General features: G+C 65.9%; 105 protein-coding genes (1 of these 105 running past the window's edge). 43 read left to right on the top strand and 62 right to left on the bottom strand.

Going from position 1 to position 110,339, the window contains the following annotated elements; genetic code table 11:
* Positions 1-155: 155 nt before the first annotated feature.
* From paaE to paaF, 12 genes are all read right to left on the bottom strand, one after another.
* The gene (gene paaE / locus MJ122_RS07265) at positions 156-1,232 is read right to left on the bottom strand and encodes a 1,2-phenylacetyl-CoA epoxidase subunit PaaE (protein WP_239743323.1); all 1,077 of its coding nucleotides are present in this window, start codon (positions 1,230-1,232) and stop codon (positions 156-158) included.
* A 25-nt stretch (positions 1,233-1,257) separates the two neighbouring features.
* Positions 1,258-1,791 carry a 1,2-phenylacetyl-CoA epoxidase subunit PaaD gene (gene paaD / locus MJ122_RS07270; RefSeq protein WP_088418658.1) on the bottom strand — a complete coding sequence of 178 codons (534 nt, stop codon included), beginning with the start codon at positions 1,789-1,791 and terminating at the stop codon, positions 1,258-1,260.
* Positions 1,778-2,542, bottom strand: a complete 765-nt coding sequence (gene paaC / locus MJ122_RS07275) for a 1,2-phenylacetyl-CoA epoxidase subunit PaaC (RefSeq protein WP_239743325.1) — start codon at positions 2,540-2,542, stop codon at positions 1,778-1,780. The genes paaD and paaC overlap by 14 nt, the downstream gene beginning before the upstream one ends.
* A 262-nt stretch (positions 2,543-2,804) precedes the next feature.
* Complete coding sequence (gene paaB / locus MJ122_RS07280; RefSeq protein WP_024764426.1) at positions 2,805-3,086, bottom strand: 1,2-phenylacetyl-CoA epoxidase subunit PaaB; 282 nt, start codon at positions 3,084-3,086, stop codon at positions 2,805-2,807.
* Between the two features lie 20 nt (positions 3,087-3,106).
* Entirely contained in the window at positions 3,107-4,099 is a 993-nt protein-coding gene (gene paaA, locus MJ122_RS07285; protein WP_054907021.1) for a 1,2-phenylacetyl-CoA epoxidase subunit PaaA, read from the bottom strand.
* Between the two features lie 438 nt (positions 4,100-4,537).
* Positions 4,538-4,891, bottom strand: a complete 354-nt coding sequence (locus MJ122_RS07290; protein WP_239743327.1) for a DUF1428 domain-containing protein — start codon at positions 4,889-4,891, stop codon at positions 4,538-4,540.
* Between the two features lie 316 nt (positions 4,892-5,207).
* Positions 5,208-6,527, bottom strand: a complete 1,320-nt coding sequence (gene paaK / locus MJ122_RS07295; RefSeq protein ID WP_088418666.1) for a phenylacetate--CoA ligase PaaK — start codon at positions 6,525-6,527, stop codon at positions 5,208-5,210.
* A gap of 174 nt (positions 6,528-6,701) precedes the next feature.
* Complete coding sequence (gene pcaF, locus MJ122_RS07300) at positions 6,702-7,916, bottom strand: 3-oxoadipyl-CoA thiolase (protein ID WP_239743328.1); 1,215 nt, start codon at positions 7,914-7,916, stop codon at positions 6,702-6,704.
* Positions 7,913-8,353: a hydroxyphenylacetyl-CoA thioesterase PaaI gene (gene paaI / locus MJ122_RS07305; RefSeq protein WP_239743330.1), complete on the bottom strand. Its 441-nt coding sequence runs from the start codon at positions 8,351-8,353 to the stop codon at positions 7,913-7,915. The genes pcaF and paaI overlap by 4 nt, the downstream gene beginning before the upstream one ends.
* Positions 8,346-9,863, bottom strand: coding sequence for a 3-hydroxyacyl-CoA dehydrogenase PaaH (gene paaH / locus MJ122_RS07310; RefSeq protein ID WP_239743333.1), 1,518 nt, complete (start codon positions 9,861-9,863; stop codon positions 8,346-8,348). Before paaH ends, paaI begins: the two co-directional genes overlap by 8 nt.
* Before the next feature lie 3 nt (positions 9,864-9,866).
* Positions 9,867-10,658, bottom strand: a complete 792-nt coding sequence (gene paaG / locus MJ122_RS07315) for a 2-(1,2-epoxy-1,2-dihydrophenyl)acetyl-CoA isomerase PaaG (protein ID WP_239743335.1) — start codon at positions 10,656-10,658, stop codon at positions 9,867-9,869.
* A 57-nt stretch (positions 10,659-10,715) separates the two neighbouring features.
* A complete protein-coding gene (gene paaF / locus MJ122_RS07320; protein WP_239743337.1) occupies positions 10,716-11,489 on the bottom strand; it encodes a 2,3-dehydroadipyl-CoA hydratase PaaF in 774 nt (257 codons plus the stop codon).
* 375 nt (positions 11,490-11,864) lie between these two features.
* On the opposite strand from paaF, the gene paaY reads away from it, so the two are divergent.
* The 5 genes from paaY (at position 11,865) to MJ122_RS07345 (ending at position 16,790) form a co-directional block, all read left to right on the top strand.
* The gene (gene paaY / locus MJ122_RS07325; RefSeq protein ID WP_239743339.1) at positions 11,865-12,470 is read left to right on the top strand and encodes a phenylacetic acid degradation protein PaaY; all 606 of its coding nucleotides are present in this window, start codon (positions 11,865-11,867) and stop codon (positions 12,468-12,470) included.
* A 77-nt stretch (positions 12,471-12,547) separates the two neighbouring features.
* Entirely contained in the window at positions 12,548-13,471 is a 924-nt protein-coding gene (paaX, locus tag MJ122_RS07330) for a phenylacetic acid degradation operon negative regulatory protein PaaX (protein ID WP_088418680.1), read from the top strand.
* 162 nt (positions 13,472-13,633) lie between these two features.
* Entirely contained in the window at positions 13,634-14,551 is a 918-nt protein-coding gene (gene feaR, locus MJ122_RS07335; protein ID WP_026079251.1) for a transcriptional regulator FeaR, read from the top strand.
* A gap of 327 nt (positions 14,552-14,878) precedes the next feature.
* A complete protein-coding gene (locus tag MJ122_RS07340; protein WP_239743341.1) occupies positions 14,879-15,283 on the top strand; it encodes a c-type cytochrome in 405 nt (134 codons plus the stop codon).
* Between the two features lie 16 nt (positions 15,284-15,299).
* Positions 15,300-16,790, top strand: a complete 1,491-nt coding sequence (locus MJ122_RS07345) for an aldehyde dehydrogenase family protein (protein WP_239743343.1) — start codon at positions 15,300-15,302, stop codon at positions 16,788-16,790.
* A gap of 199 nt (positions 16,791-16,989) precedes the next feature.
* On the opposite strand, the gene fahA is transcribed toward MJ122_RS07345, so the two are convergent.
* Together fahA and hmgA are read right to left on the bottom strand one after the other, a co-directional pair.
* On the bottom strand, positions 16,990-18,294 hold the full coding sequence (fahA, locus tag MJ122_RS07350; RefSeq protein WP_239743346.1) for a fumarylacetoacetase: 1,305 nt from the start codon (positions 18,292-18,294) through the stop codon (positions 16,990-16,992).
* Between the two features lies 1 nt (position 18,295).
* A complete protein-coding gene (hmgA, locus tag MJ122_RS07355) occupies positions 18,296-19,588 on the bottom strand; it encodes a homogentisate 1,2-dioxygenase (protein ID WP_239743349.1) in 1,293 nt (430 codons plus the stop codon).
* A gap of 97 nt (positions 19,589-19,685) precedes the next feature.
* Here hmgA and MJ122_RS07360 point away from each other — a divergent pair, with 97 nt between their 5' ends.
* Positions 19,686-20,417 carry an IclR family transcriptional regulator gene (locus MJ122_RS07360; protein ID WP_239743351.1) on the top strand — a complete coding sequence of 244 codons (732 nt, stop codon included), beginning with the start codon at positions 19,686-19,688 and terminating at the stop codon, positions 20,415-20,417.
* A 193-nt stretch (positions 20,418-20,610) separates the two neighbouring features.
* Here the strand turns inward: MJ122_RS07360 and MJ122_RS07365 are convergent, their stop codons facing one another.
* Positions 20,611-21,504 carry a LysR family transcriptional regulator gene (locus MJ122_RS07365; protein ID WP_239743354.1) on the bottom strand — a complete coding sequence of 298 codons (894 nt, stop codon included), beginning with the start codon at positions 21,502-21,504 and terminating at the stop codon, positions 20,611-20,613.
* A 125-nt stretch (positions 21,505-21,629) separates the two neighbouring features.
* Between MJ122_RS07365 and MJ122_RS07370 the strand changes: the two genes are divergently transcribed.
* The 4 genes from MJ122_RS07370 to MJ122_RS07385 all read left to right on the top strand — a co-directional run bounded on the left by MJ122_RS07370 (position 21,630) and on the right by MJ122_RS07385 (position 26,098).
* Positions 21,630-22,328: a CoA transferase subunit A gene (locus tag MJ122_RS07370; protein ID WP_239743356.1), complete on the top strand. Its 699-nt coding sequence runs from the start codon at positions 21,630-21,632 to the stop codon at positions 22,326-22,328.
* Between the two features lie 26 nt (positions 22,329-22,354).
* Positions 22,355-23,011 carry a CoA transferase subunit B gene (locus tag MJ122_RS07375; protein WP_017520958.1) on the top strand — a complete coding sequence of 219 codons (657 nt, stop codon included), beginning with the start codon at positions 22,355-22,357 and terminating at the stop codon, positions 23,009-23,011.
* A gap of 200 nt (positions 23,012-23,211) precedes the next feature.
* A complete protein-coding gene (locus MJ122_RS07380) occupies positions 23,212-24,393 on the top strand; it encodes an acetyl-CoA C-acetyltransferase (RefSeq protein WP_239743358.1) in 1,182 nt (393 codons plus the stop codon).
* Positions 24,394-24,658: 265 nt separating this feature from the next.
* Positions 24,659-26,098 (top strand): TIGR00366 family protein, encoded by a 1,440-nt coding sequence (locus MJ122_RS07385; protein ID WP_239743359.1) that lies wholly within the window; start codon positions 24,659-24,661, stop codon positions 26,096-26,098.
* A 74-nt stretch (positions 26,099-26,172) separates the two neighbouring features.
* On the opposite strand, the gene MJ122_RS07390 is transcribed toward MJ122_RS07385, so the two are convergent.
* Both MJ122_RS07390 and MJ122_RS07395 read right to left on the bottom strand, forming a co-directional pair.
* Complete coding sequence (locus MJ122_RS07390; RefSeq protein ID WP_088418700.1) at positions 26,173-27,093, bottom strand: LysR family transcriptional regulator; 921 nt, start codon at positions 27,091-27,093, stop codon at positions 26,173-26,175.
* 19 nt (positions 27,094-27,112) lie between these two features.
* On the bottom strand, positions 27,113-27,640 hold the full coding sequence (locus MJ122_RS07395; RefSeq protein ID WP_239743362.1) for a cysteine hydrolase family protein: 528 nt from the start codon (positions 27,638-27,640) through the stop codon (positions 27,113-27,115).
* A 165-nt stretch (positions 27,641-27,805) separates the two neighbouring features.
* Here MJ122_RS07395 and pqqF point away from each other — a divergent pair, with 165 nt between their 5' ends.
* Together pqqF and MJ122_RS07405 are read left to right on the top strand one after the other, a co-directional pair.
* On the top strand, positions 27,806-30,097 hold the full coding sequence (gene pqqF, locus MJ122_RS07400) for a pyrroloquinoline quinone biosynthesis protein PqqF (protein ID WP_239743364.1): 2,292 nt from the start codon (positions 27,806-27,808) through the stop codon (positions 30,095-30,097).
* 288 nt (positions 30,098-30,385) lie between these two features.
* The gene (locus MJ122_RS07405; RefSeq protein WP_088418704.1) at positions 30,386-31,585 is read left to right on the top strand and encodes a porin; all 1,200 of its coding nucleotides are present in this window, start codon (positions 30,386-30,388) and stop codon (positions 31,583-31,585) included.
* Between the two features lie 92 nt (positions 31,586-31,677).
* Here the strand turns inward: MJ122_RS07405 and MJ122_RS07410 are convergent, their stop codons facing one another.
* The 6 genes from MJ122_RS07410 to MJ122_RS07435 form a co-directional block, all read right to left on the bottom strand.
* The gene (locus MJ122_RS07410; RefSeq protein ID WP_088418706.1) at positions 31,678-32,952 is read right to left on the bottom strand and encodes a hypothetical protein; all 1,275 of its coding nucleotides are present in this window, start codon (positions 32,950-32,952) and stop codon (positions 31,678-31,680) included.
* 51 nt (positions 32,953-33,003) lie between these two features.
* Positions 33,004-33,750, bottom strand: coding sequence for a hypothetical protein (locus tag MJ122_RS07415; protein WP_239743365.1), 747 nt, complete (start codon positions 33,748-33,750; stop codon positions 33,004-33,006).
* A gap of 46 nt (positions 33,751-33,796) precedes the next feature.
* The gene (locus MJ122_RS07420) at positions 33,797-34,477 is read right to left on the bottom strand and encodes a C39 family peptidase (protein WP_239743367.1); all 681 of its coding nucleotides are present in this window, start codon (positions 34,475-34,477) and stop codon (positions 33,797-33,799) included.
* A gap of 75 nt (positions 34,478-34,552) precedes the next feature.
* Positions 34,553-35,554 (bottom strand): heme utilization protein, encoded by a 1,002-nt coding sequence (locus MJ122_RS07425; RefSeq protein ID WP_239743369.1) that lies wholly within the window; start codon positions 35,552-35,554, stop codon positions 34,553-34,555.
* Positions 35,555-35,607: 53 nt separating this feature from the next.
* On the bottom strand, positions 35,608-36,186 hold the full coding sequence (locus MJ122_RS07430) for an adhesin (protein ID WP_239743372.1): 579 nt from the start codon (positions 36,184-36,186) through the stop codon (positions 35,608-35,610).
* 1 nt (position 36,187) lies between these two features.
* Complete coding sequence (locus tag MJ122_RS07435; protein WP_239743374.1) at positions 36,188-36,640, bottom strand: hypothetical protein; 453 nt, start codon at positions 36,638-36,640, stop codon at positions 36,188-36,190.
* Positions 36,641-37,263: 623 nt separating this feature from the next.
* Between MJ122_RS07435 and MJ122_RS07440 the strand changes: the two genes are divergently transcribed.
* Entirely contained in the window at positions 37,264-38,094 is an 831-nt protein-coding gene (locus tag MJ122_RS07440; protein WP_239743376.1) for an undecaprenyl-diphosphate phosphatase, read from the top strand.
* A 17-nt stretch (positions 38,095-38,111) separates the two neighbouring features.
* The gene (locus tag MJ122_RS07445; protein WP_172419244.1) at positions 38,112-38,822 is read left to right on the top strand and encodes a DUF1294 domain-containing protein; all 711 of its coding nucleotides are present in this window, start codon (positions 38,112-38,114) and stop codon (positions 38,820-38,822) included.
* A gap of 9 nt (positions 38,823-38,831) precedes the next feature.
* On the opposite strand, the gene MJ122_RS07450 is transcribed toward MJ122_RS07445, so the two are convergent.
* A complete protein-coding gene (locus MJ122_RS07450) occupies positions 38,832-39,737 on the bottom strand; it encodes a LysR substrate-binding domain-containing protein (protein WP_239743378.1) in 906 nt (301 codons plus the stop codon).
* A 130-nt stretch (positions 39,738-39,867) separates the two neighbouring features.
* Between MJ122_RS07450 and MJ122_RS07455 the strand changes: the two genes are divergently transcribed.
* Together MJ122_RS07455 and MJ122_RS07460 are read left to right on the top strand one after the other, a co-directional pair.
* Positions 39,868-40,476 carry an FMN-dependent NADH-azoreductase gene (locus MJ122_RS07455; protein WP_239743380.1) on the top strand — a complete coding sequence of 203 codons (609 nt, stop codon included), beginning with the start codon at positions 39,868-39,870 and terminating at the stop codon, positions 40,474-40,476.
* Between the two features lie 202 nt (positions 40,477-40,678).
* The gene (locus MJ122_RS07460) at positions 40,679-41,692 is read left to right on the top strand and encodes a dienelactone hydrolase family protein (RefSeq protein ID WP_088418726.1); all 1,014 of its coding nucleotides are present in this window, start codon (positions 40,679-40,681) and stop codon (positions 41,690-41,692) included.
* Positions 41,693-41,816: 124 nt separating this feature from the next.
* On the opposite strand, the gene MJ122_RS07465 is transcribed toward MJ122_RS07460, so the two are convergent.
* Positions 41,817-43,406: an ABC-F family ATPase gene (locus MJ122_RS07465; RefSeq protein WP_088418728.1), complete on the bottom strand. Its 1,590-nt coding sequence runs from the start codon at positions 43,404-43,406 to the stop codon at positions 41,817-41,819.
* A 245-nt stretch (positions 43,407-43,651) separates the two neighbouring features.
* Between MJ122_RS07465 and MJ122_RS07470 the strand changes: the two genes are divergently transcribed.
* A complete protein-coding gene (locus MJ122_RS07470; protein WP_239743382.1) occupies positions 43,652-44,602 on the top strand; it encodes a phospholipase D family protein in 951 nt (316 codons plus the stop codon).
* 157 nt (positions 44,603-44,759) lie between these two features.
* Positions 44,760-45,041, top strand: a complete 282-nt coding sequence (locus MJ122_RS07475) for a hypothetical protein (protein ID WP_239743384.1) — start codon at positions 44,760-44,762, stop codon at positions 45,039-45,041.
* Positions 45,042-45,110: 69 nt separating this feature from the next.
* On the opposite strand, the gene MJ122_RS07480 is transcribed toward MJ122_RS07475, so the two are convergent.
* From MJ122_RS07480 to MJ122_RS07500, 5 genes are all read right to left on the bottom strand, one after another.
* Positions 45,111-46,388, bottom strand: a complete 1,278-nt coding sequence (locus MJ122_RS07480; protein ID WP_088418734.1) for an OprD family porin — start codon at positions 46,386-46,388, stop codon at positions 45,111-45,113.
* A gap of 271 nt (positions 46,389-46,659) precedes the next feature.
* Positions 46,660-47,841, bottom strand: a complete 1,182-nt coding sequence (locus MJ122_RS07485) for an MFS transporter (protein WP_239743386.1) — start codon at positions 47,839-47,841, stop codon at positions 46,660-46,662.
* A gap of 234 nt (positions 47,842-48,075) precedes the next feature.
* Positions 48,076-48,630, bottom strand: coding sequence for a putative glycolipid-binding domain-containing protein (locus tag MJ122_RS07490; protein WP_239743388.1), 555 nt, complete (start codon positions 48,628-48,630; stop codon positions 48,076-48,078).
* Positions 48,630-48,992, bottom strand: coding sequence for an MmcQ/YjbR family DNA-binding protein (locus MJ122_RS07495; RefSeq protein WP_239743390.1), 363 nt, complete (start codon positions 48,990-48,992; stop codon positions 48,630-48,632). Before MJ122_RS07495 ends, MJ122_RS07490 begins: the two co-directional genes overlap by 1 nt.
* A gap of 14 nt (positions 48,993-49,006) precedes the next feature.
* Positions 49,007-49,285, bottom strand: a complete 279-nt coding sequence (locus MJ122_RS07500; RefSeq protein WP_017520988.1) for a peptidylprolyl isomerase — start codon at positions 49,283-49,285, stop codon at positions 49,007-49,009.
* Between the two features lie 185 nt (positions 49,286-49,470).
* Here MJ122_RS07500 and MJ122_RS07505 point away from each other — a divergent pair, with 185 nt between their 5' ends.
* Positions 49,471-50,700 (top strand): PilT/PilU family type 4a pilus ATPase, encoded by a 1,230-nt coding sequence (locus MJ122_RS07505; RefSeq protein ID WP_172419235.1) that lies wholly within the window; start codon positions 49,471-49,473, stop codon positions 50,698-50,700.
* Positions 50,701-50,808: 108 nt separating this feature from the next.
* Here the strand turns inward: MJ122_RS07505 and MJ122_RS07510 are convergent, their stop codons facing one another.
* Positions 50,809-52,059, bottom strand: a complete 1,251-nt coding sequence (locus tag MJ122_RS07510) for an OprD family porin (protein WP_239743393.1) — start codon at positions 52,057-52,059, stop codon at positions 50,809-50,811.
* Between the two features lie 530 nt (positions 52,060-52,589).
* Between MJ122_RS07510 and MJ122_RS07515 the strand changes: the two genes are divergently transcribed.
* Positions 52,590-53,474, top strand: a complete 885-nt coding sequence (locus MJ122_RS07515) for a DMT family transporter (protein ID WP_017520991.1) — start codon at positions 52,590-52,592, stop codon at positions 53,472-53,474.
* A 121-nt stretch (positions 53,475-53,595) separates the two neighbouring features.
* Here MJ122_RS07515 and MJ122_RS07520 read toward each other — a convergent pair whose 3' ends face one another.
* Complete coding sequence (locus MJ122_RS07520; RefSeq protein WP_239743395.1) at positions 53,596-54,414, bottom strand: helix-turn-helix transcriptional regulator; 819 nt, start codon at positions 54,412-54,414, stop codon at positions 53,596-53,598.
* Between the two features lie 168 nt (positions 54,415-54,582).
* Between MJ122_RS07520 and MJ122_RS07525 the strand changes: the two genes are divergently transcribed.
* Positions 54,583-56,025: an alanine/glycine:cation symporter family protein gene (locus MJ122_RS07525; RefSeq protein WP_088418748.1), complete on the top strand. Its 1,443-nt coding sequence runs from the start codon at positions 54,583-54,585 to the stop codon at positions 56,023-56,025.
* A gap of 86 nt (positions 56,026-56,111) precedes the next feature.
* Positions 56,112-57,107: an asparaginase gene (locus MJ122_RS07530; protein WP_239743397.1), complete on the top strand. Its 996-nt coding sequence runs from the start codon at positions 56,112-56,114 to the stop codon at positions 57,105-57,107.
* Positions 57,108-57,122: 15 nt separating this feature from the next.
* On the opposite strand, the gene MJ122_RS07535 is transcribed toward MJ122_RS07530, so the two are convergent.
* Positions 57,123-57,749, bottom strand: a complete 627-nt coding sequence (locus MJ122_RS07535; protein WP_088418752.1) for a response regulator — start codon at positions 57,747-57,749, stop codon at positions 57,123-57,125.
* 267 nt (positions 57,750-58,016) lie between these two features.
* Between MJ122_RS07535 and hpaC the strand changes: the two genes are divergently transcribed.
* Both hpaC and catA read left to right on the top strand, forming a co-directional pair.
* Positions 58,017-58,538 (top strand): 4-hydroxyphenylacetate 3-monooxygenase, reductase component, encoded by a 522-nt coding sequence (gene hpaC, locus MJ122_RS07540; protein ID WP_088418754.1) that lies wholly within the window; start codon positions 58,017-58,019, stop codon positions 58,536-58,538.
* Between the two features lie 41 nt (positions 58,539-58,579).
* Positions 58,580-59,512, top strand: coding sequence for a catechol 1,2-dioxygenase (gene catA / locus MJ122_RS07545; RefSeq protein ID WP_239743399.1), 933 nt, complete (start codon positions 58,580-58,582; stop codon positions 59,510-59,512).
* 55 nt (positions 59,513-59,567) lie between these two features.
* Here catA and fhuB read toward each other — a convergent pair whose 3' ends face one another.
* From fhuB to MJ122_RS07570, 5 genes are all read right to left on the bottom strand, one after another.
* Positions 59,568-61,577: a Fe(3+)-hydroxamate ABC transporter permease FhuB gene (gene fhuB, locus MJ122_RS07550; protein ID WP_239743401.1), complete on the bottom strand. Its 2,010-nt coding sequence runs from the start codon at positions 61,575-61,577 to the stop codon at positions 59,568-59,570.
* A complete protein-coding gene (locus tag MJ122_RS07555) occupies positions 61,570-62,475 on the bottom strand; it encodes an ABC transporter substrate-binding protein (RefSeq protein ID WP_239743403.1) in 906 nt (301 codons plus the stop codon). Before MJ122_RS07555 ends, fhuB begins: the two co-directional genes overlap by 8 nt.
* A gap of 126 nt (positions 62,476-62,601) precedes the next feature.
* A complete protein-coding gene (locus MJ122_RS07560; RefSeq protein WP_239743405.1) occupies positions 62,602-64,992 on the bottom strand; it encodes a TonB-dependent siderophore receptor in 2,391 nt (796 codons plus the stop codon).
* Positions 64,993-65,141: 149 nt separating this feature from the next.
* Entirely contained in the window at positions 65,142-66,830 is a 1,689-nt protein-coding gene (locus MJ122_RS07565) for a cyclic peptide export ABC transporter (RefSeq protein WP_239743407.1), read from the bottom strand.
* A gap of 252 nt (positions 66,831-67,082) precedes the next feature.
* Entirely contained in the window at positions 67,083-68,111 is a 1,029-nt protein-coding gene (locus MJ122_RS07570; RefSeq protein WP_239743409.1) for a FecR family protein, read from the bottom strand.
* A gap of 641 nt (positions 68,112-68,752) precedes the next feature.
* On the opposite strand from MJ122_RS07570, the gene MJ122_RS07575 reads away from it, so the two are divergent.
* From MJ122_RS07575 to fhuF, 3 genes are all read left to right on the top strand, one after another.
* Positions 68,753-70,087, top strand: coding sequence for a SidA/IucD/PvdA family monooxygenase (locus MJ122_RS07575; RefSeq protein WP_239743412.1), 1,335 nt, complete (start codon positions 68,753-68,755; stop codon positions 70,085-70,087).
* 97 nt (positions 70,088-70,184) lie between these two features.
* A complete protein-coding gene (locus MJ122_RS07580; RefSeq protein ID WP_239743414.1) occupies positions 70,185-71,171 on the top strand; it encodes a GNAT family N-acetyltransferase in 987 nt (328 codons plus the stop codon).
* Positions 71,172-71,202: 31 nt separating this feature from the next.
* Positions 71,203-71,958 carry a siderophore-iron reductase FhuF gene (gene fhuF, locus MJ122_RS07585; RefSeq protein WP_239743416.1) on the top strand — a complete coding sequence of 252 codons (756 nt, stop codon included), beginning with the start codon at positions 71,203-71,205 and terminating at the stop codon, positions 71,956-71,958.
* Positions 71,959-72,260: 302 nt separating this feature from the next.
* Here the strand turns inward: fhuF and MJ122_RS07590 are convergent, their stop codons facing one another.
* Complete coding sequence (locus MJ122_RS07590) at positions 72,261-73,028, bottom strand: ATP-binding cassette domain-containing protein (RefSeq protein ID WP_239743418.1); 768 nt, start codon at positions 73,026-73,028, stop codon at positions 72,261-72,263.
* A gap of 166 nt (positions 73,029-73,194) precedes the next feature.
* Here MJ122_RS07590 and MJ122_RS07595 point away from each other — a divergent pair, with 166 nt between their 5' ends.
* Positions 73,195-75,159, top strand: coding sequence for a DEAD/DEAH box helicase (locus MJ122_RS07595; RefSeq protein WP_239743420.1), 1,965 nt, complete (start codon positions 73,195-73,197; stop codon positions 75,157-75,159).
* A 3-nt stretch (positions 75,160-75,162) separates the two neighbouring features.
* Here the strand turns inward: MJ122_RS07595 and MJ122_RS07600 are convergent, their stop codons facing one another.
* Positions 75,163-75,504 carry an FKBP-type peptidyl-prolyl cis-trans isomerase gene (locus MJ122_RS07600; protein WP_239743423.1) on the bottom strand — a complete coding sequence of 114 codons (342 nt, stop codon included), beginning with the start codon at positions 75,502-75,504 and terminating at the stop codon, positions 75,163-75,165.
* Between the two features lie 90 nt (positions 75,505-75,594).
* A complete protein-coding gene (gene gcvA, locus MJ122_RS07605) occupies positions 75,595-76,509 on the bottom strand; it encodes a transcriptional regulator GcvA (RefSeq protein ID WP_239743425.1) in 915 nt (304 codons plus the stop codon).
* Between the two features lie 125 nt (positions 76,510-76,634).
* Here gcvA and MJ122_RS07610 point away from each other — a divergent pair, with 125 nt between their 5' ends.
* Entirely contained in the window at positions 76,635-77,450 is an 816-nt protein-coding gene (locus tag MJ122_RS07610; protein WP_239743427.1) for an aminotransferase class IV family protein, read from the top strand.
* 86 nt (positions 77,451-77,536) lie between these two features.
* On the opposite strand, the gene MJ122_RS07615 is transcribed toward MJ122_RS07610, so the two are convergent.
* The gene (locus MJ122_RS07615) at positions 77,537-78,313 is read right to left on the bottom strand and encodes an NAD(P)H-dependent oxidoreductase (RefSeq protein ID WP_239743430.1); all 777 of its coding nucleotides are present in this window, start codon (positions 78,311-78,313) and stop codon (positions 77,537-77,539) included.
* A 90-nt stretch (positions 78,314-78,403) separates the two neighbouring features.
* On the opposite strand from MJ122_RS07615, the gene MJ122_RS07620 reads away from it, so the two are divergent.
* Positions 78,404-79,297, top strand: a complete 894-nt coding sequence (locus tag MJ122_RS07620) for a LysR family transcriptional regulator (protein ID WP_239743432.1) — start codon at positions 78,404-78,406, stop codon at positions 79,295-79,297.
* 146 nt (positions 79,298-79,443) lie between these two features.
* Here MJ122_RS07620 and MJ122_RS07625 read toward each other — a convergent pair whose 3' ends face one another.
* From MJ122_RS07625 to MJ122_RS07655, 7 genes are all read right to left on the bottom strand, one after another.
* Positions 79,444-80,337, bottom strand: a complete 894-nt coding sequence (locus MJ122_RS07625; RefSeq protein WP_239743434.1) for an alpha/beta hydrolase — start codon at positions 80,335-80,337, stop codon at positions 79,444-79,446.
* A 15-nt stretch (positions 80,338-80,352) separates the two neighbouring features.
* Positions 80,353-82,587: a TonB-dependent siderophore receptor gene (locus MJ122_RS07630; RefSeq protein ID WP_239743436.1), complete on the bottom strand. Its 2,235-nt coding sequence runs from the start codon at positions 82,585-82,587 to the stop codon at positions 80,353-80,355.
* Positions 82,588-82,668: 81 nt separating this feature from the next.
* Positions 82,669-84,045 carry a sensor histidine kinase gene (locus tag MJ122_RS07635; protein ID WP_239743438.1) on the bottom strand — a complete coding sequence of 459 codons (1,377 nt, stop codon included), beginning with the start codon at positions 84,043-84,045 and terminating at the stop codon, positions 82,669-82,671.
* Positions 84,045-84,746: a response regulator transcription factor gene (locus MJ122_RS07640; RefSeq protein ID WP_239743440.1), complete on the bottom strand. Its 702-nt coding sequence runs from the start codon at positions 84,744-84,746 to the stop codon at positions 84,045-84,047. The genes MJ122_RS07635 and MJ122_RS07640 overlap by 1 nt, the downstream gene beginning before the upstream one ends.
* A gap of 96 nt (positions 84,747-84,842) precedes the next feature.
* Positions 84,843-85,292, bottom strand: coding sequence for an isoprenylcysteine carboxylmethyltransferase family protein (locus MJ122_RS07645; RefSeq protein WP_088418796.1), 450 nt, complete (start codon positions 85,290-85,292; stop codon positions 84,843-84,845).
* Positions 85,293-85,348: 56 nt separating this feature from the next.
* On the bottom strand, positions 85,349-85,999 hold the full coding sequence (locus MJ122_RS07650) for a PQQ-binding-like beta-propeller repeat protein (RefSeq protein ID WP_088418798.1): 651 nt from the start codon (positions 85,997-85,999) through the stop codon (positions 85,349-85,351).
* A 39-nt stretch (positions 86,000-86,038) separates the two neighbouring features.
* Positions 86,039-87,235, bottom strand: coding sequence for a helix-turn-helix domain-containing protein (locus tag MJ122_RS07655; protein ID WP_239743442.1), 1,197 nt, complete (start codon positions 87,233-87,235; stop codon positions 86,039-86,041).
* Positions 87,236-87,330: 95 nt separating this feature from the next.
* Between MJ122_RS07655 and MJ122_RS07660 the strand changes: the two genes are divergently transcribed.
* Positions 87,331-88,080, top strand: coding sequence for a thioredoxin family protein (locus MJ122_RS07660; protein WP_239743444.1), 750 nt, complete (start codon positions 87,331-87,333; stop codon positions 88,078-88,080).
* Between the two features lie 3 nt (positions 88,081-88,083).
* On the opposite strand, the gene MJ122_RS07665 is transcribed toward MJ122_RS07660, so the two are convergent.
* The 8 genes from MJ122_RS07665 to MJ122_RS07700 all read right to left on the bottom strand — a co-directional run bounded on the left by MJ122_RS07665 (position 88,084) and on the right by MJ122_RS07700 (position 96,237).
* Positions 88,084-88,776: an amino acid ABC transporter permease gene (locus MJ122_RS07665; protein WP_239743445.1), complete on the bottom strand. Its 693-nt coding sequence runs from the start codon at positions 88,774-88,776 to the stop codon at positions 88,084-88,086.
* 1 nt (position 88,777) lies between these two features.
* Positions 88,778-89,491 (bottom strand): amino acid ABC transporter permease, encoded by a 714-nt coding sequence (locus MJ122_RS07670; RefSeq protein WP_239743447.1) that lies wholly within the window; start codon positions 89,489-89,491, stop codon positions 88,778-88,780.
* Positions 89,492-89,571: 80 nt separating this feature from the next.
* Entirely contained in the window at positions 89,572-90,378 is an 807-nt protein-coding gene (locus tag MJ122_RS07675) for an ABC transporter substrate-binding protein (RefSeq protein ID WP_239743451.1), read from the bottom strand.
* A 347-nt stretch (positions 90,379-90,725) separates the two neighbouring features.
* Positions 90,726-91,367 (bottom strand): phosphoribosyltransferase family protein, encoded by a 642-nt coding sequence (locus tag MJ122_RS07680; protein WP_239743453.1) that lies wholly within the window; start codon positions 91,365-91,367, stop codon positions 90,726-90,728.
* A gap of 19 nt (positions 91,368-91,386) precedes the next feature.
* Entirely contained in the window at positions 91,387-93,594 is a 2,208-nt protein-coding gene (locus MJ122_RS07685; protein ID WP_239743456.1) for a xanthine dehydrogenase family protein molybdopterin-binding subunit, read from the bottom strand.
* Positions 93,591-94,577 (bottom strand): xanthine dehydrogenase family protein subunit M, encoded by a 987-nt coding sequence (locus tag MJ122_RS07690; RefSeq protein ID WP_239743458.1) that lies wholly within the window; start codon positions 94,575-94,577, stop codon positions 93,591-93,593. The genes MJ122_RS07685 and MJ122_RS07690 overlap by 4 nt, the downstream gene beginning before the upstream one ends.
* Positions 94,574-95,080 carry a (2Fe-2S)-binding protein gene (locus tag MJ122_RS07695; protein ID WP_088418816.1) on the bottom strand — a complete coding sequence of 169 codons (507 nt, stop codon included), beginning with the start codon at positions 95,078-95,080 and terminating at the stop codon, positions 94,574-94,576. The genes MJ122_RS07690 and MJ122_RS07695 overlap by 4 nt, the downstream gene beginning before the upstream one ends.
* 137 nt (positions 95,081-95,217) lie before the next feature.
* The gene (locus MJ122_RS07700; protein WP_239743460.1) at positions 95,218-96,237 is read right to left on the bottom strand and encodes an acyl-CoA dehydrogenase family protein; all 1,020 of its coding nucleotides are present in this window, start codon (positions 96,235-96,237) and stop codon (positions 95,218-95,220) included.
* A gap of 143 nt (positions 96,238-96,380) precedes the next feature.
* Here MJ122_RS07700 and MJ122_RS07705 point away from each other — a divergent pair, with 143 nt between their 5' ends.
* Positions 96,381-98,945: an EAL domain-containing protein gene (locus MJ122_RS07705; RefSeq protein ID WP_239743462.1), complete on the top strand. Its 2,565-nt coding sequence runs from the start codon at positions 96,381-96,383 to the stop codon at positions 98,943-98,945.
* Here MJ122_RS07705 and MJ122_RS07710 read toward each other — a convergent pair.
* Complete coding sequence (locus MJ122_RS07710; protein WP_239743465.1) at positions 98,927-100,240, bottom strand: erythromycin esterase family protein; 1,314 nt, start codon at positions 100,238-100,240, stop codon at positions 98,927-98,929. The genes MJ122_RS07705 and MJ122_RS07710 overlap by 19 nt on opposite strands.
* A gap of 186 nt (positions 100,241-100,426) precedes the next feature.
* On the opposite strand from MJ122_RS07710, the gene MJ122_RS07715 reads away from it, so the two are divergent.
* From MJ122_RS07715 to MJ122_RS07745, 7 genes are all read left to right on the top strand, one after another.
* Positions 100,427-102,196 (top strand): thiamine pyrophosphate-requiring protein, encoded by a 1,770-nt coding sequence (locus MJ122_RS07715; RefSeq protein WP_239743467.1) that lies wholly within the window; start codon positions 100,427-100,429, stop codon positions 102,194-102,196.
* A gap of 20 nt (positions 102,197-102,216) precedes the next feature.
* Positions 102,217-102,501 (top strand): hypothetical protein, encoded by a 285-nt coding sequence (locus MJ122_RS07720; protein ID WP_239743470.1) that lies wholly within the window; start codon positions 102,217-102,219, stop codon positions 102,499-102,501.
* A 617-nt stretch (positions 102,502-103,118) separates the two neighbouring features.
* Positions 103,119-103,538, top strand: a complete 420-nt coding sequence (locus MJ122_RS07725) for a low affinity iron permease family protein (RefSeq protein ID WP_239743909.1) — start codon at positions 103,119-103,121, stop codon at positions 103,536-103,538.
* A 168-nt stretch (positions 103,539-103,706) separates the two neighbouring features.
* Positions 103,707-104,099 (top strand): response regulator, encoded by a 393-nt coding sequence (locus MJ122_RS07730; protein ID WP_239743471.1) that lies wholly within the window; start codon positions 103,707-103,709, stop codon positions 104,097-104,099.
* A 79-nt stretch (positions 104,100-104,178) separates the two neighbouring features.
* Positions 104,179-104,352, top strand: coding sequence for a hypothetical protein (locus tag MJ122_RS07735; RefSeq protein ID WP_017518728.1), 174 nt, complete (start codon positions 104,179-104,181; stop codon positions 104,350-104,352).
* 86 nt (positions 104,353-104,438) lie between these two features.
* Positions 104,439-104,990 carry an ATP-dependent Clp protease proteolytic subunit gene (locus tag MJ122_RS07740; protein WP_239743473.1) on the top strand — a complete coding sequence of 184 codons (552 nt, stop codon included), beginning with the start codon at positions 104,439-104,441 and terminating at the stop codon, positions 104,988-104,990.
* A gap of 124 nt (positions 104,991-105,114) precedes the next feature.
* Positions 105,115-105,528, top strand: a complete 414-nt coding sequence (locus tag MJ122_RS07745; protein WP_026079006.1) for a CBS domain-containing protein — start codon at positions 105,115-105,117, stop codon at positions 105,526-105,528.
* A gap of 111 nt (positions 105,529-105,639) precedes the next feature.
* Here MJ122_RS07745 and MJ122_RS07750 read toward each other — a convergent pair whose 3' ends face one another.
* The gene (locus tag MJ122_RS07750; RefSeq protein ID WP_088418828.1) at positions 105,640-105,900 is read right to left on the bottom strand and encodes a hypothetical protein; all 261 of its coding nucleotides are present in this window, start codon (positions 105,898-105,900) and stop codon (positions 105,640-105,642) included.
* Positions 105,901-106,115: 215 nt separating this feature from the next.
* On the opposite strand from MJ122_RS07750, the gene MJ122_RS07755 reads away from it, so the two are divergent.
* Both MJ122_RS07755 and xth read left to right on the top strand, forming a co-directional pair.
* A complete protein-coding gene (locus tag MJ122_RS07755) occupies positions 106,116-106,676 on the top strand; it encodes a type 1 glutamine amidotransferase domain-containing protein (protein ID WP_239743475.1) in 561 nt (186 codons plus the stop codon).
* Positions 106,677-106,679: 3 nt separating this feature from the next.
* Positions 106,680-107,492 carry an exodeoxyribonuclease III gene (gene xth, locus MJ122_RS07760; protein WP_239743477.1) on the top strand — a complete coding sequence of 271 codons (813 nt, stop codon included), beginning with the start codon at positions 106,680-106,682 and terminating at the stop codon, positions 107,490-107,492.
* A 163-nt stretch (positions 107,493-107,655) separates the two neighbouring features.
* On the opposite strand, the gene MJ122_RS07765 is transcribed toward xth, so the two are convergent.
* Positions 107,656-107,910, bottom strand: coding sequence for a DUF1652 domain-containing protein (locus tag MJ122_RS07765; RefSeq protein WP_088418834.1), 255 nt, complete (start codon positions 107,908-107,910; stop codon positions 107,656-107,658).
* A 303-nt stretch (positions 107,911-108,213) separates the two neighbouring features.
* Here MJ122_RS07765 and MJ122_RS07770 point away from each other — a divergent pair, with 303 nt between their 5' ends.
* A complete protein-coding gene (locus MJ122_RS07770) occupies positions 108,214-108,462 on the top strand; it encodes a hypothetical protein (protein ID WP_239743479.1) in 249 nt (82 codons plus the stop codon).
* A gap of 341 nt (positions 108,463-108,803) precedes the next feature.
* On the opposite strand, the gene MJ122_RS07775 is transcribed toward MJ122_RS07770, so the two are convergent.
* Positions 108,804-109,874 (bottom strand): M28 family peptidase, encoded by a 1,071-nt coding sequence (locus tag MJ122_RS07775; RefSeq protein WP_239743480.1) that lies wholly within the window; start codon positions 109,872-109,874, stop codon positions 108,804-108,806.
* A gap of 242 nt (positions 109,875-110,116) precedes the next feature.
* On the opposite strand from MJ122_RS07775, the gene MJ122_RS07780 reads away from it, so the two are divergent.
* Positions 110,117-110,269 carry a hypothetical protein gene (locus MJ122_RS07780; RefSeq protein WP_157791837.1) on the top strand — a complete coding sequence of 51 codons (153 nt, stop codon included), beginning with the start codon at positions 110,117-110,119 and terminating at the stop codon, positions 110,267-110,269.
* A gap of 1 nt (position 110,270) precedes the next feature.
* Here the strand turns inward: MJ122_RS07780 and MJ122_RS07785 are convergent, their stop codons facing one another.
* Positions 110,271-110,339: the final stretch of a flavodoxin family protein gene (locus MJ122_RS07785; protein ID WP_239743482.1), read on the bottom strand. Its footprint extends 1,005 nt past the window's final position; the window shows 69 of its 1,074 coding nt (coding positions 1,006-1,074); the start codon falls outside the window, past its right edge — the gene reads right to left on this strand; the stop codon is at positions 110,271-110,273.

Below are 110,339 nucleotides of genomic sequence, written 5' to 3' on the forward strand. Positions count from 1 at the left end.
GCGGGGGCGGGGGCCGATCGCGGACGGAGTCCGCCCCCCCCCATTGGCCCCCCCCGCGTAGGAGCGGACTCCGTCCGCGATCAGGGTTCCGCTTTATGCCGAGGGCATCGGCAGCGTGCGGTTCGCGGGCATGGCCCGCTCCTACAGGTGTTGGCTCAGAGCTGGTCGAAATCGAGCACCACGCTGTCGCTGACCGGATACGCCTGGCAGCTCAGCACGTAGCCGGCCGCCACTTCGTAATCTTCCAGGGCGAAGTTGCTGTCCATTTCCACCTCGCCGGACACCACCTTGCACTTGCAGGTCGAGCACACGCCGGCCTTGCAGGAGTAGGGCAGTTCGGCGCCGTGTTCGTTGCCGGCGTCGAGCACGCTGACGCTGTTGCGGGCCAGCTCGAAGGACAGCTCGCGGCCATCGCTGATGACGGTGATCCGGCTCTTCGCGCTGTCGACTGCGGCGGCGGCCTGGCGCGCTTCGCGCTTGCTCTCGCTGCCAGCGGCGGCGAACAGTTCGAAGTGGATGCGCTCGGCCGGCATGCCATTGCCCTCGAGCTGGTCGCGCACGGTCTCGGTCATTGCCTGGGGGCCGCAGATGAAGGCGGCGTCGAGGCTCTTCACGTCGAGCCAGCGGCTGAACAGCTGGCCGCACTTGTCGGCGTCGATGCGGCCGTTGTAGAGGTCGACATCCTGCTGTTCGCGGCTGAACACGAAGATCAGGTTGAGACGCTGCAGGTAGCGGTTCTTCAGGTCTTCGAGCTGTTCGCGGAACATCGCGGCGTTGCTGGAGCGGTTGCCGTAGAGCAGGGTGACGCGGCTGTCCGGCTCGGTTTCCAGGGTGGTCTTGACGATCGACAGGATCGGCGTGATGCCGCTGCCGGCGGCGACCGCCAGGTAGTTGCCGTGGCGCGCCGGGTCCAGTTCGACGTTGAAGTGGCCGGCCGGCGGCATGACGTCCAGGCTGGCGCCGACCTTCAACGACTCGTTGGCGTAGGCGGAGAAACGCCCGCCCGGTACGCGCTTGATCGCCACGCGCAGCTCGCCGTCGTTCACGCCGCTGCAGATGGAGTAGGAGCGGCGCACTTCCTCGCCGTCGAGCTGGGTGCGCATGACCAGGTGCTGGCCGTGCTGGAAGCGGAAGCTGTCGGCCAGGTCCGCCGGGACGTCGAAGGCGATGGACACGGCGTCGCGGGTTTCGGCGCGCACTTCCTTGATTTTCAGGCTGTGGAACTTGCTCATTGTTCTTCTCCGGCGGCGGCGCCGCTCAGATGCACTTGAAGTAATCGAACGGCTCGCGGCAGTCGACGCAGCGGTACAGCGCCTTGCAGGCGGTGGAGCCGAACTGGCTGAGCTGCTCGGTGTGCAGGCTGCCGCATTGCGGGCAGCGCACTTCCGGGGTCTCGCCGAGCAGGCTGCGCTTGCTGGTGCTGCCCGCCGGCGGTGCGATGCCGTAGTCGCGCAGTGCCTTGCGGCCTTCGTCGCTGATCCAGTCGGTGGTCCAGGCCGGGTCCAGCCGGCGTTCCAGTTGCGGCGCGGCGAAGCCGGCGTGCTCCAGGGCGTGCTGGATGTCCTGCTCGATGACCTCGGTGGCGGGACAGCCGGAGTAGGTCGGGGTGACCACTACGCGCAGATGCCCGTCCTGCCAGTCGAGCCCGCGGACGATGCCCAGGTCGACCACGCTGACCACCGGGACTTCCGGGTCCATCACCGCGCCGAGCACGTGCCAGGCGCGGCTGAGGTCGTCAGCCGTGCCGGCGCGGGCGCCGCGATCGCTGGTAATCAGCTCACCAGGTTGCATCGGGGTAGGCTCGCTGGAGGAACTGCATCTCGGCCAGGAGGATGCCCAGGTGCTCGGTGTGCAGGCCGCGACGACCGCTGAGGTAGAAGTTCACCGCCGGTTCGGGCAGCGGCAGGGTCGCGGCGGCGAAGATGTCGGCGACCTTGGCTTTCCAGGCAGCGGCCAGTTCCTCGGGGTTCGGCGCGATACCTTCGGCGAACAGGCGCTGCTCGATCTCGTCCGCATTGCAGAGTTCTACGGTGAAGCGCCAGACCTGGGGAATTGCCGCGAGCATGCGCGCATGGCTTTCCTCAGTGCCGTCACCCAGGCGCTGCACCCACTCGGAGGAGCGGCGCAGGTGGTAGGTGACTTCCTTGAGTCCCTTGGCGGCGATGGCTTTGACGCGCTCGTCGCTGGAGGCGCACAGGGCGTGCAGCACCTGGAAGTGCCAGGCGTCATAAAGGAACTGCTTGGTGATGGTCACGGCGAAGTCGCCGTTGGGCTGTTCCACCAGCAGCAGGTTGCGGAAGGCGCGCTCGTCGCGGCGGAAGGCCAGGGCATCGGCGTCGCGGCCGTCGTCCAGCAGCTCCACGGCGTATTCGTACCAGTTGCGCGCCTGGCCCACGAGGTCGAGGCCGACGTTCATCAGCGCCAGTTCTTCTTCCAGCGCCGGGGCGTGGCCGCACCATTCGCACAGGCGCTGGCCCTGGATCAGGGCGCTGTCGGCGAGGCGCAGCAGGTATTCGATCTTGTCGTTGTTGGGGCGTGTCATTTGCTGTTTCCTCTTCCGCGCCGAGCCTGCTGTAGCGCAGGTTCGGAGCGGGGGAGCGTGTTGAATTTCAGTCGTTGCTCAGCAGCTGTACTGCGCAACAGCAGGCCCGGCCCTTCGGGTTGCGCCTGAAAGCTGGCCATGCTGCGTTGCTGTCTTTGCCAAGGGAGTGCCATTGCCTGCAGACAGCGCCTTGCCTGACCAGCTTTCAGTCGGCAACGCGATGCGGGAAACAGCAAAAGACACGCCCTTCATCGCACGCGTCTCACATGTGGCCGACTTCGGGCGGCAGCTCGTAGAAGCTGGCGTGGCGGTAGACCTTGTCCTGCGCCGGGTCGAACAGCGGGTCCTTCTCGTCGGGGGAGGAAGCGGTGATCAGCGCGGAGGGCACCACCCACAGGCTCACGCCTTCGTTGCGGCGGGTGTACAGCTCGCGGGCATTCTCGATGGCCATGGCAGCATCGGCGGCATGGACGCTGCCGACGTGCTTGTGGTTCAGGCCGTGTTTGCTACGCACGAATACTTCGAACAAGGTCCACTCGGACATGACTTTTCTCTCCTCGCGGCTCAGGCGGCGTCTTTCTTCTGTTGTTGTTTGCGGGCATAGGCGACCGCGGCTTCGCGGACCCAGGCGCCATCTTCGATGGCCTTGCGGCGGGTGGCGACGCGCTCGGTGTTGCATGGGCCGTTGCCCTTGAGCACTTCGTAGAACTCTTCCCACTGGATGTCGCCGAAGTCGTAGTGGCCGCGCTCCTCGTTCCACTTCAGGTCCGGGTCCGGGGCAGTGCAGCCGAGCAGTTCGAGTTGCGGCACGGTCTGGTCGACGAAGCGCTGGCGCAGCTCGTCGTTGCTCTGGCGCTTGATCTTCCAGGCCATGGATTGCGCGCTGTTGGGGGAGTCGGCGTCGCTGGGGCCGAACATCATCAGGGCCGGCCACCAGAGGCGGTTGATGGCGTCCTGGACCATGTCCTTCTGCGCCTGGTTGCCGTGGCGCATCATGGTCAGGAGGATTTCGTAGCCCTGGCGTTGGTGGAAGCTCTCTTCCTTGCAGATGCGGATCATCGCGCGCGAGTACGGGCCGTAGGAGGTGCGCTGCAGCACCACCTGGTTGACGATCGCCGCGCCATCCACCAGCCAGCCCACCGCGCCCATGTCGGCCCAGTTCAGCGTCGGGTAGTTGAAGATGCTCGAGTACTTGGCCTTCCCGCTGTGCAGCTTGGCGATCTCGGCGTCACGGTCGGCGCCCAGGGTTTCCATGGCGCTGTAGAGGTAGAGGCCGTGGCCGGCTTCATCCTGGATCTTCGCCATCAGTTGCAGCTTGCGCTTCAAGGTCGGCGCGCGGGTGACCCAGTTGCCTTCAGGCAGCATGCCGACGATCTCGGAGTGGGCGTGCTGGGAAATCTGCCGGATGAGCGTCTGGCGGTAGGCGTCGGGCATCCAGTTCTTCGCTTCGATCTTGATCTCGGCATCGATCTTTTCCTGGAAGGCGCGTTCTTCCGGCGACATCTCGTCCAGCGCCTTGATGCGCTTCACGCCGGTCTCAACCAGTTGTGCGTACATGCTGTGTCTCCAGCCTTTTGTCGTGTTCGTGGGACGGCCTTGGCCATGGCTGTAGTTTTAAATGATACAGAAATGAATGTCTAACACTAAATGATGTGTCGTAATTGGATTCTGTATCGCTTTAGGGGTTTTCCGCGTTGTTGTGGGCGCAAGAGGGAGCGCGTTTCATGGATTTAAATTCATGAAAATCGCTGATTGTGCGGGTATTTGATGGCGTTATGGGCGTAACAGTTTGCGTGCTGTGCGCGCTGTCCATGCCTTGGAAAAACGATGAAGTGATACGAAAACGTATTCATTATGAATGAATCGTATGCGGGTGTTTGGAAAGTGGAGGAGCGAGCTTGCTCGCGAACCCGCCCAGCGCCGGAGCTGCCGGGAAAGTCGTTCGCGAGCAAGCTCGCTGCTACAAAGGGCCGTGCGGCTGGGAAGGCGCAGGCGTCAGGCCTGGACGATCACCTCGAAGCCGCCAAAGATCATGCGCTGGCCGTCGAAGGGCATGTTGCTGAACTCGGTTTTCATTCGCGCGTCCTCCATGAACCTCTTCATCCCTTCGTCGCGCGCGGCCTTGCTGGGCCAGGTGATCCAGGAGAACACCACGGTTTCGCCCTCCTTGAGCTGCACTGCCATGGGGAAGGAGGTCACCTTGCCCTCGGGTACGTCATCGCCCCAGCACTCGACGACGCTCAGGGCGCCATGCTGCTTGAACAGCGCCGCCGCCTTGCTTGCGACTTCGACGTAGCGCTCGCGGCTGGCGGTGGGTACGGGTACGAGGAAGCCATCGACATAGTTCATCGTTCATCTCCTGGGTATGGCGGACGGCCGAGTGCTGACTGCCTTTGAGGGATAGTCGAAGGGCAGGGTGAAGGATCGACATGAATGGTTGGTGGGGCGACGGGCGGTTGCGGTGTGGCGGACATTGCCCGGAATGGGAACTTGCGCCGGTATTCCAGGTGGCCTGTAGGAGCGAGCTTGCTCGCGAACGGCCTTGCCGGCGGCGTTGGTGTTGGGCGGGTTCGCGAGCAAGCTCGCTCCTACAAAAAGCGGAAAAGCAAAAAATCAGAAAAGCAAAAAACCCCGCCTAAGCGGGGCTTTTCATGACGCCGACCGATCAGCCCTTGGGCCGATTGTCGTACACGTGACAGGCCTTGCCTTCCGAGCGCTTCAGGCTATGTGAAGGCTGCACCAGCACGCGGGCACTGACACCGATGTGGGTCTTGATCTGCTTGCCCAGCTCGCTGCCGATGGCCTTCTGCTCGTCCGCCGAGAGGCCCTGCAGGTCATGGCGCAGCTCGACGTGCACATCGATGCAGTCGAGGTTGCCGTTGCGGTGCAGGTGGATCTCGTAGCACTCGGCGAGCTGCTTGATCTTCAGCACCTGCTCCTCGACCTGGGTCGGGAAGACGTTGACGCCACGGATGATCAGCATGTCGTCGCTGCGGCCGGTGATCTTGTCGATCCGTCGCATCGGCCGCGCCGTACCCGGCAGCAGGCGGGTCAGGTCGCGGGTGCGGTAGCGGATCATTGGCAGCGCTTCCTTGGACAGCGAGGTGAACACCAGCTCGCCGTATTGGCCGTCAGGCAGCACGGCGCCGGTCGCCGGGTCGATGATCTCGGGGTAGAAATGGTCTTCCCAGACGGTCGGGCCGTCCTTGGTCTCGGCGCACTCCATGGCCACGCCCGGCCCCATGATTTCCGAGAGGCCGTAGATATCCAGCGCGGTGATGCCCATGCGCTCCTCGACCGCGCGGCGCAGCTCGGCGGTCCAGGGTTCGGCGCCGAAGATACCCAGGCGCAGCTTGAGGCTGTGCGGGTCGACGCCCTGGCGCTCGATCTCGTCGGCGATGTTGAGCATGTAGGACGGGGTGACCATGATGATGTCCGGCTGGAAGTCGCGGATCAGCTGGACCTGCTTCTCGGTCTGGCCGCCGGACATCGGGATCACGGTGCAGCCCAGGCGCTCGGCGCCGTAGTGCGCACCCAGCCCGCCGGTGAACAGGCCATAGCCGTAGGACACATGCACCTTGTCACCCTTGCGCCCGCCGGCGGCGCGAATGGAGCGCGCCACCACATTGGCCCAGGTGTCGATGTCGTTCTGCGTGTAGCCGACCACCGTGGGCTTGCCGGTGGTGCCGCTGGAGGCGTGCAGGCGCACGATCTCGCTCTGTGGCACGGCGAACATGCCGTAGGGGTAGTTGTCGCGCAGGTCGTTCTTGCCGGTGAAGGGGAACTTCGCCAGGTCGTCGAGGGCGGTCAGGTCGTCCGGGTGCACGCCGGCTTCGGCGAAGCGCTTCTGGTACAGCGGGACGTTGTCGTAGGCGTGCTTGAGGCTCCAGCGCAGGCGCTCCAGCTGGTGCTGGCGCAGCTCGTCGACACTGGCGGTTTCCATCGGGTCAAGCAGGGCACGTTCGGCATCATGGTACATGTTCATGGGTTCACTCGATTTGTTCTTGTACGCCAGCCCCGGTGAGGGCTGCGAGTGTCATGGGAGCAGGATAGCGCCCCCGTTCGCGGAAGGATTCGAACCCCTGCCAGAGACCTTGCTCTGCGTGTCAGCCGGTGCATAAAAGCGACTGGCGGTGTCGGGTTCGATCCTGCCGATGGATCAGATTCGTTCGATGATCAGCGCAATGCCCTGGCCGACGCCGATGCACATGGTGCACAGGGCGTAGCGGCCGCCGCGTTCTTCCAGTTCGTGCAGGGCGGTCGTCACCAGGCGCGCGCCGCTCATGCCCAGCGGGTGGCCAAGGGCGATGGCGCCGCCGTTGGGGTTCACTCGCGCGTCGTCGTCGGCGAGGCCCAGTTCGCGCAGGACGGCAAGGCCCTGGGCGGCGAAGGCTTCGTTCAGCTCGATCACGTCCATGTCGGCCAGCGACAGGCCGGCCAGTTCCAGCACCTTGCGGGTCGCCGGTACCGGGCCGATACCCATGATCCGCGGTTCGACGCCTGCGGTGGCCATGGCGACCACGCGGGCGCGGGCCTTCAGGCCGTGGCGCGCCGCGGCGGCCGGCGTCGCCATCAGCAGGGCGCAGGCGCCGTCGTTGACGCCGGAGGCGTTGCCGGCGGTGACGCTGCCGCCTTCGCGGAACGGCGTGCCGAGCTTGGCCAGCTGTTCCAGGGTGGTGTCGCCGCGCGGGTGTTCGTCCTGCTCGACCACCTTGGCCGGGCCCTTGCGCTGGGGGATTTCCACCGGGACGATTTCCTTCGCCAGGCGTCCATTGGCCTGGGCGGCGGCGGCCTTGTGCTGGCTGCGCAGGGCGAAGGCGTCCTGGTCGGCGCGGCTGATGTTGAACTGTTCGGCCACGTTCTCGGCCGTCTCGGGCATGGAGTCGATGCCGAACTGCTGCTTCATCAGTTTGTTGACGAAACGCCAGCCGATGGTGGTGTCGAAGATTTCCGCGCTGCGGCCGAAAGCCTGCTCGGACTTGCCCATCACGAAGGGTGCGCGGGACATGGATTCCACACCGCCGGCTAGCATCAATCCGGCCTCGTTGCAGCGCAGGGCGCGGGCGGCGCTGCCCACGGCGTCCAGGCCCGAGCCGCACAGGCGGTTGAGGGTGGTGCCCGGCACGGTGACCGGAAGGCCGGCCAGCAGCGAAGCCATGTGCGCGACGTTGCGGTTGTCTTCGCCGGCCTGGTTGGCGCAGCCGAAGATCACGTCGTCGATGGCGCTCCAGTCCAGCTCCGGGTGACGCTGCATCAGGGCCTTGAGCGGGATGGCCGCGAGGTCGTCGGCGCGCACGCTGGACAGCGCGCCGGCGTAGCGGCCGATGGGTGTGCGCACGGCGTCGATGATCAGGGCGTCGGTGAGGTCTGTCATTCGGAGGTCTCCTGCGCCAGCACGGTGCCGCGCACTTTGTAGGATTTGCCGTGAAACAGGGCGATCAACTGGCCCTGGGTATTCTCGATGCGCACGTCGTAGTTGCCGGTACGGCCGCTGCGGCTCTGTTCGAAGGCGCTGGCGATCAGTTCATCGCCCTCGCGCGCCGGCGCCACGTAATCGATGCTGCAGCCAATGGCGACGGTGGCGTCGTTGTAGCTGTTGCAGGCGAAGGCGAACGCCGAGTCGGCGAGGGCGAACAGGTAGCCGCCATGGCAGGTGCCGTGGCCCTGGATCATGTCCTCGCGAACGCGCATCGACAGCTTCGAGCGGCCGGGGCCGGCATCCAGCAACTGGATGCCCATGCGCCGGGTCGCCTGGTCGCGCTCGTACATCGCCTCGGCGCAGGCGTGGGCCAGTTGGGCGGCGTCATTCATGGAAAGCTCCCCCTTCGGCATGCAGGCGGCGCAGCAGCAGGGACGGGCGATAGCGGTCCTCGCCATAGGCGGCCTGCAGGTTGTCCAGCACGCGCAGCACGTTACCGATGCCGATCTGCCCGGCCCAGGCCAGCGGACCCTGCGGGTAGTTCACGCCGGCACGCATGGCGAGGTCGATGTCACCCGGGCTGCCCACGCCTTGCAGCACCGCATCGGCGCCTTCGTTGGCGAGCATGGCGACGGTGCGCAGCACGGCGAGGCCGGGGGTGTCGCTCAGGCGGCTGGCGGCGATGCCTGCCTTGACCAGCAGGGCGACGGCCTGGTCCAGCGCCTTGGGCGTGGTATCGGCCGAGCAGGAAACGCCCAGGCGCGTGGTGGTGGTGTAATCCAGTGCGAGGTCGATCAGCACCAGGTTGCGCAGGCCGTCTTCCTTGGCGCGCTGGCTGGCGAGGCGGCCATCGGACAGGGCGATCACCGCATCGCCGACGCGCAGCAGGCCGCTGCCGGCGCGCTGGGTGATCTCGATGCCCGCATCCTTCAGGCGCTGCACCAGCGGCCGGGCGACGCCCAGGTCGCCTTCCAGCACGCAGGCGCTGACGGCAGCGGTACTGCTCAGGCTGGCGGGCTGCGGGCGCTCGGCACCTTCGGCGTAGTCGTAGAAGCCGCGGCCGCTCTTGCGGCCGAGGCGGCCGGCATCCACCAGTTCCTTCTGGATCAGCGAGGGTTGGAAGCGGAAGTCGCCGTAGTAGGCGGCGAACACCGAGCAGGTGACGGCGTAGTTGACGTCGTGGCCGATCAGGTCGGTCAGCTCGAAGGCGCCCATGCGGAAGCCGCCGGCGTCGCGCATCAGCGCATCCAGCGTCGCGCAGTCGGCGGCGCCTTCCTGCAGCAGGCGCAGGCTCTCGGCGTAGAAGGGGCGCGCCACGCGGTTGACGATGAAGCCGGGCGTGGATTTGGTATGGACCGGCTTCTTGCCCCAGGCCAGGGAGGTGGCGTACAGGCTGTCAGCCAGCGCCGGATCGGTGGCGAGGCCGGAGACGATTTCCACCAGCGCCATCAACGGAGCCGGGTTGAAGAAGTGCATGCCAACCACCTGTTGCGGACGCTTGAGACCGGCCGCCAGGCTGGTGATGGACAACGAAGAGGTATTGCTGGCGAGAATGCAGTCTTCGGCGCACAGCGCTTCCAACTGCTGGAACAGACCGCGCTTGACCTCCAGGTTCTCGACGATGGCTTCGATCACCAGCTTCGAGTCGGCCAGCGCCTCGATGGCTTCCACCGGTTGCAGGCGCGCGACGATGGCGGCGCGTTCCTCGGCGGGCAATTTGCCTTTTTCCACCAGGCGACCGAGTTGGCGGTCGATGCCATCGACGGCCTGGGCGGCGGCGCCGGGGCGGTTATCGTGCAGCTTCACCGGGTGGCCGGCCTGTGCGGCGACCTGGGCGATGCCTGCGCCCATGGCGCCGGCGCCGATCACCGCGACTTTGGCGTTTTTCGAAAGTGCGCTCATCGATCAGCGGCCCTTGAAGCTGGGGGTGCGTTTTTCCATGAAGGCGGACACGCCCTCGCGATAGTCCTCACTGCGACCGGCCAGGCGCTGCAGGTCGCGCTCCAGCTCCAGCTGCTCGTCGAAGCTGTTGTTCAGGCTGGCATTGAGGCTGCGCTTGATCAGGGCCAGACCGTAGGTCGGCTGGGTCGCCAGGTGGCGGGCGAGCTTGAGGGCTTCCTCGCGCAGGTTGGCGTCATCCACCACCTGGTAGATCAGGCCCCATTGCTCGGCCTGCTCGGCGCTCAGGCGATTGCCCAGCAGCGCGAGGGCCTTGGCGCGAGCCATGCCAACCAGGCGCGGCAGCGTCCAGGTGCCGCCGGAGTCGGGGATCAGGCCGATCTTGCAGAAGGCCTGGATGAAGCTGGCCGAACGCGCGGCCAGCACCAGGTCGCAGGCCAGCGGGATGTTCGCGCCGGCGCCGGCGGCCACGCCGTTGACGGCGCAGATGACCGGCAGCGGCAGGTCGCGCAGGGTGCGGATCAACGGGTTGTAGAACTGCTCGATGGACTGGCCCAGGTCGGGCATGTCGGCGCCCGGCGCGACGTTGCGGTCGGACAGGTCCTGGCCGGCGCAGAAGCCACGACCTTCGCCGGTCAGCAGCAGGACGCGGGCCTCCGGGTTCTGCCGGACCTGCTTGAGCGCCTCGCGCACTTCGCCATGCATGGCGGCGTTGAAGCTGTTGAGCTGCTCCGGGCGGTTCAGGCTGAGGAGGGCGACGCCGTCCTCGATGGAAAACAGGATGTGCTCGAAGTTCATGGGCGGGCTCGCTCCATCAATGGGCAGTCTTTTGCCGGAAAAGAAAGGGGGATGGGCTCAGCAGCCCTGATAGACGGGTTTGCGCTTTTCCTGGAAGGCGCGGATGCCTTCTTCGCGGTCGGCGGTGCCGGCCAGCAGGGTGAAGGCATGGCGTTCGAAGCGCAGGCCGCTGGCCAGGTCGGTGTCCTGCGCCTTGAGCAGCGCTTCCTTGGCCAGGCGCACGGCCAGCGGGGCCTTGGCGGCGATGCTGCGGGCGATCTGCAGGGCTCGCTCGACAGTGAATTCGGGTTGGGTGACTTCGCTGACCAGGCCGGCGCGCTGGGCCTGGCGGGCGTCGATGGCTTCGCCGGTAAGCACCATCTGCATCGCCAGCGGCTTGCCCACGGTGCGCAGCAAACGCTGGGTGCCGCCGGCGCCGGGCATGATGCCGAGGTTGATTTCCGGTTGGCCGAAGCGGGCGTCTTCACCGGCGACGAGGATGTCAGCGTGCATCGCCAGCTCGCAGCCGCCACCCAGGGCGAAGCCGTTGACGGCGGCGATCAGCGGTTTGGAGAAGGCGGCGATGCGCTGCCAGTAGCCGACGCGCGGGTCATTGAGGATACCGACCAGGTCGCGCTCGGCCATTTCCTTGATGTCGGCGCCGGCGGCAAAGGCCTTTCGGCTGCCGGTGAGCACCACGGCGCGGGTTTCGCCGTCCTGCTCGGCGGCGTCGAGTTCGGCGGCCAGTTCGCCGAGCAGTTCGGTGTTCAGTGCGTTCAGCGCCTCGGGGCGCTGCAGGGTGATCAGGCGGACGCCCGCTTCAGGCATCTGAACGGCAAGGGTGCGAGGCATGACATCGTCCTCAGGCTGCACGCGCGGCTGCTTGGCCGGCTGTATTGGAATTATGGGAGGCAGGCTTTGCCCGACTCCGGCCTTTTTGCAGTATAGGCCTAAAGTGATACGGAAAAACAACAACAAAAGTTTAATAACGTGTCTAATGGTTTTCTTGTGGTGCCAAAGAAGGAGTGGCAAGGGTGCTGTGATTTGTCTTGAATCCAGCGTGTCATCTGGTTTTATGGGCTTATCAACGGCCCTGTCGAGGACGTCCAGAAGTGATACGTCAGATTTAGATTGGAGGTGCTTGCCTTGATGTGATACAAGATTTGCAAAAGAACAAAGCGTTTTGTGCGGTGATGCCGAAGACCGGCAGCGCCGCAGGAGAACCCGATGCCCTGCTATAGCCTCGAAGGCGTGCGCCCGGTCGTTCACCCGACCGCCTATGTCCATCCCACTGCCGTGCTGATCGGCGACGTCATCGTCGGCCCCGGCTGCTATATAGGCCCTTTGGCGGCGCTGCGCGGCGACTTCGGGCGGATCGTCCTCGAAGAAGGCGCGAACCTTCAGGACACCTGCGTCATGCATGGCTTCCCTGACAGCGACACCATCGTCGAACGCAACGGCCACATCGGCCACGGTGCAGTGCTGCACGGCTGCCGCATCGGCGAGGACGCCCTGGTCGGCATGAACGCCGTGGTGATGGATTACGCGCAGATCGGCCCGCGCTCCATCGTTTCAGCCGCAGCCTTCGTCAAGGCCAAGTTCGAGTGTGCTCCGCAAAGCCTGGTGATGGGCGCGCCGGCCAGCGTAAAGCGTAGCCTCAGCGATGAGGAAATCGCCTGGAAGCGCCTTGGCACAGAGCAATACCAGGCCCTGGCCAAGCGCTGCATCGCCAGCCTGGTGGAATGCCAGCCGCTGGCGGAGATGGAAGCAGAACGCCCGCGCCTGGGCGATTCCGGTTTCCGGCCCAAGGCAGAAGCAGGGAAGGGCGCATGAATACTGGGGTTCGCACCAATGGCCAGGCGATGCGGCGGACAGGTATAGTCGCCGCTCCTTCGACTGCGCAACGTGCCATGACCGCTCTAGCACCGCTGAATCAGCTGATCAACCGCTTCCAGGAACAGACGCCGATCCGCGCCAGCTCGCTGATCATCACCCTCTATGGCGATGCCATCGAACCCCACGGCGGTACCGTCTGGCTGGGCAGCCTGATCAATCTGCTGGAACCGTTCGGCATCAACGAGCGGCTGATCCGCACCTCGATCTTCCGCCTGACCAAGGAAGACTGGCTGACCGCCGAAAAGGTTGGCCGGCGCAGCTACTACAGCCTGACCGGCACCGGCCGGCGGCGCTTCGAGAAGGCCTTCAAGCGCGTCTACAGCTCCAGCCTGCCGGCCTGGGACGGCGCCTGGACCCTGGTAATGCTCTCGCAGATCGCCGCCGACAAGCGCAAGCAGGTCCGCGAGGAACTGGAATGGCAAGGCTTCGGCGCCATTTCACCGACCGTCATGGCCTGCCCGCGAGCCGACCGTAGCGACGTCATGGCGACCCTGCAGGACCTGGACGTGGCCGACGACTGCATCGTCTTCGAAACCCGCGCCCAGGACGTGCTGGCCTCCCGCGCCATGCGCATGCAGGTACGCGAGAGCTGGAAGATCGACGAGCTCGGCGAGCACTACAGCGAATTCATCCAGCTGTTCCGCCCGCTCTGGCAGGCGCTGCGCGAACAGGACCAGTTGCGCCCGGAAGACTGCTTCCTGGCGCGCACCTTGTTGATCCACGAATACCGCCGGCTGCTCCTGCGTGACCCACAACTGCCCGACGAACTGTTGCCGGGCGATTGGGAGGGGCGCGCGGCGCGGCAGCTGTGCCGCAATATCTACCGACTGATCCACGCCAAGGCCGAGGACTGGTTGAACCGCAACCTGGAGACCGCCGACGGCCCGCTACCGGATGTCGGCGAGAGCTTCTACAAGCGCTTTGGCGGATTGAACTGACAGGAGTTGGCGTGAAAAATGCTCCCGCTCTGCAGCGCTGCGGTTGCAGGGTGGGGACACCGACGTGAGTCTTCCTGAGAAGATGGGCGACGGACGATGACGACAGGCCCTGGAGGCCGTCGCTGAATAACAACAATCAATGCGTGTGAGGCTCTGCAGGTCATGAATTCTTCATCGACATTGAGGGATGACGCTTTCGAGGCGTGGCTGGGACAGGTCAACCGGGCGTGCGGTCGTTTCGATGCGCGAACCCTTGGCCCCCAGTTCCATGGACGGTTGCGGGAATACCAGGGCGGCGCAATCAAGCTTTCCGTGGTAGACATGGCCCAGGTGCACCTGTACCGGACCAGCAAGGAAGTCGGCAGCAGCGCGGGCGGGCACTATTACGCGGTGTTCCAGCTCGAAGGGCGCTCGCGCCTGGAGCAGGGCGACAACCGGGTGGAACTGTCACGCGGTGACATCACCCTCATCGACGCCAGCCGGCCCAGCGACATGACCTACCTGGAGGAGTCCCGGCAACTCTCGCTGATCCTGCCGCGCCAGGTGATCGAGCGCGGCCTGCGCATGTCGGAGGTGACCTGCGCGTCGAAGATCCCGGCCAGCTCGCCGATCGCCGTGCTCGCCAACCGCCTGATCGTCGAGACCAGCCAGCAGGAAAGCCTCGGCATGCTGGAAAGCGAAGCGACCCTGGACGCCCTGGTGACCCTGCTGCGCCCCGCGCTGGCCAGCCAGGACGCCGAACAGGACAACCACGAACGCATGTTCCGCAAGGCCACGGCCTTCATCGACCAGCACATCGGCGCCGAGGAGCTCTGCCCCGAACTGATCGCCCGCGAAGTGGGCATCTCGGTGCGGGGCCTGTACCGCATGTTCGCCAAGAAGGGCCTGGTGGTGGCGCAGTACATCAAGAACCGCCGCCTGGACTTCTGCGCCGAAACCCTGCGCAACGCCCAGTTCGAGCAGAAGCTGTCAGCGCTGGGTTATGCCTGGGGTTTCTCCGATTCGAGCTACTTCTCCACGGCGTTCAAGGGCCGCTTCGGGGTGTCGCCGGGCGAGTATCGCAAGCGTTACGCCAACTGATTCAGGTGGTGCGCGCGGTATCCACGGGAATGACGGGTATCGCTGCGCTCCACGCCATCCTACGTTGATGCCCGCCTGCACCATTGCCTTCGACTGACGCCTTCGCAGGATGGGTGGAGCGCAGCGATACCCATGCTGCCGGGTTGCACCTGTACCGTACTCGCGAACGCTTTCGCGCAATGACCCTCGTCACCTGAGCGCCATCCTGGCACTCCCGCCAATACGTCTGGCACAGAGGAAAAGACCCTCCCCAGCGCCACTGGCAACAATCCCCTTCGATGACGCGCGCCTTCTCGGCCGCACGCTGTACTCGAAGGTGATATCCCGATGTCCCGCAACAAGCTCCGATTCCGCGCCCTTGGCCTGCTGCTGGCCGGCGCGCTGCTGCGACCGATCCTGGCGTTTGCCGGCGACTGCCCTGCCAGCGACGCCCGGCAAGGCGAAACCGTGTTCGCCCGTGACTGCTCGATCTGCCACACCGCCAAGGCCGACGGCCCCGGCATGATGGGCCCCAACCTGCACGGCGTGGTCGGCCGCATGGCCGGTTCGCTCGCCGGCTTCAGCTATTCCCAGGCGATGAAGGGCAAGGCCGCAGTCTGGTCGCGCGACAACCTCGACGCCTTCGTCAGCCAACCCCAGGCCGCCGTGCCCGGTACCTACATGCCCTTCGCAGGCCTGGCCGACGCGGCCGAGCGGCGGGCGCTCACCTGCTGGCTGAGCCAGCAGCACTGATCCCTCAGGAGAGACCATGAACGTCACTGAAATCCTGCCCAAGGTCGCTGACTTCCTGCAGCGCAAGCATGGCTGCTTCATCGACGGCGCCTGGGTGGTGCCCGAAGGCGCCCGCACCGAGGTACTGAACCCGGCTACCGGCCAGGCCATCTCCAGCGTCGCCGACATCGACACCGACCTGCTCGACCGTGCCGTGCAGTCCGCCCAGGCGGCCTACAAGTCCCGCGTCTGGGCCGACCTGCGCCCGGCCGACCGGGAGCGCATCCTCCTGCGCTTCGCCGACCTGGTGGAAGCCAACGGCGAGGAACTGGCCCAGCTGGAAACCCTCAGCCAGGGCAAGTCGATCAACATCGCGCGCATGCTGGACGTGGGCGCCACCGTCGAGTTCATGCGCTACATGGCCGGCTGGGCGACCAAGATCGAGGGCCAGTCGCTGAACGTCTCCATCCCCCTGCCGCCGGGCGCCAAGTTCACCGCCTACACCCGCCGCGAGCCGCTGGGCGTGGTGGCCGGCATCGTGCCGTGGAACTTCCCGCTGATGATCGCCGTGTGGAAGCTGATCCCGGCCCTGGCCACTGGCAACAGCGTGGTGATCAAGCCCGCCTCGGAAACCCCGCTGACCGCCCTGCGCCTGGCTGAACTGGCCTTCGAGGCCGGCGTACCGGCTGGCGTGTTCAACCTGGTGACCGGCGACGGCCCGCGCATCGGTGGCGGCCTGGCCAGTCACAAGCTGGTCAACAAGGTGTCCTTCACCGGCTCCACCGCCGTGGGCCGCAGTGTCGGCCTGGCTGCCGTGCAGAACATGACCCGCTTTGCCCTCGAGCTGGGCGGCAAGAACCCGATGATCGTGCTGGCCGACGCCAACATCGACAACGCCGTGCAAGGCGCGCTGCTGGGCGGCCTGCTGAACAATGGCCAGGTCTGCGCCGCCGCTTCGCGCTTCTATGTGCACCGTTCACGCTACGACGAATTCGTCGAGAAACTGGCCGCTGCCGTCGCAGGCATGAGCCTGGGCGAGGGCATGGACCCGACCGCACAGATCAACCCGCTGGTTTCGGCCAAGCAGCAGCGCAGCGTGCTTGCCCACATCGCCCGTGCCGGCGAGCAGGGCGCGCGCATCGTCTGCGGTGGCGAGCAGGTCGGCGGCAGCGGCTTCTATGTGCAGCCCACCGTGCTGGCCGATGTGACCATGCAGATGGCCGTGGCCCGTGACGAAGTCTTCGGCCCGGTGCTGGCGGTGCTGCCCTTCGACGAGGATGACGAGGCCATTGCCATGGCCAACGACAGCGAATACGGCCTGGGCGCGAGCCTGTGGACCAACGACCTGTCCAAGGCGATGAACCTGGTGCCGCGCATCGAATCCGGCACCGTGTGGGTCAACGCCCACGTGCTGCTCGACCCGAGCATGCCCTTCGGCGGCGTCAAGCAGTCGGGCATGGGCCGCGAGTTCGGCCGCGCCGTGGTCGAGGCCTATACCGAGATCAAGTCGGTGTGCATTGCACACTGATTGATAGTGAGAGCAACACCCTCGTTTAGCAGCGGGCCTTCGGGCCCTTTTTTTTGCACAGGGAGGTTCAGAGTTCGGCTCGCCGGCGGTCAGCTTCGTAGGATGGGTGGAGCGCAGCGATACCCATGCTGATGGCGCGGGGAATTGATGGGTATCGCTTCGCTCCACGCCATCCTACGTGGAGCGGCGGGCGCGGCGGTCAGTGGGCGGGCAGAATCCGCCCACGGCACTCGCCGAAGCCGATGGAGGCATGCCCCTCGCGGCGGCAGCGGGCGCGGAGGATGACCTCGTCGCCGTCTTCGAGGAAGCGGCGTTCCTCGCCGTTGCCCAGCACCAGCGCCTGCTTGCCGCCGAAGGTGAGCTCCAGCAGGCTGCCGAAGCTGTCCGGGGTTTCGCCGGAGAGGGTGCCGGAACCGAACAGGTCGCCCGCTTGCAGGCGGCAGCCGTTGACGCTGTGGTGCGCCACCATCTGGGCGACGGTCCAGTACATGTTCAGCGTGTTGCTCACGGCGATGCGCTCCGGACCCTGGTGCTCGCGGCGCATGCGTGCGGTGTGCAGCAGGACTTCCAGTTCGATGTCCAGCGCGCCGTGCTGCTGGTCGGCCTCGTCGTAGAGATACGGCAGCGGCTGCGGATCGCCTTCCGGCCGGGCCGGCTGGGCGACGCGGAAAGGCTCCAGCGCCTCGGCGGTGACCACCCAGGGCGACACCGTGGTGGCGAAGCTTTTCGACAGGAACGGCCCCAGCGGCTGGTATTCCCAGGCCTGTACGTCGCGCGCGGACCAGTCGTTGAGCAGGCAGAAGCCGGCGATGTGGCCAGAGGCGGCGTTGATCGGGATAGCCTTGCCCTGGTCGTTTCCCTGGCCGATCCAGATGCCCAGTTCCAGCTCCAGGTCCATCCGCGCGCAGGGGCCGAACACCGGTGCCTCGGCGCCGGCGGGCAGGGTCTGGCCGTTGGGGCGGCGCACTTCGGTGCCGGAGGGCACAACGGTGGACGCGCGGCCGTGGTAGCCGATGGGCACGTACTTGTAGTTGGGCAGCAGCGGGTTGTCCGGGCGGAACAGCTTGCCGACGTTCTGCGCGTGGTGGATGCCGACATAGAAGTCGGTGTAGTCGCCGACCCGGGCCGGCAGGTGCATGCGGCACGCGGCCTGTGGCTTGAGCAGCGCAGCGCCCAGGTGTTCCATGCGCTTCTGTTCGCTGCAGCCTTCGCTGAGCAGGTGGATCAAGGCGTCACGCAGGGTGCGGCGGGCCGTGCCGCCGAGGGCGAAGAAGGCGTTGAGGCTGTCGCCGCTTGCCACCAGCGCGGCCTGGTGGGCGGCGCCGTGGAAGAGGCCGGTTTCGCAGGCAGTCCTCAGGTCGAAGATGTAGTCGCCGATGGCGACGCCGCCTCGGGGCGAGTCGCCGGGCGGGCTGAACACGCCCAGCGGCAGGTTCTGCAGGGGAAAGTCCGGGTGGCCATTGGCCGATTCGATCCAGCTTTGTGCGTTGTGGGCGACGCTCATGTCATTGCTCCTGGGATGGGGCGAAGGTCTTCTGCATGCCGCTCCAGCAGCTGTCGTAGTCGCGCTGCAGTTGCGGGCAGTCGAGGGCGAAGCGGCTGGGGCGCAGCACGCGGCCGGTCTCGAACATGAAGGCCATGGTCTTGTCGATCTTGTGGGGTTTGAGGTCGGCGGCGATTGCCTGCACGGTGGTGGCGTTGTCCGGGCCGTGGGCGCTCATGCAGTTGTGCAGCGAGGCGCCGCCGGGGACGAAACCGTCAGCCTTGGCGTCGTACACGCCCTGGATCAGTCCCATGAATTCGTTCATCAGGTTGCGGTGGAACCACGGCGGACGGAAGGTGCTTTCGGCCACCATCCAGCGTGGCGGGAAGATCACGAAGTCCATGTTGGCCATGCCGTGGGTGTCGCTGGGCGAGGTCAGCACGGTGAAGATGGATGGGTCCGGATGGTCGTAGCTGATCGAACCGATGGTGTTGAAGCGGCGCAGGTCGTACTTGTAGGGCACGTTGTTGCCGTGCCAGGCGACGACGTCGAGCGGCGAGTGGTCGAGCTGGGTGGCCCAGAGTTCGCCGAGGAACTTCTGCACCAGCTGAACCGGGGCTTCCACGTCTTCGTAGTGCGCCACCGGGGCGAGGAAGTCGCGCGGATTGGCCAGGCCGTTGCTGCCGATGGGGCCGAGGTCCGGCAGGCGCAGCGCGGCGCCGTGGTTTTCGGCCACATAGCCGGCGGCTTCGGCTTCCAGCAACTCGACGCGCAGGCGCATGCCCCGCGGGATAACGGCGATCTCCAGTGGCTCCAGCTCCAGCACGCCCAGCTCGGTGACCAGGCGCAGACGGCCGGCCAGGGGCACGATCAGCAGCTCGCCGTCGGCGTTGAAGAACACCCGGCGCATCGAGATGTTGGCGCGGTAGGCATACAGGCTGACGCCGCTGACGGCCTCGGCTTCGGAGTTGGCGGCCATGCATAGCAGGCCGTCGACGAAGTCGGTAGGCTCCTGCGGGATGCCGAAACTGTTCCAGCGCAGGCGGTTGGGCGTGACCGGGCCGAGGGCGCTGCCGGTGATCTGCCGCTCCAGGCGCTCGAAGCACGGATGCGCGGCGGACGGCCGGATGCGGTACATCCAGGTGCGCCGCGCCTCGCTGCGCGGCACGGTGAAGGCGGTGCCGGAGAACTGCTCGGCGTAGAGGCCCAGCGGCACCTGCTGCGGCGAGTTCATGCCCACGGGCAGGGCGCCGGGAAGGGCCTCGCTGGCGAATTCATTGCCGAAGCCGGATTGGTAGGCAGGGGAGGCGGTCATGGTGGTTTCTCTTGTTATCGTAATCCAATTACGATTAACGTAATTTCGTAGTGGCGGGCCGTCAAGTCCGTCTGGGAGTTCCTTTAAGTTGAAGACCATGAACGACGCTGAAGACTCCGTCCCGACGAAGGGCGCGAAAGTACAGTCCGCCGAGGTGGGCACGCAGATCCTCAAGGCCCTGGCGGACCTCGCGCCGAGCACCTCGCTCAAGCGTCTGGGCGAGTACCTGGACATGCCGGCGGCGAAGGTCCACCGCTACCTGCAGGCGCTGATCGCCAGCGGTTTCGCCGAACAGGACCCGCTGACCAACCATTACGGCCTGGGGCGTGAGGCGTTGTATGTCGGGCTGGCCGCGATCCGGCGGCTGGATGTGGTGAAGGTGGCCAGCCCGGCGCTGGCCGATCTGCGCGACGCGCTGGGGCAGACCTGTTTCCTTGCCATCTGGGGCAGCCACGGGCCGACCGTGGTGCAGGTGGAGCCGGCCCAGGGCATGGTGACGCTGGTGACCCAGGTGGGCTCGGTGCTGCCGCTGCACGGCTCGTCCACCGGGCTGGTGTTTGCGGCGTTCAAGGCCGGGCTGGAGGAGGGCGCGGACCAGTCAGTGCTGGAGAGCATTCGCAGCGAAGGGGTGCATGCGATCCACGGTTTGCTGATGCCTGGAGTGAACGCGCTGTCGGTGCCGCTGTTCAAGACCGGCCGCGAACTGGCCGGGGTGATTACCGTGGTCGGCTCACAGGCGAGCTTTGCCGCCGAAGCGCACGGCGAGGCGGCGCGGACTCTGCTGGAGGCGGCGCGGGAGATCAGTTTGCGGATGGGGGGAGAGGTTTGACTGTCTGAGGCTTCGGTGCTCGGGCGAGCCCTCTCCCTGAAGGGAGAGGGCGCGGAGATCGGGTGGTCATGCCGAGCAAGTTACCTTCAGGGAGAGAGCCTTCGCAGGACCGAGGGAGACGCCTAGTCCTTGCTCGCGAACAGTTCCGCAACGGGGCCGGTTCGCGAGCCAGCTCGCTCCTGCAAATCCCTGCTCACTCCCGCTCCATCCCCGCCCAGTCCGTCCCCTTCACCAGCACATCGCTCAATGCCTGCGCGGCGCTGGAGAGCTTGTGCTCCGCCAGGCAGAACAGCCCCACCCGGCGCTCGATACGCGGTTCGTCGAGCGCCACGCAGCGCGCGCCCAGCTCTTCCATCTGCTGCCTGCACAGGCGCGGTACGGCGCTCACGCCAAGCCCCTCGGCCACCATCCGGCCCACCGTCACCAGTTGATGGCTCTCGAACGCCACCGGCAGTCGCCCCTGCAGCTGTTCTTCCAGCAGCAGACGCACGGCCGATGGGCGTTGCAGGGTGATGAAATGGTCTTCCAGCAACTGCTCCCAGGTGATCCGCGATTCGTTCGCCAGAGCTGAATCTGCCGGCAGTACGGCGATGAAACGGTCGGTGTAGAAAGGCGTGAAAGCCAGTCCGTCGAGGCTGTCCGGCTCCAGGGCGATGCCCAGCTCCACCCGATGGTTGCGCACCATCTCCAGCACCTGCTCGTTGATCACGTCGTGCACCGCAACGTTCACTTTCGGGTGACGGTCGCGGAATGCACGCAGCACGGCAGGCAGCAGGTTGCCGGCGAAGGAGGGCATGGCGGCGATGGAGACCTTGCCCAGTTGCAGGGTGAAGTGCTGATGCATCACTTCCTCGGCATTGTCCCAGTCCGCCAGCAGGCGGCGGGCCAGCGGCAGCAGCGTTTCGCCCTCGGGCGTGAGCGCCACGCTGCGGGTGGTGCGCACCAGCAGCTGGCCGCCCAGGGACTCCTCCAGGCTCTTGATCGCCAGGCTCAGTGCCGGTTGCGACAGGTGCAGGCGCTCGCAGGCCTGGGCGAAGCTCAGCGTCTGGGCGACGGCGAGGAACGCGCGCAGTTGCTTGACCGTCATTGATAGGCAATCCAAATCAATCAATTGGAAAAACAAACTTAACAAATCAGTCTCCACCAGTGAAGCTGCATTCGCTCTCTGACCGGCTGGTCGGATACCCCAAATAAGAAAGAGGCAGCAGCAACATGGCAGGACTCGACAAGCGTGTAGGCAGTTACGAGGAGGCCCTTGCCGGGCTCACCGACGACATGACGGTACTGGCGGGCGGCTTCGGCATCTGCGGCATCCCGGAAAACCTCATCGCGCAGATCCGCAGGATGGGTGTGAAGGGCCTGACAGTGGTCTCCAACAACTGTGGCATCGACGGCTTCGGCCTCGGCGTGCTGCTGGAGGACCGGCAGATCCGCAAGATGATCGCTTCCTACGTTGGCGAGAACGCGCTGTTCGAGCAGCAGCTGCTGTCCGGTGAACTGGAGGTCGAACTGACCCCGCAGGGCACCCTGGCAGAAAAACTCCGCGCTGGCGGCGCCGGTATCCCTGCTTTCTTCACCGCCACCGGCTACGGCACTCCGGTCGCTGACGGCAAGGAAGTGCGCGAGTTCGACGGCCGCCACTATGTAATGGAGCGCGCCATCACCGGCGACTTCGCCATCGTCAAGGGCTGGAAGGCCGACCACTACGGCAACGTCATCTACCGCCACACTGCGCAGAACTTCAATCCGGTAGTCGCCACCGCGGGCCGCATCACGGTCGTCGAGGTGGAAGAAATCGTCGAGCCGGGCGAGCTGGACCCGACCCAGATCCACACCCCCGGCATCTACGTCGACCGCATCATCCAAGGCACCTTCGAGAAGCGCATCGAGAAGCGCACCGTTCGTTCCTGAGCCCACCGGACAAGAGAGAAAAGAAGATGGCATTGACCCGCGAACAGATGGCTCAGCGCGTGGCGCGCGAGCTGCAGGACGGCTTCTACGTGAACCTGGGCATCGGCATCCCGACCCTGGTCGCCAACTACGTGCCCGAGGGCATGGAGGTGATGCTGCAATCGGAGAACGGCCTGCTCGGCATGGGCGCGTTCCCCACCGAAGACGAAGTTGACGCCGACATGATCAATGCCGGCAAACAGACCGTCACCGCCGTGAAGGGCGCCTCGATTTTCTCCTCCGCCGAATCCTTCGCGATGATCCGTGGCGGCCACGTCGACCTCACCGTGCTCGGTGCCTTCGAGGTGGACGTGCAGGGCAACATCGCCTCCTGGATGATCCCCGGCAAGCTGGTGAAAGGCATGGGCGGCGCCATGGACCTGGTGGCCGGCGCGGACAACATCATCGTCACCATGACCCACGCCTCCAAGGACGGCGAATCCAAGCTGCTGGAGCGCTGCTCGCTGCCGCTGACCGGCGCCGGCTGCATCCGCAAGGTGCTGACCGACCTGGCCTACCTGGAGATCGAGGACGGCGCCTTCATCCTGCGCGAGACCGCGCCGGGCGTGAGCGTTGCCGAGATTGCCGAGAAGACCGCCGGCCGCCTGATCGTGCCGGACGATGTGAAGGAAATGACCTTCTAAGCGCATTGCACCCTAGAGCGCCCGCTCCCTAATCCTGGCTACGCACCCCGCTCCGAAGGGAGAGGGGACTGGTCCGGCGCGAGATCGAAGATCGGTGTCCATTCCAATGGCTTGATCGAACGATGCACGGACAGCTCCCTCTCCCGCTTGCGGGAGAGGGCGGGGGGAGAGGGCAGCCCAAGCCTTCCGGAGAAAGATTCATGCAGGACGTAGTAATCGTTGCCGCCACCCGCACCGCCATCGGCGCCTTCCAGGGCAGCCTCGCGAACATTCCCGCCCATGAACTGGGCAGCCTCGTCATCCGCTCGCTGCTCGAACGCAGCGGCGTGAAGCCGGAGCAGATCGACGAAGTCATCCTCGGCCAGGTGCTCACCGCCGGCGCCGGGCAGAACCCCGCGCGCCAGGCCGCCATCGGCGCCGGCCTGCCGGTGGAAGTCCCGTCGATGACCATCAACAAGCTCTGCGGCTCCGGCCTGAAGGCGCTGTTCCTCGGCGTCCAGGCGATCCGTTGCGGCGACGCCGACGCCATCATCGCCGGCGGCCAGGAGAGCATGAGCCTCGCACCCTACGTGCTGCCCAAGGCCCGTACCGGCCTGCGCATGGGCCACGCCGAGCTGCAGGACACCCTGCTGCGCGATGGCCTGATCGACGCCTTCAACGGCTACCACATGGGCATCACCGCCGAGAACCTGGCGGAAAAGTTCGGCATCAGCCGCGAAGCGCAGGATGCCTTCGCCGCGCAATCCCAGCTCAAGGCGGCCTCGGCCATCGAGGCCGGCCGTTTCAAGGACGAGATCACCCCGGTGCTGATTCCGCAGCGCAAGGGCGAGCCGCTGTCCTTCGACACCGATGAGCAGCCGCGCGCCGGCACCACCGCCGAATCCCTGGGCAAGCTCAAGCCGGCCTTCAAGAAGGACGGCACGGTCACGGCCGGCAACGCCTCCACCCTCAACGATGGCGCCGCCGCCGTTCTGCTGATGAGCGCCGAGCGCGCACGCAGTCTGAACCTCCCGGTTCTGGCACGCATCCAAGCCTATGCGAGCAGTGGCGTCGACCCGTCGATCATGGGCATCGCCCCGGTGACAGCGACCCGCAGCTGCCTGGAAAAGGCTGGCTGGAGCCTCGATGAAGTCGAGCTGATCGAGGCCAACGAAGCCTTCGCCGCACAGGCCTTGTCGGTCGGCAAGGAGCTGGGCTGGAACGCCGAGAAGGTCAACGTCAACGGCGGCGCCGTCGCCCTTGGCCACCCCATCGGCGCCTCGGGCGCCCGTGTGCTGGTGACGCTGCTCCACGAAATGCTTCGCCGCGATGCGAAGAAGGGCCTGGCGACCCTGTGCATCGGCGGCGGCCAGGGTGTGGCGATGGCTCTGCTCCGGGATTGAAGGAGCGGGACTGAGGCCATTCGACCAACGATTGATTGGCGAGCGCCGGCCGGCATGTAGCAATGCCGTACCGGCAGGCGGGATGGTGGGTGGGCACACCGACAGACGAACATCCCGCCGTGGTTTCCGGCGTCCCCCGGCGCCGGCAAACCCTTGCGTCACCGCTCGGCCCCACGCAGGCCGGGCGGTTTTTCATTCCAGGACGGGAATTGCCACCAGCCCCGTTCGACGATGAACCATTACAAGAACAACGAGGTAGACCCTTATGAATTCCCCTGTGCACACCCCCGGAACCGCCGTGCAGGACAGCCGCTCGGCGCGCTTCGCCATGGCCTGTTCCAACTGGGCCGAGCGCTGGTTCCCCGACTCCTGGGTCTTCGCCGCGCTGGCGGTGCTGATCGTCAGCGTCGCCGCACTGGCCATCGGCGCGCCGGCCACCGAGACCGCCAAGGCCTTCGGTGACGGCTTCTGGAGCCTGATCCCCTTCACCATGCAGATGGCCTTCGTGGTCATCGGCGGCTATGTCGTTGCCAGCTCGGGCCCGGCCTCCAGGCTCATCGACCTGTTTGCCCGCGTGCCGAAGAATGGCCGTTCGGCAGTCGCCTGGGTCGCGGTCATTTCCATGGTCGCCTCGCTGCTCAACTGGGGTCTTTCCCTGGTGTTCGGCGGCCTGCTGGTGCGCGCCCTGGCGCGCCGCGAAGACCTGAAGATGGACTACCGCGCCGCCGGCGCTGCGGCCTACCTCGGCCTGGGCGCGGTGTGGGCGCTGGGCCTGTCGTCTTCCGCCGCGCAGCTGCAGGCCAACCCGGCCAGCCTGCCGCCGTCGATCCTGGCGATCACCGGCGTCATTCCTTTCACCGAGACCATCTTCCTCTGGCAGTCCGGCGTCATGCTGCTGGCCCTGGTGCTGGTGTCGCTGGTCATCGCCTACATGACCGCACCCGGTGCGGCCAGCGCACGTGACGCCAAGGCCTGCGGCGTGGACGTCAGCTTCACCCCGCCCAGCGCGCCGAAGGCCACCCGCCCGGGCGAATGGCTGGAGCACAGCCCGCTCTTGATCCTCATGCTGGTGGCCCTGGCCGCCGGCTGGCTGGTCCACGAATTCAGCACCAAGCCGGCGATCACCGCGATCTCCGGGCTGAATACCTACAACCTGCTGTTCCTCATGGCTGGCGCGCTGCTGCACTGGCGCCCGCGCAACTTCCTCGATGCCGTGGCGCGCGCCGTGCCGACCACCACCGGGGTGCTGATCCAGTTCCCGCTGTACGGCTCCATCGCGGCGATCCTGACCACGGTGAAGGGCGGCGACGGTTCCACCATCGCCCACCACATCTCCACCTTCTTCGTGCAGATCGCCTCCCACGACACCTACGCGCTGCTGATGGGCGTGTACTCGGCGGTGCTGGGCTTCTTCATCCCGTCCGGCGGCGGCAAGTGGATCATCGAGGCGCCGTATGTGATGCAGGTGGCCAACGAGCTGCAATACCACCTGGGCTGGGCGGTGCAGATCTACAACGCCGCCGAGGCGCTGCCGAACCTGATCAACCCGTTCTACATGCTGCCGCTGCTGGGCGTGCTGGGCCTGAAAGCCCGCGACCTGATCGGCTTCAGCTTCGTCCAGCTGCTCGTCCATGTGCCGCTGGTGCTGTTCCTGCTCTGGGCGCTGGGCACCACCCTGCAGTACCTGCCGCCTGTCCAGCCGTAACCACGCATTCGGCCCTGACGGCAAAAAGCCCGGATGTCGCAAGACCGCCGGGCATTTTCTTTTGCGATGCATGGTCAGCCCCGGCTGGCTTCCACCGACCCGAGCACGCGGCCGTCCAGGTGTTCGCCGCTGAGCTGCGCGGCGTCCTGGTCGAATACGTCACGCAGCCAGTCGCTGACCGCCTGGAAGCGGCCGATACGACCGGCATCGCGGTGGGCCAGCAGCCAGATTTCCCGCACGACCACCGCGCCGGAAAGGCGCACCAGTCCCTCGCGCTCGCCGAGAAAACAGGGCAGCAAAGCCATGCCCAGGCCGCTTTCACAGGCGTGGATCAGCGTGGTCACGCTGCTCGCGCGCAGGGCGAAATTGGCGTCCGGGACGCAGCGGCGCAGCCAGCACATCTCCGGCGTGTCATCCAGGTCTTCGCCGTAGCCCAGCCAGGGTTGCTGCGGCCACTGTTCGGCCGGGACCTGGGCGAAGGGTCTGGCGGCGTAGATGGCGAAACCGATGTCGGCGACCTTGCGCATCACCAGTGCGGCGTCTTCGGCCGGGCGCGCCAGGCGCAGGGCGAAGTCGGCCTCGCGGCGGGTGAAGGACAGCGCGCGGTTCGCCGGAATCAGCTGCAACTGCAGGTTCGGGTAGGTGCGTGCCAGTTGCGGCATGTGCTGCACCAGCCAGTGGCTGAAGAGGAAGTCTACCGCGGTGATGCGTACCGAGCCGCTGATGGCGCTGGCCTCGTTGCGCGTTTCCAGCAGCATGCTCTGCACGTCGCCGAGGATGCGCTCGGCATAACCGAGGAAGGCCGTGCCGGCGTCGGTGGCCTTGTAGCCGGCGTTGTCGCGGATGAACAGGCGGGTCTGCAACGCGGTTTCCGCCGCCACCAGGCGCCGGCTCATGGTCGAGGGGTCGACTCCCAGCGCGCGGCCGGCGGCGCTCATGCTGCCGTGGCGGGCGAGGGCGAGGAGGATCGGGATGTCGTTCCAGTCGAAATTCACGGTGATGGCCTCGCGGGCTTCAGAAATGCACGTCGGCAGCCGGGATAACCTTGGCGCGCTTGCCGAAGCTGCTGATGCTGCCCAGTACCGCGTTGTGGTGCGCGCTGATCTGCGCGGCGCTGAGCACGGCATTGTCGACGGTGGAGTGGGAGTCGCTCACCAGCGTAACCGCGTAGCCTTGCGCCAGGGCGCGGCGGGTGGTGGTATCGACGCAGTAGTCGCTCTGCAGGCCGCAGATCACCAGGTGGTCGATGCCGCGTGCTTCCAGCAGTTCAGCCAGGTCTGTGCGCAGGAAGGAGTCAGGGGTGGTCTTGCGCACCTTCAGGTCCGCAGGGGCGGTGAGCAGGCGCGTTTCCAGCTGCCAGCCGGCGCTGCCATACTGCAGGTCATCGTCCTCGTGCTGCACCAGCACCACCGGCACGCCGGCCTCACGCGCCGCGCGACTCAGGCCATTGATGCGCTGCAGCACATTGTCGATGTCGAAGCAGGCGTAGTCGCCGGTACACAGGTCGGACTGGACGTCGATGATCAGCAGGGCGGTGCTCATGGCGAGCGTATTCCTTTCAAGAGAATGGCGAAGGTCGAGTGGAGCCAGGAATGGTAGCCGGCCTGGTGGCTTGGGCCAATGCCGGCAAGCATTTGCTGCGAAAGCCGTATTTTCCTTTGTCGCGTTGTCGGCGATGGTGACCGCCACGAACCGGACCGGATGCCGATGAACAGCCTTCCCGCCAAGACCCTGACCCTCGCCAACGGCCTGCGCGCCACGCTCATCCATACCGCCGGCGCCAGTCGCGCCGCTGCTTTGTTGCGGATCGCCCGTGGCAGCCATGACGAGCCGGAAGCCTTTCCCGGCCTTGCGCACTTCATCGAACATCTGCTGTTTCTCTGTGGCGAGCGCTTCGTCGAGGGAGAGCGGCTGATGCCCTGGGTGCAGGCCCGTGGCGGGCGAGTCAACGCCAGTACGCGCGCGCGGCAGACCGACTATTTCTTCGAAGTGCCCGCCGACGATCTGGGTGACGGGCTGGCACGGCTGGTGGACATGCTGGCGCGGCCGCGGCTGGATGAAACCGTGCAGGTCGCCGAACGCGAAGTGCTGGAAGCCGAGTTCCTCGCCCGCGGCCGCGACCCCGATACGCTGATCGACGCGGCCCTGGCGCTGGCGGTAGCGCCTGGGCATCCGCTGGGGCGCTTCGTGGCCGGGCGACGCGACAGCCTCAAGGTGGAAAGCACCCGCTTCCAGAAGGCGCTGTGTGAATTCATCCGCTGCTGTCAGGCGGGCGGGGCGCTGGAACTCTGGCTGTCGGGCCCGCAGTCTCTGGAAGAACTGGCGGCGCTGGCCGAACGCGAGGCGGCTGTATTTGCGTCGGGCGCGCAGGGCGACCCTGCCAGTGCCGAATCCCTCCTGCCGCTGCCCGGTCAGGAGTTGAAGCTGCGCCTGCCCGGTGCGCCGCGGCTGGTCCTGGCCTTCGCCCTGGAGGGTGTGGCGGGCGAGGGCGGAGTGCTGCTCGAGCAGTTGCAGGGCTGGCTGGCCGACGAGGCGCCCGGATCGCTGATGGCCTTCCTGGGGCTGAACGGACTGGCCGACAGTGCCCGTACCCGCTTGAGCCGTTTCGCCAATGGCCAGGCGTTGCTGCGGTTCGATTTCGAGCTGGCCGAAGCCTCCACCGCCGATCTCGTGGAGTCCGCCTTCCTATCCTGGTTGGAGGCACTGCGCAAGTTGCCGGCGGAGATGTTCGCCGCCGCGCCTGTCGATGAACCAAGCGGCGCGCTGGAGTTGCTGCAACGTCACGCGGCACGGGCCAATCCATCGGCATGGCTCAGCCATTTGGTGACGCCGCGCATGATCCGCCTGCTCGCCTGCGAGTCGGTCATCGGCGAGTCCCTGACCGCTGCCGGCTTCATCCTCGATGTTGCGCGCAGCCCGCAACGCAGCATCGAACCGCTACGGGGCGAGCGATGGTCCTTCCTGCCGTCACAAGCGGCCACGGACGTCGAACCCGCCGCCCTTTACTTGCGCTGGCGCTTTGCGCAGACGCCGGGGCGGTCGGCCTTCCTGTCCGCCCGGCAGGCGCTGCGCCCATTGGCCGGCTCGGCGCGGCACGAGGGTGGCAGCCTGCGCCTCGAAGCCATGGAAAGCGACTGGACGTTGATGCTGTCAGGGGCGAAGAACCACCTTGCCGAACTCGCCGAGTGTGCGATCCATGCCTTGCAGCATCCGCCGGCTGCCGTGCTGGGGCAGGGCGCGCGTCTGCTCGCCGCCGAAAGCCGTCGGCGCGAAGGGGAAATGCCGATCCGCCAGTTGCTCGACCTGCTGCCGCGGATGCTGGCTGGAGACAGCGACGCTTCGCCGGACTGGTCCGCCGCCCATTGGGACGACCTGGCCCTGGGTATCGAGTTGCCCGATACCCTGGCCGGTTACTCGACCACCAGCGCGCTGCCGCCGCGCAGCGGCCCGGCCGGCCGGCATCGCCAGGTGCTGGAACTGCCGGGCGAAGCCGCGCTGTTGCTGTTCTGCCCGCTGGCTTCCCGCTCGGCGACGGACGAGGCCGCGTGGCGTCTGCTGGCCCGTGTGCTGGAACCGGCCTTCTTCCACTGGCTGCGCGGCGAGCGGCAGTTGGCCTATGCGCTGTACTGCGGCTTCCGCCAGGTGGGCATGCGCCGCGGCATCCTCTTCGCCGTGCAGTCGCCGTTGCTGTCGGCAGTGGAGCTGCAGGCCGAGGTCGACAGCTTCCTCTACCGCCAGGGCGAAGCCCTGCTGCGCATCGACCCGCAGCGCGTCGACAACCTGCGCGCTCCGCTGGCCGCCGAGCTGGCGCGCACGCCGGGCGATTTCGCCGAGCGCCTGCAACAGGCCTGGAGCGACCAGTTGGCCGGTGTCGGGCCCTCGCACCGCGACGCCATGGTCCAGGCGCTCGGCAGCCTCTGCGCCACCGAATTGCGCGCCGCGCATTCGGCGCTCAGCTCCGCCCAGGGCGGCCACTGGTTGCTGCTCAGTCGCGCCTGATCCTCGTACTTTCGACCAGGGGGCCCGTCCGCAAGGCGGTGCCACGGCCGACTTTCGCCTTACGTCCGGTGTGCTGGCCCAAGGTAGTTGCCCGGCGGTCGCGACGACTCGCGACCATCGCCGCGCGTCCGAGGTCGCGTCCGTCTCAGAGCCTTGCGCAGCGCTCCCGCAGGACGCCCGCAAGGCCCGTGCAACCGGCGCCAAAGCAGCGTATGGCAAGGCCGCGGGCGTTTCGATAATCGCCTCCGACACGACTGAGCCGCAGTCGATCCCCACCCGGAGAGCGCCATGAACAAGAACAAGATCGCCGTCCGCCGCCAGCTCCTGCCGCTGGCACTCACCACCCTGGCCCTGACAGTGTCGAGCGGGGCCAGCGCCGACATCACCCTGTACGACAAGGACGACACCACCTTTTCCACCGACGGCTACTTCAACGCCTTCTATGTGAACAGCGACGTCGACCGCAACGGCGAAACCTATGACCGCCGCCAGTCGCGGGTGAAGATGGGCTTCCTGCCCAACTATATCGGCTTCAACTTCGGCAAGAAGATCGACGACCTGACCCTCACCGGGCGCTCCTCGTTCTGGGTGACCATCAACGACAGCGAGCAGGACGGCACCGATACCGCCATCGATGTCCGCCAGTTCTATGGCAACGTCGCCGGCGACTGGGGCGAGGTACTGATCGGCAAGGACTTCGGTCTGTTCTCGCGTTCGAACATCTTCCTCGACGAACTGCTCGCCGGCTTCGGCAACGCCAGCGATACCCTCGGTCTGGTGGACGGCAAGGGCGTGTCCTTCGGCAACATCGGCACCGGCTACCCGTACCCGTTCCCGACCTCGCAGATCACCTACCGCAACAACAACCTGGTGGACGGCCTGCGCGTGGCGGTCGGCATCATGGACCCGATCGACACCAACCAGATCGACAAGGACGCCAGCGACGGCCTCGACGACAAGGCCTACCAGGACAACCCGCGCTACGAGAGCGAGATCAGCTACCAGTTCGACGTCGGCGGCGCGCAGATCTACAGCTGGGTCAACGGTGCCTACCAGACCTCGAAGAACACCAACGACGAAGTCGACAGCGTGACCTCCAAGGGGCTGGGGTACGGCCTCCAGGCAAAGATGGGGGGCTTCTCGCTGACCGGTTCGGGCTTCACCGCCAAGGGCATCAACCCCTTCTTCACCAACAACGCCGGCGAAGCCGCCCTGCGTGAAGTGGACAGCCGCGGCGTACTGCTGCAGGGCTCCTACAGCTGGGGCAAGAACCGTGTGGCGTTGTCCACCGGCGAGACCCGCGACGACGGCAACGGCCTGGGCAGCGCGGCGGACTATTCCACCCAGGGCATCGCCTACTTCCGCACCATCAACGACAACCTGAAGCTGGTGGCCGAGTACAACGTCTACGAGATCGACGGCCGCAAGGGTTCCACCGTCAGCGAGGACACCGATACCTTCGCGGTGGGCGCCGTCCTCAACTGGTAAATCCCCCGACTCCTTTGGCTCCAGTTCGGCGGGTCGGCACGGTGTGTCGCCCGCCTTTTTTCTTCAGGGGGCCTTTCAGGACAGCCGAGCCATCAGAAGTAATACGGGAACTTCACGCTGAAGCTGAAATCCGGCGCATCCGGCGAGATGCCGATGGACAGGTTCGGCACTATGGTCAGGTTGGGACTCCAGGCGTAGGTCAGTCCCCAGTTGAAGTACGCCGCGTTGGCGTCGCTGCCGGTGACGGTGGTCCAGTCGCCGCCGTCGGCCTTGATCTTGCTTTTCTGGGCGATCAGGTCGGAGAAGGAGAACGACATGCTGGTCTTCTCGTTGAGGGCGAAAGCCACGCCCGCACCGATCTGGAACCAGTCGCCGAGATCGACCTTGCCTTTCTGCTTCACGCCCTGGGTAGGGCTGATGTCGTCGAAGGATTCCTCGAGGTTGTAGGTGTAGGAGAAGCTGCCGAACAACACGGCGGGGTCGACGGTCTTGACCAGCGAGATGCCGGGCGTGATCGACCAGACGCCGTTGCCGGTGGGCAGGGACTCGGGCACGTTGAGGTTGTCGTTGTCCGAGGCGCGCTTGAGCTTGATGCCGTAGGGTTCCTTGCCGGTGGGGGCCTTGATGCGCAGGCTGACCACTGCGTCGGGGCGGGATTCGGTCTCGTCCATGAACTTGTAGGCGATGCCGACGTTGACGTCGCCCAGGGTCGGGTCGCGGGTGACCTTCTCGTCGGTGGACTGCGCCGTGGAGTTGCCGGCGCCGGCCGATTCGAAGGTGCTCTCGCGGTACACGACGGGGGCGTTTATGTCGAACTGCCAGCGGTTGTTCCAGTTGTAGCGGCCGGTGAGGTCCAGGGTCCAGTTGTCGGCATTGATATTGTCCACGCCGATGTTGCCCAGGAAGATCGTGTCCAGTGCGAGGAAGCCGTTGAGGATCAGTTGCTTGGTGTCGTAGTGGGTGTAGGTGATACCGGTCTCGAAACTGAAAGCGCCGTTTCCGAAGAAGCCGCTGGCTTCATCGTAGAGGTTCTCCACGCTTTTGGGCGGGCCAGCATCATCCTTGAGCGACTCGCCATAGGAGCTGCCGCTGGAGGCGACGGTATTGCCGGTTCCGGGCGGCGTCGGCTTGCCGGTGGAGGTGACCAGACGCTTGGGCTGGGCAGGTGCGGCCGGGGCTTCCTCGACCTGCCTGACCCGTTGCTCGAGCACCATCAGCGCCTTCTGCTGCGCCTCGTAGCGCTGCTTGAGTTCGAGCAGCTCCTGTTTCAACGCCTCCACCTCGGCCTCCGTCGCTGCGACGGCGAAGGTCGAGGGAAGTAATGCGGATACACAGATTGCAGTTCCTAGCGAGAGCGATCGGTGCATGGCGCGCTGTCCTTGTTTTAGGTTGGACCTCACAGTCGCACTGGAGCGAAATCACATACCCATGGTGCGAAGCCCTTTGAGTTGGTCGAGATTGCAGTCCAGCGCTCCAGACGATGGAAGGTTGTTTTTGAGTACCACGCTGAGCTGCGCCAGGTTGTTGACGGCATTATTCCCACCCACCATCTGCGCGGCCTGGAGCAGCCCGCCGGCGGCCAGTTGCTGCATGGCAGCGCCCTGGCCGTTGGCGTTGATCGCCAGCTGGATGCCTCCATTGCCTGGCGTCACGCTGACGGTGCCGGCGCCGTTGCTGGCGGTGACGGGGGTGGTGTCCAGCGGCGCTCCTTGCGGGGCTGCCATGGGCGGCGCCTGGTTGGCTTCCTTGACGTCGATGCTGACGGTGTTGGCGGCCGTGTTGTAGTCGCCTGCCGCACGGACGCTCTGGGTGACGCCCTGGGTCTGGTTGAGTCCGGCGCCTCCGGTGACGGTGCCAGTGCCCGCCGCGGGCGGGGCCGGGTTGCCGGTGGCTGGTTCATCGATGGTGGTCACGTAGAACTGCGGTTTGATGGTCGACTCCTGGACCTGCATGCTGACCCTGGCGCCGATGTTGTCGCCCACGGCGTTCTTCCAGGTGCTGCTCATGATGATGCCGAAGCTGATGACCCGGCCAGGCATCACGTACTTGCCGCGAAGTTGGGCCAGCTCCTGATCCTTCAACTCGATCGGCTTGAAGACGCTTTCCGCCTGGACCGGCAGGCAGGCCACCAGGCAGGTGGCGGCAAGCAATGGGATCACTTTCATTGGGGTTCTCCCCGGAAGGGTTCCTGCCTTCCGTTCTTGTGCGGTCCTAGAGGAAGTCGCTCTGGATGAAGCCGAATTCCATGAGCTCCGCATCCTTGACCGGGCTGAACGCGTTGATTCGGTCCCTGGCCGTCAGTGGGTCGGGCGGGTTCATCAGGGCGTTGGCCTGCTCGTAGCCCGGACCGATGACGGCAAAGATGATGCCGTTCCAGCCTTTGAGAAAATCTTCCTGGGTGAAGCGCTTGTGGCCCAGCACCGGGTCGCCGATGTAGACGTAGCCCTTGTAGGCCCGCTGCATCACGACGAAGTGTTTGTAGCCACGGATGTCCATCAGCACTATCACCGGGATCGTCAGCTTCTCCAGAGACGCCGGCGGGATCCGGTACCCGCGTGCGCGCATGCCGATGCCTTCGAGGTAGGTCTTCATGTCCAGCATCGAGAAGCCCTGGGTGCGCACCAGGTCCGGGTCGGCGCGCACCAGCATCCCCTTGATCACGAACTCCTCGTCCACGTCCAGCGCATAGGCCTGGCGGAGGATCGTCGCCAGCGCGGCAGCGCCGCAGCTGAAGTCGGTCTTCTGCTGGACCAGGTTGCTGAACTTGCGCTCGCGGATGCTCTCGACCTGCTTGTAGGCCATCGCCCCGCCGGGAAGGATGGCGAAGGGGAGTTGCGCGGCCTGCGTCGTGAGGCTGAAGAGGGCGAGCAAAAGCAGGGCGGACGTTCGCATGATCCTGACGCCTTCGGATGGCTTGCGGAGAAGGGAGGCTCCGTTGCCGGAGCCTCCAGGTGCTACGCCGTGTCGCTACAGGCAGGATTTGCAGCCTGCGGCGATGGACAGCGAGTTGCTCTGCTGGTTGCCGACCCCTGCCGCGACGTTGGCCCCGACGTTACCCGACACGTTGTTGAGCGAGTTGGTCAGGTTGGCGTCGTTCTTGACCGGGTCCTTCCAGCCGGTGGGGACCAGGACCTGGTAGGTGGCCTGGCCCTTCAGGTCGACTGTGCCGGCCTCGACGAAGAACAGCGGGTCCTTGTCGGTCTTGCCGCCACCATTGCGGCTGTCGTGCCCGCCATAGCCGGACTCGTCGACCACGTAGCCGGTGCCAGCGCCCTTGTAGGTGCCGTGGGCCTTGAACTCGGACTTCAGGGTTTCCTTCTCGTAGGTCAGGAAGGCCACGTTGCCCACGGTGTTGCCCGTGGAGGTCTGGGTGGCACCGCTGTAGGACTCGGCAGTGGCGCCGCCGGAGACGGCAGCGGCCATGTCGTTCTTCTGCTGGTTGTAGTTGCCGGCGGCGACGTTGATGCCGATGTTGCCGGACGCGCCATTCGCCGAGTTGTTGAGCGTCGCCTTGTTGGTGGTGGACAGGTTCAGGGCTGTGTTGCCGGTGTTGGTCTGGGTCACTTCGGTGGAGGCAAAGGCGGAGCCGAAGATGAATTTCTCATCCGCGGTCGCCAGCGCGGCAGCGTTGGCCTGCTGGTTCAGGTCGCCGCCGGCCACGTTGACACCCACGTTGCCGGATGCGCTCCCCAGCGATCCGTCGACGTTGGCGGTGTTCTTCGTGCCCATGTTGACGACGCTGTTGTCGCTGCTCTCCTGGGTGTCCTCCACCGTGGCGCTGGCGCCTGCGTCGATCCGCGGGTCCTTGTAGGGATCGTACGGAGGCTTGGGTTGATGTTGTTCATGACCGTGGCCGTTGCCATGGCCGTGACCGTGCCCGTTGTTGTTACGGTTATCCGCGTGCACTGCTACAGCCATGACCGCTGCGACGGCGAAAACCAGTGGCTTGAGAGCCATTGTCGGTTTCATGGTGTATCTCCTTGCTTGTTGGCGTGCTTAGTGTTTTTAGGAGTTGGCGTGGGTCAGTCCGCGACCCGGATGCTCAGGGTGTTGGCAATGCGATTGCCCACCCCGGCGCTCTGGCTCATCTGCACGACGCCACGGCTGCCGGCAAAGGCCTGGTCGCTGGTGACGACCTGCCGGTTGCCCGTGGTGGAATCCGCTGAGCCTGAGTTCAGTGGCAGCGCGACGTTCTGCTGGGAAAGCACGCTGTCATCGACGCTCTGCGGCACGGCACTGACGCTGATCCGCATGGCGTTCACTTGCTGGTTGGCGGCGCCGGCGGCCTGGTTCACGCCCAGTGCGCCATTGCCGTTGCTGAAGGCGTTGCCGGTGATGCTGGCCGATGCCGCCTGGCCGAAGTCGACCTTGGCGTTGACCACTTGCCGGAACTCAGTGGTGGCCTGGGCATTGCTGCCGATGGCGATGGCGCGTCCGTTGGCCTGTTGCTGCGCGTCACCGGCCGCCTGGTTAACGCTGGCGACACCTCGGTAATTGCGCACGGCGCTGTCGATGCTGGCGTTGTCGATCACCGAAGGATCCGCGGCCAGGGCCGAGACGCTGCAGATCAGGAGAGCAAGAGCGTACAGGCGCGCGTTCATCTCAGCGGTCCCCCGTCAGCATGCGCAGGGGCGAGAGTCCTTGCTGTACGGTACGGTTCACCGAGTTGGAGATGCCGGCGCCACCGCCTGCCGCGCCGGCGCCCAGGGCGTTGCCGTTGAGAGCCTGGTTGGCGCCGTTGTCCATGCCGACCAATTGACCGCCGGGCAGGATGTGCCGCTGCAGGCTCGAGCCGCTGGTGACGCCGGCGAAGTCGCTGTCGCTCAGCTCGGCGTTGCCGGTCTGGCGCACGACCTGCTCGGAGATGTTCGGGTTGACGGTGACAGGGTTCGGGTCGGGAATGTCGGTCGGCCGCGTGGCGACGCGGGGTTGCACCTGGCGTTGCAGGACGATGGTGCCGTCGCCGGCGTGTGCGACAGGGAACAGCGGCAGGCTGGCCGCGCCGCAGGTAAGCGTGGCGAGGATGATGGCTATCCGTGAGTCGGTGTTCCCCATGATGGCGATCCTTCTTGGTGCGCTGAGCCCTAACCAGCGGTACCAGGATGGAGCAGGGGGCGTGCCGCTTTTAAACAGCTATTGAGAATCAATGACATGGCGTAACGCCATGCGCGCCATCACGGCGCGTCGTGTTTCATGGCTGATACGGGGCGAGCGCGGGAAACCGTGGCGAGAGCCTTGGCACGGGGGGCACAGCACAATCGAAGCGGATTCTGTTGCCTGGCTGAAACACAACGCTGGGCGAAAACGGGCAAGCTGCTGAGCGCTGCGTCTGCGCGCGGTCCAGTGTGTCACCGGGCTAACACAACAGGGTGTTTTTTAACCTTTCTGGTACTTGAGTAGCGCTGTGTTTTCAAGGAATTAGGCATTTTGCATGATGGCACGAACCGGTTGCGTTCACCGTTGTCTGCATCTGGCGGGCGAGGAAAGCCGAGCTTTTTTACCGAACTGCCAACATCTCCGCTGCGGGCGCTGGTTGCGAGAATTTTTTGTGAATTTCATAGCCATCCGCAGGCAATGCATTAGCATGCCGACGCCGCTGCGGCGCCGGCGCGCCGGGAGCCGGCAGCGGAATAACCATTAGAAGTGTGCGAGCCAGCGTGCCTCGCGGGGGAAGTAGCATGGATTTGTGGAGCGCCTTTCAGGCCTTCATTCTGGGCGTGGTCGAGGGGCTTACCGAGTTCCTGCCGATTTCCAGCACCGGCCACCAGATCATCGTGGCGGATCTCATCGGCTTTGGCGGCGAACGCGCCGAAGCCTTCAACATCATCATCCAGTTGGCAGCCATCCTGGCGGTGGTCTGGGAGTTCCGCCGCAAGATCCTCGATATCGTCTGCGGCCTGCCTACCCAGCGCAAGGCGCAGCGCTTCACCGTCAACCTGCTGATCGCCTTCTTCCCGGCCGTGGTGCTGGGCGTGGCCTTTGCCGACTACATCCACTATTACCTGTTCAACCCGATCACCGTAGCCGTGGCCCTGGTGGTGGGCGGGGTGATCATGCTCTGGGCGGAAAAGCGCCAGCATGTGATCCACGCCCAAACCGTGGACGACATGACCTGGAAGGAGGCCCTGAAAGTCGGTTGCTGCCAGTGCCTGGCGTTGATACCGGGCACCTCGCGTTCCGGCGCCACCATCATCGGCGGCCTGCTGTTCGGCCTGTCGCGCAAGGCGGCCACCGAATTCTCCTTCTTCCTCGCCATGCCGACCATGGTCGGCGCTGCGGTCTACTCGGGCTACAAGTACCGGGACATCTTCCAGCCCGCGGACCTGCCGGTCTTCGCCATCGGCTTCGTCACCTCGTTCATCTTCGCCATGATCGCCGTGCGCGGGCTCCTGAAGTTCATCGCCAACCACAGCTATGCGGCCTTCGCCTGGTACCGTATCGTGTTCGGCCTGCTGATCCTGGCGACCTGGCAGTTCGCCCTGATCGACTGGAGCAGCGTCAAACCCTGATCCGATAGCGAGTGAACGTGGAAAAGAACGGCACCATCAGCCGCTGGGACGATGACAAGGGCTTCGGCTTCATCCGTCCCCAGGCCGGCGGCAAGGAAGTCTTCCTGCACATTTCCGACTTCCGCGGCGACCGCCGCCCGGAAGCGGGCGACCAGGTCTGCTATGTCGAAGGCACCGGCAAGGACGGCCGCCCACGCGCCGACCATGCCCGCCTCGCCGGGCTGGCCATCGATACCCCGGCAATCCGCCGCAAGCCGGTCGCCGCGGCCACCCGCGAGCGCGTTCGCAGCGGCCGCGAAGTGGCCTTTCCCAGCGCCCCGAAACGCTCCCTGGGCAAGGCGCTGGCAGTCCTCGCCGTGCTGCTGGCGCTGCCCGTCATCGGCTCGGTGCTCTGGCTGAAGGACAGCTACTTCGTCTGGTTCCTGCTGCTCTATCCGGTGTTCAGCCTCCTGGCCTTCCTCGCCTACTGGCGGGATAAGCGCAGCGCCGAGCGCAACGACTGGCGCACCCCCGAACAAAGCCTGCATCTGCTGGAACTGCTCGGCGGTTGGCCGGGCGCCTTTCTCGCTCAACAGGTGTTTCGCCACAAGACCCGCAAGCTGTCCTTCCAGCTGGTGTTCTGGTCCATCGTCCTGCTGCACCAGTTGTTCTGGGTCGACTGGCTCAGCGGCGGCCGCCTCCTGGGCTGGATCGGCGCACTGATGGGCCTGGCGGCGACTTCGGCGTAAGGGCTGTATTCAGACGGGCCAGTCGTCTTTCGAGAAGCCTTCCTCCAGATAATCGAGCAACGCCCGCACCGCCGGCAGAATGCCGCGCCGGTGCGGATACACCGCCTGCAGGTAGGCCTCCGGCTCGCTCCAGGCGGGCAGCACGCGCACCAGACGACCGTCGTCCAGTTCCTGGGTGCAGTAATGCAACGGCAGTGTCGTTACGCCCAGCCCCGCCAGTGCCACGTTCTTGCGCAGGTTGAAATCCTCCACGGCCAGCCGCGCCTCGAATGCCAGTTCCTTCAATTCTCCCTGCGGGCCGGTGAGCTTCATGTGCACGCGGCGGTCGTTATCGATGGCACCGAGAACGGGCAGGGCGGCCAGGTCCTCCGGCTGACGCAGATCGACGCCCTCGAGCAATGAAGGTGCAGCGACCAGCGCAGTCTTGGCCCGACGCAGGCGCCGTGAAATCAGCGACAGGTCTTCATCCCCCGGCGCCCGCACGCGCAGCGCGACGTCGATGCTCTCATTGAGCAGGTCGACGCGGCGGTTGGTCAGCATCAGCTCCAGGTTCACCTGCGGGTAAGCCGCGAGGAACCCAGGCAGCATTTCGTTCAGCGAGGTTTCCGCCAGTGCCACCGGGCACGACAGGCGCACCCGTCCGCGAGGCTCCGCGCTCAATTGTGCGGCCACTTCGTCCGCCATCTCGGCTTCCACCAGCATTGCCTGGCAGTGCCGGTAATAGCGCTCGCCCAGGTCCGTGAGCGCCAGTTTGCGGGTGGTGCGCTGCAGCAGGCGCACATCCAGGCGCGCTTCCAGCTCCGCTACACGCCGGGACAGGCGGGACTTCGGCAGGCCCAGCAGGCGCCCGGCGGCGGCGAAGCCTCCAGCTTCCACCACCTTGGCGAAATAGAAGAGGTCATTGAGGTCCTGCATGGGATTGTCCTGCTGATGAGACGAATCATTGCATTTTTACCGACTTATCGAAGATTGGCCACATGCGTAGTCTTGCCTCCAACGACAAATGCCTCCGCCAACCCACTGGCCCCCTTTCTGGAGAACACAGATGAAACTGCTGCATATCGACTCGAGCATCCTCGGCGACAACTCCGCTTCCCGCCAACTGAGCGCCGAACTGGTCGCTGCCTGGCCCGCCGCCGAGCCGGGCGTCGAAGTCACCTACCGTGACCTGGCCGCCGACGCCATCAGCCACCTGTCTTCCGCCAGCCTGGTTGCCGCCGGTACTCCGGCAGAGCTGCGCGATGCTGCGCAGAAGCACGAAGCCGCCCTGGGCGAGAAGAGCATCGAAGAGTTCCTCGGCGCCGACGCCATCGTCATCGGTGCTCCGATGTACAACTTCTCCATTCCCAGCCAGCTGAAGGCCTGGATCGACCGCATCGCCGTCGCTGGCAAGACTTTCCGCTACACCGAGAACGGCCCGGAAGGCCTGGCAGGCGGCAAGAAAGTGATCATCGTCTCCACCGCGGGCGGCATCCACGCAGGCCAACCCTCCGGCATCGCCCACGAGAATTACCTCGAACTGGTACTGAACTTCCTCGGCATCACCGACATCGAGGTCGTTCGTGCTGAAGGCCTGGCTTATGGCGACGAACCCCGCCGCAACGCCATCGCCGGCGCGAAGGCGAGCATCGCCAGCCAGTTCGCCGCTGCCTGATCGCTGTCCTGAGCAGAAAAAGCCCCGCGCATGCGGGGCTTTTTTTGTGTCCGGACAGCGCCGCCTGTCTGCGGGCGCGGAGCGAGCCCAACTGGCGCGTAGTATGCAGTGATTCCCTGCAGGCGGCGCCCGGTGGTCTGAGCATTCACCAACAAGGCCTCGTGGCGCCTGATCCGGGGACACATCGGGGGCGAATTGCACCATGGCGAGGCGCTTGTTCTGGTTCCTGCTGCTCGTTACCTTCAGTACCGCGAGTTGGGCGGCGCAGGGCTGGAATGTGGGTTTTCACCGCCTGCAGGTGAGCGATCCACTGGACCAGCAGCCGATGAAGGCCATCGCTTTCTACCCTACACGCGCCCCCGAACAGCCCCTGCACCTGGGCAACTTCATCCTCGATGTTGCCTACGAGGGGCAGACCGCCAATGGCCGCTTCCCGCTGCTGGTGATGTCCCATGGCAACTACGGCACCCCGCTGGCCCACCGTGACCTGGTCCAGGCACTGGTGCGCAAGGGCTTCGTGGTGGTGACCTTGCTGCATCCGGGCGACAACCTGCATGACCACAGCCGCCTGGGCGCGGTGAGCAACCTCTATGGGCGGCCATTGCAGGTGTCGGAAACCATCAGTGCCGCACTGCTCGATCCGAAGGTTGCGGCCATTGCCGATCCACGCAAGGTCGGGGTGATTGGCTATTCGGCGGGTGGCGAAACCGCGCTGATCCTGGCCGGCGCACAGCCCAGGCTGGATCGGCTGATCAAGTATTGCCAGCAGCACCCCGACGACCGCGACGCCTGCAGCGAGAAGGGTGAGGTGCGCGCCGACCGGAACGATCTGGTGCCCATGGCAGACCCGCGCGTTGGCGCCTTGCTCCTGCTGGCGCCGCTGAGCCTGATGTACGGCGTCCATGAGCTGGAGGATGTGCAGGTGCCGGTGCTGCTTTACACCGGCAACAACGACCATATCCTCGACTGGAAGAAAAACGCCGCCGCGCTGGCGCGCAAGCTGCCGCAGCAGGCGGACCTGAGGGTGCTGGACGGGGCAGGGCACTTCGTCTTCATGTCGCCCTGTTCGGATGAGGAAATGGAAGCCACCCCCGACCTCTGTGCCGACACCCAGGGTCTGGACCGCAAGGCGATCCACCGCGACCTGGCCGCCTCGGCGGCGGAGTTCTTCGACGTCAGCCTCGGAAGCGCGACGATGCAGACTTCCGGCCGCTGAGCATTCCGTGTGTTTTTCGTCAGCGAGCTTGCTCGCGAACCGAACCCCGCCGCTCCTGACGCCAGCGCAGAGAAAAGAAAAAGCCCCGCATTGGCGGGGCTTTTTCATCACAGCGGGGCGCAGATCAGACGATCACGCCCTGGCTGCGCAGGTAGTCGTCGTAGGTGCCGCTGAAGTCGGTCACGCCGTTCTCCGACAGCTCGATGATGCGGGTGGCCAGGGAGGACACGAACTCGCGGTCATGGCTGACGAAGATCAGGGTGCCGGGGTAGTTTTCCAGCGCGAGGTTGAGTGCCTCGATGGATTCCATGTCCAGGTGGTTGGTCGGCTCGTCCATCACCAGCACGTTGGGGCGCTTGAGGATCAGCTTGCCGAACAGCATTCGGCCCTGTTCGCCACCGGAGATGACCTTCACCGACTTCTTGATGTCGTCGTTGGAGAACAGCATGCGGCCGAGGGTGCCGCGCACCAGTTGCTCGCCGCCCTGGGTCCACTGGGCCATCCAGTCGAACAGGTTGTAATCGTCCTCGAAGTCCTCGGCATGGTCCTGGGCGAAGTAGCCCACGTCTGCGCTGTCGGTCCACTTCACCTCGCCGGAGGTGGGCGCCATCTCGCCGACCAGGGTGCGCAGCAGGGTGGTCTTGCCGATGCCGTTGGGGCCGATGATGGCGATGCGCTCGCCGGCTTCCACTTGCAGGCTCAGGTTCTTGAACAGGGCGACACCGTCGAAGCCCTGGCTGACCTTCTCCAGGGTCACTGCCTGGCGGTGCAGCTTCTTGTGCTGCTCGAAGCGGATGAACGGGCTGACGCGGCTGGACGGCTTGACCTCTTCCAGCTGGATCTTGTCGATCTGGCGCGCACGGCTGGTGGCCTGCTTGGCCTTGGAGGCGTTGGCCGAGAAGCGGCTGACGAAGGTCTGCAGCTCGGCGATCTGGGCTTTCTTCTTGGCGTTGTCCGACAGCAGGCGCTCGCGGGCCTGTTCGGCCGCGGTCATGTACTCGTCATAGTTGCCCGGGAACAGGCGCAGCTCGCCGTAGTCCAGGTCCGCCATGTGGGTGCAGACGCTGTTCAGGAAGTGACGGTCGTGGGAAATGATGATCATGGTGCTGTTACGCGCCGTGATGACGTTTTCCAGCCAGCGGATGGTGTTGATGTCCAGGTGGTTGGTCGGTTCGTCCAGCAGCAGCAGGTCCGGATCGGAGAACAGCGCCTGGGCCAGCAGTACGCGCAGCTTCCAGCCCGGAGCCACGGCGCTCATCGGGCCGAAGTGCTGGTCCAGCGGAATGCCCAGGCCCAGCAGCAGCTCGCCGGCGCGGGATTCGGCGGTGTAGCCGTCGAACTCGGCGAACTGCACTTCCAGCTCGGCCACGGCCATGCCGTCTTCCTCGCTCATCTCCGGCAGGGAGTAGATGCGGTCGCGCTCGGCCTTGACCTTCCACAGTTCCTCGTGGCCCATGATCACGGTGTCGATCACGCTGAAGTCTTCGTAGGCGAACTGGTCCTGGCGCAGCTTGCCCAGACGTACGCCGTTTTCCAGCATCACCTGGCCACTGGACGGCTCCAGCTCGCCACCGAGGATCTTCATGAAGGTGGACTTGCCGCAACCGTTGGCGCCGATCAGGCCGTAGCGGTTGCCGTTGCCGAATTTGACGGAAACGTTCTCGAACAGCGGCTTGGCGCCAAACTGCATGGTGATATTGGCGGTGGAAATCAACTGACTGACCCTTGGCTGGACATGGTGCGCGCCGGGCGCAGACGGCGCAGGCGGGCAGGGAAGGCGTTCTTGTCGACCGAGGCCGACAGGCGTCTGGCAAAGCCGCTCATTATGCCACAGCAGTGCCCGCGCTGCATGCTTTGCCGCTGCAGCGCCCGTTGTGCGGGCGTATGGCGATATCAGACAGTTGAAACCCCCCGTTGTCCTGCATCAGAATTCGGTGTTCAGAATTCTGGTGGGGCTGTATGAAAATCCTAAACGCTCAACATTCGCTCAGGCATTACCTGGAGCAGGTCAGCAACAAGCTGATCACCGTGGTCTCAGCCTCCGCCAGTGAAACCGAGTCACTGATCGAAACCCTGGCGGAAAAGGGCAATCGCCTGGATCTGCTGGTGGGCACCATCAACTCCTTTACCTCGCCGGACTTCATCGATTACTGCGTCCGCGATGCCGGTCCCAACGTCACCCTGCACGTCGACTTCCGCGCGCAGAACAGCGTGCACTGGAAGCTGATCCTGATCGAACCGGACGTGGTCATCCTGGGTAGCGCCAACTTCACCGAGATCGGCCTGAGCCTGACCCGCGACACCTGTACCGTAATCCAGGACGCCTCGTTGTACGCCGACTACCTGGGGCGCGTGGCCGAGATCAAGGGCATGGAAGGCGTGGTACTGGGCGAAGACACGCCGGCGTTCGACGAGCAACTGGAAGACTATCGCCAGAGCCACCGCCGCGTGCAGGCGAGCCTTGCGCGTAGCGCGCAGTACCTGGACGGTGAGAGTTGGCTGGGCGACGAGACCAACCAGAGCATCCCGCTGTTCATCTGGTACAGCGACCACTCCGACGATTCCGAGGAAAAGGCCGAAGCCTTCCTGCACGCCAGCAGCGACGGCGTGGACTGGGATGACGTGCGCGAGTTCTTCACCTATGAATGTGCCGAGGGCGTGCTGCCCTACGAGGAGGGCGACATGGTGCTGACCGCGCGCTGCAACGGCACGCACATCGGTTTCTACACCTTCGACCGCATCCTCTACCGCGACGGCACCTACTACATCTACTCCTACCGCAAGAAGCGCTACACCCAGCCGTTCAAGCTGGAAGATGCCAAGGAGCGCCTGCGGGACGTGATTCCCGAGTGGTACGAGGAAATGCGGACTTCGCTCAACCGCCATGACATCAATAGCGTTGTGCGCTAAGCGTTAGCCGTTCATCGGCGCGTAGCCGGTAACCCGGCGGTCCCGGCCTGCGCGCCTTGGCAATCAGGTCGCGCATGGCTAGCATCCTGCCAGTATCTCGACGTCGCATGCCGCAGTTGCGTGAGCCCGTCAGAAACCTGTCAGGAGGCAAAGGATCATGCCGCAACTTCCCCCCGATGAAGTCCCCGTCCGCCGCCGCATGCGTTGGCATTGGCGGCTGTTGACGCTGAAGATCTACATACTCTGTGCATTCCTGCTCGCCTGCATGCTGGGCGGCAGCGCGATGCTGTTTCTCAATGTGCTCAATGACACACTCGAACCGGTCCAGCGCCTTGGATCCTTCGCGGCCGGCGCGCTGATCCTGCTGCTGTGCTTCCACATCCTGCGCATGGCGTTGCCGCCCATGCCGTGGCTGTCGAGGCGGCGCACCGTCGAATAGCCGCCACAATGAAAAACGCCCCGTGGCATCGCTGCCACGGGGCGTTTTCTTTCGAGCCGGATCAGGTCGTCAGAAGATGTTGACCGGGTACTCGACGAAGACGCGCACTTCATTGCCGTCGTCGTTGTAGGAGCGGGCATCGTTGGACACGCGCAGCCAGGAACCGCGCAGCTTGACCGACAGGTCCTTGGCCGGGCCGCTCGGTACGACGTATTTCAGCTGGTTGAAGATTTCGCGCTCTTTGCCGTTGCTGGTCTCGGCGGTCTTGATGTTGTCGCCGTAGACGTAGGCCACGGTGTAGCTCAGGCCCGGTACGCCGTACTCGGAGAAGTCCAGGCTGTAGCTGCCCTGCCAGGAACGCTCGTCTTCGCCGTTGAAGTCCGACCAGTAGGAGTTGGCCAGCCAGATGGTGGTGCCGCCATCGCCCAGGCCGCCCTGGTTCTGGTACCAGCCGTAGTTGTAGCCGGAGTCGCCGTTGTTGCGCTGGTGCGCGATCATGAAGGTGTGGACGCCGATGTTGTAGGCGGCCGACAGGCTCCAGATGGTGTTCTTGGTGCCATCGATGCCGTTGTCGGCAGCGAAGTCTTCGTTCACGCGGGTGCGGTAGCCGTTGAAGTCCAGGGTCAGGGACTGCTTGTCGGCCACCGGAATGACGTAGTTCAGGTTCATGTACTGCTTGCGAGCGACGTCTTCGCTCTCGTAGCCGTACAGCGAGCCGCTGAAGTTGTCGGTGAACTTGTAGCTGCCGCCGAACACGTCGATGCGCTTCAGGCCGCCGCTGTCACGCCCTTCGGCGCTCTTGCGGGTTTCCGAAGTGAAGCGGCCGACGTTCAGCTCCAGGCCTTCGATCTCCTTGGAGGTGATCAGGGTGCCGGTGAAGCTTTCCGGCAGCAGGCGGGAGTTGTCGTAGCTCAGGATCGGGAGGGCCGGCATCTGGTCACCGTACTTGATCACGGTGTTGGAGAAGCGGGCCTTGACCGCGCCACCGGCACGGGCCAGGTCGTTGGCGGCTTCGCCGCTGTCGCCCTGCTTGAAGAAATCGATACCGGCAGCGCCGCTCTTGCCCTTGCCACCGTCCAGGCGCACGGCGTACATGCCGAACGCGTCAACGCCGAAGCCCACGGTGCCCTGGGTGAAGCCGGAAGCGAAGGTCGCGGTGGCGGCCTGGCCCCACTCGGCCTTGTCATCGCGGCCGTGCTTGTAGTCGCGGTTCATGTAGGCGTTGCGGAAGAAGAGGTCCAGGTGGCTGTCTTCGACGAAGCCCTTGGCGGTGGACTGGTCTTCGGCCATGGCGGCGGTCGACGCGAGGATCCCCAGTGCGAGCAGACTGATCCGGTGGTTCAGCATCTTGATTTCCTTAATGGTGCAGCGCCAGCGACGAGAGGAAAAAAGCTCTCCGCCCCGAAGTGCTTGATCGGGGTAGGTGGAGTCCTGTGCTGGCCTATTCTTTTGGTTGTAATCGGGACGTGGTCGTCCCGGCGCCGCGGGATGATAGCAGAGGTTCGAACTTTTTCGTCCAGCCCCTGTCACGCTGACGTCATGTTTGCCAGATCAGCGTTTTTTGCCGCCGGATCGCGGCGGATAGGCGAAGTCACTGCGCATGGCAGCGCGGCCAGTCTCAGCGGGAGAACGAGCGCTGGAACAGCCAGAGGCTGAGGATCAGCCCGCTGAATGCCGCGAGTGCGGCGCAGAGGAAGATCGAGCCGAAGCCGAAGCCATTGGCGACAGCGCCCATCAGCGGCCCGGTAATGCCCAGGGACACGTCGATGAACAGCGAGTAGGCACCCAGCGCCGCGCCGCGGTTGGAGGCGGGCACCAGGCCCACGGCTTCCACGCCCAGGGCGGGGAACACCAGGGAGAAACCAAAACCGGTCAGCGCCGCGCCGGCCAGCGCAATCCAGGGCGTAGGGGCGCTCCACAGCAGGAGCAGGCCGAGGCTTTCTACCGACAGGCAAGCGATAGCGACGCGGAAGCCTCCGTGGCGGTTGATGGCGTTGGCGAACAGCAGGCGCGCACCGATGAAGCAGCCGCCGAAGGCGGTCAGACAGTAGACCGCGTCCTTCCAGCCGAGGCTGGCGTAATAAAGAGTGATGAAGGTGGCGATGGTGCCGAAGCCGATACCACCCAGCGCCAGGCCCATGCCGTGGGGGAATACCCGACCGAGCACGTGGTGGAAGGGCATGCGCTCGCCATGCACCAGCGCTGCCGCCCGCTTGGGCCATGCCAGGGCGAAACCGAGCGCGGCCAGCAGGACCACGCTGCCGCCCAGGCTGGCCAGCCCGAGCTGGCCGACCATCAGCACGCCCAGGGGCGCGCCGAGGGCGAGTGCGCCATAGCTGGCGATGCCGTTCCAGGAGATGACTTTTGCAGTGTTCGCCGCGCCGACACGGTCGATGCCCCAGGCGATCGAGGCGCTGCCGACCAGGCTTTCCGACGTCCCCAATACCAGCCGCGCGACCATCAGCAGGCCGAGACTGAACCACGGCAGGCCCTGCATCGCCCAGGAACCAAGCATCAGCGCGCCGCTGCCGGCGCAGCCGACCATGCCGTACAGCACTGCACGCTTGGGCCCGAGCGTGTCGATGACCCTGCCGGCGTAGGGGCGGGTAAGGAGAGTGGCGAGGTACTGGATGCTGATGACCAGGCCGGCCATCACCGAGCCGAAGCCCAGGTCGCTGTGCACGTAGCCGGGCAGCACGGCCAGCGGGATGCCGATGGTCAGGTAGGCGATGAAGGTGAAAAGGACGACGGACACCACCTGCAAGGTGGTGGACGAGGACGAGCGGGAATCGGCGGACATGTGCTGCAGTTCGGTACGGCGAGTGGTCTCATATGATGGACCGCGTCGAGCCTGTAGGAAAGCTAGCTAACGAACTACCTTTCAGTTCCGGCCTGTGCAAACCCATCGCGGGCGGAGTCCGCTCCTGCGCCCCGGTCCGCGCAGTACCCGTGGTGCGAGCTTGCGCGCGAACCGTTTGACGCGGGGCCGGCCGGATGAATCGTTCGCGAGCAGGCTCGCTCCAGGAAAAGCGGATCAGGCCCGGCGGAAGAGGGTGGGATAATCAATGACCAGGCCATCGTCATCTACGGTCAGCAGTGCCTGGAAGTTCGTTCCTTCGAGGTTCTCATAGCGATAGTGATGCGCATCGATCCGCGTATAGCCCTGGCGCATTCGTACCGGCTTGAGCTTAGGTGCTTCCAGATACACCACCGCCAGCTCCCGACGCTCGCCATCGGCGAGTTGCAGGCGGCGGATGGGGAAGGTGTTGGTGAAGGGCGAAGGCCAGATGTCGATGTCCAGGCAGCCCCCCAGGTTCTCCAGCGAGTCGCCTTCGGCGTTCTGCCAGTGGCCTTCGCCATCGGTCAACAGGTGCAACTGATGCGTGCCGCGGGCGCTTTCCACGCTGAAGCGCGCTTCCCGCAGACGCCATTGATCATCCCATTCCAACTGGTAGTCGAGCTGATAGGAAGGCCCACCCGCCTCATCGATGGCGCGCAATTGGCTCTCGGCACGACGTTCACCCAGCTGCAGCGATTCCCAGCTGGCCGTCGGTGCGTGCCAGATGCCTTGCCAGTCGAGCGTTCGCATCAGGGCGTCTCCAGCACGAGGCCCAGGCGTTGCCGTTTGGGCAGGCGGGCAACCACCAGTTGGTGCGAGCGGGTCAGCGCCTCGCGCAGTTCGGCGTCGCCCATGGGGTAGGGGCGCTGCATGGCGATCCAGAAAGCCCGCGCCAGGTAAGGCGCGGGGCGGATGCCGGGGCGGTCGACATAGCCCAGGAACAGCTCCGGGCCGACCTTGAAGGCCAGGCTGCCGTTGCCGCTGTCGAGAAAATCCAGGATGGCGAACATCTTGTTGCCGGCGACCGAGAATACCCGGTTGCTGCCCCATTTGATGTCTTCGCGGGCGCCGGGCAAATCCAGGCAGAAGCGGGCGATCTGTTGCGGCGTCATGTTTCGCGGTTCCCTCAGTCGCGGAAATAGACCTCGACCAGATGGTAGCCGAACTGGCTTTTGACCGGCCCGTGAACCACGCCGACCGGCTTCTTGAAGATCACCTGGTCAATGCTGCGGACCATCTGGCCAGGGCGCACCTCGCCCAGGTCGCCGCCGCGTTTGCCGGAGGCGCAGGTGGAATGCTTGCGGGCCAGGGCGGCAAAATCCTCGCCCTTGGCCAGGCGTTGCTTGAGCTGCTCGGCTTCGGCGGCGGTCTTGACCAGGATGTGTCGGGCCATGGCGACGGGCATTGGTTGGATCCTTGAATGAAAGCGTCTGGGCCGCATTGTACGGCAGCAGTGATGCAGGTCGCATTTCGCGATGGGTTGCATTGTCTGGCGCAAGGGTGCTCCATAGAGTCAATCAGCTCATTCTTATTTGTAGGACGCTGCTGAAAGACGGCGTCCGCCGCCACCTTGCGTACGGATGCAGTTCAATGGATATCCAAGCGATGCTCAAGATCCTGGCCACCCAGGATGGTTCGGACCTATACCTCTCCACCGGCGCGCCGCCCTGCGCCAAATTCAACGGGGTGCTCAAGCCCCTGACCAACGAGCCGATGAAGGCTGGTGACGTCGCCCGCATCGGCTATGGGTTGATGGATGAGGAGCAGCGCGCGGAATTTGACCGTGAACTGGAAATGAACCTGGCGATTTCCGTCGCGGGTGTCGGCCGTTTCCGTATCAACCTGTTCAAGCAGCGCAACGAAGTGTCCATCGTGGCGCGGAACATCAAGCTGGATATCCCGCTGTTCGCCGACCTCAAGCTGCCGGAAGTGCTGCTCAAGGTGGTGATGGAGAAGCGCGGCCTGGTGCTCTTCGTCGGCGGCACCGGCTCGGGCAAGTCCACCTCCCTGGCGGCCCTGATCGACCACCGCAACCGCAACAGCGGCGGCCACATCATCACCATCGAGGACCCCATCGAGTACGTGCACCGGCACCGCAAGTCGATCATCAACCAGCGCGAAGTGGGCGTGGACACCCGCAGTTTCCACGCCGCGCTGAAGAACACCCTGCGCCAGGCGCCGGACGTGATCCTGATCGGCGAGATCCGTGACCGCGAGACCATGGAGCACGCCCTGGCGTTCGCCGACACCGGGCACCTGGCGATTTCCACGCTGCATGCGAACAACGCCAACCAGGCACTGGACCGCATCATCAATTTCTTCCCCGAGGAGCGCCGCCCGCAGTTGCTCAACGACCTGGGCAACAACCTCAAGGCCTTCGTCTCGCAGCGCCTGGTGCGCACCCAGGACGGCAAACGCCGCGCAGCGGTGGAAGTGCTGCTGGGCACGGCGACCATCAGCGACATCATCAAGCGCGGCGACTTCAGCTCGATCAAGGAAATCATGGACAAGTCCCGCGCCCTCGGCATGCAGACCTTCGACCAGGCGCTGTTCGACCTCGCGGTGGAAGGGGCGATCACCGAGGAAGAGGCGGTGAAGAATGCCGATTCGGCGAACAACCTGCGTCTGAAGCTCAAGCTGTACAAGGACAACCCGGGCAGCGTCGGTAGCGCTGCTGTCCCCGCAGCCGCCAAGCCAGCTGCGCCGGCACCGGCTGCGCTGCCAGCGGCCGCGCAGCCGGTGGAGGCCTCGAGCTGGGGGTTGGAACTGGCGCTGGAAGAGATCGAGGCGGAAGACGCGGAGAAGCCGGGCGGGGCGTAGGAGCGGACTCTGTCCGCGATCGATTGCCGACGACTCCGATGAGCAGGGAGTTTGGCCAACCCTATCGCGGACGGAGTCCGCTCCTACGCTCTTTAGGGAGCGCGGCGTTTACAGCAGCGACAGGGGATAGCTGATGATCAGCCGGTTCTCGTCGAAGCTGTTGGTGCTGCCCCAGTCACGGCGCATCGTGGAGTTGCGCCACTTGACGTTCAGCGTCTTGAAGGTGCCGCTCTGCACCGTGTACGCCAGCTCGCTCTCGCGGCCCCATTCGCGGCCGTCGTCGGTGCTGGCGTTGTGCACGTTGCGACCCTGGATGTAGCGGTTCATCAGGGTCAGGCCGGGAACGCCGAAAGCGGCGAAATCGTAGTCATGGCGCAGTTGCCAGGAACGTTCCCTGGCGCTCTCGTAGCTGCCGTTGTAGCTGTCGTTGGCCAGGGTGCCGCCGCTGGTGCCGTTGACGCGGAACCATTCGTCCTCGCCCATGACCTTCTGCAGGCCCAGATAGAAGGTGCTCGCGCCGTATTTTGCCGAGAACAGCCCGGAGAAGGTGCGGTTATCCAGATCACCCGCACGGGCGCTGCCGTCTTCCTTGCCCCAGAAGTAGCCGATATTCGCACCGAGCACCCAGTCCCCTAGCGGTTGGCTGTGCTGCAGTTGCAGGTACTGCTGTTGGTAGATGTCCTTGAGCTGCGCATTCCACAGGCCGACCAGGGTACGGTCGTGGTTGAAGCGGTACTCGCCACCGGCGAAGTTGAAGCGATCCGAGGTGAAGGCCGGGCGGGTAAAAAGCGACATGTCTTCCATGCTGGCGTCGTTGCGCGGGCTGTTCTGGCGGAACTGGCCGCCGTACAGGGTCAGACCGTCGATTTCCTTCGAGGTGACCTGCGTGCCCTGGAAGGTCTGCGGCAGCGAGCGGCCGTCGTCGGAGCGCAGGACCGGCAGCACCACCATCCATTCGCCGGCCTTGAATTCGGTCTTCGACACCTTGGCCTTGCCGGCTACCGCCAGGCGGCCGAAGTCGTCGGCGGGGCGGCCGTCGTCGTGGGTCGGCAGCAACTGGGTGCCGGCCGTGCCCTTGCCGCCATCGAGCTTCAGGCTGTAAAGCCCGAGCACGTCCAGGCCGAGGCCGACGGTGCCCTGGGTGTAGCCGGAGCGGGCGTCCAGGATGAAGCTCTGGGTCCATTCCTCTGCCTTGCCCTGCCGGGCGTCCCCGACATAGTTGCGGTTCATGTAGAAGTTGCGCAGCAGCAGGCTGCTCTTGGCGTCGTCGAGGAAGCCGCCTTCCTCGGCATGGGCCAGGACGGGCAGGGTGGGTAGCAGGCAGGCGCTGATGGTGAGGTGGGGCAGATGGCGGAGCATGGGTGTTCCCTCGGCATTCTTGTCGTTGTTCAGGGCGAACGGAGCCCTCCGCGCGTTTCTGTCGAAAGCGGCGGATGGACGTTTAAACGGTCAGCGAGCGCGGATCAGGCGATCAGCCAGGCGCAAAGGGAATGCAAGAGAGCATGCGAAGAGAGAAGGCGGAAGCGGTGCACGCGCGCAGGCGTGCCAGGGAGAGCGTGAGCATGTGAACGGACCTTTCTTATAGTTGTTGGCGCCGCATCGAGGCGGCGGCTGGGGTCATAGTGGTGCTCCCCGGCTGGCCGCCGCAATTCGCCCGTGGCGTAAACGTTCGCTGTTCGAACGATAATTAACCAAATGGAACATATACCCACCGGTATTGCGGGTAGGATGCCTGCCACAACGCCGTGCAGAACCCTTATCGCCCGGCCTTCCAGCGGACCCGCGAGGTGCTCGCGGCGTGGCGTGGCGGATTCTTTCTGCGGTGCCTCCTGCTAGGCTGTGAAGCTTCCGAGTGCCTGCCGCATCTGTCCTATTGAATCCGTGAGTCGATGAGTACCAGTCAATCGCCGTTGTCCGGCGTTCACCAGCCCTTCAAGGGCATCCTGCTCATCGTCCTGGCGACCTTCCTGTTCTCCAGCCACGACGCGCTGTCCAAGTACCTGGCGAGCATCTACCCCATCGTCATGGTGGTGTGGGCGCGTTATGTAGTGCATACGCTGCTGATGGCGGGCATCTTCCTGCCGCGCGCCGGCCTCGCTGTGCTGCGCACTCGCCATCCCTTCCTGCAGACGGCCCGCGCGCTGTGCCTGCTGGGCACCAGCTTCCTGTTCACCACGGGTCTGCAGTACATCCCGCTGGCGGAAGCGACGTCGGTGAACTTCCTTGCGCCGCTGCTGGTGACGGCGTTGTCGGTGCCGCTGCTGGGTGAGCGGGTGACCGTGGGACAATGGTCGGCAGTGATAGTCGGCTTCATCGGCGTGCTGATCATCGTCCACCCCGGTGGCGATCTGTTCACCCCGGCGGTATTGCTGCCGTTCGGCTCGGCACTGTGCTTCAGCTTCTACCAGTTGCTCACGCGCAAGCTCAGCCAGGCGGACAGCCCGACCACCAGCAACTTCTTCGCCGGGCTGTGCAACACCCTGGTCGTCAGCGCCCTGGTGCCGTTCTTCTGGCAATGGCCAGGGCTGGTGCATGGCCTGATGATGCTGGCCCTGGGTACCTGCGGGATGACCGCGCACCTGTTCCTGACCCAAGCCTTCAAGCATGCCGCGCCCGCGTTGCTGGCACCGTTCAGCTATTGCCAGATCGTTTTCGCAGGGCTGCTGGGCTTCGTGATCTTCGGCCATACGCCAGAACCATCGGCGCTGCTGGGTATCGCGGTGATCTGCGGCAGCGGGCTGGCGGCGGCGTGGTTGCAGAGCCGCAAGCGGTAGACGCTTTGCTCTTCCTGTAGGAGCGAGAGGGACGCCCAGTCCTTGCTCGCGAACGGATTTGCCGGCGGCTCGGGAGCTGGGCGGGTTCGCGGGCAAGCTCGCTCCTACAATGTTCTGCCCGTCATTCGATCTCGAACAATCCATGGCGGATCGGCCCGACCTGCAGGCGCTGACGCACGTCGTCGTCGATGCGCGGGTCGTCCGGCTGGTAGAGCTTCACCTGGCGATAGGCGCTGATGCGGTTGATCTCCGGGCCCAGGTACTCCCAGACCACCCGGGTGCACGCCGGGGTGCGGCGGTCGCCACTGGAGACACCGGTCTTCAGGCCGTTCAGGCGGGTGATGCGACTCTTGAAGCTGGGAATGAGGATGGTCTGGCTCATTTCGTTGACGGTGAGCGACTCGTAGTCCAGCAGGAATACCCGGTCCTGCAGTTGGAAGGCCGCGCCCAGGTAGCGGCAGCGCACCCAGTCCTCGGCCTGCACGTCGGTGCTGCTGGAGCGCTCCTGGCGCTCCTGGCGTTCGAAGAGGAAGTTGCCGTCCTGCTCGTACAGGTGCACCAGCGACAGCAGGATCGACCCGGGCACCGACATGCAGTTGGAATATTCGAAGTAGTAACCGCAGTAGCGCGACAGGTTTCCGGCGTGGTCGCGCAGCGGGCGGAGCATTTCCATCAGCGGATCGTCACGTCGCACGTTGGCCGGCGAGGTGCCACGCGCGCCGATCAGGCGGGCGAACTGCTCCGGCGGCAATTGCAACTCGTAGTCCTCGACGCCGAAGAAGTCACCGATGCGCTTGAGGTTGTACGCCGTGGGCTGGCTCTGTCCGCCGAGGTACTTATTGAACTGCGCGCGATTGATCGAAAGCTTGCGGCAAACCTCCGAGATAGAGCGGTAATGAGCGCAAAGCAGCTTGAGGTTGGGACCGAGGTTGTCGGACATTCGTACCAGATCCAGGTGATGCGACTGGCGCAAGTATAGCGTCAGGTCGCATCAAATCGTAACAAGCCGCGAAATTGTTTCCAGACGCTTCGAGCGCAACCATGCGCCCCCAGTGAGCGGGCCAGCCCCAGGTCCGTGCTCCGACAATAACAATCGAGGCCCCAGCACATGCTCGACGCGATCAACGATTTCCTCTCCGGGAAAGTCCTCATCGTCCTCATCGTAGGACTCGGTGCGTATTTCACCCTGCGTTCCCGTTTCGTCCAGTTCCGCCACTTCGGCCACATGTTCGGCGTGTTCAAGGAATCGATCCGCGGCCAATCCGGCCAGCTGAGCTCTTTCCAGGCGCTGATGCTGAGCCTCGCCGGCCGCGTGGGCGCCGGTAACATTGCCGGTGTCGGCATTGCCGTGACCCTGGGTGGCCCCGGCGCCGTGTTCTGGATGTGGGTCACCGCGCTGGTGGGCATGTCCAGCAGCTTCTTCGAGTGCACCCTGGCCCAGGTCTACAAGCGCAGCGACGGTAACGGCCTGTATCGCGGCGGCCCGGCCTACTACATCCAGCACGGCCTGAAGTTGCGCTGGATGGCCATGACCTTCGCGGTCCTGCTGCTGGTCACCTACGGTTTCGCCTTCAACGGCCTGCAAGCCTTCACCGTGACCCATTCGCTGCAGAACGCCTTCGACATCCCGGTCCTGTACTCGGGCATCGCCCTGGCCGTGCTGCTGGCCATCGTGTTCTTCGGCGGCATCCAGCGCATCGCTGCCGTCTCCGACCTGCTGGTGCCGGTCAAGACCCTGGCCTACATCGCCGTGACCCTGTACGTGATCGTCACCCAGATCGAGCTGGTTCCGGGCATGCTGACTACCATCGTGAAGAGCGCCTTCGGCCTGGAGCCGGCCTTCGCCGGCCTGCTGGGCAGCGCCATCGTGATGGGCGTGAAGCGTGGCGTGTTCGCCAACGAAGCGGGCCTGGGCAGTGCGCCGAACGTGGCCGCCGTCGCCGCCGTGCGTCACCCGGCGTCCCAGGGCGTGGTCCAGGCGTTCAGCGTGTTCCTCGACACCTTCGTCATCTGCACCTGCACCGCGCTGCTGATCCTGCTCTCGGGCTTCTATACCCCCGGCTTCGAAGGCGATGGCATCACCCTGACCCAGAACTCGCTGGCCGCGGTGGTCGGTGACTGGGGCCGGATCTTCGTCAGCGTCGCGCTGTCGCTGTTCGTGTTCACCTGCATCACCTACAACTACTACCTCGGCGAGAACGCCCTGCAGTTCATCGTCGGCCGCAGCCGTACCGCGCTGATCGCCTTCCGCGTGCTGGTGCTGGGCCTGATCCTCTGGGGCTCGATGCAGAACCTGGGCACCGTGTTCGCCTTCGCCGACATCACCATGACCTGCCTGGCCTTCGTCAACCTGGTGGCCCTGGCCATGCTGATCAAGGTCGGCCTGCGTGTGATGCGCGACTACGACGAACAGCGCGCCGCCGGCGTCGAGCGTCCGGTGTTCGATGCCAGCAAGTTCGCCGACCTGGACATCGACCACGACGCCTGGCGCGACGCCCACAAGATCAACTCCACTGCTCCGGCCCACGGCAGCCTGCCCGCCCAGGGCTGATCCGCTGACTTTGGTCTGATACGCGAGGCCGGGACTTCTCCCGGCCTCGCGGTTTATCCTGTGAACTTTCCTACAAGAGCACTGGCATGCGTCGAGTGAAGAATCTCTTCGTCCTCTATACCGGCGGCACTATCGGCATGCTGCAAACCGCCGAAGGCCTGGCGCCGGCTGGCGGTTTCGAAGCTCGCATGCGCGAACAACTGCAAGGCCAGGGCGAGATTCGCCTGGACTGGGCCTTTGCTGAACTGCAACCGCTGCTCGACAGTGCCAACATGACCCAGGCCAACTGGCTGGCCATGCGCGACGCCATTGTCCACGCGGTGGAGCAGGGCGGTCATGACGGCGTGCTGGTGCTGCACGGCACCGACACCCTGGCCTACAGCGCCGCCGCGCTGTCGTTCCTGCTGCTGGGCCTGAAGGTGCCGGTGCTGCTGACCGGCTCCATGCAGCCCATGGGCGCGCCGGAAAGCGATGCCCCAGGCAATCTTCTGGGCGCGCTGAATGCGCTGGAGGTCGGCGTCGAGCCGGGCGTCTGGCTGTACTTCAATGGCGAGCTGATGCATGGCGCCCGCGTCACCAAGCTGCGCAGCGATGCCTTCGATGCGTTTGCCGTGATGCCGCGTGAACGCAACGGCGAGCGCGCGGAGTCGCTTCCCATCGAGCTGGGCTACCGCCAGCCGCGCCAACCGGTGAACCTCGCGGTGCTGCCGCTGTTTCCCGGCCTGGCTGCCGAGCACCTGCGTGCGCTGCTGGGCACCGGCGTGCAGGCATTGCTGCTGGAGTGTTTCGGTAGCGGCACGGGGCCTTCGGATAACGAAGACCTGCTGGCTGCGTTGCGCGAAGCTCACGCCCGTGGCGTGGTCCTGGCGGCGATCAGCCAGTGCCCGCAGGGCCATGTGGCCTTCGATGTCTACGCCGCCGGTAGCCGTCTGCGCGATGCCGGGTTGGTCTCTGGCGGTGGCATGACCCGCGAAGCGGCGCTGGGCAAACTGTTCAGCCTGCTGGGCTGCGGCCTGCCGCCTTCCGAGGTCGAGCGGCTGTTCGCGCTCGACCTGTGCGGCGAGCGCGTCGACGCCCGGTAAGGAAACGCGCCCCGCTCAGGGGCGCGACTCTTCCAGCGGCACGTTGAGCACCTCGCGCACCAGCATGGCGATGCTGCTCACGCCCATCTTTTCCTTGATCTTGGTGCGGTGCACATCAACCGTCTTGACGCTGATGTTCAGCTCGCGGGCGATGACCTTGCTGGCCTTGCCATCCACCACCATCATCAGGATTTCCCGTTCCCGCCCGGTGAGCAGGTCGAGCTTGTGCTTGAGGTTCTGCTTCTGCTCCTGGCCCGCGTGGACCTGCACCGCGCTCTTCAGCGCCGCCTGGATGCGGTCCAGCATCTGCTGTGGGTTGTAGGGCTTTTCGACGAAGTCCAGCGCACCGTTCTTCATCGCCTTCACCGACATCGGGATATCCCCGTGGGCGGTGACGAAGATGGTCGGCAGGTCGATGCCCTTGTCGTTGAGCATTTCCTGCAACTGGAAGCCGCTGGTCTCGGGCATGCGTACGTCGAGCACCAGGCAGGCGGGGAGCTTGGGGTCGTATTCGCGCAGGAATTCCTCGGCGCCGCCGAAACACAGCGACTCGATGCTGACCGACTCGAGCAGCCAGGCGAGGGAGGTACGCAGGTCCTTGTCGTCGTCGACGATGTAGACCACGGGTTTTCTAGCTTCCATCAGGCGTTGCCACTTTCTTTTTTTATCGTTGTAGAGCTGCACGTAGGCCGCGTCCGCCGGGTGTTGGCCCCGGTCGTCGCAATGGCATGGCTCGGAGCATACCCATAGTCGCCGAGGCTGACGATAAAGAAACCACCTACATGACTAGCGGCCACTACCCTCTGGCGTGGTAATCGTCTGAATGTTTCGCCCCGCGGCGCTGCCCTACGCTGACCCCCTACAAGAAAGGCCGGGCGTGCCGGCCACTCCAGCACAAGGGGCGAAGAAATGGCCAATACCCTCAGCCAGACCCAGATCGACTTCCGCAATGCCATGGCACAGCTGCCGGCAGCGGTGAACATCATCACCACCAACGGCCCGGAAGGCCGCTGTGGCATTACCGCCAGTGCGGTCTGCTCGGTCACCGACTCCCCGCCCACGGTGCTGGTCTGCGTCAACCGTGGCAGTGCTACCCACGATGTGTTCCGCAGCAACGGCCACCTGTGCGTCAACGTGCTGTGCGGCGAGCAGGAAGAGCTGGCCAAGCACTTCGCCGGGATGACCAAGGTCTCCATGGAAGAGCGCTTCGCCTGGGACCTCTGGGACGACGGCTACGCCGGCCTGCCGGTGCTGCGCCAGGCGCTGGTCAGCCTGGAAGGGCGGATCAGCGACTGCAAGGAAGTCGGCTCGCACACGGTCATGTTCGTCGAGTTGGAAAAGGTCGCCGTGCGGGAGCGTCAGGACAGCCTGGTGTACTTCAACCGCGTGTTCCACCGCGTCGAGCGCGAAGCCGTGCTACGCGCCAGCTGATCCCTGACCGAACCCAGAACAACAGGAAAGAGGTAATCACCGTGACCCTGAAGATTTCCCAGACTGCCGACATCCAGAAGTTCTTCGAAGAGGCCAGCGGCGCGCTCAATGACGCCGGCAATCCACGCGTGAAGCAGTTGATCCTGCGCATCCTGCGGGACACTGCCAAACTGATTGAAGACATGAACGTCACCCCCGATGAGTTCTGGAAAGCGGTGGATTACCTCAACCGCCTCGGCGCCCGCCAGGAAGCCGGCCTGGTCGTTGCCGGCCTGGGCATCGAGCACTACCTCGACCTGCTGCTGGATGCCCAGGACGCGGCGGCCGGCATCGGCGGCGGCACTCCGCGCACCATCGAAGGCCCGCTGTACGTGGCCGGCGCACCGCTGTCCGAGGGCGAAGCGCGGTTGGACGACGGCAAGGACCCGGGCACCGTGATGTTCCTCTCCGGCCGCGTGTTCGACCTCGACGGCAAGCCCCTGGCCGGCGCCGTGGTGGACCTCTGGCATGCCAACACCAAGGGCACCTATTCGTACTTCGACAGCAGCCAGTCCGAGTACAACCTGCGCCGGCGCATCGTCACCGACGCCGAAGGCCGCTACAAGGCGCGCAGCATCGTGCCCAGCGGTTACGGCTGCCCGCCGGACGGCCCGACCCAGGAGCTGCTCAACCAGCTCGGCCGCCACGGCCAGCGTCCGGCGCACATCCACTTCTTCATCTCCGCACCGGGCCATCGCCACCTGACCACGCAGATCAACCTCGCCGGTGACCGGTACCTGTGGGACGACTTCGCCTACGCGACCCGTGACGGATTGGTGGGGGAGGTGCGTTTCGTCGAGGATGCGGAAGCCGCCAAGGCGCGCGGCGTGGAAGGGCGCTTCGCCGAGATCGAGTTCGACTTCCAGCTGCAGCAGGCGGTTTCCGCCGATGCGGAAGACCGCAGCAGCCGTCCCCGCGCGTTGCAGGAAGCCTGATTCTCCGACGGCTCCGATCCTGCCGGTAACCCCATCCTGCGAAAGGCCGCTGAACTCAGCCGCGGCGCTCCCGATGCATCAGCCAGAGGAAGTAGGGGCAGCCGATGAACGCCGCCAGCAATCCCGCCGACACCGGCCACGGATAGGCGATATTCCGCCCCAGCCAGTCCGCCACCACCATGATCAGCGCCCCGGCCACCGCGCTCAGTAGCACTTGCGGCGCGGCGCGGCGCACGCCGAGGTGGCGGGCGATGTGCGGACCGATCAGGCCGACGAAGCTCAGCGGGCCGACGATGATGGTCGCGGTGGCCGTGAGCACGGCGGCCGTCAGCAGGATGGTCAGGTGGCTCAGGCGCAGCCTCAGCCCCAACGCGGTCGCCGTACCATTGCCCAGCGTCAGCAGGTCCAGTGGACGAGCCAGCAGCAGGCTGACACCAATCATCACCGCGCCGACCAGCAGTCCGGTGGTCGCCGACAGCACATCCACCTGATAGGTCGAGCCGGTCATCCAGCTCATCATCGCCGTCATGCGCGGATCGCCGCTGGCCAGCAGCAGGGTGCTCAGCGAGTGCAGCAGAGTGGTCAGGCACACGCCGGTGAGCAGCAGTCGCTCGGCATTGAAGGTCTTGCGCCAGGCAAACCACAGCAGCAGGCCGAGGGTGAGCAATGCGCCGATGCTGGCGGCCGGGACCATATAGGCCTGCGGCTGCGGCATCACCAGGAACAGCACCAGCACCGCGATCGCCGAGCCGGAGGTGGCGCCCAGCACTTCCGGGCTGGCCATGGGGTTGCCGGTCAGGCGCTGCACCAGCAGGCCGGCCACGGCGAGCATGGCGCCGGCAGCCAATGAGCCGAGCACGCGCGGCAAGCGCCATTGCGCGATGGCGTCGCTCAGGCCTGCGTCGCCCCAGTGCCAGCCGTTGGCATCCACCGCGAAGTAGATGGCCGGCAACGTCAGCAGGCCTAGCAATATCGCTGCACCGATGATCAACCGCCAAGGATGCTCGCACTGCGGCTTGGCCGCTGCCGGGCGTGGGACGATGCCGCCGCTGCGCTGGCGGCTGAGCAGCCACAGCAGCAGCGGCACGCTGAAGACGCCGGTGAGGATGCCGGCGGGAATCTCCCCGGCGAAGCGCGACAGCTCGCGGGCGATCTGGTCCACCACGCAGAGCAGCGCGGCACCCAGCAGCGGCGCCCAGATCAGCCGCTGCCTGAGCGTGCGCGCCCCGCACAACCGGGCAATGGCCGGCGCGGCCAGGCCGACGAAAGCCAGCATGCCCACGGCGCTGGTGACGAACGCGCTCAACGCCACGGCCACGGCCAGGCCCATGACGCGGGTGCGCAGCAGGTTCACGCCCACTGCCGCCGCACCCTCATCCTCCAGCCCCAGTGCAGCCAGCGGGCGCGCCATCAGCAATGCGATGACCATGGCCACCGCCAGGCGGGGCGCCAGATAAAGCACGCCGTCCCAGCCGCTCTGGTTCAGCGAGCCGGCCTGCCAGAGCAGCAGGTCGATCAGGTAATCGTGGTTGAACAGCACCAGCAGCGCGTTGAGCGACACGCAGTACAGGCTGATGACCATGCCGGCAAGGATGAAGCGCAAAGGCGACAGGGTGCGACCCCAGGCAAAGGCGAACAGCAGGCAGGCGGCCAGCGCCGCGCCGGTCAGGGTGACGGCCTCCAGGCCGTGCACCAGCAGGGCAGGGGCGAAGATGGTCGCGGCAGAGAGGGCCAGGTTGGCGCCGGCCGAAACCCCCAGCGTCACCGGTTCCGCCAGCGGGTTGCGGAGGATCTGCTGGAACAGCGTGCCGGCCAGGGCCAGTGCGGCGCCGGCCATCAGGCTGACTGCCAGGCGCGGGAAGAAGCTGAAGTGCAGCAGCACCTGGCGCACATCGTCCAGGTCCGGCGACCACAGCGCCTGCCACCAGAGGTCGCGGGGCAGGGCGCCCTGCAGGCCATGGAACACCAGCAGGCCAGCCAGAAGCGCCAGTACCAGCGTCCAGAGCGCCGGGCCCAGCAGCGGGCCGCTACGCGGCGCGGTGAGACCGAGGGTCGATTCAGACATGGGCGACCTCCGTGGCGCTGTCCAGGTAGGCCGCGATGCGTTCGGCGAGGTCGAGCACCGAGGCGGCGCCGGCATAGGGGTAGAAGCGCTGCAGGGTCAGGGTGTGGCCCTGGCGCACGGCGGGCAGGTTGGCCCAGAGGTCGTTGGGTTGCCGCAGGCTCTGCAGGCGTGCCGAGGTGGTGGGGATGTCGACGTAGACCAGGTGCGAACCCGGGCGCTCGGCCAGCCGCTCGATACTGACCATGGCCAGCCCGACGGGGCCGACCGGTCCCTGCCAGGCATTCTCGACGCCGAGGTGGTCGAGCACGTCCTGGACCATGCTGTTCCTGCCGTAGACGGCAGCGTGACGGCCGTCCTGGTTGAGTACGGCGACACACACGGGGGGCAGGCGGCGGTGAGCCAGCTTCGCCCGCAGCTCTGCCAGGCGCAGTTCGCCCGCGGCGACGTAGTCGGCGGCGACCTGCTCGATGCCCAGCCGCCGCGCCAGGTCGCTCATGAAGTCGGTAGTGGCTTTCCAGGCGCCCTCGGGAGCTGGGTAGATCGCGACTTTCTCGGTGGGGGCAATGCCGTTGAGCCGCCGCTGCAAGGTCGGGGTCATCGGATCGCTGAGGATCAGTTGCGGTTGCAGTTGCTGGATCAGTTCGAGGTTCGGTTCCCAGTAAGGCCCCACGTCGCGCACGCTTTCCGGTAGCGCCATGGTGGGCATGCGCACCCGGTAGTAGCGGTCGTCGGAGATCGCCAGCGGCGGCACGCCCAGGGTCAGCAGCGTCTCGGCGGCCACCCAGTTGAGCGCGACGATCCGCGTCAGGCGTTCGCCGGCGAACACCGGCAGGCCGGACGCGCAGGCCAGCCCGCCGATGGCGAGCCCCTGCAGCAGATGGCGACGGGTGAGGGACATGCACTACTCCTCGCTTGAAACGACAGTCTTCTGAAACAACAGTCTTCTGAAACAAGAAAGGCTCCCTGCGCACAGGGAGCCCGGAAAGAGCGCGTGGAGGCGACGCGAGCCGCCTCCACGAGTGCCTTACCAGCTGTACTTCACGCTGGTCATGACGGTCCGGCGCAGGCCCGGGTAGCAGGAGATCGGGCTGTCGCAGGTCGCGGCATATTCCTCGTCCAGCAGGTTCTGGGCGTTCACCGAGAGGGTCACGTTCTTGTTCAGCGGGTAGCTCACGCCGGCGTCGAACAGGGTGTAGTTGTCGACGTGGTAGGTGTTGGCGTTGTTGCCGTAGAGCGAGCCGGTGTAGCGCACGCCGCCGCCGATGGAGAGGCCGTCGACCGCACCTTCGTGGAAGGTGTAGTTCAGCCAGCCGTTGGCCATGTGCTCGGGCACGTTGGCCGGGCGGTTGCCTTCGTTGGCATCGTTGCTCTTGGTGATCTTGGCCTTGGTGTAGGTGTACGAGGCCAGCAGGTCCCAGTTCTGGTCCAGCTTGGCTTTCAGCTCGGCCTCGATGCCGCGCGAGCGCTGTTCGCCGGTAGCCTCGCTGAAACCGGTGGGCACGCCGTTGGCGTTCAGCTGGTTGGTGAGGATGTTTTCCTTGGTCAGCTCGTAGGCGGCCAGGGTGATCAGCAGGGTTTCGTCCGGCTGGAACTTCACGCCCGCTTCGTACTGGTGCGCTTCGCTGGCCTTGAAGGCGCTGCCGTCGGAGCTGATGCCGGTGTTGGGCACGAAGGACTCGGAGTAGCTGACGTAGGGCGCCAGGCCGAAGTCGGTCAGGTAGGTCAGGCCGACCCGGCCGGTGAAGGCGTTGTCCTTCTGCATGCTGTGGGCGCCGACGTGGTTGTCCAGGTCGTTGCGCACATAGTCGTAGCGGCCGCCAGCAGTGAGAATCCAGTGGTCGTCGAACTTGACCTGGTCCTGCAGGTAGGCGCCGATCTGCTCGATGTTCTGGTCGTAGTCGATGGACTGGAGGCTGTTGCCCTTGTTCGGACGCGGCACGCTCTGGCCGTAGATCGGGTTATCCAGGTTCAGCGACGGGCCGAGGGTACGCCAGCGGGCGACATTGGCGTCCTGCCAGCTGTAGTCCGCGCCCATCAGCAGGGTGTGCTTGATGGCGCCGGTGTCGAAGTTGGCCTGCAACTGGTTGTCCAGGTTGAAGGTGTCCATGTGCTGGTCGAAGCGATCCGCCGTGCGGATGATGTTCCGACCGACCTGCAGTTGCGGCAGCAGGTTGTTGAAGATCAGGTCGACCTGGCCGTAGCGGGCGTTCTGGCGGAATTCCCAGGTGTCGTTCAGGCGGTGGCGAAACTCGTAGCCCAGGGTGTACTGGTCCTGGTCGAAGTGGTTGTAGTTGTGGTCGCCCAGCAGCGTGCCGGTGGGGTGGCCATTGACGCTGTAGTCGAAGATCGAGCCGGAGTTACGGTCGCGCAGGAAGTCGGTGAGGATCGTCAGGCTGGTGTCTTCGTCCGGCGCCCAGGTAAAGGACGGGGCGATGTAGTAGCGGTTGTCCTCGACCTCGTGGCCATCGTCGTATTCGGCCTGGGTGTTCGAGTCGCGGGCCAGGCCCACCACGCGGTAGAGGAACTGGTTCTGCTCGTCCAGCGCGCCGCCGAGGTCGAACTGGCCCTGCTTGCGGTCATGGTTGCCGCCGGTCAGCTGGACCTCGTTGACGTGGTTGGCGGTGGGCTTCTTGCTCACACGGTTGACGATGCCGCCGGCGTCGCCCAGGCCGAACAGGCTGGAGGACGGGCCACGGACCACGTCGATGCGCTCGAAGGCATAGGGCTCGCTGCGAAAGAAGGCGTAGCTGTTGTTCTGCTGACGCAGGCCGTTGAGGTAGTCGCTGGTGGCCTGGGCGTTGAAGCCGCGGATGTACAGCCAGTCGAAACCCTTCGGGTCCAGGCCATAGGCTTCCACCTTGACGCCAGGCACGTAGCGCAGCGCTTCGGTCACGGTCTGCGCGCCCTGGGCGTCCATCTGCTTGCGGGTGATCACCGAGATCGACTGGGGGATTTCCAGCAGCGGGGTGTCGGTCTTGCTACCGCTGTTGGAGGTGCGCGGCACGTAGCTGTCCTCGCCTTCGACCGCGCCGGTGATGACCTGGGCAGACATGTTCAGCGTTTCGCCGCTGGCGGAGTCAGCGCCCAGCAGGGTCACTCGGCTGCCTTCGACCTGGTACTTGATCCCGGAGCCCTGCAGCAGGCGCTCCAGCGCCTGGGTGGGCTCCATCTCACCGCGCACGCCGGGGGCGCGCAGGTTCTGCACCTGGCTCTGGTTGAAGACGATCTGCAGGTTCGACTGCGCGCCCAGGCTGGTCAGGGCGGAAGCCAGGGACTGGGCCGGGATGTCGATGCGAACCGGGGCGGCGTAGGCGGCGGTGGCGGTCAGGACCATCCCCAGGGCGGTGGCGCGGACCAGGCGGGCCAGGGGCTTCACCGGGTGCTGGGATTGCAGCGCAGTGCGGGTGCGACTCACTTGTTTAGCTCCTATGATCTCAATGCAGTTTCTAATAAGAATGATTCAGCTTGGTGTGGCAGGCCGGTGCAGGCACCGGAACAATCCGTTCGCTCTTTTTTTCTCGGTAATGACCGGGTGGAAGGGCGGCCAGCCGCACCGCCCGGCGGTCAACCCATGGCTACGCCGGAGCCGCCATGAGGCGATGTGGCGCGGTGGTCCTCGATCTCCACTATCTGTCCGGCGCTCATGCGCAACAGGCGATCGGCGACATCGAAATAGCGGTCGTCGTGGGAGATCACGATCAGCGTCTTGCCCTGGGCGCGCAGCTCGGGCAGCAGCTCGGTGTAGAAAATCCGGCGGAACTCCGGGTCCTGGTCCGCCGCCCACTCGTCGAACACCAGCACCGGACGTTTCTCCAGCCAGGCCTGCACCAGGGCCAGGCGCTTGCGCTGGCCGGTGGACAGATCGGTGGTGGAGAATTCCTGGCCCTGCAGGCTGACCTTGTGGGCGATCTCCAGGCGCTCCAGGTAGCGGCCGGCTTCGGCGGGGATGTCCTGGCTGCCCTTGAGCAGGTCTTCGAAGAGGAAGTAGTCGGCGAAGATGGTGGTGAACAGCTGGCGGTAGTCATCGCGGTTGGCATCGTTCACCGGCTGGCCGTTGAGCAGCAGCTCGCCGCCGCGCGGGGCGTAGAGGCCGAGCAGCAGCTTGATCATGGTCGTCTTGCCACAGCCGTTCTCACCGGCGATGAAGAGGATTTCGCCTCGACTGACCTTCAGGTCCAGCGGGCCGACGCCGAAGCCACGGACGCCGTCGTCGGTGGGGTAGTGGTAGGCCAGCTCGCGCAGCTCGATGGACTGGAAGTCCAACGGCTTGCGACCGTCGTCGGCCAGCAGGAGGTTCGGCTCCGGCGAGGAGAAACGCACCGACAGCTCGGCGATGCGGCGGAATGCGACCTGGGCGCGCGTCACCACCGGCAGCTGGCCGATCAGCCCCTCCAGCGGGCCCTTCATGTACAGCAGCACCAGGATGAAGCCGGACAGCGTCGCCTGGTCGGTGCTCGGCCACAGCGACTGGTAGGCCAGGGCCACGCCGATGACGATGAAGAACAGGGTCGAGCCGAAGCCCTTGGCGACGTTGAACAGGTTGATCGAGCGCAGCTGGATGTCGCAGATCTCGTCGGCGGTGCCCTGCAGGCGCTCGCTGTAGTGCTGGAAGCGGCGCGGGCGGCTGATGCGCAGCTCCTTGGCACCCTCGGCAATGGCGCGGTAGTGCTTCTGCAGCTCGTCTTCCTTGTCCCGTGCCTCGAAGAAACCCTTGATGCCCTTGGCCCTCGCGACATATTGCACCGCGCTGCCGACGACGATGGCGATGGCGGTAGCGAGGAACATCGGTGGCGACAGCCAGGCCAGGTAACCCAGGCAGCCGAGCGTGGTGGTCAGCGCGACGGCGAGCGGTGCGAAGGCGAAGGCGAAGTCGCTGATGGTGTCGATGTCGTGGGTCAGCACCGGGATCAGCCGGTGGCTGCGGTAGCGCTCGATCTGCTCGATGGGTGCGGCGATGATCTTGCTGCCCAGGTCCTTGCGCAGACTGGCGATGACGTGCTGGCCGACATAGTTGGTGCCGCGGTCGGAGATGATCGAGCCGATCAGGGCTACGCCGCACAGGCCGGCGAAACCCAACAGCAGCGCGGCCGACATGCCGCCTTCGGAATGCAGGCCGTAATTGATGGTGGCAAGCAGCGCGGTAATCGCGGCACCGCCAAGAATCCCCAGCAGGGTAGCGAGGGCCAGCGGCAGCCAGTACGGCCGCAGCAACTTGAGCATTTCGCGGAACGCGCTTGGAGCGGGAGTCTGCATCGTCTTTTCCTGGACCCGACCTGCCGGAAAGCAGGTCGCACAACGGGACGAGACGGCGCGCGAATCAGCGGATCATCGGCAAATCCGAATCGTTGCTATCAAGACGAATGAGCCGGAAGAAAACTGAAGAGAATTTGCGAAAAGTTCGCAAACAAGAAGATGTATCCGATTGGTCGCTCCAGTTTCGAGCGCCCGCAGGAGCGGGCGCGAACCCCACGGCACGCCGCTGCCCGGCATGTCCGCGTGGCGAATTCAGAGCTGAACGTAGCGGCTGGCAAGCACCATGCGGCCCTGGTTGTCCTTGTGCAGGTCCAGCGGCAGGACCTTGGGCAGTGAGTCCACCAGCGCCTGGAGGTCGTCGGTGCGGTAGATGCCGCCGATGCGCATGGCGGCGACGGTGGCGTCATCGAGGAACACCGGCTGCTTGAGGTAGCGGTTGATCAGCGGGATGGCCGATTGCAGCGTCAGGTCGTCGATCACCAGCTTGCCTTCGAGCCAGGCAATGGCGCCGGCGGGCGCGACCTGGGCCAGTTCGATGCGCTGGCTGCCCTGGCTGTAGCGCGCCTGCATGCCCGGCGTGAGCTGGGCGCTGTTGCCATCGACGCTGTCGGGCGGGCTGACCACCACCGAGCCTTCGAGCAGGGTGACCAGCATCTGTTGTGGGTCGGTCCAAACGTTGAAGCGCGTTCCAGTAACCCGCACGCTGCCGTTGTCGGTATAGACCGAGAAGGGTTGCAGGGTGTCGTGGGTGACCTGGAAGTAGGCTTCGCCACCGCTTTTCAACCAGGCGCTACGTCGGTCGCGGAAGTTGGCGAAGAAGAGCTGCGAGTGGCTGTTGAGTTCGACTTTCGAGCCATCGGCCAGTTCCACCTCGCGTGCGCCAGGCTGCGCGGCGTAGTAGCCGACCTTCGAGGGTAGCAGCCCGGCGCACCAGCCGGCCGACCAGATCGCGCCGATGGCGACCAGCACGCCGGCCGCGATGGCGGCAATGCGTTCGCCGCTGCGCCGCCGGCGAGCAGTGCTGCGGGGGCGGCGCTCGCGCAGGGGCGCGGGAACTGCGGATCCTGGTGCGGTTCGCGCGGTCCGCGGCAGCAGTTCCGAAAGTTGCCAGATGTCCAGCATTGCCTGGTATTCCTCCCCGTGCCGCGAGTCGAGCGCGAGCCATTGGGCGAACTCGGCGCGGTCGGCATCGCTGCACTCTTCGTCGTGCAGACGCGCGCACCAGTGCGCAGCTTCGGCGCTGATGCGGTCATCGTCGAACGGGGAAGGGGAGCTGGTCATCGGGAATCTCGGTAAGGCCGTTGGCGGCCGATATCACACTTTCTTTTCGCGTTGATGCGACTGATTATAAATAAGCCCGACTCGCACTGTCAGCAGGCGCCTGCAGCCTCGACGATTTTTCGCGGGATGCCCGACGAGGCGGAAAGCGCGTTCATCGGCTCACAAGGCACTCGCTCTCCACCTCGATCGCAGCCTTGGCGAACTGCCGGCGGCCTGTCGAGATCATGCAGGCCATGGGCAGCCTTGCCGGCTGTGCCTGTAGGCCTGGGGCAGACACAAGCGGACTCTGCCCTCGATCGACCCCCGCCGCTCCAGTCCGCCTCATGAGCACGTTGATCCGGTTTACCTCGGTAGACGTGCAAGCGCGTCCAGTATTTAGTCCCGCGCGGGTCGCGCACGATTTCCCCTGACTGACTTCCATCCGCCATTTGGAAATTCTCATGACTTAGTGAGAATCATTCTAAATTTCCCCAGGCCTGTCTCGTCTCTCCAGATAACGCGCTATCGACAGCGCAAATCATGGGCGACACGCAGGAGCGAGCGCCGACCGCCCGATGGCGGGGCGCTCCGGGCAGAGCAGTAAGCCGCCGACTCCGGCGTGGTCACGCCCCAAGGCCATCGCGATACAGGACATTGGCACCATGACCCAGATGATCACCCCGACCTACGACGTGCTCGGCATCGGTTTCGGCCCCTCCAACCTGGCGCTGGCGATCGCCCTGCAGGAGCAGGCGCGACGCGAGGGTCGCCACTACCACGCACTGTTCCTCGACAAGCAGGCCGACTACCGCTGGCACGGCAACACCCTGGTGGCGCAGAGCGAGCTGCAGATTTCCTTCCTCAAGGACCTGGTGACCCTGCGCAACCCCACCAGCCCCTACAGCTTCGTCAACTACCTGCACGCCATGGGCCGGCTGATCGACTTTACCAACCTGGGCACCTTCTACCCGTGCCGAATGGAGTACAACGACTACCTGCGCTGGGTCAGCGATCAGTTCGCCGAGCAGCGCGTCTGCGGCGAGACCGTCAGCCGCGTCGAACCGGTGCAGGGGCCGGATGGCATCGAGCTGGTGAAGGTCATCTCCAGCGACGCCCGCGGCCACGAACGCTTCCGCCTGGCGCGCAGCGTGGTGGTGAGTACCGGGGGAACGCCGCGCTTCCCGTCGGCCTTCAACCACCTGCGCGACGACCCGCGCGTGTTCCACCACGCCCGTTACCTGGAGTGCATGGCCAAGCAGCGCTGCAACCAGAACGAGCCGATGCGCATCGCAGTGATCGGCGGTGGCCAGAGTGCGGCCGAAGCCTTCATCGACCTGAACGACAGCTTCCCTTCGGTGAAGGTGGACATGGTTCTGCGCGCGGCGGTGCTCAAGCCGGCGGACGACAGCCCCTTCGTCAACGAGATCTTCGCCCCGCGCTACACCGACCTGGTGTTCAACGAGCCCAAGGCCGAGCGCGAGAAACTGATCCAGGAGTTCCACAACACTAACTACTCGGTAGTGGACCTCGACCTGATCGAGCGCATCTACGGCATCTTCTACCGCCAGAAGGTGGCCGGCGTGGACCGCCACGCCTTCCTTTGCCGGCGCAATGTGGAGGCCGCCAAGGCCGACGCCGAAGGTATCGAACTGACCCTGCGCGACAGCGCCACCGGCGCCGTGGAAACCCATCGCTACGACGCGGTGATCCTCGCTACCGGCTACGAACGCAAGTCGCACCGCGAACTGCTCGCACCGCTGCAGGACTACCTGGGCGACTTCGAAGTGGGCCGCGATTACCGCGTACTGGCCGACGAGCGCCTGCACGCCGGCATCTACCTGCAGGGCTTCACCCAGGACAGCCATGGCCTGAGCGACACGCTGCTGTCGGTGCTGCCGATGCGCGCGCAGGAAATCGCCGCGTCGATGTTCGAGCACCTGCCGCCGCACGAGACCGCGCACAAGCCGACGCGCCCGCTGACTGCGGAAAGCGCGTGATCTGCAGGCCCGGAATCGACTTCCGGGCCGGCTAAATTTCCGCCGACCCTGCTCGTCATACGGGCGGGGTCGTTGCATTCACCAAAGGGAACCCACCATGACGCCCAGCTTCTCGCTTCCATTGCCTGACGGCCGCAAGCTCTCCGCCGACCACGGCACCCAAGGCCTGACCCTGCTGCTCGACGGCCAGCCGCTGCTCAGTGCGCAGCGCGAAGGCGAGTGCTGGCAACTGAGTTCCGCGCCGTCCGTGGAGGCGCTGTGGGCGCTGGCCTACTGGACCTTCGCAGGCGATGTACAGAGCGAGCGCGTGCAGTTCGCTGCCGCCAGCGTGCCCGCCGAGGCGCTCGCAAAAGGCCTGGTGAGCCGAGATGAAGTCGGCGGACGCCTGCAGATCGAGCGCACGGCCTTCTGGCAACTGGGGGCTGCCTGGCACAAGGGCGCGACCAGCGCCAACTACCCGCAGGTCTACCGCATGAGCAACGGTCGTCGTCATCCGTTGCGCGCGCCCAAACCGCAGGGCGAGGTCTATCGCCGCTTCGACGCCAAGCTGGGGCAGTGGATTTCCCTGCGCACCCTGGATATCGAACTGGACCTGGAACGCTTCAGCCGCTGGCAGAACAGCCCGCGCGTGCTGGAGTTCTGGCAGGAGGGCGGCACCCTGGAGCAACACCGCGCCTACCTGGAAAAAGCCGCCGCCGACCCGCACACCAGCACCCTGATCGGCTGTATCGACGACGAGCCCTTCGCCTACTACGAGGCCTACTGGGCCAAGGAAGACCGCATCGCGCCGTTCTACGAAGTGGACGACTACGACCGTGGCATCCACATGCTGGTGGGGGAGGAATCCCACCGTGGCCCGCACAAGGTGGAAAGCTGGATGACCGCCCTGGTGCACTACCTGCTGCTGGACGACCCGCGTACCCAGCGTATCGTCGCCGAGCCGCGCGCCGACAACGCGAAGATGATTGGCCACATGCAGCGCCTGGGTTTCTGGCGCGAGAAGGAATTCAACTTCCCGCACAAGCGCGCCGCGCTGATGGTGCAGAGCCGGGAAACCTTCTTCGAGCGTTGCGGCCTGTGCTGACAGCGGCTCGCCGCGTGAGCGAGGGCTGCCGGTGATCGCAGCCCTCGCGCCGCTGTATTTCAGCGAGTTCGCCAGCTACCGCGAGGTGCTGGTGACCCGCGACGATCCCCGTCCCTCTGTCTCCGCGCGCGCCTTGCTTGAGCGGGAAATGCTCGACAGCGTGCTGCGCCGCTTCGATCCGCCGCACGCCGATGGCGACCGGCGCGCACTGGCTTCGCAGTGGTCCAAGTGGTACCTGGTACGCCTCATTCCGCCGGTGGTGGCTGCTGCGCTGGTGCTGGGCCGCACGTTGCCGTTGGCGTTCGATGACATCGAAGTGGTGCTCGACGCCCAGGGCATTCCCGAAGCCTTCAAGCTGCCGGGGGAGGGTGGGCCATTCACCGCGCCACCCGGCGATCCGTTCGAGCGCTTTGCCCATCTGCTGGAGGATCACCTGCAGCCCTTCGTGCAAGCGATAGCCGCTGAGGTGCGCCTGTCGCCCAAGGTGCTCTGGAGCAACGCCGGCAACTACTTCGAATGGTTCATCACCGAGATGGCCAGGCTGCCGCCGCTGGCCCCGATGCTCGGCCACGGCCGCGAACTGCTGGAGGCCGAGCGCCGTCCGGACGGCACGCGCAATCCGCTGTACAAGCCGATCCAGTATGTCGAGGTGTCCTGCGAGCAGCGCCCGGACGGGCTCTGGCGGCAGCGCCGGACGTGCTGCATACGCTACCGGCTGGGCAGCATCGGAAACTGCGACAACTGCCCGCTGATCGACGAGCCTCCGGCCCAGGCAAGCGACCTGTAACGGAACTCCCGTAGGGCGGATAACCTGTCCCAGGCTAGGCATCCTGCGCCGGGCGACCAGGCTTCATCCTGTGCCGAACGGCGCCTTCTCCCGCTGCGGGAGAGGGGCTCCCGGCCATGCCCGCGAGGGGCGTTTCCGCTCACACGGGGATCAGGGAGGCGCAAGGACGTAGGATGCTGTGGAGCGCAGCGATACCCATCGAGTTCCGCGCACCCTCAGCAGCATGGGTATCGCAAGCTCCACCCATCCTGCAGATGCGCTCACGGGGAGGCTGACAGGGGACGGTTCGTCCCAGCAGGGGCTTAGCGCAGGTAGCTGATCGGCGACCCATCCGCCGGGTTGCTCAGCACGCCCATGGGGATGCCGTAGATGTCTTCCAGCGTTTCCCCGCGCATCAGCTCGTCCGGCGTGCCCTGGGCCAGCAGGCGACCACCGTGCAGGGCGATGAGGTGGTCGCAGTAGCGCGCCGCCATGTTGATGTCATGCAGCACCACCAGCACGCCCAGGCCGAGCTCGCGGCTGAGCTCGTGGACGCGGGAAAGCACTTCCACCTGGTGGGCGATGTCCAGCGCCGAAGTCGGTTCGTCCAGCAGCAGGTAGCGGCTGTTCTGCGCCAGCAGCATGGCCAGCCAGACGCGCTGGCGTTCGCCACCGGAGAGCAGGTCCACCGGGCGCCCGGCGAAGGCGAGGGTGTCGGTGAGATCCAGCGCGCGGTCGATCTGCCGACGGTCCTCGCCGGTGAAACGGCCTAGAGCGCCGTGCCAAGGATAACGGCCGAAGGCGACCAGCTCGCGTACGGTCAGGCCGTCGGTCTGCGGCAGTTGCTGCGGCAGATACGCCACCTGGCGCGCGAAGTCGCGGTTGCCCCAGTCCTGCAGTGGCTTGCCGTCCAGGCGGATGCTGCCGCCGCTGGCCTGCTGCTGGCGAGCCAGGAGCTTGAGCAGGGTCGATTTGCCCGAGCCGTTGTGGCCGATCAGGCCGATCATGTTGCCGTCCGCCAGCTGCAGGCTCAGCGGTTGCAGGAGCGTGCGACCGGGGACGCTGAAACTGACATTTTCCAGTTCGAACATGGGGTCATCCGTAGGGGAGGCGTGGCCGGAAAAAGCGGGAGACCGACTCTAATCCAATTGCTAATGGTTATCAATTTTCCCAGACCTGGCGGAACCGCCGGATGGATTGCCTGTCACTGTCGCAAACCGCTTATGATTCAACGTCGTACATGATCTGGTAGGACCCATGGAGTCTGCTGTCGAACGCTACAAGCGGCTGGTTGCCGAAGCCCTTGCGCGTTATTTCCCCCGTACCACCCAATACCTGCGCGACGAGCGCGAAGCGGCGCAACCCAAACCAGGGGCGCGCGGCAAGGCGAAGGGCAAGGCCAGGGCGCCGGCCAAGCGTACTGCCGGGGCCAGGAAGGACGACGACTCGCCTGCGGCCAAACGCCCGCGCGCCCCGGCTGCTGCCGGCATCTACGGCAGCGCCAGCGCGCCGGACGAGCAGCACGCCCTCGATATGCGCCAGCGCGTGGCCCAGGCCGCTGCCCACGGGATCGTCAGCCTGCCATCAGACGAGCAGTGGGCGATGATCCTTGCGCCCGAGCCGCTGGCCCGAATCTTCGCCGGCGCCGGCTCCGGCAAGTCCACCACCCTGGTGCTGCGGGTGGTCTACATGCTCTGCCATCTGGGGATAGACGCCGAGAAGGTGACGGTGATTTCCTTCACCAACGCCTCCTGCGCGCAACTTCGCGAGCAACTGGTGAAAGTGCTCGGCTACTGGGGGCATCCGTTCGACGCGGCGCAGGCGCGGCAGTGCGTGCGGACCTTCCACTCGGCCATGGGCACCCTGGCGAAAGTTGCGCTGAAGCATCCACGCTGGTTCGAACAGCTGGACGAGCGCGCCCCAGTCGATGAGCTGGACAACCCCTTGCTCGCCGGCCGCTTGCGCCCGGCTCAGCAGCGCCTGCTCAAGCAGGTCTATCAGCAGTGCTACGCCGATCAGGCGCCGTTCCGCACCCTGGTGCACCAGTTGCTGGAGCTGCCGCCACCGCCGGAAGCCGGCGAAGACGGCAAGCCGCCACGCATCGGCAAGGCGCCGCTGGATGCCTTCAAGCTGCCAGGTGAGTTCACCGCGCTGCCGCTGTTCGAGGCCTTCCATGCGCAGTCCGGCTTCATCGAGAGCATCGGCCTGCGCATCGACCGGCTGCAGCCGAACAAGCTCGGCTGCCCGCCGCGCGAGCGCCAGTTCATCCAGGCATTGCAACTGTTCTGGGCGGCTTTCGACGCTGCCTTGCAGGAGCAGGGCCTGCTGACCTTCAACCTGGCGTTCCAGCGCCTCACCGACCAGCTCGGCGACGGCAAGCTGCCGGCCGAAGCCCTGGCGCCGTTCCAGCACCTGCTGATCGACGAGTTCCAGGACGTCTCGCCGCAGATCGTACTGTGGCTGCAGGCGCTGCACCGCGACCTCGCCAAGCGCGGCGAGGCGGTCAGCCTGATGGCCATCGGTGATGACTGGCAGTCCATCTACGCCTGGCGCGGCAGCTCCCCGGAGCTGTTCATGGACTTCGACCGGCATTTTCCCAGCAAGGGGCGGCGCAAGAGCCGCGTGCTGCTGCTGGAAACCAACTACCGCAGCATCGACCCGGTGATTCGTGACGGTGAGCGCGTGCTGGTGGGCGTGGCCAACAAGCAGGCCAAGACCTGTCGTGCCTTCAAGTCGGCGGAGGCGGGCGACCACGGGGTGAAGCTGGTACAGCGCTTCGATGCGCGCAGGAACCTGCCGATCCTGCTGGAGGAAATCCGCAGGCAGTGCGAGCACGTCGCCGCGCGCGGATCGAAGGAGAAGACCGCCGTGCTGCTGCTCAGCCGACGCAACGAAATCCTGCAGACCATTCTCGGCGAGCTGGACCGCAAGCTGCCGGTGAAGGGCATGACCATCCACCGCGCCAAGGGCCTGCAGGCGGAAGTGGCGATCATCGTCGACGACTGCGCGCCACCGGAAAAGCACCCGCTGCGCAGTGCGCTGTACGCGGCTTGCGGCTTCTTCGCCAGCAGCTACGACCAGGCCCAGCAGGACGAGCAGCTGCGCCTGGCCTACGTGGCGATCACCCGAGGCGTGAGCCGGGTCTTCTGGTTCACCCGCAAGGCTCAGGGGCCGACGGCGATCCTGGCGATGCGGCGCAACGTTGAAGCTGCGCCGGCATGAGGATCAGTCGTCGCGGGTGAGGACTTCCAGCAGTTCAATCTCGAACAGCAGGTTGGAGTTGGGCTGGATGTGCGCGCCCACCTGGCGCCCGCCGTAGGCCAGGTGCGCGGGTACGAACAGCTTGCGCTTGCCGCCGACTTTCATCCCCATGAGGCCGGTGTCCCAGCCCTTGATCACACGGCCGGTGCCGATCACGCACTGGAAGGGGCGGCCCTTTTCGTAGGACGAGTCGAAGACGGTGCCGTCCTCCAGGGTGCCCTTGTACTGGGTGGTGATCAGGGCGCCCTTGACCACGGCCTTGCCGTCGCCGACGACGATATCTTCGATCCGCAGTTCGCTGCTCATGGAGTTCTCCGTTGTTGCGGGTGCGGCACGAGCGCCGCGCGGGCGTGCGTTTTCGCAGGAAAGCCCAGCCTTTGCAAGCTGCCGCAGCGATCAGCCCAGGGCCATTTCGCCGAGAATCCATTCGCGGAAGGCCTTGATCCGCGGTTCGTCCGCACTGGCCTGCGGATAGACCAGGTTGTAGGCGTAGTCCTCGGCGACCTGCACGCCCAGATCGAACGGCTGCACCAGCAGACCCTGTTCCAGCTCGCGGGCGACCATGGCGTGATCGGCCAGCCCGACTGCGCCGCCTTCCAGCACCGCCTGCACCACATGGCTGGTGTCCTCGAAGGTAACGCAGCCGCTGGAGTCGAAGTCCTCCACGCCGGCCGCCGCCATCCAGCGCGACCAGTCCGGCCAGGGCGCGCCTTCGGTTTCGCACACCACGTGACACAAGGTGTGGGCCTTCAAGTCGCGCGGCTCGCGCAGGGGCGGGCCGTCTTCCAGCAGGCTCGGGCAGCACACCGGGATTATCTGGGTATCGAACAGGCGCTCGGCCTGCAGGCCGGGGTAGCGCCCGCTGCCGAAGCGGATGGCGAGGTCGATATCGTCGACGGCGAAGTCGCGCAGTTCGTCGCTGACGTCGAAGCTGAGTTTCAGCCCCGGATGCAGAGCGCGGAACTGCGGCAGGCGCGGCAGCAGCCAGTGGGTGGCGAAGCGCGCGGTGAGCGAGACCCGCAGTTGTTCCGAGGTACGCGCCAGTCGCCGCGCCCGCACGGTGGCGCGGTGCAGCAGGCCGAGGGATTCCGCCGCCGCCTCCAGCAGCAGCGCGCCCGCCGGGGTCAGCTGGATGCTGCGGCTGGTGCGCACGAACAGGCCGAGGCCGAGCTGGTCTTCCAGCTCCTTGATCTGGTGGCTGACTGCCGCCGGCGTGAGGCCGACTTCTTCCGCGGCGCGGGTGAAGTTCAGGTGGCGGCCGGCGGCCTCGAAGGTGCGCAGCGAGCGGATGCCGGGAAAGGAACGGCTCATCGATCTTCAAATCCTGCTTGATGATCCATCGAGAAATACTCGTTTCTCCAGGCTTCGTCAAAGGCCGATAGTGGGATCACCTTGAAGATCCCCCAGAAGACAGTCGAGCAGAGGAAGCCAACCCAATGTCCGCCACCATTCACCCGTGTATCACCCAACGCAACGCCCAGCCCGCCAGCGCCGACGACCTCGCGCCCCTGGCCTTCGCCGGCTATGCGCACTTCACCGCCATGCAGGTGCGCGACGGCGGTATCCGTGGCCTGGACCTGCATCTGGAGCGCCTGCGCAATGCCTCGCAGCGGCTGTTCGGCCAGAGCCATGCCGACGAGGAGATCCGCGCGGCGTTGCGCGCCGCCCTGGAGCAGGCGCCGGCGGATACTTCGCTGATGGCGACGGTGTACTCGTCTGCCGGGGAATTCACCGTCGCCGGCCCCGAGCACCGGCCCGAGTTGCTGGTGCGCACCTCGCCGCCGTCGGATGGGCCGCTGGGGCCGCTGTCGCTGGCCATTGCCGGGCACGAGCGGGTACTGCCGGAGATCAAGCACGTCGGCGAGATCGCCAAGACCTGGTACCTGCGCGAAGCGGTGGCCGCCGGTTTCGACGATGCGGTGTTCACCGACCACCGTGGCCGTTTCAGCGAGGCGACCATCTGGAACCTGGCGTTCTGGGATGGCGAAACGGTGATCTGGCCGCGGGCGAAGATGCTCACCGGCACCACCATGGGCATTCTCCAGCGGCAACTGGAACAGCTGGGCGTGCGCCAGGTGACGCGTGCCATCGACCCTCAGGACCTGCCCGGCCTGAGCGGCGCGGTGGTGATGAACTCCTGGACGCCGGCAGTACCGGTGAAGCGCATCGGCGATGCAGAGATCCCGCCGGCGCCGGAGTTCGTCGAGTTGCTGCGCAGCGCCTTCGTAGCGGAGCCTCGTGTGAGGCCCTGAGGCGTGGGCGGTTCGCGAGCAAGCTCGCTCCTACAAAAAGCCGCGTGCATGACCCTGTAGGAGCGAGCTTGCTCGCGAACATAAGGTCAATCCAGATGCGCTGCGAAGCCAGTGGCGCCCTGGTTGATCTCTTCCCGCAAGGTCAGCGCGGGAATTTCGTAGTCGCCGCCGTTCTGCCGACGGAAGGGGATGGGCGCCGTGGCCTGCAGGTTGTCCAGGCGCTCGCCCAGTTCCCGCTCGATCTGCGCGTAGCGCTCGGCATCCACGCGGCTGGTGCGATAGACCAGGTAGGGCGGCAGTACCTCGAAACCGGGGTAGTGCAGCACACCGTGGTGGATCGGGAACAGCAGGTCATCGATCGGCCCGTTGATGCCGCGCGCGCTGTAGTGCGACTCCCAGCCACCGGTGGTGACCACCAGCATGGCGCGCTTGCCGGCCAGGTTGCCTTCGCCGTAGCGGTCGCCCCAGCGGGCATCGGAGTGCTCGCCCACGCCATAGGCGAAACCGTAGGCGTAGACCCGTTCGACCCAGCCCTTGAGGATCGCCGGCATGCTGAACCACCACAGCGGGAACTGCAGGATCAGCGTGTCGGCCCAGCGCAGTTTTTCCTGTTCGGCGGCGATATCGCTGCTCTGCCGGCCGGCGGCGTAGGCGCGCTTGGAATCCAGCGATGGGTCGAAACGCGCCTCGGGGTCGCGGTCGAGGCTGTCTGACGCGTCCAGCGTGGCTTTCCAGTTCGTCGCATAGAGGTCGGATACCTGCACTTCATGGCCAGCGGCCTGCAGGCGGCGCACGGCGAAATCCTTCAGCGATCCATTGAGCGAGCGCGGTTCGGGGTGTGCATGGACAATCAGTACGTTCATGGAGGCGTTCATCCTTCAGGTGGGGATGGGCGCAGAATGAGAGGTTCAGAGGTATAGTTGAAATGAATATCCGAAATCCCAGGTATATGGATGACTAATCTGCGGCGTCTTGACCTCAACCTGCTCGTCACCCTCGACGTGCTGTTGCGTGAGCACAATGTGACCCGCGCCGCCGAGCAGCTGAACTTCTCGCAGCCCTCGGTAAGCGTGCACCTGGCCAAGCTGCGCGACATTTTCGGCGATCCACTGTTGCTGCCAGGGCCGCGCGGCATGCGTCCGACGGCGCGGGCCGAGTCCTTGCGCGAACCCTTGCGTATTGCCCTGGAGGCGCTGGAGCAGGCGGTGGCGCCATCAGCACCCTTCGAGCCGGCCCTGGCGGACAATACCTGGCGCATCGCCGCGACTGACTACGGCGAATCCACCATCCTGCTGCCGGCGTTGAGCGCCATTCGCGGCAACGCGCCGGGCACGCGCCTGGCCCTGCTGGAGCTGTCCCCGCCGCGCATCGCCCGGCAGGCGGAGCAGGGTGATATCGACCTGGCCTTCCACACCACCGAAGGCAGCCCGCCGGGCATGCGCCGCCGCACGCTGTTCAGTGAGCGCTATGTGCTGGCCGGCCGGGCCGGGCACCCGAAGCTCAAGCGCAAGCCGACCCGGGCGCAGTTCTGCCAGCTGGAACATGTGATGGTGTCGCCCGATGGCGGCGGATTCAGTGGCGTGACCGACGAAGCGCTGGCGGCGGTGGGACTCAGCCGGCGCGTAGCCTTGTCGGTACCGCACTTCCTTTTCGTCATCTCGGCGCTGGCCAGCAGCGACCTGGTGGCGATGGTGCCGGCGCGGCTGGTGCGGGGTAACCCGGCGCTGCGCGTGGTGGAAGCGCCGGTGGAGGTGCCGGGTTACGAGATGTCGATGCTTTGGGACGAACGTTCGCACCGCGACCCGGCGCATCGGTGGCTGCGCGAGCAGATTGCTGCATCAGTCTGAGCGTTGATGCTTTTGTAGGAGCGAGCTTGCTCGCGAACCACCGCCCAGCACCGAAGTGGTCGGGGAGTTCTTGTTCGCGAGCAAGCTCGCTCCTACAGGTAGCTCCGGCGAAGTGTCGCGTGCTCTTCGGGAGGCGGCGCGTCAGGTCACTGGGTAAACCGCGTCCGCAACAGGTACTGCAGCGAAGCGGCCAGCGTCTGCCCATGGCTCATGCCATCGAAGGCATGGAACCGGGCCTGCATGCCCGGCACCTTGGCGACGTCGTCCACCAGTTGCTGAGCGGCGCGGGGAGCGCTGGGGGTGATGTCTTCGCGCGGCTTGAAGGGCTCCTCGCCGCCGCGCATCAGCAGTAGCTGCGCGGAATGTCCGGCCAGGCGGTGGGCGAAGCCAGTCTGCTCCTTGAGGATGGCGCCGTCGCCCCACCACAACGAAGGGCTGGCAGGTGCGTAGAAGCTGAACTGTTGCGGCCGGGTCAGTAGCGCGTGGAGCGTCAGCAGGCCGCCGTAGGAATGGCCCCAGAGGGTCTGCTGCGAGCGGTCGATGGGCGCCTGGGCTGCCACTGCCGGCAGCATCCGGTCGCGCATCAGGTCGAGGAAGGCATCGGCGCCACCACTGGGGTCGCCGGTGAGCGGGTCTTTCTGCTCGGCAACGGTGGCGCGCAGCGGGGTGTAGTCGCGGGTGCGGCCGGTGCGGTCGATGCGCAGCGGCGTCTGGTAGCCGACAGCAACCAGCAGCGGAGCCTTGCCGTCGTTCAAGTCGGTCAGCAGTCTCTCGTCCAGCGCGCCGATGGCGGCGTTGCCGTCGAGCAGCCATACCACCGGGTAGCCGGCGGCGGGAGCGGGATGGTTCGGGCGCGCGATCCACAACTGGTAGTGACGCTGGCCGTCGGCGGAGTCCAGTTTCAGCTCGCTGAAGCGGTAGGCCAGGTCGCTGCGTTGCAGCAGGTAGGTGTCCATTTTCTGGTCGGTGGCAGGCGCGGCGTGCGCTGCCAGCCCCGGCAGGGCGAACGCCAGTGCCAGGGCCAGGAGGCGAAATTTCATCAGGCTCTTCTCTAATCAGAACGACGCGGTGAGGCTGGTGTACAGCGTGCGGCCCGGTTCGTTGTAGGTGGCGGCGCCGGCGCCCTCGATGCCGTTCACGCCCTGGGCGTTGCCCTCGCGGAACAGACGCTTGTCGAAGACGTTGTCCACCCCGGCGGTGAAACTCAGGTTCCTGGTGAACACATAGGTGCCGCTCAGGCCGGCGATGGCGTAGGGCGAGAGCTGGTTGTTGGCGCTGCCGGTGACGCGGTCGCCGTGATAGTCGTACTTCTTCGGCTTCTGCTTGCCGTACCAGGCGACGCTGGCCTGCAGAGACAGCGCGTCGGTGGCCTGCCAGTCGAGCATGGAGTTCAGGGTGTACTGGGGCGTCACCGAGAGCACGTCGCCGGTTTCCTTGTTCTTCGACTGCAGCATGTAGGTGAAATTGTTGCTCCACTTCAGCTGCTCGTTCAGCGGGATGGTCAGGGTGCCTTCCAGGCCTTCGACCAGCGCCTTGGGCACGTTCTCCCACTGGTAGATCGCCGCGTTGGCATAGCTGCCGGTGCCGCCGGTGGCCTGATCGACGGGCAAGAGGCCCGACTCGATCTTGTTCTTGTAGTCGTTGCGGAAGTAGGTCAGGCCGGCGATGAGCCCGCCCTGGTTGAACTCGATGCCCAGTTCCTTGTTGACGCTGGTTTCCGCCTTGAGGTCCTCGTTGCCCTGCAGGTAGCAACTGGTGCTCTGGCCGTAGCAGCCCTGGCCACGGCTGTAGAGCAGGTAGTCGGGGTTGAGCTGGTACAGGTTCGGCGCCTTGTAGGCGCGGGCGATGCCGGCCTTCAGGGTGACGCTGTCGGTCAGCGCGTGGGACAGGTTCAGCGACGGGCTGAAGTTGTCGCCGACGATGCTGTGGTGGTCCCAGCGCAGGCCCGGGGTGAGCATGGTGCCGGGCAGCAGCTCGATGTTGTCTTCGGCGAACAGCGAGAAGATCTGTGCCTGCGAGGTGGTATCCCGGTTGGTGCCGGTCAGGCCGGGCACCGAACCGCCTTCGCTGGTGGTCTGGGTATTGGCGCTCGGGTCGTCGAGCTTCTGTTGCACCCACTCGCTGCCCAGGGTCAGGGTCTGGTCGCGCCAGGCGTGCAGCGGCAGGTTCACTTCGCCGTGGGCGTTCAGGTCGCGCAGGGTGGCGGTGTAGAAGTCGGTGTTGCTGAAGATGCCTTCGGTGCCGCCGGCCAGGCCTTCGTTGATGCGGCTGTTGCGGGTCTTCTCGTACTGCAGGTAGGCCATGGAGCTGCCGAAGTCCCACTCGCCACGATGGGTGATCGAGTAGTTCTCGCGGTACAGGCGGTTGGTCTCGTGACCGAGCATGGATTTGACGTTGGCGTTGCTGTTGGTGTTCTGCGTATCGCCGGTGTAGATGTTGCCCTGGCGGCTGAAGCCGGCCTCGAAGTCCAGCGTCTGCTCGGGCGTCAGGTGCCAGCTGAGCAGGCCATTGACGTCCTTGTTGCGCACACCTTCGCGCCCGGCGGGCAGGGTGCCGGCCTGGTTGCCGGTGCGGTTGGATTCGTGGCCGGCGTTGATGTCCCAGTCGTCCGCATCGGTCTTCGCGACGTTGCCGTACACGCGGTAGCTCAGGCTGTCGGTCAGCGGGCCGTTGAGGCCGAAGGTCATGCGCTGGGTGGCGCCCTCGTCGCGGTGCTGCGGGAAGTTGCTGTAGACGGTGACGTCGCCGTGGGTTTCGTTACCGGCCTGCTTGGTGATGATGTTCACCACGCCGCCCGCCGCGCCGTTGCCATAACGCGCCGCTGCCGGGCCGCGGAGGACTTCGATGCGTTCCACCTGATCGGCCGGCACCCAGTTGGTATCGCCGCGCGAGTCGCGCTCGCCGCGCCAGCCGTAACGCACCGCGTTGCGGCTGGAAACCGGCTTGCCGTCCACCAGGATCAGGGTGTTCTCCGGACCCATGCCGCGGATGTCGATCTGGCGGTTGTTGCCGCGCTGGCCGCTGCTGGAGTTGCCGGTCAGGTTGACACCCGGCATGGTACGGATGATCTGCGACAGGTCGCTGGCCGGCGGGCGCTTCCTGATGTCCTCGGCGGTGATGATCGACACGCCCGGCATCTGCTTGGCTTCTTCTGCGGCGGTGGCGACTATGGTCTCGCTGTCGAGTTCGACAGGCTCGGAATCGGCGCTGGCGGCCTGTACGGCGAAGGACAGCAGGCAGCTGGACAGCAGCAGGAAGGGCGGAAGGAACTGCATCGGACGGGACGACATCGGTGATCTCCGAAGGAGGACGATTACTAAGAGATCACAAATGATAATGACTACTATTTGCTGGTAAAGCGCATTAACTTTCTAAACACTTGCCGCCACTGGCTCGGTCGACGCCGCCGGCAGCAGCAGGTGCAGGCACAGCCCGGCCTCGCCGTTGCGCGTGCCGTTCTCCGCCCACAGGCGCCCGTCGGCCAGCTCGACGCCGCGCCGGGCGATGGCCAGGCCCAGGCCGAAGCCGCTGGATTCCGAGGGTTGCAGGCGCTGGTAGGGCTGGAAGATGCGTTCGAGGTCAGCTGGTGCCACGCCCGGGCCGTCATCGCTGACGCACAGGTGCCAGTATTCGCCCTCCCGCCAGCCGTCCAGGCGCACCTGGCCGTTGCGCGGCGAATGGCGAATGCCGTTGCGCAGCAGGTTCTCGATGGCCTGGGCGAAGCTGTCCAGGTGCACCTCGACCACGCAGTCGGTGCCCAGCGAGCAGGGCAGCCGCTCGGGCTCCCAGCCGCTCTCGAAGCAGGCGTCCTCGCGCAGCGCTTCCCAGACCGACAGCACCAGCACCGGCTCGCGTTCCAGCTGCGGGCGCTCGGTGTCCATCCAGGCGAGATCGAGGGTGTCTTCCAGCAGGCGCTGCATGTCCTGGATCTCGCGGTCCAGGCGCTGCCGCAACTGCTCCACCGGCAGATCACTGTCATGGGCAATGCGCAGGCGCGCCAACGGTGTACGCAACTCGTGGGACAGCGTGCGCAACAGCAGCCGCTGCTGCGCCAGGCTGTGCCGCAGGCGGTCGGCCATATGGTCGAATGCCAGCGCCAGTTCGCCCAGCTCGTCACGGCGGTGGGCCAGCGGTGTGCCGGGCCCTTCGCTGTCCAGATCGTCCGCCCGCAGGGCATCGGCACGGGCGCGCAGACGATTGAGTGGCAACACCAGGTGGCGATAGATCAACAGGCCGAGGATGGCGGCCAGCAGGGTCGGCACCACGCCATGGCTGAACAGGTGCGTCCAGGGCGTCAGGCCGCCGGGCAGCAGCCGCTCGGGGAGTTGCATGACCAGCCGGCCGCGCTCAGGGTGCTCGGGAAACTCGATGCTGACATAGGGCAGCTCGTCCTGCAGGCGCCGGCTCATCGGCCAGTCCAGCTTGCGCATGAAGGTCAGGTGGCTGTATTCCTTCGCCGTCAGCGGCGTGGTGCCCAGGCTCTGCAGGTGTTCGCCGATCACCGCGACCCAGGTGTGCTCGGCGGCGGAAAGTTCGCGGCGAAAGCGCTCTACACCCTCGGCACCCTGCTGTTCCAACACCCTCTCGGCCTGCTCGGCATGGCGCGCCAGATAATCGCGGTCCTCGCTGCCGAGGAAGTAGGTGCTGCGCTCCAGCGACAGGCCCCAGGTCCAGATCAGCCAGGTTAGCAGCAGGCAGAATCCGACCTGCAGCGCGGCGATCTTCCACAGCAGCGGGTGACGGCGCATCAGTGGCGATCCGCGTCCACCAGGATGTAGCCCTGGCCGCGCACGGCCTGGATCTGCACCTGTTGCGCACCGATGGCCGCCAGCTTGCGGCGCAGGTTGCAGACATGCACGTCCAGCCCGCGGTCGAGCCGCGTATAGGCGCGGTGCAGCACGCTCTGGTAGAGGAAGCTCTTGCTCAGCGCCTCGCCAGCGTGGGCGTGCAGCGTCGCCAGCAGGCGGTATTCGGAATGTGTCAGGCCCGCGTGTTCGCCGTTGCGGGAAACGTCCTGCAGTTCATCGTCGAACTGCAACGAGCTGTGCCGTTGAGGCTGGGCCGGCCCGGTGCGGGTGCGATCCAGGCTGACCCGGCGCAGCAGTGCATCGATGCGCGCATCCAGCTCCGCCAGGCTGAAGGGCTTGGGCAGGTAGTCGTCGGCGCCGCGGGTGAAGCCGGTAATGCGGTCCTGCTCCGCACCCAGGGCGGACATCAGCATCACCGGCGTGGCCCGGGAACTGCGCAGCTTATCCAGCAGCGACAGGCCATCGATGCCGGGGAGCAGGATGTCCAGCAGGACCAGGTCGAAGTCGGTCTGGTGGACGGCCACCAGCCCCTGGTCACCGTTGGCGCAAGTCGTGACGACAAAACCGCGCTGACAGAAATGACGTTCGAGGTCCAGGCGAAGACGGGAATCGTCTTCCACCAGCAGGAGCGAAGGGGACACGGCAGACCTTGATGCGAATATTTACCATTTGCAAATATCCCATCCTTTTCTGTCAGAAGGCAATGGCGATTTGCCGGGTGACTGTCTGAAACGGCGTCAGACCCAGCGCCGCACCCGAGTGCAGAAGGCATCGAATTGCGCACCGAACAGCTCGCGCAGCGCCCGTTCCTCCGGGCGGATCTGGAAGCGCCCGATGTACAGCACGAAGGCCGCCACGCCGAGCACTGCCAGCGCCGAACCGAGGAACACGCACCAGCCCAGCAGCATGATGGCAAAGCCCAGGTACATGGGGTTGCGCGTGTGCCGGTAGATGCCGGACACCACCAGCGAAGAGGCTGATTCCGGCTTCAGCGGATTGACTGTGGTGCGCGCGCGGCGAAACGACGCTACGCCCGCCAGGCAGACCGCGACGCCAGCCAGCGCCACCAGCAGCGCCAGCCACGCCCGATGGCCCAATGGCGCCACCGGGCGTACCGCCAGCCACATCAGCACGCCGGTGATGAACACCACCAAAGGTGGGGGGATACGGTGCTCCAGCCAATCCATGCTCGGTCTCCGGGCCAGTGCGGCCATCTCCAGTGAGGTGCCAACACTAGCGCAGATTAGCGCGGTCGCCGAACCGCGCGGACCTTGCCGCTGTTGCCGCCGCCGCAGTAGAAACGCTCGCCGCCGTCGGCTTCCAGGCCGGAAACATGTACGCCTTCGGGCAGGTCCAGCTGCTCCAGAACCGCGCCGGACTGCGGGTCGATGCGGCGTAGCTCGCTGTAGGTGGCTTCCGGCTCCCAGGTGGCATGCCAGAGTTGGCCTTCAACCCAGGTCACGCCAGTGACGAAACGATTTGAATCAATCGTACGAAGGACTTCACCGGTTTCCGGGTCGATCTGATGAATCTTCCGTGCGCGATACTCGCCGACCCAGAGCGAGCCTTCCGCCCAGGCCATGCCGGAATCGCCCCCGGCGCCCGGCGCCGGGATGGTGGAGAGCACCTTGCCGCTGGCCGGGTCGATCTTCTGGATGATGTTCTCGCCGATCTGGTACAGGTGCGTGCCGTCGAAGGCGGTACCGGCATGGGCCGGGACCTGGATCGACGCGCCCAGCTGCCCGCTCTGCGGATCGAGGCGGCTCAGTTTGTCGCCCGTTGCGATCCAGACCTGCTGACCGTCGAAGGTCACTCCGGCGACGGATTCGACGCCTGGAAACGGGCCGTACTCCTGCAGTACCTGCGCGGGGGATTGTTTGTAGTGAGTCGTCATTTTGCAGCCCTGCCAGTTGTGGGTGAGCCTTCAGCCTATTCAGGCGCCGAAGGGGGCGGGGAGTAACAAGGTCGTCGCGAATCCTGGCGCCGGTGACAGAATCCAGCACCGCGCACGCCCTTGCCCCAGCGCCTGCACGCGGCCGGCTTCGGCCAGCGCCTCGAGGGCGCGCTGCACCGTGCGCTGGCTGGTATCCAGTGCCAGCGCCAGTGCCGAGCTGGACCAGGCCTGGCCATCACTGAGCAGGGCCAGCACTTCAGCGTTGGCTTCTTCCCGCGGCGGTGCAAGGACCAGCGGATTGGCGGCACTCAGGAGGTAGCCACGTGACGTGGACTCGATACCCGCCAATGGCTGCAGCAGTTGCCGCAAGCGGCCGATTTCCACCCTCAGGCGTGCGCGGTGGGTCTCGTCGGGGTGGCGGGTGTGGAACACCCGACCGATCAGATCCGTACGCGATACGTCCCCGGGCCAGGCTTCAGCCAGCGCGCGGGCCAGGGCGAACAGCAGCGGACGGCTGCTCAGCGACACCGCGCCGATGCGGTTGCGGCAGGCGTCCACCACCAGGGCATCGGAGTGCAGCAGGCTTTCCACTTCCTCCAGCGACAGCAGGCGCGAGGTCTGTTGGGCAATCAGCCGTGCCGCCGGCGCTTCGAGAATGCGCGTCGCCTGGTCGACCTCCGCGCGCAGGGCGGGAATGCCCGCCGCTGCCGCCGCTTGCGTGGCTTGACCTAGCGCCTGGCGCGCTGCAGCCGCCTGAAGCCGGCGAACGGCGATGCCCGAGACAATCAGCCAGTGCACGGCGCGCAAGGCCGGTGGCAGCGAGCCGGGATCGACGCCGCCGAGCAGGGATTCGGCCTCGTCCACCTGGCCGAGCAATAGCGCGCGGCGAATCAGCAGATAGCGCGCGTGGGCCGCGTTGCCCCGATCGCCATGGCGGGCGAGCAGCACGGCGGCGTCTTCCAGCGGTTCGACCGGCCAGTTCAGCTCGCGGCTGGCCAAAGCCACTTCCGCCTCGGCCACTCGGCAACGGGCGCGCTCCATCGGCTCGTGGGTACCGAAAGCGCGGGCAGCCCGCCGTAGCAGAGTGCGTGCACGGGGGAAGTCGCCCAGCTGGGCCATGGCGATGCCGCGCAAGGCCAGCGCCGGCGGATCTTCGCGCAGCGCCACGCGGTTCAGCGCGCCCAGCGGATCGCCCGCCGCCAGGGCACGGGCTGCCGCGGTGATCAGCGAATCCATGGAAATCCTGCCAACTTTGTCACTCTCCTCGACTTCGGCTCGCTGCCTAGTCTAAGCCATACCCACCGAGCCGCCGCAGGCGGAGGAGAACTGCCATGAATGCCCATCCTGTTGCCACCCGTGAAGAATGGCTGGCCGCGCGCCTGGAGCTGCTGGCCGAGGAAAAGGCGCTGACCCGGCGCAGCGATGAGCTGGCGCGCAGGCGCCAGGCGTTGCCCTGGGTGCTGATCGACAAGGACTACCGCTTCGACACCGAGCAGGGCCCGGCGAATCTCGCCGATGTGTTCGCCGGCCGCTCGCAACTGTTGGTCTACCACTTCATGTTCGGGCCGGATTACCGGGCCGGTTGCCCGTCCTGTTCGAACATCGCCGACGGCTTCGATGGCTACGCCACTCACTTGGCAAACCATGACGTGACGCTGCTGGCGGTATCGCGCGCGCCTCTGGAGAAGTTGCTGGCGTACCGCCGGCGCATGGGCTGGAGCTTCCCCTGGGCGTCATCCCACGGCAGCGGTTTCAACTACGACTTCAACGTGTCCTTCACCGAGGCCCAGCAGCGCGGCGGGGAGGTCGACTACAACTTCCGCCGCGAGGGCCCGGCCAGCGGCCCGGCGCCGGAACCGGTGGTGGCGACTGCAGCCTGCTGCGGCACCGACGTGGCGACTTTCACCCGCGACCTGCCGGGCATGAGCAGCTTCGTGCGTGAAGGGGGCAAGATTTATCACTGCTATTCCACCTACGCCCGGGGGCTGGATGTGCTCTGGGGACTGTTCCAGTGGCTCGACCGCGCGCCGCTGGGGCGCAACGAACAGCGCATGTGGTGGCGCCGGCACGACGAGTACTGAGCCTCATGCCGCCTTGCGGTAGTCCGGTCGCAACCTCGCCAGCAATGCGGCCGCCAGGTCCAGCGCCGAGCACAGCAGGAAGTACAGCAGGGCGACGAACAGGAAAACTTCCGTGGGGTGGACCATCACCCGGTTGCTCACCTGGGTGGCGACGAATGACAGCTCGCCGACACCGATCACGTAGGCCAGGGACGTGTCCTTGATCAGCGAGACCCATTGGTTGAGGAAGGACGGCAGCATGACCGGCAGCGCCTGCGGCAGGATTACCAGGCTGAGCACCTGCCACGGGCGCAGGCCCAGCGCACGGGCGGCGTCCCACTGGCCCTTGGGCAGGCTTTCGATGCCGGCGTGCACCGAGTGCGCCAGATACGCCCCGCCGATCAGCGACAGCGCGCAAACCACGGTGCCCAGGGCTGGCACGTCGAAGTGGAAGACGATGGGCAGCAGGAAGTAGCTCCAGAAGATCAGCATCAGCACCGGGATCGCCCTGAAGAAGCCGAGGAAGGCCACCAGCAGCAGGCGCGGTTTGCCGCGCAGTACCGAGAGCGCGATACCCAGCGCCAGGCCGATCAACGCTGATGCGACCCCGGAGGCCAGCGCCAGGATGACCGTCAGCGCGGCGCCGCCCAGCGGGCCGTCGGGGTAGGCGCCGACGAGGAAGTAGGAGAGGTTCTCGTGGATGACGGAGAAGTCCATGTCAGGCTCCCTGGCGGTAGCGGCGGGTGTGCTGCAGCGCCTGGCCCAACGCCTCGATCAGGGCGATCGCACCGATGTAGAGCAGGGTGGCGATGCCGAAGGCCTGGAAGGTCTTGAAGGTCTGTGTCTCCACCTGGCGCGAGGCGTAGGACAGCTCCGCCAGCCCGATGGCCATCGCCAGCGAGGAGTTCTTCAGCGCGTTCATGTATTGCCCCATCAGCGGCGGCAGCGCGGTGCGCAGCGCCTGCGGCAGGATGATCCAGCGCCACACCTGCAGCGGGCGCAGCCCCAGCGCCATGCCGGCTTCACGCTGCCCGGCTCGTACCGAGTCGATTCCGGCGCGCAACTCCTCGGCAATGAACGCCGTGGTGTAGAGCGTCAGGCCCCAGGCGGCGGCGAGAAATTCGAAGGATGGCCAAGCCAGCCTGCCCAGCTCGTGGGGCGTGTTCAGCCAGAAGACGAAATCCTCCGGCAGCAACGCCGGCACGCCGAAGTACCAGAAGAACAGCTGCACCAGCAGCGGCGTATTGCGGAACAGCGCCAGATAGGCTCGTGCCGGCCACGACAGCCAGCGCGACTTCGCCTGGCGGGCGATGGCCAGCGGCGCGCCGAGCAGGGTGGCGAGGACGCAGCAGAACAGGGAAATACCGAGGGTGAGCAGGAAACCGTCGAGCAGCCAGCTCAGGTAGGTCGGGGCGAGCAGTTCGCCGAACATCGGAAGTATTCCATCGACAGGGCAGGGAAACGGCAACGCCCCACGGATGCGGGGCGCGCGGTCGTGCAGGTATCAGTGGGTCAGCTCTTGTCGCCGATCCTGTACAGGCGCGCCAGGGGCGTCCTGGTGGTCGGGCCGAACCAGGCGTCGTAGATGCTCTGCGCCTTGCCGCTGGCTTCCAGCTCGGTGAGGCTCTGGTTGACGAACTCGGTCAGGGTCTTCTCGCCCTTGGGAATGCCGACGCCGATCAGGTCATTGGAGATGGTGAAGGGCGGCACTTCGTACTTGTCCTTGTCCGGCACGTTGGCCAGCAGGCCGATCAGCTTCGGGCCGTCCTGGGTGATGGCCTGGACCTGGCCATTGCGCAGGGCGGTGAAGGCGAAGGGGGTGTCGTCGTAGGCGATGACCTTGGCGCCGGGGAATTTCTCCCGCAGCACGCCTTCGTTGACGGTGCCCTTGTCCACGCCGACGCGCCACTTGTTCAGGTCTTCCGGCGATTTCAGGCTGCCTTTCCTGACGATGAACTGCTGGCCGGACGAGAAGTAGGGGATGCTGAAGTCCACCTGCTCGGCGCGCTCGGGGGTGATGGTGAAGTTGGCCAGCACCAGGTCGACCTTGTTGGCGGTCAGCAGCGGAATGCGGTTGGCCGGGTTGGTCGGCAGCACCTGCAGCTTCACTCCCAGCTTGTCGGCCAGGGCCTTGGCGTAATCCACGTCCAGGCCTTCGATCTGCTTGCTTTTGGCATCGACGTAGCCGAACGGCGGGTTGCTGTCGAACGCGGCGACGCGCAGCACGCCGGCTTTCCTGATGTCCTCCAGGCGGTCGGCGTGGGCCAGTCCGGAGAGGACGGCCAGGGCGAGGGCGGTAACGGCAGTGAGTTTCTTCATGAATATCCAGCTCCTTCTCGGGCCCGTTCATGCGACGGGTTCCCGCAATGATCGAGTGCGGGCCTTCGAGGGTGGGGAAAGGCCCGTTCCAGAGCGGCGGGGATGGCCCACCGGCGGTGCCGAGTGTGGCAGCGAGGCGGTGGGGCCGAGAAGGAATGAATTGGTCTAGCTAATAACCATAAGAAATATAAAGCAACAATCTAAATAACCATCTGCATGAAATTTCCATGTGCGTAGAAGCGGACTCTGTCCGCGATTGACTCACCGCCGCACCCGGCCGAACAGGGCGCTGGGCGGAATCATCGCGGACAGCGTCCGCTTCTCCCCCAGGTTCGAATCGCGCAGCTTCACTTCGCCAGCAGATCGATCACTTCCTGATCGCTCAGCTGGCGGAAGTCGCGGTAATGGTCACCGACGGCGCGAAAGGGCGAAGGCGTATCGAGGCAGATCAGCGTGTCCACTTCCTCGCGCAACTTCTGCACGGTTGCCGCCGGGCCCACCGGCACGGCCAGGACCACCCTGTGCGGATGCTGCGCCCGCAGGCACTTGAGCGCGGCGCGCATGCTGCTGCCGGTGGCCAGGCCGTCGTCGACCAGGATCAGGTCGCGGTTCTCCAGTTGCGCCGGAGCTTTCACGCCACGGTAGAGCAAACGGCGGCGCTCCAGTTCGCGGAGCTGCTCCAGCACCTGCTGCTCGAACCACTCGGGCGGCGGATCGAAGCGCGCCAGCATCTGCTCGTCCACCACCCAGTTCGGCTCGGGGCCGTCGACGATGGCGCCGAGGGCGAATTCCTCGTTGCCCGGCGCACCGATCTTGCGCACCAGCAGCACGTCCATCGGGGCACCGAGGATGCGGGCGATTTCCTTGGCAACCGGCACGCCGCCGCGGGGCAGGGCGAGGATCAGCGGGTCGACCAGGGGCATGTCGCGCAGGACCATTGCCAGGGAGATTCCGGCATGGCGACGGTTGGTGTAGCGCGGGCTGGGCATCTGAACCTCCTTTCGCGGGTCACAGCAGCCTGTCCAGCGTGATCGGCAGCTCGCGGATGCGTTTACCGGTTGCATGGTAGACCGCGTTGGCGACCGCCGCCGCCACGCCGATGACGCCGATCTCGCCGACGCCCTTGGAGCCCAGCGGGTTGATCACCGCGTCGGGCTCGTCGACGAACAGCACGCGGATATCACCGATGTCGGCCTGCACCGGGATGTGGTACTCGGCCAGATTGTGATTCATGAATCGGCCCAGGCGATGGTCCATCAGGCTGGCTTCGTGCAGCGCCATGCTCACACCCCAGACCACACCGCCGAGAATCTGGCTGCGCGCAGTCTTGGGGTTGACTACCCGTCCTGCGGCGATGGCACTGACGACCCGGCGGACCCGAACCGTGCCCAGCGCTTCATCCACCGCCACCTCGACGAAAACCGCCGAATGGGTGGCTGTCGCATAGCCATTGCGCAGCGGTGACGGATGTGCCGTGGCATTGCCCTGCAGGCTGCCGTAGCGCTGGAACAGCTCGGCAAAGCTGACCCGGTGCTCGGCGGTTTTCGCCTGCAATTGGCCGTCGCTGCATTCGACCTGGTCGTCGGTGAAGCGCTGGAAGGGCCCCGATGGCAATTGGCGCGCCGCATCCAACAGGTTCTGACGCAGCGCCAGGCAAGCTTCGCGCACCGCACTGCCCACCGACGACACGGTGAAGGAACCGCCTTGCAGCGGCGCCTGCGGCAAGGCCGAATCCCCCAGCACGAAGCGCACCCGCTCTGGCGGCAGGCCGAGGGTCTGCGCGGCGATCTGGGTCATGGCGGTGTAGGTGCCGGTACCGATATCGGTGGTCGCGCTGGCTACCACCACGCTGCCGTCAGCTGCCAGTGCCGCGCTGGCGCTCGCCGGCATCTGCAGGGCTTCCCAGACACCGGTGGCCATGCCGAAACCGATGCGCAACCCCCCTTCGCGCTGCGAACCTGGGGCGGGCATCTGCGTGGGCCAGCCGAACTGCCGCGCGCCCTCGCTGTAGCAGTCGCGCAGCGCCTTGCTGGAGTAAGGCTTGCCGAGGTTCTGGTTGACCTCGGTGAAGTTGATCAGGCGCAGGTGCAGCGGGTTGACCGCCGCGGCCCAGGCCAGTTCGTCCATTGCGCATTCCAGCGCGTACACCCCTTCGGCGGCGCCGGGGGCGCGCATGTCCAGGGGCGTGTAGACGTCCAGGGGCACCAGGCGGTAGGTCAGGCGGACGTTGTCGCAGTGGTAGAGCATGCCGGACCACTCCGCGACGTGGGCGGTGAACTGCTCGAAGCGCGAGGTCTGGCCGGTCACCTGATGCACCAGCCCGAGCAGGCGGCCTTCTTCGTCGGCGCCCAGGCTCAGGCGTTGTACCGTGCGCGGCCGATAGCCGAAGGTGAACTGCTGCTGGCGGGTCAGCGCCACGCGCACCGAGCGCTGCAACTTGAGCGCAGCCATGGCGGCCAGCGGCAGCTGGTATTGCGGACGCAGCCCGGAGCCGAATGCGCCACCGACGTAAGCCGCCCGAACCCGAACTTGCGCCGGGGCGAGCTTGAGTACCTGGCACAGGTAGGCCTGGCTGTTCTGCGAGCCCTGGGTCTTGTCGTGCACCAGCAGGCTGCCATCGGGTCGGTAGATCACCGTGGAGGCGTGGGGCTCCATCGGGTTGTGGTGTTCCACCGGCAGCTCGTACTCGGCCTCGATGCGCACCGGTGCGCTGCATAACGCGCCGTCGGCATCGCCGCGCGGGCCGGGCAGCTCGGCGGGGGCGGGGACGGCTTGCGCCAGGCTCCTGCGCAGGTCGGTCGAGTGCGGTTCGGCTTCGTACCTGACGCGAACCAGCGATGCGGCATGCCGCGCAGTTTCCAGATCCTCGGCCACGACCAGGGCTACCGGCTGACCGTTGTACAGCACACGGTCATTGAACAGCGGGCGGAAAGAAGAGCCCTCGGCGGAATCCTGGTCTTCGTAGCTGTCGTCGTCGGCGGCCAGGGGCGGGCGGTTGAGGTGGGTCATCACCAGGTGCACGCCGGGCAGGGCGCTGGCAGCATCGCTGTCGATGCCAAGGATGCGGCCGCGGGTGATGGTGCTGCTGACCACCGCGCCATGCAGCAGACCTGCGGTACTGTATTCCGCCGCGTAGCGCGCGCCGCCGGTGACCTTCAATGGGCCGTCGACCCGATCCAGCGGCGTGCCGATGGCGTGGTGCAGCTTGCTGTTCATCGCTCACCTCCTGCCGCCAGTTGCAGCGCGCGCACGATGCTGCGTCGCGCGAGTTCCACCTTGAAGGCGTTGTCGTTCAGGGGCCGTGCCAGGCGCAGCAGATGATCGGCGCAGCGCCGGAAATGCGCCGTCTCGGGCGCCTTGCCCAGCAGCATCTCCTCGGCCTCGGCGTCGCGCCAGGGTTTATGGGCCACACCGCCGAGTGCGAGATTGACCTGGGCCATGCGCCCGGCGCCGTCCAGCAGCAGGCCCACGGCCACGGATACCAGGGCGAAGGCATAGGACGCGCGGTCGCGCACCTTGAGGTAGGCGCAGTGATCGGCGAAGCCTTCGCCGGGCAGCTCGATGCCCAGCACCAGTTCATCGGCGGCGAGGATGTTGTCCTCCTGTGGGCGGCTGCCGGGCAGGCGGTGAAACTGCTCGAAGGACAGGCAGCGTCGCGCCTGCGGGCTGCGTACGTGCACCACGGCATTCAGCGCGGCCAGCGCCACGCACAGATCGGAGGGGTGCACCGCCACGCAGTGCTCGCTGGCCCCAAGGATGGCGTGCTGCCGATTCAATCCGTCCTTCGCCGGGCAGCCGCTGCCGGGCTCGCGCTTGTTGCAGGGCACGGCGCGGTCGTAGAAATAATGGCAACGGGTGCGCTGCAGCAGGTTGCCTCCGGTACTGGCCATGTTGCGCAGCTGGGGCGAGGCGCCGGCAAGAATGGCGCGGCTGATCAACGGGTAGCGTTCGAGGATCTGTGGGCTGGCGGCGAGGCTGGCGTTGTCCACCAGTGCGCCGATGTACAGGCCGCCGGTGTCGGTTTCGCGAAGTTCGCGCAGCGGCAGGGCGTTGATGTCGATCAGTCGCTGTGGGCGCTCCACCTCTTCCTTCATCAGGTCCACCAGGTTGGTGCCGCCGGCGATGAAGCGGCTGTCCGGGCCGGCCAGCGCCACGGCCTCGTCGATGGCGGCGGGGCGGCTGTAGGCGAAGGGGGTCATAGGTCCTCCAGGCGGCTGGCGGGCAGGGCATCCTCGATAGCGTCGAGGATGTTCGGGTAGGCGCCGCAGCGGCAGAGATTGCCGCTCATGCGTTCGCGCAGTTCATCGCGGTCGTGGGGCGCCGGCTCTCGGGCCAGGGCGACCGCCGAGCAGATCTGCCCGGGCGTGCAGTAGCCGCATTGGAAGGCGTCGTGGCGGACGAACGCGGCCTGCATCGGGTGCAGCTCGCCATCGCGAGCCAGCCCTTCGATGGTGGTCAGGCGGTGGCCGTCGAGCATCACCGCCAGCAGCAGGCAGGCGTTCACCCGGCGGCCGTCGAGCAGCACGGTGCAGGCGCCGCACTGGCCGTGGTCGCAGCCTTTCTTGCTGCCGGTGAGCTCAAGCTGCTCGCGCAGCAGGTCGAGGGTGGTGGTCCAGGGCAGTACTTGCAACTGCCGGTCCTCGCCGTTGAGGGTCAGGTGGATCGTCTGTGCCGCCATGGACGGCTCGCGGTTCGCGGGCATCGGGGCCTCCGAGGGATTCAGCGCTTTGCCAGGCGTGTGAGTAGGCCTCCGGACGTTGGTTCGGAAAAACCGTGCGAGCGGTCACCTGGCGAGGCAGCCGGCATGGCGTTGCCGAAGCCGCCAGGCCGTTCGCCAGCTCACAACGCCCAGGCTTCTTCGCTCTTTGCCGCCAGGTGCTGGCCGAGGTGGGCCAGGTCGCGTTCGCCATGGCTCTGCCGAAGAAACACCGGCAGGTCCGCTGCCAGGCGGGCAAAACGCCGGTCGTGGAAGAAGGGCGTGTCGCCCAATGCACGGCCCACGTGCCATTGCACCGCTTCCACGGCGCCTTCCACCTGGGCGCGTACCCTCCGCGCGGCCAGCTCCGAGGGGGCTGCCGGGTTCTCGTCGATCCACCCGGCGCATTCGCGCAGCGCACCGGCAGCGCCGGCCAGCGCGGCGTCCACCGCTCCCAGGTGTGCCATGGCATGGGGATTGTCGATATGGCCGTTGCGCAAATAACTGGCCAGGCGGCTGGCGGCGCCGTACCAGCAGGCCGCTATGCCCGCCCCAGCGTGCCAGTAGCCGGGACGTTCCAGGTATTCGCCGGGCCCGCCGATGCAGCGCGCCAGTGCATGATCAAAGTCCACCTGCACGCTGCTGGTGGCCGCCATGCCCACTGCGTTCCAGCCGCTGCGGCCGATGCGCACGCCGGGTTGGTCGAGCGTCACTGCCACCAGCTGTGGGCGCTGTTGCTCATCCTTCACGGTCAGCAGGGCGTGCTGCACCACGCCGGCACCGGAGCACCAGGGCTTGTTGCCGCTGATGCGGACCCAGCCAGCCTCCCGCGCAGTGAGCTGCATGCCTGTGCCCAGCGGGTCGGCCGCCCACACGGCCCAGGGGCCGGGCAGTGCTTCGCCTTCGAGCTCGGCCAGTATCGCCAGCGCATTGGTATGGCCCTCGTACAGCTTGAGCAGCGACAGGTCGGCGCCGGCCACCGTGGCCAGCGCCTGCCAGCGGCGCAGGGTTTCGCCGTTACCCGGGCGTGGCAGGCGGTCCAGACCATCGTCGCTGAGCTGGCGCAGCGCGGCGCCCAGGAAGGCGGGATGCTGGGCTGGATCCAGCGGGAGTTCGAAATCGCGCAGCAGGTCGCGCAAGAAATGAAGACGATCCTGAGTCATGGCTTTCCCCGGTGGAGTTTCCTTAATCATCCGGACTGCGACTGGCGCCCGCAGGTTCAGACGAAATTCACCATCGCTCCTTCGGTTTGAACGACGGCACGCGGCGTCACTCCTAGTGATAAGTCCTCCCAGAAGAGACGCCGATGAACATCTCCGTGAAGCCCCTCGCCGCGCCGCGCGAGATATCCGCGCAGCGCACCGTCACCCGGCACCTGACGCTGTTCATCCTGATTCTGATCGGCGCCCTGGGCGTGAGCGCAGCGGTGATGGGCCACATCGCCAGCCTGCAGGACCAGATGGCCCGCGAGCAGACGCGCTTCTACGTCGGCAAGGCGCTGCAGAACCGCATCGCAACTTCCGAACTGCTGCTCAGGAACAACGCCTTCTGGAACGACGCCTACCGCAACCTCAGCCCACCGCTGAACCTCGCCTGGGCCTACAACGAGGACAACATCGGCCCGCAGTTGTACAGCGCCAACGGCTACGAGCTGGTCTGCGTGCTCAACCAGGGCGGCGAGGAGTACGTCATGGAGGAGGGCCGGTTGTCGCGCAACCATTGCACCAGCCTGATGCCGATCAACCTCGACGAGCTGCGCGACGATGCTGCCGCCGCTGCCCAGCGGGACCGCGCCGTCAGCCGCTACGTCAGCGTCGAGAACGCGCCGGCCATCGCATCCGCCGCACTGGTCAAGCCTTCACGCGACGGCGCGCCGCTGGACGGCCCGCTGATGATCCTGGTCGATCGCCTGACACCCACCAAGCTGCAGAAGCTGGGCCGCGACTTCGGCGTCGGCGGCCTGCAGATCCAGCCCGATGACCTGCGCGCGAACACCGGCAATGCCGTGACCCTGGGCAACTCCGGCTTCGAGATCAGCTGGCACACCCCGACGCCGGGCACCGACATGCTGCATCGCCTGGCGAGCGCCTGGGCAGCGGTGGTGGTGCTGATGTTCGTCTTCCTGGTCTGGCTGATCCGCACGGCGCTCGCCAATGCGCGGGTGGTGGATCACTACCAGCGCAGCCTGAAGGACAGCAACCTGGCGCTGGAAACCAGCGAGCAGCGCTTCAAGGCCATAGCCGAAGCGAGTTCCGACTGGATCTGGGAGACCGACGAGAACTTCCGCCTGACCTACCTTTCGGCACGCTTCGAAACACTCACCGGCTACCGGATCGGTGACTGGCTGGGGCGGCGCATCGACGACCTGATCACCTGCGACACCACCAGCCTGATCGCCTGGCTGGAGAAGATTCCCCAGCAGGGCCATTCCACGACGCTGACCTGTGGTTTCCGCGATGCCCACGAGCTGCGGCGCATCTGCAAGTTCACCGCATCCGGCGCCGGCGGGCGCGGCTATCGCGGCACCAGCGCGGACATCACCCATGAAGTCGAGGCCCACGCGCGTATCCAGCACCTGTCCCTGCACGACGCCCTGACCGGCCTGCCCAACCGCAGCAAGCTGGCGAGTTTCATGGACGAGCTGCTCGGCAGTGGTCGCGAGCAGCAGTTGGCGGTGCTGATGCTCGACCTCGATCGCTTCAAGCCGATCAACGACACCCTGGGGCATCCCGCCGGCGACGCCGTCCTGCAGATAGTCGCCGAGCGCCTGCGTGATTCGATCCGTGGCGAGGACCTGGTGGCGCGACTGGGCGGCGATGAGTTCGTCATCGTCGACAGCCAGTCCCAGGGGCGCGAGGACGCCGAGGCATTCAGCCGGCGCCTGGTGGAAATCATCAACCAGCCCATCGATTACGAAGGGCATTCGCTGCACGTCGGCACCAGCATTGGCATCGTGCTCTCGGGCGATGCCAGCGGCGATGCGCAGAACCTGCTGCGCTGCGCCGACGTCGCCATGTACGAGGCCAAGACCGCCGGGCGCAACGCCTGGCGCTTCTATTCCGAGGTCATGGACCGCCAGCTGCTGGCCAAGAAACGCAGCGAAACCGAGCTGCGCAACGCACTGCGCCTGGGTCAGCTCGAACTCTACTACCAGCCGCGCTACCGCGTTGGCGACCTTGCGATCGTCTCGGCCGAGGCGCTGCTGCGCTGGAACCACCCCACCCGCGGACTGGTAGGGCCGGATGAATTCATCGCGCTGGCCGAGGAGAGCGACCTGATCGTCGACATCGGCCAGTGGGTGCTCCAGCAGGCGTGCCGCGAGGCTGCCGGCTGGCCGGAGTCGATGCTGGTGTCGGTGAACATCTCGCCTACCCAGTTCGCCCATGCCGACATTGTCGGCCAGGTGAAGCAGGCGCTGATGGATTCGGGGCTGTCGGCGGAGCGACTGGAACTGGAAGTCACCGAGAACAGCATGCTCAATGATGTCGAATGCGCCTTGCAGACCATGCAGGAGCTCAAGGACCTGGGCGTGAAGCTGAACATGGACGACTTCGGCACCGGCTACTCGTCCCTGGGCTATCTGCGTGCCTATCCGTTCGACAGCATCAAGATCGACCGCCGCTTCATTGCCACCCTCGACACCACCGGCCGCGACCGTTCCATCGTCCAGGCCATCATCGGCCTGGGCAAGGCGCTGAACCTGGCGGTGACGGCCGAAGGCGTGGAAACCGAAGGCCAGCTGCGCATTCTCGAGGACGAGCAGTGCGGCGAGGTGCAGGGCTTCCTGTTCAGCAAGGCGGTGGATCGCCAGAGCCTGGCCCGCCTGCTGAGCGAGACGTCGACGCCGGAAGATCAGAGCCCGAAGGGATAGGTCTGGTCTTCGCCCTGGGTGCTTCCACTGTCCAGCGGCGTGACCGCGCGGGTACGGGCGAACCAGAGATAGGCGTCGAACTGGCTGCCCAGCAGGGCGGTGAAGTAGTGGCTGCGGCGCTCGCTCTCGGGCCGGTAGATCACCCCGATGGCGCGTTCGAGCAGCGGTTGCTCGAGGGTCTGGCGCAGGGTCGGGCGCTGCCGCCAGTCCACCAGGCACATCGGCAGGCCGGTCTCGAGGAACTGGCGCTCCCAGCTGTCGGGCAGCGAAGGGCGCACCTGCTTGAGGGTCAGTTCACCGTCCCACTCGTCCGCGGCGGCTACCAGGCCGCTGTCGGTCCCCATGCCGACCAGCGCCGCGGAGTCGCCCCAGGTCATCCGGCACAGCTGGCCGAGGTTGAACTGGCCGTTCCAGCCCATCTCGGTGGCGGCGGCGTCACCGACGTGGGAGTTGTGCGCCCAGACCACTGCCTTGGCCTGCGGGCCACGCCGACGCAGCACCTGGCGCAGGGTGTCGAACATGTGGTTGTCGCGCAGGTTCCAGGAGTCCGAGCCGCCCCGGTACATGGCCCGGTAGTAGTGCTCGGCGGCACGAACCACACGGGCGTTCTGCGCGGCATCGAAGGAGTCTTCGTGAGGGTCGAGGGCTTCCAGGCGCGCCATCAGCAATTCGTTGAGCTGGGTGATGACCGCTTCCTCGCAGGGCGACTCATCGCCTTCGAGCACCGCGCGCCCGTAGCTCACCGGGTTGTCCTGCCAGGGTGTCAGGCAGGCGTAGCGGCGCCGTGCCTCGGCCGCCTGCTGCGGGTCGTGGCGATCCAGGTAGCGCAGCACCTCGGTGATGGAGCCGCGCAGGCTGTAGATGTCCAGTCCGCGGAATTCCACGCGCTGGTCCGCCGAGAGGTGCGAATTGTGCTCACGCAGCCAGGCCAGGAAAGCCTTCACCTCGCGGTTGCGCCACATCCATGAGGGGAAGCGGGTGAAGGGCGCCTCACCGGCCGGCTTCACATTTGCGCGCAGCTGGCGGTCGACCACAGCCGCGTCCGGCCAGTCGCCCTCGATGGCAACGATGTTGAAACCCTGTCGCTCGATCAGCAGGCGGGTGATAGCCGCGCGCGCCTGGTAGAACTCGGCGGTGCCGTGGCTGGCTTCGCCGATCAGCACGACACGGGCGTCGCCCAGTCGCGCGAAGGGCGCGGCGAACTCCGCGGTGCCAGGGTCGGCCAGGGGCTCGGCATAGCGGCGCAGGACGGCGTTGATGGTGGAAGCGGAAGTCGGCGTGGCGGTGACGGGCATGGCGCGGCTCCTTCTGATCGGTTCTGGCACGGGGTTCTTCTGAAGGTTTCGGCCCTGTAGCTGCCCTGGAGTTCAGCGCATCCGGCCAGCAGGCCCGCCGGGGAATTCTTCTGAACCCGCTGGCGGGCCGTGGGTCGGTCCAGACAGGGGCGCAAGCCCCATCCGCATTCGCTACAGGAGGAAACCATGTCCCAGACGGTCGCCGATCAACTGCTCGAACGCCTCTCGCAATGGGGCGTGCACCGCGTCTTCGGGTACCCCGGCGACGGCATCAACGGGATCATGGGCGCCTTCGGCCGGCGCGCCGAAGATTTCGATTACATCCGCGTTCGCCACGAGGAAATGGCCGCTTTCATGGCCGGCGCCCATGCCAAGTTCACCGGCGAAGTGGGTGTCTGCCTGGCGACGTCCGGGCCGGGGGCTATCCACCTGCTCAATGGCCTTTACGATGCGCGCATGGACCACCAGCCGGTGGTTGCCATCGTCGGCCAGCAGGCGGTGACGTCCCTGGGCAGCGATTACCAGCAGGAAGTGGATCTGCACACGCTGTTGCGCGACGTGAGCAATTATGTCGAAACCGTGGCCCACCCCGGCCAGTTGCTGCATGTCATCGACCGCGCCCTGCGTGTGGCCTGCAGCGAGCGACAGGTCGCCACCGTGATCATTCCCAACGATGTGCAGCAGATGCCTGCCGAGCAGCCGCCGCAGAAGCACGGCCATGTGTATTCCGGCGTCGGCTTCATCACTCCGCGCCCCTATGCCCGTGACGATGAGCTGGCCGCTGCTGCGGAAATCCTCAATGCCGGACGCAAGGTCGCCATCCTGGTCGGCGCCGGTGCGCTGGGCGCCCACGCCGAAGTCGAAGCGGTGGCCCAGACGCTGTCCGCCGGCGTCGCCAAGGCACTGCTGGGGAAGATGGCGATTGCCGATGATCTGCCTTTTGTCACCGGTTCCATTGGCCTGCTCGGCACCCGCGCGAGCGCGGAGTTGATGCAGCGCTGCGATACCTTGCTGCTGATCGGCACGACCTTCCCGTACAGCGAATTCCTGCCCAGACCCGGGCAGGCCAAGGCAGTGCAGATCGACCTGCACGCCCGCAACGTCAGCATGCGCTACCCCATCGACCAGGTGTTGCTGGGCGATGCCGGGGAAACCCTGCGGCGCCTGCTGCCCTTGCTCAAGCCCAAGCGCCACGGTACCTGGCGCATCCGCATCGAGAGGGCGGTGGAAGACGGCTGGAAGGAACTCGAAGCGCAGGCGATGCAGCCTGCCGAACCGATCAATCCGCAGCGGGTGTTCTGGGAGCTCTCCGCGCAGTTGCCCGATGACGTGATCCTCGCCGGCGACAGCGGCTCGCATACCAACTGGTACGCCCGCAACCTGCGCGTGCGACCGGGGATGCTCGGTTCGCTGTCCGGCAAGCTGGCCAGCATGGGCAGCGGCGTGCCCTATGCGCTGGCGGCGAAACTGGCGCACCCGGATCGCCCGGTAATCGCCATGGTCGGCGACGGCGCCATGCAGATGAACGGCAACGCCGAACTGGTCACGGTGCAGCAGTACTGCAAGCGCTGGAAGCACAACCCGACCTTCATCGTGCTGGTGCTCAACAACGGCGACCTCAACCAGGTCACCTGGGAGCAGCGCGCCCTGGCCGGCGACCCGGAGTTTGCCGCCGCGCAGGAGGTGATCGACTTCCCCTACGCGCGCTATGCCGAGCTGCTGGGTTTTCGCGGCATCCGCGTGACCGATGCGGCGCACCTGCAGAACGCCTGGCAGGAGGCCTTCGAATCCGACCGGCCGGTGCTGCTGGAAGTACTGACCGACCCCGACGTGCCGCCCCTGCCGCCGCACATCAGCTTCGACCAGGCGCGCAAGCTGCTCGGCGCCCTGCTCGACGACCCGCGCCGCTGGGGCGTGCTGCGCCAGAGCGCCCGGCAGTTGCTGGCGCGCAAGTGAACCCACCCAGGAGAGAAACCATGAACAAAGCCAAACTTGCCCGTCCCTTCGCCGCCGTGCTGCTGGCCTGGCTGTCCATCGGACTGATCCCGGCCCATGCCGCTGACGCGACCAGACCGGTGCCGACCAACGAGAAGCCTCACGGCCAGAGCCCCGGCCAGGCACCGACGCCACCGGCTTCGCAGCAGAAGCAGAAGGATGAAGGCCGCACCGATGACAACAGCCAGGTGCAGTCCGAAGAAAGCCGGCAGAAGCAGAAGAACCAGACCCGCGACAGCCAGGAAAAGGCCACGCCTTCGAACTGAAGCGGCGGGCAGGGCGCAACACGGGCAAAAAGAAGGCCCCGTCGGAAAGGGGCCTGAGGAAAACTATCGGAGCCATCTCCACCCTACCAGCCTGAGCGGATCCGCCAAGCAACTTGTCGATCTAGGCCGCTTCGGTGAGCGGCATATGGCGAACCCGACGCCGCGCAGACCTGCAGCAAGCCAGGGTCGCGAAGTCGCCTGCAGGCGCTGCTGCCGGGTGCACCAGCATTCCGCGCCTTTTCCTGAACTCCGCGCACTCCCGGACCTCTATCGATCAGGCATCCAGTGCGGAGAACGCGCCATGACAGGCCAGCAAAACCCATCCCCAGCCAAGTCCGTCATCCCTGCCTCGCCTCGCGACAAGTCGCCCGACAGAGCCACCCCGCCGCGGGAAGTGACCATTACCGTTCCGGAGCTGCCCAGCCATGTCGACCCCGCATCCTGATGTCCCCGACAAGGAACCTGCCGGCAGGGAAGGCCAGAGCCCGCAGAGCTCCGACAAGAGCTCCGACAAGACCTCCGGCCACCCGCGTTCGGCCGGAACGCGCGAGCCCACCAGCGCGAGTGCCCAGCCACCGAAGTCCGCGACGGACGGCAACGGCGGCAAAAAACACGGCATGAGCTTTTCGCGTTTCGCCCAGACCCTGTCGCAATGGTCCGGCCGCCCACTGACCTTCGCCCTGGCCTGCGGGTTGCTGCTCATCTGGGCCGCGAGTGGCCCCTTGTTCCATTACAACGACACCTGGCAACTGGTGATCAATACCTCGACGACCATCATCACCTTCCTCATGGTGTTCCTCATCCAGAGCACGCAGAACCGAGACACCGACGCGCTGCACATCAAGATCGACGAGCTGCTGCGCACCACCCAGCGCGCACACGACAGGTTGATGGGCCTGGACGAAATGGACAGCAAGGAACTGCAGAAGCTGCGCAAGACCTACGAGAAGATGGGCGAGGAATGCGCCGGGGACGGCACGCCCCAGGACGTCGCGCGGCGTGAGCAGCAGGACCGGCCAGGCGATGGCGATTCCTGAAATGCATCGGGCATTCTGCATCTGCCGGGCTCTGCGTTTCGGGCGTTTCGCTGATGCCATTGTGCAATTATCCAGCCTGCAGCCCGCCATTTCCGGGCATCCGGCTGGACCGCCAAGCCGGCGTGGAACTTGCTGTGCTCCCTGTCTCGACAGTGGGAGATACGCAACATGCACACGCTGAACAACAAGATGGTCCTGGTGCTGGAAGAAGCTCCCGAACAACTGCAGCGCCTGGAGGATCACCTGCTGGGGCAGGGGCACGCCGTGCTCAGTGCGCTGAGCGAAGAAGAAGCCATCGAGCACCTGGTATCGTCCTCGGTCATCGATCTGTTCCTGATCGATGAACAGCTGACCGGCCCCTTGAGCGGCGCCGCGTTGATCGAAGCCTGCCTGCCGCTGCGCCCGCGCATGCGCGTGCTGGTGCTGTCGCCCTGGGCAGAAGCGGAAGAGGAGGGCGCGCCCTATCCGGTGCTGCCCAAATCCATCGAGCTCGACAAGCTGGACGGCGCCATTCAGCGGACCCTGCGCAATCCGCCGGTGCAACCCTGGCTGCTGAACTAATCTGCCTTGCGGAAAGCGTGGCGATGACAGGCGAGCCTGCCTTCGCCACCCCTGCATCGCTGAACGGGAGCAAGCATCCATGCACGCCTACCTGATCCATTACAGCCGCGACGGCCAGCCGATGAGCACCGTACTTCTCCAGGAAAGCCTGAACCGCGAGCAGGCCGAGCGCTTCCTGCGCGCACTGCACGGCCCGGTGGGGCGTGATTCGCCAGCGGACATCCGCGTCAGCGAGGTGCTCTGCACGCATTGACCTAGTGCCATTCGTCGCGCCGATGGTGACTGCGCCGCCTGCCGGGACTCAGCAGAGTAGACCCGTCCGCCAGAAAGGAGCAGGCCATGGCCAAGCACATCATCCACTTCACCGGCCCGATCAACTCGTCCACCTGCGGCAATCTCATCGGCACCTGCACGCGGGCGCTGCAGCAGGGCGCCACGCACCTGCAGCTGAACATCGTCACCATGGGCGGTGATTGTGCGTACGGCTTCAGCCTGTACAACTACCTGTTGTCGTTGCCGGTGCAGGTGGACACGCACAACCTCGGCACGGTCGAGTCCATGGGCAATATCCTGTTCCTGGCCGGCAAGCACCGCACGGCTTGCCCGCTGAGCAAGTTCCTGTTCCATCCCTTCCACTGGACCCTGCACGGATCAGTCGATCACGCCCGCATGATGGAGTACGCCGCGAGCCTCGAGCACGATCTGCGCCTGTACGACCAGATCGTCAGCCTGCACACCCGCGGCGCCCCCGAGCACCTGGATATTCCCCGCTGCCTGACGGGGCAGTCGAAGATCCTCGATCCGGAAGAGGCGCTGGCCTGTGGGCTGATCCACGCCATCGACGCACTGCCGATCGACGATGCCGCCTGCCAGTGGAGCGTCCACGCCTGAGCGCCACCGGGAAAAAAATCCGAACCATTGCCGCCGAGGTCTTTCCACCGAGGGACATCAACCCAGTGGAGGACCCATCATGCGAGCACAATCCATGCAGGACCGCTCCGACGAGCACGGCGCCATGACCGTGCGCGAAATCATGAGCCGCGAAGTCAGGACAATTTCTCCGGACACCACATTACAGGAGGCTGCCGTGTTGATGCGGCAGATCGATGTGGGTGCCTTGCTGGTCAATGAAGGCGACCAGCTCAGCGGCATCGTGACCGACCGCGACCTGGTGATACGCGCCCTGGCCGATGGGCTGGATGCGCGGACACCGGTGAGCGAAGTCATGAGCGGCGAGGTCTGCTACTGCTTCGATGACGAATCGGTCGACCACGTCGCCAGGAACATGGCGCAGATCGAAAAGCGCCGCCTGGCCGTGGTCAATCGCGAGAAACGCCTGGTAGGTATCGTTTCGCTGGCCAACGTGGCCAGCTGCAACGCCGACAAGGTCAGTGCCAACCTCCTGCGCGGGGTGGCGCGGGCGCACTGATGGACGTTGCCCGCCGAGCACTGCCGAGGTCCGTTCCAGCAGGAGCGGGCCTTGTCCGCGAAATCCATCCGGCAAGCGTGCAGCGTCTGGCTGCCGGCGCGCTCTTCCCGCTCACACGACCCGCTTGCGCAGCCGGGCGATCAGCTTCTGCCGTTGCTCGCTATCCGCTTCCCAGACCTTGCCGTCCAGCGCGTGGCAGATCAGCCAGATTTCTTCGTTGTTCAACATCACCGCACCGCCGCCGGACTCCGCGCGGCGCTTGCGGTAGGCGGCCTGTTTTTCCGCATTGGTCATCGCGCCTTCCTTGCGCGGCCGGCCCTTGCGTGGGGCTTCGAAGGCGTCGCGGGTCGCTCTGTCCTTGGCGTCTTTCACGTTGAGCTCCTCGGGCTTGGTAACGCGTTACGGTTGATTGTGCCTGGAAATGGCAACGCGTTACCAATACTTCACCATGGCCCGTCGTGATGGGCTGAGCCGCCATTGGGCAACTGATTCGAACTCACACCCGCTTCCTGTTTTCAACACGGTCAGCGGCGTCGTCGGCGTCGCCCATTCCCTGCGCCAGACTGGCGCGTCAGCGGAGGTACACCATGAGCACCAACCTGCAAGGCAAGAATGTCCTGATCATCACCGCCAACTCCGGCATCGAGCGCGACGAACTGCTCAAGCCGATGCAGGCGCTGAAAGAGCAGGGCGCGAGCGTCACCCACGCCAGCGTGAAAGGCGGCGAAGCGCAGACCTGGGTGAAGGACAGCGAGAAAGACGTGACGGTGAATACCGATGCCCAGCTCAAGGGCCTGGAGGCCGGCGACTACGATCTGCTGGTGATACCCGGCGGCACGGTGAACGCCGACACCCTGCGCCAGGACGCCGATGCACAGCGCCTGGTGAAGGAGTTCCGCGACGCTGGCAAGCCGGTCGCGGCCATCTGCCATGGCCCCTGGCTGCTGATCGATGCCGGTGTCACCGACGGAAAATCACTGACGTCCTACTCCAGTGTGCGCACCGATCTGGTGAACGCCGGCGCCGATTGGGTGGACGCCCAGGTGCAGGTCTGCCCGGCCCAGGGCTGGACCTTGATCACCTCCCGCACCCCCGACGACCTGCCAGCTTTCAATGAAGCCATCGGCAAGGCTTTGCAGGCGGCCTGAGGCATGGCCAAGCGTGCTTCGGCGCTGCGTATCGCCACCTTCAACGTCAATGGCATCCAGACGCGCCTGGCCGGGCTGCTCGCCTGGCTTGAACGCGAGGCACCGGATGTCGTGTGCCTGCAGGAGCTCAAGGCACCCGACAGTCGATTCCCCGTGCAGGCGTTGGAAGCGGCCGGATACGGGGCGATCTGGCAGGGACAGACCTCCTGGAACGGCGTGGCCATCCTTGCCCGCGGCACGCAACCGCTGGAGGTACGCCGCGGGCTGCCGGGCAACGAGGCGGACAGCCACAGCCGCTACCTCGAAGCGGCCGTGCACGGCGTGCTGGTGGCCTGCCTTTATCTGCCCAACGGAAACCCGCAGCCGGGCCCGAAGTTCGACTACAAGCTGGACTGGTTCGAGCACCTCATCCGCCATGCCGCCGGCCTCATGGACAGCGGGCACCCGACGGTGCTCGCCGGGGACTTCAACGTGGTGCCGACCGACTTCGACATCTACGACACCCGCTCCTGGAAGAAGGACGCCCTGTTGCAGCCCGAATCCCGCGAATGCTACGCCCGGCTGCTGCAGCAGGGCTGGACGGACGCGCTGCGACAGCGCTATCGAGAGGAGCGCATCTACACCTTCTGGGACTACTTCCGTAACCATTGGCAGCGCAACGCCGGGTTACGCATCGACCACCTGCTGCTCAGTCGCAGCCTGGCGGACAGCCTTCTGGATGCGGGAGTGGACACCTGGGTGCGCGGCGAAGAGCACGCCAGCGACCACGCGCCGACCTGGGTCAGTTTGCGGCGACCCAGGGCCAAGGGCGGTTAGCTACAAACCGCGGGGCGACGGTTCCAGGGGCACGGCGTGAGGCGCAATCAATCGCGGATGACTCCGCTTCTGCACCGAGCATGCCGACCCGCTGGGTTGCCCTTCGCAGCCGGAGATTCCGTCTCTTCCGGGAGGAGAGGGGTGTGCTGACGGTCTGCCGGTCTCACTGCGGCGCGCCGATCATCGAGGCGGAGTCGGTGAGCGCCAGGGCGCGACGCAAGGTCAGCGCCAACGACGCAACCGCCGTCACGCTGGCCCAGTGCTCGGGCTGGATGCGCGCGGCGGCGAGAATGATTTCCCCGGTATCCAGCGCTGCGAGACGGACCGAGAGCGTGGCGTCGCGCTCCAGCGTGCATTCGCAATCCAGGTGTGCGAAGCAGGCTTCCAGTACGTCTTTGGCCAGGATGAATTCCTGCATGATTGCCCCCTTGTTTTCGGTGCTTGTCGGGCACGCTTGGGTAAACCATTCAGGGAGCAATCCGCAGGCCAACCCTGCGCGGCGGCGCAAGCGGCATGCCACCGTGGAGCGCGCTCGGAATCTGCAATGTGGCCCCCCGCAGGCATTGCAGTTTGCACAGGCTTGCCGCCTGGCCTGCCGCTCGTCCAGTGACGCTGAACGTGCCGCCGTGTTGCGCTAGATTTTTTCCGCCCGGACAAGGGTCAGCCGCCCCGTCCACCGGGGGTGACACCGCAGGGAGTGAGCCAGAGGCAAGGCCGGATCGTGAGTGAAGACAATTCTCAGCTGATGGAAGCGGCGGTCGCCGCTTTCCTGTCTCTCGTGCCCGCATTGGCCGAGGAAATCGAGCGCAGCGTGCCCCTCGGCGCCACGGCGGCAGAACGCGCGCTTCACCGGCAGCAGAAGGGCTGGGCAGAGCTGTGCCATTCGGCCCAGCGCACCGGAATCGCCCCACTGGAATTCGCCCGCCAGGTGATCCGGCTTGGCGAGGAGCAACGGCGAATGCGGCATTGAGGAGCCCGATGGGGAGGAAGTTGCGGACAACCCTCGCGGACAGGCTCCGCTCCTGCCGGCGGAAGGCCATGCCCATGCCCGGCGTTAGCTGCACGAGCAACCGTCTTTCTCTGAAAGGTCCGTTCCGGGAACCTCCCTTTCCCTAACCCTCTCCCTGAAGGAAGAGGGGACTGGATCGGCGCCGGCTGAAACTGCGGCAACAGCCGGCACGGATAGCTCCTTCGCCCTACGGCGCGGGGCGCGCAGCCAGGGCGGGGGAGAAGACGTGCCTCGGCGCGATGTTCGAGGTAAGCGGGCCATGCCCGGGAATCGCCGACGGGCGACAGCCGAATGTCACGCCATCAGGCGAAATCCGCCAGGTACTGCGCCAGCGTGCGTGCGCAGGCAGAAATGCCGTCGGCCAGCACCATCTCGTAGCCGTGGGTGTTCTCCGTTGGGATGCCCAGGCAACCGGTCTGCGGGCAGATGCCGCTGGCCAGTACGGCACTGGCGTCGGAGGCGAAGTCCAGCAGCAGTGCGTATTGCGGCTGGTAGCCGCTGCGCAACCCGGCGCGATACAGCTGCTCGGCCACCGAGCGGGTGTAATAGGCCTTCTGGTCGCCGGTATTGATCACCGGGTCGACGCTCAATTGCGTCGCATACTCCGGCAGCACCGGGGCGACCTCGATGGCGAGCGTCACGTCGCCGGGCAGAATCCTGGCGGCATACATGGCGCCGGAATTGGATTCCTCTTCCATGGTGGTGAAGACGAAGTACACGTCGCAACCCAGCTCATGCCGGCGCGCCGCCAGCAGCGCGGCGCATTCGATGCAGGCGGCCACCGGCGCACGGTCATCGAGGAAGTGCGCGGCGATGGCATCGCCGACGCGCCAAGGCTGACGCCAATGCCGGGACAGCACCACCCGTGTTCCCGGTCGCACTCCGGCTTCGCGCAGCTGGTCCTTGCTCAGGCGCGTCACCACGTGCACGTCCGCCCACTGCACCGCGCCGCTTTGCACATCCTTGCCCTGGGGCGACTCGCTGGTGACGTGCATCGAACCAAACGACAGCACCCCCGGCAGCGCGCCACCCTCCGCGAGAATGTCCACCGGGCAGACGCCGAAGTTGACCGGGTTCGCGCCGCCCAACGCCACCACCCGCAACGCTCCATCCGCCTCGACACGCTTGACGATCATGGCGATTTCATCCAGATGCGCCATGACCTTCACCGCCGGGCCATTGTCCGGCGCGCCCTTGAGCAGGCCGATGAGGTTGCCGGCGGGATCGGTCCAGACGCGGTCGCAGGATTTCACCAGCTCGCCATGGCAGACAGCGCGCACCTCGTCTTCCTGTCCGCCAGGGCCGCGGGCGAACAGCAGCTCATCGAGCAGGCGGTTGCCACTGCCGGGCGGGGTGGGATGAACAGCTTCCATCGGCGTTACTCCTGTCAGTGATGCTGAGCGGAGGACTCGCCGGTCGGCGCCGAGGTTCAACCCATCGGCCGGGCGAGTCGACCGAGCTATTAGATGGAACCGCCCGGCGGCCAAGCCAGTCAGTGCTTGGAGCAGAGCCATGAATCGGAGGCGCCATGCAGCAGGAGTCGTTGGCCAAGCGGTACCGCGTCCGCTTTGTGAGGAACGGCCAGGCATTCGAATTCCATACCGACGACCCCGTGATGAGCGAAGCCCGCGCCTGGTTCCACGTGGCCCGCCACTTGCGCATCCCGGTCAACGACCTGCAAGGCTTCCAGCTGCTCTACCACACCATCCGGCGCCACGTGGAGGCGCATAACGTGCGCGACGTGAGCTTCGAGGAGGCGGCCGGCTGATTCACTTCGGCCGGGGGGGCTGAAGCCGCGCGTCGGGACGGGACAGCCTGTCCTCGCGCAGATCGCGTAC

Source organism: Pseudomonas sp. DP-17 (assembly GCF_022380625.1).
GTDB classification, from domain to species: Bacteria; Pseudomonadota; Gammaproteobacteria; order Pseudomonadales; family Pseudomonadaceae; genus Pseudomonas; species Pseudomonas nitroreducens_A.

Bases quoted from the DNA above. Each gene is read 5' to 3' on its own strand.
- paaA (WP_054907021.1), bottom strand. From the start codon at position 4,099: ATGTACGCACAACTGGTTGAGACCGGCGTGAAGCGCATCAAGGCGCTG.
- MJ122_RS07505 (WP_172419235.1), top strand. From the start codon at position 49,471: ATGGATATCCAAGCGATGCTCAAGATCCTGGCCACCCAGGATGGTTCG.
- MJ122_RS07680 (WP_239743453.1), bottom strand. From the start codon at position 91,367: ATGCCCAGCCCGCGCTACACCAACCGTCGCCATGCCGGAATCTCCCTG.
- MJ122_RS07450 (WP_239743378.1), bottom strand. From the start codon at position 39,737: ATGCAGGACCTCAATGACCTCTTCTATTTCGCCAAGGTGGTGGAAGCT.
- MJ122_RS07695 (WP_088418816.1), bottom strand. From the start codon at position 95,080: ATGCCCGCGAACCGCGAGCCGTCCATGGCGGCACAGACGATCCACCTG.
- MJ122_RS07435 (WP_239743374.1), bottom strand. From the start codon at position 36,640: ATGGGGAACACCGACTCACGGATAGCCATCATCCTCGCCACGCTTACC.
- MJ122_RS07685 (WP_239743456.1), bottom strand. From the start codon at position 93,594: ATGAACAGCAAGCTGCACCACGCCATCGGCACGCCGCTGGATCGGGTC.
- MJ122_RS07395 (WP_239743362.1), bottom strand. From the start codon at position 27,640: ATGAGCACCGCCCTGCTGATCATCGACGTCCAGTCCGACCTGTGTACC.
- MJ122_RS07630 (WP_239743436.1), bottom strand. From the start codon at position 82,587: ATGTCGTCCCGTCCGATGCAGTTCCTTCCGCCCTTCCTGCTGCTGTCC.
- MJ122_RS07740 (WP_239743473.1), top strand. From the start codon at position 104,439: ATGGCCAAGCACATCATCCACTTCACCGGCCCGATCAACTCGTCCACC.
- MJ122_RS07510 (WP_239743393.1), bottom strand. From the start codon at position 52,059: ATGCTCCGCCATCTGCCCCACCTCACCATCAGCGCCTGCCTGCTACCC.
- paaX (WP_088418680.1), top strand. From the start codon at position 12,548: ATGACCGCTCTAGCACCGCTGAATCAGCTGATCAACCGCTTCCAGGAA.
- MJ122_RS07495 (WP_239743390.1), bottom strand. From the start codon at position 48,992: ATGACGCCGCAACAGATCGCCCGCTTCTGCCTGGATTTGCCCGGCGCC.
- MJ122_RS07600 (WP_239743423.1), bottom strand. From the start codon at position 75,504: ATGAGCAGCGAACTGCGGATCGAAGATATCGTCGTCGGCGACGGCAAG.
- MJ122_RS07775 (WP_239743480.1), bottom strand. From the start codon at position 109,874: ATGGAAGCTGTTCATCCCACCCCGCCCGGCAGTGGCAACCGCCTGCTC.
- MJ122_RS07290 (WP_239743327.1), bottom strand. From the start codon at position 4,891: ATGAACTATGTCGATGGCTTCCTCGTACCCGTACCCACCGCCAGCCGC.
- paaC (WP_239743325.1), bottom strand. From the start codon at position 2,542: ATGACACGCCCCAACAACGACAAGATCGAATACCTGCTGCGCCTCGCC.
- MJ122_RS07365 (WP_239743354.1), bottom strand. From the start codon at position 21,504: ATGACGGTCAAGCAACTGCGCGCGTTCCTCGCCGTCGCCCAGACGCTG.
- MJ122_RS07500 (WP_017520988.1), bottom strand. From the start codon at position 49,285: ATGCCCGTCGCCATGGCCCGACACATCCTGGTCAAGACCGCCGCCGAA.
- paaI (WP_239743330.1), bottom strand. From the start codon at position 8,353: ATGAATGACGCCGCCCAACTGGCCCACGCCTGCGCCGAGGCGATGTAC.
- MJ122_RS07475 (WP_239743384.1), top strand. From the start codon at position 44,760: ATGCCGCAACTTCCCCCCGATGAAGTCCCCGTCCGCCGCCGCATGCGT.
- MJ122_RS07535 (WP_088418752.1), bottom strand. From the start codon at position 57,749: ATGGAAGCTAGAAAACCCGTGGTCTACATCGTCGACGACGACAAGGAC.
- gcvA (WP_239743425.1), bottom strand. From the start codon at position 76,509: ATGAGCCGTTCCTTTCCCGGCATCCGCTCGCTGCGCACCTTCGAGGCC.
- MJ122_RS07480 (WP_088418734.1), bottom strand. From the start codon at position 46,388: ATGCTGAACCACCGGATCAGTCTGCTCGCACTGGGGATCCTCGCGTCG.
- MJ122_RS07375 (WP_017520958.1), top strand. From the start codon at position 22,355: ATGGCATTGACCCGCGAACAGATGGCTCAGCGCGTGGCGCGCGAGCTG.
- MJ122_RS07345 (WP_239743343.1), top strand. From the start codon at position 15,300: ATGAACGTCACTGAAATCCTGCCCAAGGTCGCTGACTTCCTGCAGCGC.
- MJ122_RS07595 (WP_239743420.1), top strand. From the start codon at position 73,195: ATGGAGTCTGCTGTCGAACGCTACAAGCGGCTGGTTGCCGAAGCCCTT.
- MJ122_RS07755 (WP_239743475.1), top strand. From the start codon at position 106,116: ATGAGCACCAACCTGCAAGGCAAGAATGTCCTGATCATCACCGCCAAC.
- xth (WP_239743477.1), top strand. From the start codon at position 106,680: ATGGCCAAGCGTGCTTCGGCGCTGCGTATCGCCACCTTCAACGTCAAT.
- MJ122_RS07415 (WP_239743365.1), bottom strand. From the start codon at position 33,750: ATGAAAGTGATCCCATTGCTTGCCGCCACCTGCCTGGTGGCCTGCCTG.
- MJ122_RS07420 (WP_239743367.1), bottom strand. From the start codon at position 34,477: ATGCGAACGTCCGCCCTGCTTTTGCTCGCCCTCTTCAGCCTCACGACG.
- MJ122_RS07405 (WP_088418704.1), top strand. From the start codon at position 30,386: ATGAACAAGAACAAGATCGCCGTCCGCCGCCAGCTCCTGCCGCTGGCA.
- MJ122_RS07645 (WP_088418796.1), bottom strand. From the start codon at position 85,292: ATGGATTGGCTGGAGCACCGTATCCCCCCACCTTTGGTGGTGTTCATC.
- MJ122_RS07665 (WP_239743445.1), bottom strand. From the start codon at position 88,776: ATGGACTTCTCCGTCATCCACGAGAACCTCTCCTACTTCCTCGTCGGC.
- MJ122_RS07635 (WP_239743438.1), bottom strand. From the start codon at position 84,045: ATGCGCCGTCACCCGCTGCTGTGGAAGATCGCCGCGCTGCAGGTCGGA.
- MJ122_RS07520 (WP_239743395.1), bottom strand. From the start codon at position 54,414: ATGTCCGACAACCTCGGTCCCAACCTCAAGCTGCTTTGCGCTCATTAC.
- paaE (WP_239743323.1), bottom strand. From the start codon at position 1,232: ATGAGCAAGTTCCACAGCCTGAAAATCAAGGAAGTGCGCGCCGAAACC.
- MJ122_RS07715 (WP_239743467.1), top strand. From the start codon at position 100,427: ATGTCCCAGACGGTCGCCGATCAACTGCTCGAACGCCTCTCGCAATGG.
- MJ122_RS07650 (WP_088418798.1), bottom strand. From the start codon at position 85,999: ATGACGACTCACTACAAACAATCCCCCGCGCAGGTACTGCAGGAGTAC.
- pqqF (WP_239743364.1), top strand. From the start codon at position 27,806: ATGAACAGCCTTCCCGCCAAGACCCTGACCCTCGCCAACGGCCTGCGC.
- fhuB (WP_239743401.1), bottom strand. From the start codon at position 61,577: ATGTCTGAATCGACCCTCGGTCTCACCGCGCCGCGTAGCGGCCCGCTG.
- MJ122_RS07360 (WP_239743351.1), top strand. From the start codon at position 19,686: ATGAACGACGCTGAAGACTCCGTCCCGACGAAGGGCGCGAAAGTACAG.
- MJ122_RS07700 (WP_239743460.1), bottom strand. From the start codon at position 96,237: ATGACTCAGGATCGTCTTCATTTCTTGCGCGACCTGCTGCGCGATTTC.
- MJ122_RS07410 (WP_088418706.1), bottom strand. From the start codon at position 32,952: ATGCACCGATCGCTCTCGCTAGGAACTGCAATCTGTGTATCCGCATTA.
- MJ122_RS07660 (WP_239743444.1), top strand. From the start codon at position 87,331: ATGAATGCCCATCCTGTTGCCACCCGTGAAGAATGGCTGGCCGCGCGC.
- MJ122_RS07455 (WP_239743380.1), top strand. From the start codon at position 39,868: ATGAAACTGCTGCATATCGACTCGAGCATCCTCGGCGACAACTCCGCT.
- MJ122_RS07385 (WP_239743359.1), top strand. From the start codon at position 24,659: ATGAATTCCCCTGTGCACACCCCCGGAACCGCCGTGCAGGACAGCCGC.
- MJ122_RS07515 (WP_017520991.1), top strand. From the start codon at position 52,590: ATGAGTACCAGTCAATCGCCGTTGTCCGGCGTTCACCAGCCCTTCAAG.
- MJ122_RS07580 (WP_239743414.1), top strand. From the start codon at position 70,185: ATGACGCCCAGCTTCTCGCTTCCATTGCCTGACGGCCGCAAGCTCTCC.
- MJ122_RS07725 (WP_239743909.1), top strand. From the start codon at position 103,119: ATGAGCTTTTCGCGTTTCGCCCAGACCCTGTCGCAATGGTCCGGCCGC.
- MJ122_RS07380 (WP_239743358.1), top strand. From the start codon at position 23,212: ATGCAGGACGTAGTAATCGTTGCCGCCACCCGCACCGCCATCGGCGCC.
- MJ122_RS07655 (WP_239743442.1), bottom strand. From the start codon at position 87,235: ATGGATTCGCTGATCACCGCGGCAGCCCGTGCCCTGGCGGCGGGCGAT.
- MJ122_RS07710 (WP_239743465.1), bottom strand. From the start codon at position 100,240: ATGCCCGTCACCGCCACGCCGACTTCCGCTTCCACCATCAACGCCGTC.
- hpaC (WP_088418754.1), top strand. From the start codon at position 58,017: ATGGCCAATACCCTCAGCCAGACCCAGATCGACTTCCGCAATGCCATG.
- paaG (WP_239743335.1), bottom strand. From the start codon at position 10,658: ATGAACTTCGAGCACATCCTGTTTTCCATCGAGGACGGCGTCGCCCTC.
- MJ122_RS07340 (WP_239743341.1), top strand. From the start codon at position 14,879: ATGTCCCGCAACAAGCTCCGATTCCGCGCCCTTGGCCTGCTGCTGGCC.
- MJ122_RS07370 (WP_239743356.1), top strand. From the start codon at position 21,630: ATGGCAGGACTCGACAAGCGTGTAGGCAGTTACGAGGAGGCCCTTGCC.
- MJ122_RS07470 (WP_239743382.1), top strand. From the start codon at position 43,652: ATGAAAATCCTAAACGCTCAACATTCGCTCAGGCATTACCTGGAGCAG.
- fahA (WP_239743346.1), bottom strand. From the start codon at position 18,294: ATGAGCGTCGCCCACAACGCACAAAGCTGGATCGAATCGGCCAATGGC.
- MJ122_RS07570 (WP_239743409.1), bottom strand. From the start codon at position 68,111: ATGACCAGCTCCCCTTCCCCGTTCGACGATGACCGCATCAGCGCCGAA.
- feaR (WP_026079251.1), top strand. From the start codon at position 13,634: ATGAATTCTTCATCGACATTGAGGGATGACGCTTTCGAGGCGTGGCTG.
- MJ122_RS07765 (WP_088418834.1), bottom strand. From the start codon at position 107,910: ATGCAGGAATTCATCCTGGCCAAAGACGTACTGGAAGCCTGCTTCGCA.
- MJ122_RS07745 (WP_026079006.1), top strand. From the start codon at position 105,115: ATGACCGTGCGCGAAATCATGAGCCGCGAAGTCAGGACAATTTCTCCG.
- paaD (WP_088418658.1), bottom strand. From the start codon at position 1,791: ATGCAACCTGGTGAGCTGATTACCAGCGATCGCGGCGCCCGCGCCGGC.
- MJ122_RS07485 (WP_239743386.1), bottom strand. From the start codon at position 47,841: ATGTCCGCCGATTCCCGCTCGTCCTCGTCCACCACCTTGCAGGTGGTG.
- MJ122_RS07670 (WP_239743447.1), bottom strand. From the start codon at position 89,491: ATGTTCGGCGAACTGCTCGCCCCGACCTACCTGAGCTGGCTGCTCGAC.
- MJ122_RS07530 (WP_239743397.1), top strand. From the start codon at position 56,112: ATGCGTCGAGTGAAGAATCTCTTCGTCCTCTATACCGGCGGCACTATC.
- MJ122_RS07675 (WP_239743451.1), bottom strand. From the start codon at position 90,378: ATGAAGAAACTCACTGCCGTTACCGCCCTCGCCCTGGCCGTCCTCTCC.
- MJ122_RS07780 (WP_157791837.1), top strand. From the start codon at position 110,117: ATGAGCGAAGCCCGCGCCTGGTTCCACGTGGCCCGCCACTTGCGCATC.
- MJ122_RS07490 (WP_239743388.1), bottom strand. From the start codon at position 48,630: ATGCGAACGCTCGACTGGCAAGGCATCTGGCACGCACCGACGGCCAGC.
- hmgA (WP_239743349.1), bottom strand. From the start codon at position 19,588: ATGACCGCCTCCCCTGCCTACCAATCCGGCTTCGGCAATGAATTCGCC.
- MJ122_RS07620 (WP_239743432.1), top strand. From the start codon at position 78,404: ATGACTAATCTGCGGCGTCTTGACCTCAACCTGCTCGTCACCCTCGAC.
- MJ122_RS07440 (WP_239743376.1), top strand. From the start codon at position 37,264: ATGGATTTGTGGAGCGCCTTTCAGGCCTTCATTCTGGGCGTGGTCGAG.
- MJ122_RS07525 (WP_088418748.1), top strand. From the start codon at position 54,583: ATGCTCGACGCGATCAACGATTTCCTCTCCGGGAAAGTCCTCATCGTC.
- MJ122_RS07730 (WP_239743471.1), top strand. From the start codon at position 103,707: ATGCACACGCTGAACAACAAGATGGTCCTGGTGCTGGAAGAAGCTCCC.
- pcaF (WP_239743328.1), bottom strand. From the start codon at position 7,916: ATGACAGACCTCACCGACGCCCTGATCATCGACGCCGTGCGCACACCC.
- paaK (WP_088418666.1), bottom strand. From the start codon at position 6,527: ATGAACATGTACCATGATGCCGAACGTGCCCTGCTTGACCCGATGGAA.
- MJ122_RS07575 (WP_239743412.1), top strand. From the start codon at position 68,753: ATGACCCAGATGATCACCCCGACCTACGACGTGCTCGGCATCGGTTTC.
- paaB (WP_024764426.1), bottom strand. From the start codon at position 3,086: ATGTCCGAGTGGACCTTGTTCGAAGTATTCGTGCGTAGCAAACACGGC.
- MJ122_RS07460 (WP_088418726.1), top strand. From the start codon at position 40,679: ATGGCGAGGCGCTTGTTCTGGTTCCTGCTGCTCGTTACCTTCAGTACC.
- paaH (WP_239743333.1), bottom strand. From the start codon at position 9,863: ATGAGCGCACTTTCGAAAAACGCCAAAGTCGCGGTGATCGGCGCCGGC.
- MJ122_RS07590 (WP_239743418.1), bottom strand. From the start codon at position 73,028: ATGTTCGAACTGGAAAATGTCAGTTTCAGCGTCCCCGGTCGCACGCTC.
- MJ122_RS07720 (WP_239743470.1), top strand. From the start codon at position 102,217: ATGAACAAAGCCAAACTTGCCCGTCCCTTCGCCGCCGTGCTGCTGGCC.
- MJ122_RS07625 (WP_239743434.1), bottom strand. From the start codon at position 80,337: ATGAAATTTCGCCTCCTGGCCCTGGCACTGGCGTTCGCCCTGCCGGGG.
- MJ122_RS07555 (WP_239743403.1), bottom strand. From the start codon at position 62,475: ATGTCCCTCACCCGTCGCCATCTGCTGCAGGGGCTCGCCATCGGCGGG.
- paaF (WP_239743337.1), bottom strand. From the start codon at position 11,489: ATGCCTCGCACCCTTGCCGTTCAGATGCCTGAAGCGGGCGTCCGCCTG.
- MJ122_RS07565 (WP_239743407.1), bottom strand. From the start codon at position 66,830: ATGCAGACTCCCGCTCCAAGCGCGTTCCGCGAAATGCTCAAGTTGCTG.
- MJ122_RS07610 (WP_239743427.1), top strand. From the start codon at position 76,635: ATGTCCGCCACCATTCACCCGTGTATCACCCAACGCAACGCCCAGCCC.
- MJ122_RS07425 (WP_239743369.1), bottom strand. From the start codon at position 35,554: ATGAAACCGACAATGGCTCTCAAGCCACTGGTTTTCGCCGTCGCAGCG.
- MJ122_RS07735 (WP_017518728.1), top strand. From the start codon at position 104,179: ATGCACGCCTACCTGATCCATTACAGCCGCGACGGCCAGCCGATGAGC.
- MJ122_RS07430 (WP_239743372.1), bottom strand. From the start codon at position 36,186: ATGAACGCGCGCCTGTACGCTCTTGCTCTCCTGATCTGCAGCGTCTCG.
- paaY (WP_239743339.1), top strand. From the start codon at position 11,865: ATGCCCTGCTATAGCCTCGAAGGCGTGCGCCCGGTCGTTCACCCGACC.
- MJ122_RS07615 (WP_239743430.1), bottom strand. From the start codon at position 78,313: ATGAACGTACTGATTGTCCATGCACACCCCGAACCGCGCTCGCTCAAT.
- MJ122_RS07690 (WP_239743458.1), bottom strand. From the start codon at position 94,577: ATGACCCCCTTCGCCTACAGCCGCCCCGCCGCCATCGACGAGGCCGTG.
- MJ122_RS07705 (WP_239743462.1), top strand. From the start codon at position 96,381: ATGAACATCTCCGTGAAGCCCCTCGCCGCGCCGCGCGAGATATCCGCG.